Consider the following 113,911-nt stretch of genomic DNA (forward strand, 5'->3'; position numbering starts at 1 on the left):
CGGTTCGAGGGTGAAGTTCCGTTCGTTCAGGAAGACGCGCTGTTCGGTGTCGACCCGGCTGGTGTTGCCGTGGACCGTGGCGCGCTTGATGGCGGCCTTGCGGGCGTCGAGGAAGGCGTTGAGGTAGGCCGCCTCGTCCCCGCCCAGGGCCGGCGGCTTCGCCTTGGCCATGGCGTTCTTGCGGATGGAGCCGAAACCGTTCCGGTCGTCGCCGTTGCCGTGCATGACGGTCGCGTCGAAGTAGATGAACTGGCCGAGCGTGCGCAGTCCGTCCGCCTTGGCCCGCCGCACCGAAGGGCCGAAGTAGACGTGGTCGCGTTCCTCTTCCTGCGCGGCCTGGAACGCCTCGTCGGCGGCGGCCGCCTTCCAGGCCTTGACGAAGGGGTCGCCCAGCCCGGCGTGGGAGGAGGTGCCGTTGACCTTGCGCAGCGCGGGGAGGAACGCGGCGAGCGGGTTGGCGGGTTTGTGCCGGGTGTAGAGGGTGACGACCTCGAGCATGTCCCCGGTGCCCGAGCAGAAGCCGATGATGCCGCCGGTGTAGCCCTGTCCGTCGCCGATGTCCTCGATGTACTGGTACTGGCTCCTCCAGTCGAGGGTGGAGTTCTCGGCGCTGGCGACCAGTTCCATCGCCACTTCCTTGACGCGCGGGCAGTCGAGGCCGTCCTCGGGAGTCCGCGCGGCGCCGACGGTGAGCGCGACGGCCAGGCCGGCGCAGGCGATCCGAAGATCTCTCCGAGCGATCCGAGGGTTTCTTCGGGCGATCCGGGGTTTTCTTCGGGCTGGCCGGTCACGCATGGGCTTCTCCCGGGGCGGGGCTCAAGGGCCGGAGGGGGCTGTTGTGGTCCTTGGATAACTGTGTGGTGGCAGTGGCCACAAGCGTCCGGGCCGGGCCCCGGTCTTTCCGACCCGCTTGGCTGAGCCCACGCGTTCCGGTCGGGCCCGCGCGTTCCTGTTGAGCCCGCGCGTTCCGGCCCTGGCACGCCGCTGGGGCCCCAGCGAGCGGGGCCCCAGCAGTTCGCTCTACGGGGACCGGCCCCGTCAGGCGGATTCGCGCTGTCAGTCGCGGCCCGGCTGTCACCCGTCGTTCGACGGTGTGAACGTGCGCGGGATCAGGACAGCGGCCAGGAAGGCCACCATGGCCATGACGCCTGCGGAGATCAGGCTGGTGGTGGCGAAGGAGTCGGTGAACGCCGCCTTCGCGGCCTCGGCCAGGCGCGCGCCGTCCCCGGGCAGGCGCTCGGCCACCGACAGCGCGCCGGCCAGCGATTCCCTGGCCTGCTCGGCGGTGTGCGCGGGCAGGTCGGGTGCGCTGTCGGTGACCGTGCCGCGGAAGAGGGCCGCGGCGAGGCTGCCGAGGACGGCGATGCCGAGCGCTCCGCCCAGCTCGAAGGCCATCTCGTCGACGGCGGCCGCGCCGCCCGCCCGCTCCGGCGGGACGGCCGCCATGAGGGTCACCGAGGACGCGGTGAACATGGCTCCGCCGCCCGCGCCGAGGAGCACCAGGGCCCCGGCCACCGCCGCGTAGCCGCCGTCGACGGTCAGGCCCAGCAGCAGCGCGCCGAGCGCGACCAGCGTCAGGGCGCTCACGATGACGACGCGCATGCCGAAGCGGTGGATCAGTCCGGAGGCGGCCGGGGCGGCGGCCAACAGGGCCAGGGTCATCGGCAGCAGCCGCACTCCGGCGTCGAAGGCGCTCAGCCCCTGGGCCATCTGGAAGTGCTGGGTGAGCAGGAAGAGCACGATGGCCTCGGTGGCCATCGTCAGCAGGATGGCGATCGCGGCAGCGTTGAACGTCCGGTTGGCGAAGAGGCGTACGTCCAGCAGGGGGTGTTCGAGACGGAGCTGTCGGCGTACGAACCAGACGAGCAGGGCGACGCCCGCCGTCAGCGCCACCAGGGTGCTCGGGGCGAGGAGTCCGGCCTTGCCGATCTGCTTGACGCCGAAGACGAGCGCGACCACGCCCGCCATCGACAGGACCACGCTGGAGGCGTCGAGCCCGGCGTGGGCCCGGCCCGTGGACTCCGTCAGCCACAGCGCGCCCGCGACCAGGGCGACGAGGACCACCGGCACATTGACCAGGAAGGCGGCCTGCCAGCTGAAGTGCTGCATGAGCAGGCCACCCACGAGGGGACCCGCCGCCATGCCACCCGCGGCCATGGCGGACCAGACGCCCACGGCGACCGTGCGCTCGCGCGCGTCGGTGAAGGCCGCCCGGATCATCGAGAGCGTGGACGGCATGATCGCGGCACCGCCGACGCCCAGCAGGGCGCGAACGGCGATCAGGCCCACCGGGCCGGTGACCACGGCGGCCAGCGCGGAGGCCAGCCCGAAGAGGGCGAAGCCGATCAGCAGCAGTCTCTTGCGTCCCCAGCGGTCTCCGAGAGCACCGGCCGTCACCAGCAGTCCGGACAGCACCAGCGCGTAGGCGTCCACGACCCACAGCTGCTGGGTCGCGTCGGCGCCCAGGTCCCGTACCAGGGAGGGCAGCGCCGCGTTGAGAATCGTGGCGTCCATCCCGATGAGCAGGACGGACACGCACAGGATGGCCAGCTGTAGCCAGCGCAACCGCACGGGGGCGGGCGTTGGGGCGGGGCTGGTCATGGGTATCTCTCCTCGTTCGAGGCATTGATGTTTCCAATGAGACATTGATGTCTCATTTCTGGCTCAAGAGTACATGTCTCGCCCAGCGGCCGTATCGGCCGAAAAGGCTCGGCAGGGCGGGCGCACCGGCGAAGGTGCGGTCGGGTGCTATCCCGGCGCGCACACCGGGTACCGGTTATCCATCGGCCATCGCCATGTGTGAGGAGGCAGGGTGAGCGACACGACCGACGCACCGCTGTCGGGGTGCGCCGCGCTGGTGACGGGCGCGTCGAGCGGCATCGGAGCGGCCACCGCTCTCGCCCTGGCCCGGCAGGGCGCGGGAGTCGCTCTCGTGGCCCGGCGCGCCGAACGGCTGGAGCAACTGGCTGCCACGATCCGCGGCGAGGGGGGCACGTGTGCCGTGCTCCCCGCCGACCTGAGTGAGGACGCGCGGGCCCATGGCGTCGTCGAGGAGGGGGTGCGGCACCTGGGGCGGCTGGACGTGGTCGTCAACGGCGCCGGCTACGTGGCCCGGGGCGCGGTCGAGGAGGGCGACCCGGAGCAGTGGCGGCGGATGGTGGACCTCAACTTCACCGCCGTCCTGAACATCTCGCGGGCGGCCTTGCCCCACTTGGTGAGCGCGGCCGCGGACGGGCGGCGCGGGGTCGCCGACCTCGTCAGCATCAGCTCGGTGGCCGGCCGTATCGTCCGCAAGAACAACAGCGTCTACTCGGCGACCAAACACGCGGTGTGCGTCTTCAGCGAGGCGCTGCGCCAGGAGTTGACCGGCCGGTCCGTCAGGGTGGGCCTGGTGGAGCCCGGGCTGACCACCACCGAGATGACCGCCGGCAACGACTGGACACCGGTCGCGCCCGGCATGCCGCGGGAGGCGTGGCTGCGCGCCGACGACATCGCCCGGGCCGTCGTCTTCATGGTGACCCAGCCGCCGCATGCCGCCGTCAACGAGATCATGCTGCGGCCCACGGCACAGGAGGCCTGACCGCCGGGGCCCGTCCCGGTCAGCGGGGTCGAGCGGCGCACCCTAGGAGGCGCGCCGCTCGACGGCGTTCTCAGCGGTCCCGTTCGGCGAACGGTGCACCGACCCCCGGATTAGTTGTACACTTTAAACGATTGGACTTATTTAACTAATCTCCTCAGGAGGTCGGCGTGACGCCGGAGTTGCCCTCCAGCCGCCGTTGGCTCGTCCTCGGCATCTGCTGCTCGGCCCTGCTGCTGGTCAGCCTGGACAACACGATCCTCAACGTGGCCCTGCCATCCCTGCGAACCGATCTGGGTTCCTCAGTCTCGGGGCTCCAGTGGACCATCGACGCCTACGTCGTCGTCGTGGCCTCATTGCTCATGCTCGCGGGTTCGACGGCCGACCGGTTCGGCCGGCGCCGCGTCTTCGTAGCCGGTCTGGTGCTGTTCACCGCCGGATCGGCCCTGTGCAGTCTCGCGCCCGGCCTCGGCTGGCTGATCGCCTTCCGGGCCCTTCAGGCCGTCGGCGGCTCCATGCTCAACCCCGTCGCGATGTCGATCATCACCAACACCTTCACCCGCCCCGCGGAACGGGCCCGGGCCATCGGCGTCTGGGGCGGGGTCGTAGGCATCAGCATGGCGGCCGGGCCCATCATCGGCGGCACCCTGGTGGAGTCGGTCGGCTGGCGCTCGATCTTCTGGATCAACGTGCCCGTCGGGCTCGCGGCGCTGGTGATGACCCTGCGCTACGTCCCGGAGTCCCGGGCCCCGCGGCCGCGCCGTTTCGACCCGGCCGGCCAGCTGCTGATGATCCTGCTGCTGGCCTCGCTGACCTACGGGCTCATCGAAGGCCCCGCCGCGGGCTGGGCCTCTCCGGAGATCGTCGGCTGCTTCAGCCTCGCCGCGGCAGCCCTCGTCGCGCTGATCGTCCACGAGAACCGGCGCTTCGAGCCCCTCATAGAACCCCGCTTGTTCCGCAGCGCACCACTGACCGGAGCCACCATCACGGCGGTGTGCGCTTTCGCGGCGCTGTCCGGCTTCCTGTTCCTCAATATGCTGCACCTCCAGGAACGGCGCGGTCTGTCCGCTCTGGAGGCGGGTTTGCACATGCTGCCCATGGCCGCCATGTGCCTGGTCTTCGCGCCGCTGTCCGGACGGCTGGTGGGAACGCGCGGGCCCCGGCTGCCGCTCGTCCTGGCCGGGGTGACGCTCACCGCCAGCGGCGTACTCTTCGCGGCGTTCGACGCGGAGTCGTCGGACCCGCGGCTGTACACCGCCTACGTGCTCTTCGGGATCGGCTTCGGGCTGGTGAACGCGCCCATCACCAACACCGCGATCTCCGGACTCCCCCGCTCCCGGGCCGGGGTGGCGGCCGCCCTGGCCTCCACGAGCCGTCAGGTCGGTACGTCGCTCGGTGTCGCCGTCATCGGCGCCACGGCCGCCACGGGGACGGGGGACATCGGCTGGTGGATCATCACGGGGTGCGGACTGGCCGTCCTCGCCCTCGGTACGATCACCACCGGCCGCTGGGCCGCCCGGACCGCCGAACACGCCGCGGCCGGCCTCGACCACAACGACCCCGACCGGACCAGGACCTCGGTGACGACCTCATGAGCACGCAGGACGAAACGGCACGACGAGCCTGGGACAACCTCCGGGAGATCGTCCTCGGCGGCAACGAGCGCCGCAAAGAAGTCGTCGAGGCACTCGGCATGAGCTTCTTCCGCGTGAAGGCGCTGCGCCGGATCGCCAAACGCCCCATGACGCTGCGGGAGCTGGCGGAAGAGCTGCTGACGGACCGGCCGTACACGACGCTCGTCGTGGACGACCTGGCACGGCAGGGCCTGGTAGAGCGCTCGGAGAACCCTGCCGACCGACGCTCCAAGATCGTCTCCCTGACGCCGGAAGGGCGCGCCGCCGCGGAACGCGCCAACGCCATCATCGGTATGCCGCCGGCGGCGCTGCTGGCTCTGCCGGAAGAGGACCTGGCGGCGCTGGAGCGGATCGCCGAGCGCTTGGTGAAGCTGTCGGCCGATCAGCAGCGCTGAACCGCGCCGGGCTCCCCGCCGGTGTTTCTGCCGGCCTCCCCGTCAGCCTCCTCACTGGTGGAGCGGCTGCTAGCCGGGCAGCCGCTCCACCAGCAGGAAGCCCCCGATCACGATCATCGCCGCTCCGGAGCACCGGGTGACCGCCCGGGCCACCGTCGGCCTCGCCCGCAGCACCAGCCGCGCCGCCGTTCCCACCCCTGTGTAGACCGCCGCGCAGTTGGCCATGTGCACCAGGCCCAGTACCGCTATCTGCGCCGCGACCGGCCAGGTCGCGCCCTGGGCGACGAACTGCGGCAGGAGGGCCAGGAACAGCAGCAGCGCCTTCGGGTTGAGCCCGCTCGTCCCGGCCCCCTTCGCCGCCCGCAGCAGCCACGAGCCGCCGCTGTCCTGCGTACCGGCGGTGGGGGCGGCGGGGCGAGCGAGCGTGGCTATCCCCAGCCACACCAGGTATGCCGCGCCCACGGCGGTCAGCGCGGCCAGCACCAGCGGGTTCCGGGCCACCAGCGTCGCCACCCCGGCGGCGACCACCGCGGTGAGCACCACGTACCCGGTCAGCAATCCGCCCACCGCGGGCAGCAATGTCCGGTCGCGCAGCCCGGCGGCGATCGCGTACGCCCAGTCCGCTCCCGGAACCAGCACCAGCAGAAGGGACACCGCCCAGAAGGCGGTGACGCTGCCGAGTTCCATGCCCTGTTCTCCGTTCTCGTATTGCCGCGGGGCTCACCCGTACCCGCAGGCCCCGAGAGGGAGATTAGGTAAATGCGACGGAAATGTGCTTCCAACTTTTTCAGCACTTCAGCGCCGTCGTGGAAGAATCTTCCACATGGATGACGTGGACCGGAAAATCCTTGCCGAGCTACAGCGCGACGGGCGCCTCACCATCACCGAGCTCGCCGAACGCGTACGTCTCAGCGTCTCCCCCTGCCACCGTCGTCTGCGCGCACTGGAACAGTCGGGCGCGATCAGTGGCTACCGCGCGCAGCTCGACGCCGACGTCCTCGGGCTGACCTTCGAGGCACTCGTCTTCGTGACCATGCGCTATGAGGACCGTGAGACGGTGGCCGCGTTCGAGGAAACCGTCGCCGACATACCGAACGTTCTCCAGGCGCAACGTCTCTTCGGCGATCCCGACTACCTGTTGCGCGTCGTCACACGCGATCTGGCCGCCTTTCAGCGGCTCTACGACGAGCGCCTGGCCACGCTCCCGGGCGTTCAGCGGCTCAGTTCCACGCTGGTGATGAAGAGCATCGTCGAGAACCGCCCGTTGCCGCTGTGACGTCGCGGGGGTGGCGTCGCATGGTCGGGCATGGACACATGCCATCATGGCACCATCTCACGGCTTGTGCATGGCGCCACTTCAGCGCCATTATGACGTCATGGACTTGACGCCCTATGTCGACGATCTCCAACGCCAGCTCGCGGTCGCCGCAGACGCGGGCGGTGACGAAGCACGAGCCCTGGCGGAGCGGCTCACCGCGCCCCTGGAGTCCGCCACCCGGCTCACACTGCTGAACGCGCTCTCCGTCGCCATGGACGAGGTCACCCGGGATCTCGCACCCGGTTCGGTCGACGTTCGGCTGCGCGGGCTCGACCCCGAGTTCGTCGTGACGCCGCCGCCTGCCCCGGAGGCCTTCGAGGACGGCGCCACGCACGGCGGCGACTCGGGCGGCGGCCATGTCCCTCTGCCTCCCGCCCCCGCCGCGGCCACGATGCCGGCCGAGGGCGACGAAGGCGGCACGGCCCGCATCAACTTCCGCCTTCCCGCGCCCCTCAAGGCCCGGGTCGAGGACGCCGCCGGCCGGGAGGGCCTGTCGGTCAACGCCTGGCTGGTACGGGCCGTCGCCGCGGCCCTGGAGCCGGCCACCGGCTCCCCCCGCCCCAACGGGCGGACGCGCCACCGGGGTTCGCAGGGCTTCACCGGCTGGGTGCGCTGACCGCGCCCCGCCGCTCCCGCGCTTCCCATCACCCGCGTCATCAGCGTCACCAACGGATTCATCCACCACAGTCATGAGGACGGCACAGCCATGCCTGTTTTCGACACTCCCGAACCGATCGCCGTGACCCTCGAGTTCGAGATCGGCACCGCCAGGATCAGCGCGAGCAAGCGAGCGGACACCGTCGTGGAGGTCCGGCCGGCCAACGGCGCCGACGACGCCGACGTACGAGCCGCCCAGCAGACCGAGGTGACCTACGTCAACGGAAGGCTCACGGTCAAAGGCCCCCGGAAGCGCTCGCCCTTCGGCAGGCCCGGCTCGCTCGAGGTCAGCGTCGAACTCCCCTCGGGCTCACAGGTGCAGGGCACCTCTCCCCTGGGCGACTTCCTCTGCGAGGGGCCGCTCGGCGACTGCCGGCTGAGGACCTCGGCGGGCGACATCCGCGTCGAGGAGGCGGCCACCGTCACCCTCAAGACCTCCCACGGGGACATCCACCTCGGCCGCGCCACCGGGGACGCCGAGATCATCGGGTCCGGGCGGGTCGAGGCCGGCCGGCTCGGCGGCGCCGCGACGGTCAAGAACGGCAACGGCGAGACGACGATCGACGAGACCGTCGGCCATTTGAAGGCCCTGGCCTCCAACGGACGCATCACCGTCGGCCTCGCGCACACCTCGGTCGACGCCCGCTCGGCCAACGGCGCCATCCGGATCGACGAGATCGTCAGCGGCCGGATCACCCTCGCGACCTCCAGCGGGGACCTGGAGGTCGGGGTCCGCGAGTCCACCGCCGCCTGGCTCGACGTCAAGACCGGCATCGGCGCGGTGCACAACCACCTCACCCCCTCCGACAGCCCCGAAGGAGCCGCGGAGACCGTCGAGGTCCGCGCCCGCACCTCGATGGGTGACATCACCATCCGCCGCCCCTGACCACCTCGCACTCAGGGGGACACTCAGGTCCAGCGGCAATCGCATACGCCGAGCACCGCCCGGACTACGCACAGGCCGCGGTGCGCTGGGCGCTCGATCCCGCACCCGGCCCGCGCGTGCTCGACCTCGGCGCCGGAACCGGCAAGCCGACCGCCGCGCTGGTCGCGTCGGGCGCCGAAGTCACCGCTGTCGAGCCCGACCCGGAGATGCTGACCGAACCGCGCCGCGCACTGCCGGCCGTCCGGGCCCTGCCGGGTAGTGCCGAGGCGATACCGCTGAGCGCGGCCATCGGCCCGCGCGATACGCGCAGCGGCTGGCGCTCCGCGACGGCGGACACGCGCCTTCCGGACGCCGGCGTCGCCTGGTTCGGCTCGCCGGAGCAGGACGAGTTCCCCCACGGCCAGCGCCGCACCGCCGACTCCCTCGTCGTGGCACTCGCGACGCGCGCGGGGATGCTCGTCATACCGGAACAGGAACGACAGGCCACGCTCGGCCGGATCCGCGCTTTCCTCACGAGCAGCCCGGAGACCGCCCGCGGCGAGTTCACCCTCCCGATACTGACCGGCGTGCTGCACGTTCGGCGGCTATGAAGCATCCCGTCGACAACGATCGATGACACACCGCGCAGAACCGCGTCCGACTGGAGATCGTCCGGCTTGCCGGTGACTGCCTTGCGGGACGGCACCCGCTTGCGCCGCCGGGTGCGCGGGAGCGGCAGGGCCGTACGCCCCGCCGCCCACCGCTCCGCTCATCGCCTCGGGCCCGGGTCAGCGGGTCTGCACTGCCGCGCCTAGGCCAGGGTGCCGCAGTTTGTCTTGTAACGGGCCACGACATAGCCGTCGATCTCGCCGCCCCAGTCGACGCACTTGCCCTTGGCGTCCAGGTAGACCGGCCCCGAATACGAGGTGAAGAAGCCGTACTGCTCCTGCTTCGACTTCAGTTCCGTGTTGCGCTGGATCCAGGAGCCCACCCACAGCGGCGAGCCGGTCGAGCCGTTCCGCTTGGTGACCACGCAGTTCTTGCCGGTGGCGGCGTTGTAGGCCAGGTAGACCGCCCCGCGGCCCGGGATCGGGAGCTCGTTGACCTGCGCGTATCCGCTGCCGCACTCATGGTTGTACGCGGCGGCGCGGGCCGGGGCGGCGACGGACGTCCCGGTGCCCGCCACCAGCGCGGTGACGGTCGTGGCGGCGGCGAGCAAGGCAGCTCCCGCAACGCGGGTGCGTACAGCACGCTTCATGTGTCCTCCGTAGAGTCGCAAGTCGCATGGTGCCGGTTGATGGGCGTACGCGGGACGGCCATCTCCGTGCCCATACAGACACTCCACACCCCAAAGAGGTTGCGCGCCCCTTCATCCCCACAATTCAATATCAGCCACCACGCCCGAGGCGTGCCCTGGCCGGCTGTCTATGGCCGCGGGCCGCCGTCACACGCGATCTCGACCTCGAACCGGCCGTCGAGCGTGACACGAGCGGAGATGGCGGTGAGGTCCTCGACAATCACGTCCGCTTCGAGCTTCTCCGCCGCGTGCGTGGTGGTCAGAGCGATGGTCGTCATGCCCGCCGCGCGCCCGGCGGCCAGCCCTACCGGTGAGTCCTCTACGACGGCGCAGCGGGACGGGGCGACGCCCAGGCGTTCGGCTGCCAGGAGGAAGGGTTCCGGGTGGGGCTTGTGGTGGGTGATGTCGTCGACGGTGACGAGTACCTCGGGGAGCATGCCCAGGTGGCCGAGGCGCGCCTCGGCCACGCGGCGGGCGCCGGAGGTCACCACGGCCCAGCGGTGGGCGGGCAGTGAGGCGATGAGTTCGGCGGCTCCGGGCACCGGCGTGACGTCGCCGGCCAGGGCGTCGGCCACCTCGGCGTCCTCCAGGCGCCGCACCGCTTCGGCCACCTGGTCGGCGGGCAGCAGGTCCGCGATGATCGCGGAGGCGGGGCGGCCGTGCACCGGGACCTGGGCCGTCACCTCGTCAAGGGTCATGCCGTAGGACTCAGCCCATTGCGTCCATACGCCGCGGGCCACCGACCGCATGGAGACGAGCGTGTCATCGCTGTCGAATAAGAGAGCGTCAATCGGAATTCGCATGGCCGGGAGCGTACCGGGGCCGTTCCGGCCCGAGGGGATCGGCACCTTCCGCTGCCAGGTGGGTGGTTGTGCCGAACTCTGCGAGGCGCAGGTGAGTGCCGTCGCCGTCCCGGCGGGAGACCGACGCGTTCGGCACGGGAGGGGCGTCAGGGGCCGGGTTGCCCAGGCCGGCGAGGGCGTGGCCGGATGGCCACGACGACCGCGTCGTGAGCGATGATCATCACTCGCCGGTTCGCGGCGCTGTCGTGCATCTCCCGGAGGAGATCGCGTGCGCGCAGCGTTACTTCGGCGAGCGATTCGCCTCCCGGTGGGCGGTAGGACCACTGCAATACCGCAGCGTAAGGCGATGGGGCAATGGGTTCGCGCACGTGATCCCTCCCCTGCGGGTGCCCAGGGTGCTGTGAGTGGGGTTCAGCTGCCGGACGGGCCGAATTCCTTCTCCCACCGGGCGAAGTCGTTCTTCGCGTCGCCGATGTTCGTCTCGCGTCCGCGGGGGCCGTCGCCGGGGACGGACGGGGAGGCGGGCGGTACCCATCGTTCCGCTGCGCAGTCCCACAGGGCTTCCTCGACTGCCGGGGGCAGGACGGGCCGGCGTCCGATGTCGCAGACGAGGAGCCAGATCCCCTTGTCCTTCGGGATACGGAGGCCGTGCGGTGCTCCGGGGTGCAAGCGGACCTGGATGCCGTGCGTTCCGGTCTCCGCGTTCCTGCCGCGGGATCTGCGGACGGTGACCTCCGCCACGTGGGACCAGTCGAAGCGGACCTCTCGCTTGGGGGATGTGAGGCATGGGATCCGGTGGGTGAGATCCGCAGGTCCACGGTGCGGCGTGGCAGGAGCCACGACAGTCCGGAGAGGATGCAGCCGAGGCCGAGGAACAGGGCGGCGGGGGCGCAGAGCCGGACGGGGGCGCTCGCGCCGTCGCGCAGTGCGACGCTCAGGGTGAACAGGGCCGCGGGCGCAAGGGCCGCCTTGAGGGAGGGGCGAAGCCGCAGTGGAAGGAAGCACGCCATCGACAGCGCAACGGCGGCCCGGCAGAACCTGGCGCCCCGCACGTACGGCGACGGACTGCCCGGCGCCACGACCCTGCTCCGGGGTGCCTACGAACTCCGCGGGGACGTGGGCGAGCGCCTGCTGGACATGCTTCCGCCGCTGGCCGTCGTGCCCACCGGGCCGCGCACCCGCGCGGCGCTGGACCTACTCGCCGCCGAGGTAGCCCACGAGGAGCCCGGTCAGGATGCCATCCTGAACCGGCTGCTGGACCTCGTACTGGTGCTGGCGCTGCGCGCCTGGTACGCCCGGCCGCAGGCCGAACTCCCCTCTTGGTACGGGGCGCTGTCCACCCCGGCCGTCGGCGACGCTCTGCGCCTGCTGCACGAGGACCCGGCGCACCGGTGGACGGTCGCCGAACTGGCCGCGCGGGTCGGCCAGTCCCGGGCCGCCTTCGCCGCGCGCTTCACCGGCGTGGTCGGCGAGCCGCCGCTCACCTACCTCACCGGCTGGCGGATGGCGCTGGCGGCGGACCTACTGCACGACACGGAGGAGACCGTTGCCGCGGTGGCGCGCGAGGTGGGGTACACAGATGCGTTCGCGTTCAGTGTGGCGTTCAAACGGGCGTGCGGGGCCAGCCCGTCGGACTGGCGGCGGAAGCGCGGCCGGGACGACGGATCAGTTCAGGACGGATGACCGCATGAGCCGGCGCGATACCTACCAGGACAGCACACCCCAACGGGCACGCCTGCAGCACCAACCCCGTCGACCTGAACGTCTTGGAGGTCCGGCACCTGCTCTGTGCCTTGCTGACCCCGCCGATCACGTCCCCGCACAGGCTGCTGAACTGGTCGAACTGGCGCAGATACCACCAGGCCGGAGATCGCCGCAGCCGCAACTAGCGACGACTCGCCAGCCCCTCAACCGGATGGATCACGAAGTCGCGCTGGAATACTAAGCCTTGATTGGTGCGGCCGACCTGGCGGCCTGCTCGATCTTCGCGCAGTAGGCTGCACGGGCTTCCTGGTCGATCTGCTGCTCGTGTTCGGGGCGCACCCAGGTCCGTCCGTCGAGGCCCTCGCCCAGGATGTCGGCGTGCCCGGCATGCCGGTTGGACTCGCCGAGGACATGGACCATGATGGCGAACAGGTTCGTGTTGGGATAAGGCTCCGGCCACCACGGCACGTGGCCGGGGGCGTCGAGCGGAAGCTCGTTGATCGTCGCGTCCGAGTGTTCCCACGTACGCCGGTAGAACCCGACGATCTGATCGCGGGTCTCGTCCTCGGTCGCCCATAGATCGCCGCCGTTGGGGTCCTGCCACCGGGGCAGCGGTTCCGGGGAAGGGCGGTCGAATATCTCGCCGAAGTACCTGGCCTCGACGGTGGCCACGTGTTTGACCAGGCCGAGGAGGTTGGTCCCGGTCGCCGTCAAAGGCCGGCGGGCGTCGTATTCGGACAAGCCGCCGAGTTTCCAGAGCAGCGCCTCGCGGTCCCGCCGCAGTCTCCCGTGCAGGTTGTCCTTCGCGAATTCATCGATCGTGCGGCATGAGCCTGCCATGGGCTGCTCGTGGTCTCAAGATCCCGTACGTGGTCCGCAACGACTGGCAGAGCCGAGACCTGGCCATGGCCGCCGCCCTGACCTACTAACAAGAAGCTCGCGAAACTTGCCACGTGAGACAACCGCTAAGACTCGGTGAGCAACGACACCCGTTCGGGTGACTTCCCGGATTGGGTGTGGTTTGAAGTTGACTGCCGTGCTGTTCTTAATCTCACTCCGCGAGCACCCACGAGGGTGGGATATGCAGCGAATGAACAAAGCCGGAGTCCGGTCGGCTGTGATGGTGGCCGCCGGCGCAGCCGCCCTTCTGTTCGGCCAAGGGGTCGCCTTCGGAAGCACTGCAGGCTGGGATGTGTCGTCGGATCAGGCCGTCGTGCAGCCCGGGGTTACGGTCTACATCAAGCCTGTGTGGAACTGTGGCCAAAGTTCATGTACCTACGATCAGAACTCTGTGTTTCGGATTGGGGCCCTCAACGACGCCAGTCTGTATACAGGTACGCCGCCGAATCTGGTGAAGAAGAACTCCGGGGCACGGGTAGGTACGTGCGCGTGGAACTCAGGCATGCTCTTGTGCAGCCCAACGGCCAGCGGCACGGCCAGTTCAAATGATGCGCTCACGCTCGACAACAACGTGGCCGGCAGGACCTCGGCCAGTACTTGCACGGAATCCTTCTACGTCGACTGGTGGGACGGCGCATCGGAGTCAAATCCCAACCCTGGCGGGGAGCTTTGGGGAGAGGTCGCCTACTGGGACACAAGCGGGTCAAGTGGGCCGTGCCAGTAAGAAGCAGGAAGATCTGCCTTCTTTCCAACGGCCTGCATCTCCAACGGCCTGCATCAGGTTTGCAGGCCGTTGGCCTTCCTCGCGCATATTGGGGCACGCTGAATGCCCGGAAAGGGCTTCGCTCTCCCCGCCGTTGGGCGCCGCCTTACTGTATTACCGCGTATCGGCCAGAATCTCCCGCTCGACACGGTGACGTACGCGCGCAGCGAGCTCGGTGAGCGGCTGCGAGCGAACGGCCTTGGGGGCGACGGGCGATGTGATGCGCCGCGCGTCGGCAGGCAGCGCGGTAAGGTCCGCGGCGAAGCGTCCCCGTGCCTCGTCCAGCCGGGAGTGCCGGGTGTCCGTCCGGTCCCGCGCTCCGTGCCGCACGACCGTCTCCAGCAGCGGTTCCCCATCCGGCGATGAGGGCTCGTCGTGCAGGCCGATGGCATCGGCGTAGCCGGGCCGCCGGAAGACCTGCTTGCGGCCCGGCGCCGTCACTTTGGCCGAGGACAGCTTCATGACGGGCCGTCCGTCGTACTCGACCAGCTTGTAGGCGGAGTCCAGATAGGGGGCGTCGGCGGATACACCGGTCTTGGTGCCGACCGCGTACGTGTCGATGGGCGCCCCGGAGCGGACGAGCCGGTCCACGGCGGACTCGTCGAGGCCGCCGCTGGCGGCGATGCGCACCTCGTGCAGCCTGGCGGCATCGAGGATCCGCCGGGAGCGCACCGCCAGCGCGCCCAGGTCACCACTGTCCAGCCGGATCGCGCATCCCGGCCCGAGCCCCAGGTCCTTCAGTACGCGTGCGGCGGTCGCGACACCGTTCTCGGTGTCGTAGGTATCCACCAGGAAGGTCACCGGGCCCGGGTGGGCGCGGGCGAAGGCACGGAAAGCCTCCTCCTCGGTCCCGAAGACCTCGATGTAGGAGTGGGCCATCGTCCCGATCGCGGGACACCCTCGGCGTGGGCAGCCGCCACGTTGCTGGTCCCGGCGAATCCGACCATGGCGCCCAGCCGGGCCGCCTGGTAGGCGGCTTCCGTGCCGTGTGTACGGCGCAGTGAGAAGTCCACCACGGGGTGCCCGGCAGCGGCCAGCACGCTGCGGGCGCACTTGGAGGCGACGGTGGTCTGGTGGTTGACCTGGTTGAGGACATAGCTCTCCACCAGCTGGGCCTGTGGCAGGGGTGCGGTGATCTCCACCAGGGGCTCGCCTGCCAGGACGACGCGCCCTTCGGGCACGGCCCGTACGTCGCCGGTCGGGTCAGCCCCTCGCGCAGGTACGACAGGGCCATGGTGACCTCGTAGAGGTCGGTCGTCGTGGCGTCCGGCATCGCCGACGCCTCCTCCCTCAGCGGGGGCGTACCGCCTTCGGGTTGTGTTCCGGGTGGTGCACGTGGGCGTCCGGCCCCGGGTAGACCAGAGTCACCCTTTCGGTGTCCGACCAGCGCACGTCGTACGGCGGTGTGCCATCGGCGTGGTGGAGGCCGATGATCTCTCCGTCGCGTTTGGTCGCGCCCGTGGTCGGGCTCTCGACGATCAAGTGGTCACCGAGTTGCGCGTGCATGTCGTCACCGCTTCCTTGCCGTGCCTCCAAGACCAGACTCCGCCCCTCCGACCCAAGACGCACGCTGCCCGGACGGGCCGGGACAGCCCCGTTCAGCGGAGCTCCTCGATGCCACGTGGGCAAAAGAAGCCATGCCCGGGCGGCGCATCGCTCCGAATGGGCGACTTGCGCTGCCGAGCAGGCACGAGGCGTCTGGGCGAAGGTGAGTGCAGCACGGAGGAGAGGCCCGAGCACAGGAGCGGACCATGGCGGTCTCCCACCGCATCACGGTCATCGGGGTCGGCAACGAGTTCCGGCGGGACGACGGCGTGGGTCCCGTTGTCGTCGCCCGCCTGCGGGAAGGCGCAGCCCGCAGCGGCCTGCCGGCCGGAATCCGGCTGGTGTGCTGCGACGGGGAGCCAGGTCGGCTGATCGGGCTGTGGGAGGGCGCCGAGATGGCCGTGGTCGTGGACGCTGCCCACGCCCACCCGGGGCGTCCGGGCAGGATCCACCGGCTGGAGCTGGACGGGTACAAGGCGTGGCAGGCGGGCACGGCGAGCAGCCACGGGCTCGGCCTGGGCGAGGCGGTCGAGCTGGCCCGTGCGCTCGACAGGTTGCCCCGGCGCCTGGTCGTCTACGCGGTCGAAGGAGCCGACGGCCACCTGGGCACGGGGCTGACCCCGGCGGTCGCCGCGGCGGTCGGTCCCCTCACGGAACGGGTCGAGCAGGAGATCGTCCAGTACCTCGCCGGACCTCGCGGCGGGACCGGAGCGCCTCGGAGCGTACGGCTGTGAGGGTGGCGCCCGGAGGCGCAACGGCCGCCCCTCAGACCCCGGGCCGGGTGGCCCAGGCGATCACGGTCTCCGGCAGGGTCCAGGGCGTGGGTTCCCGTCCCTTCGTCCATCGCCTGGCTACGCGGCTGGAGCTCGACGGGTAGGTCCTGAACGCCGACGGCCGCGTCGAGGTGACCGTGGCCGGGCCGCCGCTGGCGGTGCAGGCCCTTGTCGGGTTGCTGCGAGCGGAGGCGCCGCCGTTGGCCGACATCCGCTGGGTGACCGTGGCGGATCTGTCCGGCCCTCCCCCACCGCCGGGCTCGGGCTTCGCCGTCCGGGCCAGTGCCCGGACCGGCGGCAGCCGGCCCGGCGCCCGTGAGATTCCGTCGGACGTCGCCACCTGCGAAGCCGCCTGATACACCCGGAGATCACGATCGTCCGGGCCGACTCCGCCTACGCGGGCAAGCTCGTGACCTGGGCGAAAAGACACCTCAACCTCACGATCAAGACCGTCTCCCGGCCCCGCGACGCCTCCGGGTTCGTCATCCTGCCCCGCCGCTGGATCGTCGAGAGGTCGCTGGCCTGGATGATGCACGCCCGCCGCCATGCCCGGGACTACGAACGGCTCGTCCAACACTCCGAGACCTCATCACATGGGCGGCGATCACGCTGATGACCCTCCGCCTGACCCGCACCGGCCCCCGGACCCCCTGGACGAAGAAGGCGACGGCAGGGGCCGCGCGGATGAAGACGCAAGAGGATGCGGTCCCTCCCACACCTCCATCATCGCGCTCCCAGGAGGACGACGAGAAGAAGGAGGCCGGGAACAAACCCGGCCTGACCTGCGAAGACGTCGGCTTGCCCGCCAAGACGGCCCAGGCCCCGGCCTGACGCCCGCCCGAGGCCGGCGCCCCGGGCCTATGCCGGCACCCTCGTCTCCTGGGCGAAGAGGTCCCTGGGCCTGACCGTCAAGACCGTCAGCCGTCCCAAGAACTCGAAAGGCTTCGTCTTGCTGCCGCGGCGGTGGATCGTGGAAAGCTGGTGGATGCACGCCCGGCGGCTGGTCAGAGACTACGAGTGCCTCCCCGCGCACGCGGAAGCGATGCTCAACACTGCCGTCATCACGCTGATGACCCGCCGCCTGACCCGGCCCCGTCGCTACCCCAGCGCCGCCCCACCGCGGCCCGGCGAACTCGTCCAGGCCGCGTGACGCCAGCTGTACGGGCGGCACGCGCGGAACGAGGCGCGCGGGCCGGGCGCGTACGTCGCTCACGGGCGCCCGGCACCCGTGGGAGGCGGATCAGGCGGCGACCGCGGCGCGACCGGCGGCGTACACCGCGGCCTGGGCGGCCACTCGCCGGCCGAGGTGTTCGGCGGTGGCTATGTCGGCCTTGTGGACGCCGTCCGGGCCCCGGTCGGTGTCGGTCTGCGCGCCGGCGCCCAGGTAGAAGCCGAGGCGGTTGAGGTCGTTCTCGGAGGCGGTGGTGGAGTGCCAGCCGGACGGCAGGCCGAGGTTGATCCAGTGCATTCCGTGCTGGGCGGCCAGCACGGAGAAGAACTGCAAGGTGTGCAGCTTGTCGCCGCTCTTTGAACCGGAGTTGGTGAAGCCCGCCGCCAGCTTGTCCTGCCAGGCGCGGGTCGCCCAGCGCTTCGAGGTGGCCTCGGCGAAGACGTGGAAGGCGCCGGACGCGGTGCCCATGTAGGTCGGCGAGCCGAAGACGATCGCGTCGGCGGTGTCGAGCAGTGCCCACTGCTCCTCGGTGATCTCGTCGACCTTGACCAGGTGGACGGTCGCCCCGGTGTCGGCGGCGCCCTCGCGCACCGCCTCGGCCAGCACCGAGGTGTGGCCGAAGCCCGAGTGATGGGCGATGGCGACGACCGGCGGGACGGCAGCGGCGGAAGAAGCGGCCGGGGCAGGCGTGGTCATGATGGCAGGGCTCCTCAGGATCGTGCCGCGTGGCGCGGCGCGAGGCGGTCAATTCACCAGGGAGACGAGGTAGCCCCTCCAGGTGTGACAGCTCAGACGCGCACGAGTTTGTCGGGATTGATGACCCTGCGGTACGCGGTGATCAGACCGTCTGTGATCTGGACCGTGTCCACGGAGTGGACCCGGCCTTCGCGGTAGAGCACCAGGGCGAGCTCGCCGCCGACTTCAGCGAAGGCGATACGGTCCGGACGCCACCGGCGTCCCACACGCACCATGACCTCGGCAACGCGCTCGCCGCCGTGGATGAGCTTGCGTGCCGCGAATGCCTTGCCGCCGCCGTCGGTGACGAAGACGGCGTCCGGGTGCAGGAGCCTGACCAAGCCGGCCAGGTCCCCGGCCTCGTACGCGGCGCGGAAAACCGCGAGGACGCGTTCGCGCTCCGCCTTCGACGCCTGCGGCATGGACTGTTTCGCCTTGGCCACCCGCCGTCGCGCCCGCGAGGCGAGCTGCCGGGCGCCCGGCACGGAGATGTCCAGCACTTCGGCGATCTTGCCGAACTCAAGACCGAAGACATCGTGCAGGACGAAAGCCACCCGCTCCGGCGGGCTCAGCTCTTCCATGATCAGCAGCATCGCCGAGCCGACGGATTCATCGACGAGTACCGGCTGCGACGCGTCCGGCCCCGTCAGCAGTGGCTCCGGCAGCCACGGCCCGACATAGCTCTCCCGACGGAAGCGGGCACTCTTGAGAATGTCGTACGACCGTCGCGCGGCCACCGTCACCAGCCAGGCCCGCAGATCACCGATGTCCCGCAGATCCGCTCCGGCCGCCCGCAACCACACATCCTGGGTCACGTCCTCGGCATCAGCCACACTCCCCAGCAGCCGGTAGGCCACACCGAAAACCGCAGGCCGGTGCCTCTCCCATCCGGCTCCGAGCGCCTCCTCCTGCTCAGACCGTCCGGGCCCGTGCCCATCACCCATACCGATCGCAACCTCCTCCAGCATGCGGATCCAGCGTAGCTACCCGAACTCGGGATCTTCGAAGACAGCCCCCGCAGAAGCGAGCGAGCCCGCTCAGACCGACGACGTAGGACGGCGGTATCTCATAGTGGGAAAGGGCGGACTTGTGAAACACCCGCTATGGCCCTGGGGTATCTGTACGGGTCCGAGGCGCTCGGCGGTCCGGGTGTCCCGCTTTCCCTTGCCGAATCGTTCGTCCGGCGGCTACCGCCGGAGGGGACCCGAGTGGTCCGGGCGATGGTCGGACGGAGCGTCAACTGTCCGCGAGCGTCCAGCGCCGGACGCCTCTTCGGCGCCGCGGCGAGCCTCATCGGCCTGTGCGACGACGCCACCTACGAAGGACAGGCGGCCGTCGCCCTGGAGTCGGCGGCGGGGGACGAACGCGCCGAATCCCTCCCCTGGCGCCTCGCGCGGGCCGACGGGCTGTGGGTGTACGACCCCGTACCCACCTTGACCGCCCTGCTCGAAGGCCAGGGATTGCGGGTGCTGGTGGGCAGTGCCGTACCGGTCAACGACGGTGGCATCAGCTACGGGCAGGCGGCTGTGGCCGCAGCCCGCCTGCGGGAAGCATGACGGCGATGTGTCTGGGCATTCCGGGCCGGGTGGTGGAGATCCACGACCGTGCGGGGCTGCGGATGGCCACGGTCGACTTCGGCGGGGTCCGCCGCGAGGCATGCCTGGCCTACACATCCGATGCGGACGTGGGCACGTATGTCGTGATCCACGTCGGGTTCGCCATCACCACGGTCGACGAGACCGAGGCGGAACGGACCCTGGAGGTGCTGAGGGCCATGGCCGACGCCGTGGAGGGGGAAATCGGGGAACCACTGCCCCGCTCCCGCTGACGAGAGGCGAACCGGCCGGTCACTCCCGGTGCCCCTCTGCCCATGCGCCCTGCGCACGTCGCGGGCCATGCTGGAGGGAGAGGAGGCGTCCGTGCCATGACCCGTGCACCCGAATCGCCGGGCACCGCGGTGTACGCGCTGCTGGCAGACGGGACGACCGTGCAGGTCAGGCAGGTCGTGCCGGAAGACCGCACGGCGGTCTTCCGGCTGTATGAGCACATGTCCCCGGCGAACCTGCGGTTGCGGTTCTTCTCCAGCGGCTCCCTCATCGCGCAGCAGGCGGCGGACATCCTGTGTCTGGGCGCGGGGCCGGGAGACCGGGCGCTGGTGGCCGAGGCGGACGGTGACGTGGTGGGGCTGGCCGAATATCACGCGACACCTACCGACGCGCCGCGAGGCAGGCCGACAGCCGCCGAGGTCGCCCTCGCCGTGGCGGACGAGTGGCACCACCGCGGCGTCGGAACGCTCCTGTTGGAGCACCTCGTCGACCTCGCGCGGGCCGAGGGGATCCAGGAGCTGACGGCCGACGCGCTGAGCGAGAACATGCGGGTCATCAGGGTCTTCGCCGACCTCGGGCTCCCGGTGCGCCGGCGTTTCGAGGGGCCGGAAGTCCATGTCCGGGTGGCACTGGCACCGGACGAGCACTACCTGACGGTCCTGGACACGCGGGGCCGCACCGCCGACGTCGCCAGCCTCCGGCCGTTGCTGCGGCCCCGGTCTGTAGCCGTCGTCGGGGCCGGTCACCGCCCCGCTTCCGTGGGAAGGGCGATCCTGCGCAATCTGCGGGCCAACGGTTTCACCGGCCCGGTGCACGTCGTCAACCCCCACGGCCCCGCCCTCGACGGACTGCCCTGCCACCCCGCCGTCTCCGATCTGCCGGAGCCACCGGACCTGGCCGTGCTGGCCGTCCCCGCCCACGCGGTGCCCGCCGTCGCCGAGGAGTGCGGCGCGCACGGGGTTCGGGCGCTGGCGGTGGTGACGTCCGGCCTCGACGCGGACCAGGCGGCAGGGCTGCGGACGGCCTGCCGCCGGCACGGCATGCGCGTCGTCGGGCCCAACTGCCTGGGCCTGACCAACACGGAGAAGGACGTCCAGCTGGACGCGACCTTCGCCGCCCGCTTCCCGCTCCCGGGCACGGCCGGAGTCGCCACCCAGTCGGGCGGCGTCGGCATCGCCCTGCTGGACGGGCTGTCCCGGCTGGGGATCGGCGTGTCGACGTTCGTCTCCCTCGGCGACAAGTACGACGTGAGCGGCAACGACCTGCTCCAGTGGTGGGAGGAGGACGGCCGCACCGATCTGGCGGTGCTGCACCTGGAGTCGTTCGGCAGCCCCCGCGCGTTCTCCCGTACCGCGCGGCGGGTGAGCAGACGCATGCCCGTACTCACCGTGGACGCGGGGCGGTCGGAGGCCGGGCGGAGGGCGGCGGCCTCACACACCGCCGCTGCCGCCACGCCGACGATGACCCGGCAGGCCCTCTTCCACCAGGCCGGGATCATCGCCACCCGGACCATCGGGGAGCTCTTGGACACGACGGCGCTGCTGCATGCCCAGCCACTGCCCGCCGGCAATCGCGTGGTGGTGGTCACCAATGCCGGCGGGGTGGGGGTGCTGGCCGCCGACGCGTGCAGCGAGGCCGGGCTGAGCGTACGGCCGTTGGAGCCCGGGCTGGCGGCGGAGGTCGCGGCCGCCCTGCCAGAGGGTGCGGCGGTCGGCAATCCGGTCGACGCGACCGCCGCCGTCCCGGAGGACCGGCTGCGTGCCTGCGTGGACCTGCTGGCGGCGCACCGGGATGTCGACGCGGTGCTGGGCGTCCTGGTCCCGACTGCCCTGGCCGCAGCCACCGGCGACGACCTGGTGCGGGCGTTTACCCACGCACCGGCCCGCGTTCCGTGCACGACGGCTCTGGTCCTGGTGGACCGGCCCGCGCGCGTGGAACTGCTGCCCGCCGAGCGCGGCGGTGCCGTGCCCTCGTACGCCGACGCGCAGGACGCGGCCCGAGCCCTGTCGTACGCGTCGGCCCACGCTCGTCACCGGATCCGCCCGCAGAGCCTGCCGCCGGACCCGTCTGGCATCGACGTGGAGGGAGCCAGGGCGGACGTGGCCGAATGGCTCGGCGAACGGCCGGAAGGCGGGTGGCTCGACCCACTCCAGTGCGCACGGCTCCTCACCCGTTACGGCATTCCGCAGGTGCCCTGGGAGTGGGTATGCGACGAGGAGACCGCCGTGGCGGCGGCCGCGCGGCTGGCCGGGCCCGACGGCCGGGTCGTCCTCAAGGCCCACTGGCCGGGCCTGGTGCACAAAACCGATGAAGGTGCCGTCCGCCTCGACCTCCAAGGCGAGGAGCAGGTCCGAACCGCCTACCGCAGCTTCGCGGACCGCTTCGGCGACAGGCTCTCCGGCGTGGTGGTACAGCCGCAAGCCCCGCACGTCCTGGAACTGGTGACGGGCGTCGTCCAGGACCCGGTCTTCGGCCCGCTCGTCCTCTTCGGGCAGGGCGGCACGGCCACCGACGTGCTGGCCGACCACGCCGCCCGCCTCGCCCCGCTCACCACCTACGACCTCGACGACCTCATCACCTCACCGCGTTGCTCGGTCCTCCTGTCGGGCCGCCACGGCGGGATCCCCGTCGACCTCGGCGCCCTCGAACGCCTCCTGCTGTGCCTGTCCCGGATGGCCTGCGACCTGCCCCAGCTCGCCGAGGCCGACCTCAACCCTGTCGTGGCCTGCCCGGACGGCGTCATGGCGCTCGACGCCCGCGTGCGGCTGGAACCCCACAAGGCGTACGACCCGTACCTGCGCCGTCTGCGCTGAGACCGGCGCCCGGATGGCCCGCCCCCCTCCCGGCGCGCTCGGAGTGCGGCCCACCGGGGGTGTGGTCAGGCTGAGGGGAGCACCGCCACCGAGTGAGCAGGAGACGTCATGCCCTCCGCGACGGCACCGCCGGACGCCGACAGCACGGCCTGTGTACTGGACCTGGAAGGCATCGGGGCCCTCGTGCGGGAGCTGCGCGCCCGGGGCCGGACGGTGATCGGCCCGACCGAACGGGACGGCGCCATTGTCCTGGCCGAGATCGAGTCCGCCGACGAGCTGCCCTACGGCTGGGGGGTGGAACTGGAGGCCGGCCACTACCGGACCAAGCGCCGGACCGACGCCGCCGCGTTCGCCCATAGCGCCGGCCCCCAGTCGTGGAAGAACTTCCTCCACCCCGAGCGGGTCCGGCAGTGGACCGCCGACCGCGCTCCCGACGGAGGAATGACGGTCCTGGCCGAGCGCCCCGAGCCCACCTCGTTCGCCTTCCTGGGCGTACGGCCCTGCGACCTGCGGGCCATCCAGATCCAGGACCGCGTCATGACCGGCGGCCGGCACCGGGACGACGCCTACGAGGAACGCCGTACCGGCGCGTTCCTCGTCGTGGTCGAGTGCGTCGAGCCCGGCGCCACCTGCTTCTGCGTCTCCATGGACACCGGCCCAGCCGCGCGCCCCGGCTACGACCTGGCGCTGACCGAGGTACTGGACGACGCCGGGCACCGCTTCCTGGCCCGCGCCGGCACCGAGGAAGGGGCGGCGGTCCTGGAGAGCCTGCCGCGCCGGCCCGCCGACGACCTGACGCGCACCCGGGCCCGCGAGGACGTCGAGGCCGCCGCCGGGCGGATGGGCCGCACCATGCCGGAGGTCGACCTGCGCGCACTGCTCGCCGGCACATTGGAGGCCGACCGCTGGAACGATGTCGCCGCCCGCTGCCTGACCTGCGGCAACTGCACCATGGCCTGCCCCACCTGCTTCTGCACCACCACCGAGGACGTCACCGACCTCACCGGCGACCACGCCGAGCGCTGGCGGCGCTGGGAATCCTGCTACGACCTGGACTTCACCCACCTGCCCGGCGGCTCCGTCCGCAGCAGCGGGCGCAGCCGGTACCGCCAATGGCTCACCCACAAACTGGGTACATGGTGGGACCAGTTCGACAGCTCCGGCTGCGTGGGCTGCGGCCGATGCATCGTGTGGTGCCCGGTCGCCATCGACATCACCGAGGAAGCCCACGCCCTCCATCAGGAATCCCTCACCCGGCAGGCCGGGAGGAAGGACGAGACGCCGTGAAAGGCACCGGTCTGTTCGAAGCCATCCCGGAGGGTTCCCGCGAGCCACTCATGCGACTGGGCCACGAAGCGTCGTTCCCCGCGGGCACCCGGCTCTTCGAGGAAGGCCAACGAGCGGACCGCTTCTGGGTCATCCGCACGGGCACCGTCAACCTCGACATCCATGTGCCTGGCCGCCAGGCCGCAGTCGTCGAAACCCTCGGCGCGGGCGGTCTGGTCGGCTGGTCATGGCTGTGCCCGCCGCACCAGTGGCACCTGGGCGCCCAGGCGACGAGCCCGGTGGAAGCCTGGGAATTCGACGCGGCCGAAGTCCACGCCCTGCGCGAACGTGACCACGAACTCGACCGCGCGCTGCTCACTTACGTCGTGGAGGTCATCGGCGGACGCCTGCGGGCGGCCCGCACCCGGCTGCTCGACCTCTACGGCCCGTACGGGAGTGGGTCGGCGCGGTGACCGCAGTTCCTCTCCCCTACCAGGTGGTGAGCAACCGGCCTGAGACCACGGACACCCGGACGATCGAGCTACGGCCGGTCGGCGGCGGACTGCCCGCGTTCGCCCCGGGGCAGTTCGCCATGCTCTACGCCTTCGGCGTCGGCGAGATTCCCGTGTCCGTCGCCGGCTTGCGGGACGGCGCCCTGACCCACACCATCCGGGGAGTCGGCGCGGTGTCACGCGCCTTGTGCGCCGTTCGCCCGGGCACGCAGGTGGGTGTGCGGGGCCCCTTCGGCACCGGCTGGGACCTGCCGGCCGCTGCCGGACGCGATGTGCTCGTGGTGGCGGGCGGCATCGGCCTGGCCCCGCTGCGGCCGCTCGTCCAGGCGGTGTTGTCCCTGCCCCGCGACCACGGACGGCTGAACGTCCTCATCGGCGCCCGCACCCCCGAGGACCTGCTGTACCGATCGGAACTGGACGGCTGGGGGCGACCGTACTGCGGAGTGACGGTGGACCGCGCGGGTCCGGAGTGGACCGGCCACGTCGGCGTGGTGACCACCCTGCTGAACGAGGCGGCGTTCACCCCGCACGAGACCACGGCCTTCGTCTGCGGCCCCGAGGTCATGATCCGCGCCACCGCCCGCGAGCTGCTGCACCGAGGCGTCCCGGCACAGCACATCCGCGTCTCCCTCGAGCGCAATATGCACTGCGCGACCGGTCACTGCGGCCACTGTCAGCTCGGCCCCCTGCTGCTGTGCCGGGACGGACCCGTCGTCGGCTACGCCCTCGCCGAGCCGCTGCTCGCCGTACGGGAGCTGTGAGATGGCCGTACCCGTAGGTTCCCGTCCCCGGCTGGGCGTGTTCAAGTTCGCCTCCTGCGACGGCTGTCAGCTGACCCTGCTGGACTGCGAGGATGAGCTGCTGCCGCTGGCCGCCGAGATCGACATCGCCCACTTCGTCGAGGCGTCGAGCGATATCCAGTCGGGCCCGTACGACCTCTCCCTCGTCGAGGGATCGGTCTCCACCCCGGAACACCTCGAACGCATCCGGCGCATCCGCGCCGAGTCCCGCCATCTGGTGACCATCGGCGCCTGCGCCACGGCGGGCGGCGTCCAGGCCCTGCGGAACTTCGCCGACGTCGCCGAGTTCCGCGCGACCGTCTACGCGAAACCCGAGTACATCGAGACCCTCGCCACCTCCACTCCCATCTCGGCCCATGTCCCCGTCGACTTCGAACTGCGCGGCTGCCCCATCGACCGCGGCCAGCTCATCGAGGTCATCACCGCCTTCCTCGCCGACCGCCGCCCCGACATCCCCAACCACAGCGTCTGCTTCGCCTGCAAACGACGCGGCACCACCTGCCTCCCCGTCGCCCATGGCATCCCCTGCCTGGGACCGGTGACGCACGCGGGATGCGGGGCGCTGTGCCCGGCCTACGGACGGGGCTGCTACGGCTGCTTCGGGCCGTCCGGCTCGACGAACATGCCCGCGATGATCCCGCTGCTCCGGGGTGACGGCATGAGCGACGAGGACATCCTGCGCTTTCTGCACACCTTCAACGTCCACGACTTCGCCGCGATCGAGCCACCGGGTGAACTCGGCGAAGAAGGGGCATCCTCATGACGCGCCGCGGCTCGCGCGTTCTGCGCGTCGGCGCCATCGCCCGCATCGAGGGGGAAGGAGCCCTGCGCCTGCGGATCGACGACGGCACCGCCACCCGGGCCGAGCTGAGCATCTACGAGCCGCCGCGCTTCTTCGAGGCGTTCCTGCGCGGGCGTCGGCACACCGAACCACCGGACATCACGTCACGCGTATGCGGTATCTGTCCCGTCGCCTACCAGCTGAGCGCATGCCACGCGATCGAGGACGCCTGCGGCGTCACCGTCGACGGGCAACTGGCCGCGCTACGGCGGCTGTTGTACTGCGGAGAGTGGATCGAGAGCCACACCCTGCACATCTATCTCCTCCACGCGCCTGACTTCCTGGGCCACGAGAACGCGATCGAGCTCTCCCGCACCCACCGCGCCGACGTCGAACGGGGACTACGGCTCAAGCAGGCCGGCAACAGCATCGTGGAATTCCTCGGCGGCCGTGCCATCCACCCCGTCAACGTCCGCGTCGGCGGCTTTCACCGCACCCCCGCCCGTACGGAATTCCGTCCTTTGGCCGAGCGTTTGCGGCAGGCGCGCGACGACGCGCTCGGGACCGTCGCCTGGGTGGCAGGCTTCGGCTTCCCCGAGGCGACATGCGAGGCAGACTTCCTCGCCCTCGCCGAACCGGGAACGTACGCCATCGAAACGGGCACCCCCACCGTGCTGCCGCACGGCGATGGGCACCCCTCCAGGACGTTCCCCCTCGCGGACTTCACCACCCATGTGGCCGAGGAGCAGGTCCCCCACTCCACCGCGCTCCAGGCCCGGCTGGACGGCGGACGCCACCTCACCGGCGCCCTGGCCCGGTACGCCATCAGCGGCCATCAGCTCCCGCCCGCCGTCCGGGAAGCGGCCCAGGCGGCCGGCCTGGCCGACCCGGCCTCCGGGGAGATCTGCCGCAACCCCTTCCGCGCCATCGTCGTCCGTGCCGTCGAGGTCCTCTACGCCGTGGAAGAAGCGCTGCGCCTGATCGACGCCTACGAGCGCCCGCCGCGTCCCGCCGTGGAGGTCCCCCCGCGGGCCGAGACGGGCCACGGCGCCACCGAGGCCCCGCGCGGCACCCTCTACCACCGCTACACCCTCGACGCCGAAGGACTCGTCACCGACGCCTGTCTCATCCCGCCCACCTCCCAGAACCAGGGCGCCATCGAGGAGGACCTGCGCCGGATCGTCCAGGACCGGCTGCGGCACGGCGACGCCACCGACGCCGAGCTGACCCGGTTGTGCGAACGGGCCATCCGCAATCACGACCCCTGTATCTCCTGCTCGGCCCATTTCCTCGACCTGACCGTCGAACGAGCATGAGGAAACACCGCGTGAAACAACGAATACCGCGACCCGGAGCTCGCCCGCCGACTGCGCGCACGGTCAGTCGCCGAGGGCGGCTTCTTCGAGGTCGAGGGTGCGCTGGAGGCGGCGGCGGGTGGCATTGCTGATCTTGTTGGCCTCGTAGAGCCGTTGCAGTTCGGCGGTCTCCACCGCGATCAGGGACTGGCGTACCTCGCGGTAGGTGTCGGCGGGGCGCGCGTCAAGGTCGGCCGTGCCGCTGCCGTCGCCGGTGTCGGTGTCGGCCTGGCGGAGTCGCGCTTCAAGGTGGCGGCGGGCTTGTTTGAGGACGGTCTCGGGGGCGGCCTCGGCGTCTTCGAGCTGTTCGAGCTCGGCGAGTGCGGCGTGCGCGAGGCTCTGGCGGGCCTGGGCTTCTTCTCGTGCGGTGTGTTCGGGTTCCAGGGCGATGCCGGAGCGGCGGACGACGGGGGCGAGGGTGAAGCCCTGGACGACTAGGGTCAGGGCGATGGTGCCGGTGGTGAGGGTGAGGATCAGCGCGCGGTGCGGCAGCGGGGCGCCGTTGTGCATGGTCAGGGGGATGGAGAGCGCGGCGGCCAGGGGCATGACGCCGCGGGTGCCCGCCCAGGACAGTACGGCGGGGACGCGCCAGGAGATGCGACGGCCGCCGCGCCGGTACTGCATCAGCGCGGAGAGCGGGAAGACCCAGAGCAGGCGGATCGCCATGACGGTGAAGGCCACGACGGGTACCCACAGGGGCCAGCCATGTTCGTCGGCGGCGAGCTGCCGGACGAGGGTGGGCAGTTCCAGTCCGATGAGGGCGAAGACGACGCTCTCCAGGAGGAAGACGACAGTGCCGTAGACGGCGTGGATCTGGAGGCGTATATGGGCGTTGGTGAGTTTGTGGCCGGTGCTGCCGAGGATGACGCCGGCGACGATGACGGCGGTCACGCCGGAGGTGTGCGACTCCTCCGCGAGAACGTAGGACGCGTAGGGGGTGACCAGGGCGATCACGGTCTCCAGGACCGGGTCTTCGGTGCGTCTGCGTATGAGCGTCACCACTCCGGCGACTGCGGCTCCGACGAGTGCTCCGCCACCGCCGAGGACGACGAACTGGCCGGCGGCCGAGGGTATGGACACCGTGCTGGCGGTCACGGCGGTGACGACGGCGACTTTGTACAGCACCAGTGAAGTGGCGTCGTTGAACAGGCTCTCGGCCTGGACCATGGCCTGGACGCGCGGCGGAAGCGACAGGCGGCGGCCGAGCGCGGTGACCGCCACGGGATCGGTGCTGGCCAGGACCGCACCGAGCACGAATGCCGTGGCAGCGGTCAGCGGGGTCAGGGCCGAAGCGATCAGTCCCACAGCGGCGGCGGAAGCCAGGACGAGGCCGAAGACGAGGACGGTCACCGGGCGCCACACCGCCCGCAGCTCCCGGCCGGACATCTCCTCCGCAGAGGCGTACAGCAGCGGGGGAAGAACCAGGACGCTGATCACCTGTGGTGCGACGTGGACGTCGGGCACCCATGGCAGCAGCCCCACCGCCAGGCCTGCGATGACCAGGAGGGAGGGGGCGGGCAGGCTCCAGTGGCGGGCGCCCGTGGCGACGGCGGTGGCCAGGACCACAAGGAGAAGAACGATGGTCAGGCCAGCCATGAGGAGTCCCCCGTCGGGATGTTTCGCATTGCTTTCGCCGACCAGACTTCCCGGCACTCCTATCGGCATTTTATCGGACCTTAACGGGCGTCATACGAACCTCCGCCGGGGTCGCATCCACGCTGGGAGGTTTCGGGGTGAAACACGGTGATACGGGGCCGTGAGGGCGAGGCCGGCGTCACGGCCGAGGGTGGGCGACTTCACGCGGCATCCCGGCCCCGTTGCACGGCCTGCCCGGCTGCGACGGCGGTACGGGTAGGACCATGGAGGTGAGGCACTGGGGCGCACACGCCCCGAACCCCGGCTGACCTGGGGAAGTGAATCGATGATGTTCTGGTACGGCCATGGCGGCGGCTGGGGCCTGTTCGCGATGACGGTGAGCATGGTCCTGTTCTGGGCCCTGATCATCACCGTCGCGATCCTGCTCTTCCGAGCCCTCGCCCGTCCGCCGCAAGGCGGCCAGCACACCGGCTGGCAGAGGGGCCCTGCACCCGGCCACGCCGAGCAGATCCTCGCTGAGCGGTACGCCCGCGGAGAGATCGACGAGGAGGAGTACGCGCGGCGCCTGGCCACTCTGAGAGGCTCACCGCCCGGCACTGGCAAACAGTGACACGCCGCTACCGCCCTGACCCGCCTCATTCACCCGCACCTGGCGGGACGAGCGTGTTGTCGCTGGTCCGGCCGGCGAGGGGGTCCGCGATGTTCCGCCACCGCGTACGGCGAGTACCACGACACCCGGGCCACCGTGACCCCCAGCGCCCGCGCCGCAGCCAGATCGATGTTGTTGTAGCCGGTGGCACGCTGGGTGACCAGCTCGGTGCCGCCGTCGGCGAGGATCCGCAGCACTTCTTCGTCCAGGACGTCGTTGACGCCGCTGCACACCATCTGGCGGCCCGCCGCCGTCGCGACCGTGTCCCGGTTGAGGACCAGATCGAGACACCGCAGGTCGTACGCCTCGCCCAGCGCCCGTTCCAGCAGCGGCCGCTCATCGGCGGTCACCCCGTACGCGACGACTCCCACCATGATCCGCGCTCCCGTAGCCGGTCCATATCCATGATCCCGACATTCCTGGCGGAGCCACCAGTCGGACCGTCCGCCAGGTGGCCTCCTGAGCGTGGTGTGATGGAAGTGGCGGGAGGACCCGTAAGAGACGCGGGGAAGCGGCTCGCGGCCGTGCACCGCGCAATCGGGATCCGCGAGAAGCGGATGGGCCCTCCCGTCCATGACGGCACCCAGGAACGCCCCTGGGGTGCAGAGACCGCCGGCGGGTTCACGCCCGCCCAGGAGGCGCGATGTCCCTCGACGGACGCGTCATCGCCTTCTCAGCGCCAGCGCGGAGGACCTACCGGGGGGCCTGGACCATGTCCCCGGTACGGCCCTCCTCGGCCCACTCCAGGCCCGTCCCGGTGAAACAGCATGTGGCGGCGGCCGAGCGACAGTGAGCGGGAGCGGCACCCGGGCACCGTCCGCCCGTGGAGGTGATCACCGTGGCGCGACTGGTCGCCGTGGGTGTCAACGGCTCGGAGGAGAGCCTGGCCGCCGCGGCATGGGCGGCGCACGAGGCGGTGATGCGGGGCGCTCCGCTGCACATCGTGCACGCGCTGGAGTGGAGGACGAGCAACCTGCAGTTCTCCCCTGGTGTCTCCGCCCAGCGCGAATGGGAGGAGGGGCGGATCGAGAGGGCTCTGCAAGAGCTCGCCGCAGCGCATCCGGGCCTGCGGGTCGACTTGGCCGAGGTTTCCGAGCTGCCGGCGAAGGCGCTCCTTGAGGCGGCCGGGGAGTCGCAGCTGCTCGTGCTGGGGTCACGAGGGCTCGGCGGCTTCGAGGGGTGGCTGCTGGGCTCGGTGAGCCTGACGGTGATCGCCCACGCGACCGTACCGGTGGCGCTGATCCGCGCCGGGGCGGAGCCACCTGTGCGGGGACGCGGCGGCCCGGTCGTCGTGGGGATCGGGCGGGGCGGTTCGTACGGCCCTTTGCTGGACTTCGCCTTCCAGGCCGCGGCGGCCGGGAAGTCCGTGCTGCGGGTCGTCCACATCCGGCAGCGGGAAGGGGCGGCGGACGCCGAGATCGGTGAGGAACCGAGCGGAAGCGTCCTCGTGAGCCTCCTGGCCCCGTGGCGACAGCAGTGGCCGGGCGTGGCGATGGACGAATGGGTGACGGCCGGGCCGGCCGCCCAGCGCCTGATCGAGGCGGCCAGGGACGCGGGACTGCTGGTCGTCGGCCGCCGTGTACACCGGCCGGCCCTCGGCGTGCGCATCGGGCCCGTGACCCATGCCGCGGTCCACCACGTGAGGTGTCCGGTGGCGGTCGTACCGCACAGCTGACATAAACAGGAGTATCTGGGATCTTCCTGAAGGGACCCGAACGTCATGTTGCAGCACCGCACGGTCGACGAGCTCATGACCCGCAACGTGGTGGGGGTCCGCCCGGACACACCGTTCAAGGAGATCGTCAAGGAGCTCGCCGAGAACGACGTCACGGCCGTGCCGGTGGTGGACCCGAGCGGCCGGGTGGTCGGTGTGGTCTCCGAGGCGGACCTGATGCGCAAGTCGGCCGACCAGCCCGACCCCTTCGGCCGCGTGCCCGTACCCAGTCTGGAAGCGTGGGAGCGGGCCAAGGCGGAGGGCGCGCGGGCCGAGGAGATCATGTCCGCTCCCGCGGTCTGCGCCCGGCCGGAGTGGAACGTGGTGGAGACCGCCCGGCTGATGACGGCCCAGAACGTCAAGCGCCTGCCGGTGGTCGACGAGACCGACCAGCTCGTCGGCATCATCAGCCGGGCCGACATCCTGCGGGTCTTCCTCCGCGAGGACGACGCCATCCGCTCCGAGATCCAGCGCGACCTGCTGGAACACTCCGTGGGCCTGGCACCCTCGGCCGTGCGGGCCGAGGTGTCCGAAGGGCAGGTCACCCTCACCGGCAACGTCGAGGCCCGCAGCACGATCCAGCTCATCGAACGTCTGTGCCGGTCCGTGGACGGCGTCGTCTCGGTCCACCAGAGCCTGACGTACACGACGGACGACACCGGTGGCGGCTTCCCCGCCCCATGACCACGCGCGGGCACCCTGACGAGGAGCCGGAGATGCTTGGCACGCAGCGCACCGTCAGCGACGTGATGACGCGGACCGTCGTGGCGGTCAGCCGTGACGCGCCGTACAAGGAGATCGCCAGGACGCTCGCGCAGTGGAAGGTCAGCGCCGTGCCCGTCCTGGCGGGCGAGGGCCGTGTCATCGGCGTCGTCTCCGAGGCCGACCTCCTGTCGAAGGAGGAGTACAAGGGCCGCGAGGCGGCGGACGTCGCCCGGCCCGAGCAGCTCGGCGACCTGGCGAAGGCGGGTGCGCGGACCGCGGAGGACCTGATGAGCACCCCGGCGATCACCGTGCACGCGGACGCCGCTGTCGCCGAAGCCGCCCGCATCATGGCCCGCAAGGGCGTCAAACGCCTGCCCGTCGTCGACGCCCAGGGCATGCTCGCCGGCATCGTCAGCCGCGCCGATCTCCTCAAGGTCTACCTCCGCAGTGACGAGGACATCGCGCGGGAAGTCCGCGACGAGATCGTCGGGCGGCTCTTCCCCCACCGGCCCCCCACCGTCGACGTCCAGGTGGACGAGGGCGTGGTGACCCTCTCGGGCCACCTGCCCGACGCGACGACGACCCCGCTCGTGGCACGGCTGGCCAGGGCCGTCGAAGGCGTCGTCAACGTCGATCTCCGTCTGGACGGGCCAACGGGCTGAACGCCACCCGGCCCGGTCGGCGGCGCAGCGCTGGCACGAGCGCTCACCTTCTGATCCCCTGGGAGAGGGCGGCTCGCGATCCGGGGGCGACGGCGAAGGAACGCCGCACCAGGCAGCCACGTGGAGGCTGGGACGATGCACGACGGCGGACCGCGCCCCGACGACCCGGGTACGGACTCCGGTGGACCGGGTGAGGACACGGTGGCGACCCGCTGTGCCGTACGCCGTGAGCAGCTGGGGCTGAGCCGTGAAGAAGCGGCGCGGCGGGCGGGCATGTCCGTCCCCTATCTGAGCCAGCTGGAGACGTTCAGGGGCGACTTCGACCCCGCCGCCCTCATGCGGCTCGCCGCCGCCTTGGAGATGCCGTACGACGAACTCACCGGAGGCCCGCGCGAAGCGGCACCCGGCCAGCAGCCCGCCGGTACCAATCCCGCGCTCGAGCACCTCTCCGAGGACGACTGCTGGCGGAGGCTCGGCACCCACGGCATCGGCAGGATCGGCCTGATGACCGGGCCCGCTCCCGTCGTCCTGCCCGTGAACTTCCTGGTCGACGGCCGCACCGTCGTCTACCGGACCGAGTCGGGAGGTGCGGCGGCCGCGGCCGACGGGGATCCGCTCGCGTTCGAGGCCGACCACATCGACGCACACGTCAGCCGCGGCTGGAGCGTCCTCATCACCGGAACGGCCGAACACATCACCGACCCCGGCACCGTCGAGGTCCTCGCCACGCGCCCCGGAGCGCAGCCCTGGGCCGGCGGGAAGCGCGATCTGTGGATCCGGATCCGCCCGGGCCAGGTCACCGGGCGCACGATTCACACCCGGTGATCCTCAGCCGTCCTGCCGCCTCGGCAGCGTATGGCCACGCGTCGGCGCGGCGGGCCCGGGCCAGGACCCAGCCGTGATCAGGAGCCCGTGCCTCAGTCGTGGGGCACCACGGCAACCGGGCACCGGGCGTGGTGCACGCACGCCTGTGCGACGTTCCCCAGGCGCGGCGCCATGGCTGGGTGGTGCCTGCGCCGACCGATCATCAGAAGGTCGGCATCCTCGGCCGCCCCGAGGACAGCGCGAGCGGGGCTTCCCAACCGGACCGTGCTGGTCGTCATGACGCCGGGATCGCGCTCGCTCCACGGCTGTACGGCACGGGACAGTTTCTCCGAGGCCTCTTTTCTGATCTCGCCCGCCACGTCGGGATCGACACCCCAGGGCGCGTAGGCCTGCACCGGCAGCGGACAGCCGTACACGACGCGCAGGGGCACACCACGTGCCGCGGCTGTCTCGAAGGCGAACTCCAGCACGCTGTCGCACGAGCCGTGCAGGCTGACGCCGACGACCACGCCGCCCTCGCTCGTACCGGCGGGCGGTCGGGCCCTGCCTGCCGGCGCCCGTACGAGTACCACTGGCCGTCCGGCCCTGCCCGCCACCTGGAGGCTGATGTCGCCCAGGAAGAAACTCTCCAGGCGTTCCAGACCCCGTGAGCCCAGCACGACCATTGTTGAGCTCTCGGCGGCCTTGAGCAGTGCGGCCTCGGGTTCTTCCGCAACGAGGTCCTCGGTGACGGAGAGGTCGTGGTGTCGCTCATGCACGGCTGTCGCGGCCGCCCGCACGATGCGCTTCGCCCAGTAGTTCTGGTCCTTGTCGGGTGGAAGGCCGGTGGCCGGTTCGCCGGCCAGCAGAACCCATGCGTGCAGAAGGCGCAGTCCCAGCCCACGCCGGTCCGCCTCGTCCGCCGCCCAGAGGGCGGCCGCAAGGCTCTCCGCAGAACCGTCGAGCCCGACGGTGATGGGGGCCGACTCCATGACGGTCACCTCCGTGCGATCGACGTACGCCCCTGCGGGCCCACAGCGTGGCTCGTCTCCTCCAGCCTGAGTCCGGCCCGGCGGAACGGCCACCGGAGTCGGCCGGGCTCCGGATCAGTCCTCGATGACGAGGACGTCGCGCACGGGGCGACGCGGTGTGGCGGGGCCCTGCGGTCCGTAACCGAGGCGCAGGATCATCTGCACCTGACCAGTGCCGGTGAGGGGATCGCGCAGGGGCCAGCGCAGGTCGGGCCATTCCAGAGCCTGGGTGGAGAACGAAGTGGCCAGCCCCTTGAGGGTGGCCAGGAGCAGGACGCGCTGTATGGCCTGGCCCGCGCGCAGCCAGTGCACCGGCTGGTCACCGTCCGTGCTCACCACGGCGAGGTGCGGAGTCTCCTCGAAAGGCGTCGTTCCCCGGTCCGTCACTGGCTGCCCGCCCGAGAAATCGCGCATCGGCGCCCTACCACCATGCTTGCGCGGCCCGAAAGCGTATTCCGGGACCCCGTCCGTCGCCGTGTCCGCCTCCTCGGCACCGGTCCGCGTCCACCGGGCGAGGTCCCGCTCTCTGCCCTGGTCGGTGAGATTGCGCGCTTCGGCTTCCTCGGCCAGTTCCTCCACCCAGCGGGCCTGCCAGGACTCGGGGAAGGACAGCACGGCCCCTTCCCGTTGTGCGGCGTCGACGAGGCCGGCGCGTATGTCCTCCGGAATCGCCTTTTCGGCGAACGGGTACCGGCTGGTGTGCCGCCGGCGGATCGCGGGCGCGAGCAGCCGGAGCCCGGTGACCTCCTCACCGTCGTCGGACGGCGCCGTGTGGACAAGGGCCAGGAGAGTGGTGTCCTGCGGATCGGGCAACAGTGCGACGTCCGCGTGGAAACCGGCCGTCGCGAGAGCGACGCGAAGGTTGAAAAGGGCGGCTCCGCACCCGATGCGCAGGGCCCGGCCGTCAGGGTCGGAGCGCAGCATGGCCCGCTCCGGATCCGCGTACAAACGGAACGTTCCGCTTTCCCTCGAGTACCGGAAACGCCAGGGCTGCGCATTGTGCATGGAGGGGGCGACCACCGCCTCACCGACCAGCTCCGACACCCGGGCGTCGGCCAGGGGTGATGATGCTGTCACCGGGATCTCCCTTCGCACAGGGGCCGGCGGCGAAACCGGCCCTCTCCCATCCTCTCCCTCCGGCATGGATGCGGCACGGGGCCGGATGGCCCTTGTCGCCCGGGCGGCAGAGCGAAGGCCGTCCGACGACGCCGTCACATCCCGACACGTTCCGGTTCTCTACCGAGCAAGCTTCGCCGCCCGGTCGGGCACCCGTGTCTGCTGTTCCCGAGGAGGCCGCCGGTATCCGGTGGAGGGTGGGCGGGACGGCAGGTCGAGGGCGGGCACGGGGACGTCGTGGTACGTCACCGTGGACAGCAGGTGGGCGATCATGTTGATGCGGGCCGAGCGCTTGTCGTCGCTCTCGACGACGTACCAGGGCACCTCGGGAATGTCGGTGTGTTCGAACATCTCGTCCTTCGCCCGCGAGTACGCCTCCCAACGGGTGATCGACTCCAGGTCCATCGCCGACAGCTTCCAGCGCCGTGTCGGATCCTTCAACCGGTCACGGAACCGTCGCTCCTGCACCGTGTCGCTCACCGAGAACCAGTACTTGCGCAGCAGGATCCCGTCCTCGACCAGAAGCCGTTCGAATACGGGGCACTGGCGGAGGAACCGCGCGTACTCTTCGTCGGTGCAGAAGCCCATGACGTGCTCGACGCCGGCGCGGTTGTACCAGCTGCGGTCGAACAGGACGATCTCCCCGGCGGCGGGCAGCTGTTCCACATAGCGCTGGAAGTACCACTGCGTGCGTTCCCGCTCGGTCGGCACGGGCAGCGCGGCGATCCGGACGACACGCGGGTTCAGGCGCTGGGCGACCCGCTGGATCGCGCCACCTTTGCCCGCCGCGTCGCGTCCCTCGAAGACCACGACGAGCCGTCGGCCCCCGGCCCGCACCCACTCCTGGAGCCTGACCAGCTCCACCTGGAGCCGCAGCAGCTCCCGCTCGTACACCGGGCGCGACAAGCGCTGCGGCCGTTCGTCGTCAGTCACTGTCATCTCCTCCCGTACGCCCCTGCCGACACTACGGCGCGGACCTGCCCGGCCGGCCCCGCCTGGGCCGAATGGGCCCGGGTGCCCTCCGATCGGCCCTGGTGGCAGCGCCCCGCGAAGCCCAGGCTGGGAAAAGCTACTGACAGGGCCCCGTCCAACCCTTCGGAGGCAGTCATGCGGGACGTCACGACGCTGGCACCGGCCACCACTCCCACCGGCGAGGAGCTACGGGCCCTGGACGCCCACTGGAGGGCCGCGAACTATCTGGCCGTCGGGCAGATCTATCTGATGGCCAACCCTCTCCTGACCCAGCCCCTGCGCCCCGAGCACATCAAACCCCGGCTGCTGGGCCACTGGGGCACCTCCCCGGGCCTGAACCTGGTCCACACCCACCTCAACCGCGTCATCCGCGCCCGCGACCTGGACGCCCTGTGCGTCTGGGGGCCGGGGCACGGCGGCCCGGCGGTTTTGGCCAACTCCTGGCTGGAGGGGACGTACACGGAGACGTACCCCCACGTCACCCGGGACGCGGCAGGCATGGAGCGGCTGTTCCGGCAGTTCTCCTTCCCCGGCGGCGTACCCAGCCACGTCGCCCCCGAGACCCCGGGGTCGATCCACGAAGGCGGGGAACTGGGCTACTCCCTCTCCCACGCCTACGGAGCCGCCTTCGACAACCCGGACCTGGTCGTCACGTGCGTCATCGGCGACGGCGAGGCCGAAACCGGACCACTGGCCGCCTCCTGGCATTCGAACAAGTTCCTCGACCCCGTCCACGACGGCGCGGTCCTGCCCATCCTCCACCTCAACGGCTACAAGATCGCCAACCCGACCGTCCTCGCCCGCATCCCCGAACATGAACTCGACGAACTGCTGCACGGCTACGGCCACGAGCCGCTCCACGTCACCGGCGACGATCCGATGACCGTGCACCGCGCCATGGCCGACGCCATGGACACGGCGTTCGACCGCATCGCCCTGATCCAGCGCACCGCCCGGCAGGAGGGCATCACAGAGCGCGCCCGGTGGCCAGTGATCGTGCTGCGGACGCCCAAGGGCTGGACCGGACCCGCCGAAGTCGACGGCACCCCGGTGGAGGGCACCTGGCGGGCCCATCAGGTGCCGCTCGCCGGCGTCCGCGACAACCTCGAGCACCTGCGGCAACTGGAGGCGTGGCTGCGCTCGTACCGCCCGGAGGGGCTCTTCGACGAGCGTGGCCGGCCCCGGCCCGAGGTGCTGGCTTGCGTACCGGACGGCGACCGGCGCCTCGGCGCGACCCCGCACGCCAACGGCGGTCTCCTGCTGCGCGAGCTCCCCCTGCCGCCCCTCGAGCGCTTCGCCGTGGCCGTCGACAAGCCCGGCGCCACCCGGCACGAGCCCACCCGAGTGCTGGGCGACCTGCTCGAGGACGTCATGGAGGCCACCGGCGACCGCCGGGACTTCCGCCTGGTCGGCCCCGACGAGACCGCCTCCAACCGGCTTCAGGCCGTCTACCGGGCCAGCGGCAAGGCCTGGCAGGCCACCACTCTCACCACCGACGAGCACCTGGACCGGCACGGCCGGGTGATGGAGATCCTCTCCGAGCACACCTGCCAGGGCTGGCTGGAGGGCTATCTGCTCACCGGACGGCACGGTCTGTTCTCCTGCTACGAGGCGTTCGTCCACCTCGTCGACTCCATGGTCAACCAGCACATCAAATGGCTCCGGGTCACCCGCCGGCTGCCCTGGCGCCGGCCCATCGCCTCGCTCAACTACCTGCTCACCTCGCACGTCTGGCGACAGGACCACAACGGGTTCTCCCACCAGGACCCCGGCTTCATCGACCACATCCTCAACAAGAGCCCCGAGGTCGTACGGGTCTACCTCCCGCCGGACGCCAACACCCTGCTGGCCGTGGCCGATCATGTGCTTCGCAGCCGTGACTACGTCAATGTCATCGTCGCCGGGAAGCAGCCCTGTTTCGGCTGGCTGAGCCCGGAGCAGGCCCGGACCCACTGCGCCCGTGGGGCCGGCATCTGGTCGTGGGCGGGCACCGAGAACACCACCGTCGAGCCCGACGTCGTTCTCGCCTGCGCGGGTGACGTCCCCACCCAGGAAGTGATCGCCGCGGCCCAGCTCCTCCGCCGTCATCTGCCGGAGCTGGCCGTACGGGTCGTCAACGTCGTCGATCTGGCTCGTCTGCTGCCCGCGGGGGAGCACCCCCACGGCATGGCCGACGCCGAGTACGACGCGCTGTTCACGACCGACAAGCCGGTCGTCTTCGCGTACCACGGCTATCCGTGGCTCATCCACCGCCTCACCTACCGCCGGACCGGTCACCGCAACCTGCACGTGCGCGGTTACAAGGAGATCGGCACCACGACCACGCCCTTCGACATGGTCGTACGCAACGACCTCGACCGCTACCGGCTCGTCATGGACGTCATCGACCGCGTCCCGGGCCTGGCCGTGCGCGCGGCGACCGTACGGCAGGCCATGGCAGACGCCCGTACGCGCCACCATGCCTGGATCCGTGAGCACGGGACGGATCTTCCTGAGGTCGCCGACTGGGTCTGGTCGGCCTGAGGGCCCATCGCCCGCGGCACCGGGGCCTACCGGCCCAAGCCAGGCCCCGCCCCGGGCACCAAGCTGATGAGCGGAGCGCCAGAACGCGAAGGAGCCGAACATGATGGAGCACCGCACGGTCGACGAGCTCATGACCCGGAACGTGATCCGCGTGCGCGCGGACACACCGTTCAAGGCGATCGTCAGGGAGCTCACGGAGAACGACGTCACGACCGTACCGGTCGTGGACGGTGACGGCCGGGTGGTCGGCGTGGTCTCGGAAGCCGACCTGATGCGCAAGCCCGCCGGCCTGCCCGACCCCTTCGGCCTCCTGCCCCTCCCGGACACCGGTCCCGCGGACCGGGCGAAGGCCGCGGGTGCACGGGCCGACGAGCTCATGACCGCTCCCCCGGTCTGTGCCCGGCCCGGGTGGAACGTAGTGGAGACGGCCCGGCTGATGGCGACACGGAACGTCAAGTTTCTCCCCGTGGCCGACGAGACCCTCAGACTCCTCGGGATCATCACCCGCTCGGACGTCCTGCGGGTCTACCTGCGCGATGATGCCGCCATCCGCTCCGAGATCGAACGCGACCTCCTGCAACGGACCATGAGGCTGGGGCCGTCGGCGGTGACCGCCGTCGTGTCCGAAGGGCAGGTCACCCTCACCGGCACAGTGGAATCGGAGAACAGAAGCATGATTCCCGTTATCGAGCGCCTGTGCCGCTCGGTGGACGGAGTCGTATCGGTCCACCAGCGCATCTCGTACGCCGGACGCACCGGAGATGACACGGAGGCGGACTCACCCCCCGTGCCCGGGCGGCCACTCCGCGGAGGAGCCGACGGCCCCGGCCTGTGGCCGGCCGACGCCATCGCGTGAAGGCCATGTACGAGGAGGAGGGGGGAACGGCTGTGCCGCCGTTCCCCCCTCCTCCTCGTATTCCGGCTTCAGCGGTGCGCGGCCTCCTCGATGGTGAAGCGGATGAACTCCCCTTCGCGCCACCGGTCGGTACCGAACCACCAGCCGGCACGGACGGTGCGCGGCAGTGTGAATCCACCGAAGCGGGTCTCCCCCTCGAAGACGGCGCCGAAGGGGTGTTCCCCGTATTCGTCCCTGCCGGGGTTCCCCCACCGGAGCATGGCGACCGACTCGAGGCGTCCGGAGGGTGACACACGCGTCGTGACAGCGAACTCCTCCTGCCCGATGCGGACATGCGCCACCGCCTGCCGGTCGTCGGCCGCCTCCCAGCGCACCGCGGGCCCCAGGGCTACCGGTGACACCAGGGGGAACTCACAGGCCACGCGGCCGGCCGCGCTGCGGGTGATGTCGGGGCCGGAGCCCGACATGACGGGCACGACGCCCAGCAGCCGCCAGCGCATCTCGCCGGTGCCGCCGCTGTAGCGGTCGTATCCGCTGACGGGCAGCCAGGCGAGGCGCGACTCGGCCGCCCAGAGCAGTCCCCGAGGTGGCGCGAGAATCTGGCGTGCCCGGAAGCGCCGCCAGGTGCCCATCCGGAGCTCGCCGTGCATGACCAGCTCAACCGTCTCCAGCAGAGGCGCGCCCGGAACGACAGCGTGGGCCAGCCACCTCCTCACGGGCGCCGGCAGGCCGTCGGTCATGTGCGCGGCGAACCGGGCCGGGGACACCGTGGGGGTGGCCAGGGCGGCCCACTCCCGCCGTACCCGCCCGGGCGGCGCGGGTAGGGCCGGACTCATCACGGGGCTGCTGTCGTGCGGGGTGCATCCGGTCATCTCCGCCTCCCCGGGCCCGGTTTCGTCCGCCGGGCCCACGACACCGACACTGGCCGTCTCCCCGCGGCCGGCGCCAGGGCCGAACGGCACCGAGAAGCGACCGCCGGCCCGGATAAGCGTGGGCACATCACGCCGTCGCCCCGCGCCGCGCCGCGCCGGAATCGCGGTGCCCTGCCCCGAGGTCCGTTCGGTCCCCCGCGGCCCCGGCGTCCGTCGGGCCCGAAGGGACCTTCGGCCCCGTGACTCCGGCTCGCCGGGGAACCGACGGTAGGGGGAGCGCGCCGAGCCGTAAGGACTCCTCGCTCCCGGAGGCACACCATGACGATGCACCGCTCGCCCCATCGGCACGACCCGATGCGACGCGCCCAGGACCTCTACCGGAACCGGCTCCGCGCCTGCCTGCTGCTCCTTCTCGTCCTCGCCCTGGCCACCGTCCCGTTCCTGGTGGGCAGGACCGCCTACGCCGCCGAGGCCCGTACGGCGGCGGCGCAGTCGGCGACCCGGCACCAGGTCACCGCCCGCTCGGCCGCCGACGCGCAAGGGGCCTCGTCCGGAATCGACGTCCGGTGGGCACCGGTCCGCTGGAACGACGACCGGGGTGTCTCCCACCTCGGTTTCACCGATGTTCCGAGCGACACCGCCAAGGGCGGAAGGGTCCAGGTGTGGGTGGACAGTGAGGACAAGCTCGTCAAGCCCCCGATGACCCGTCAGGAAGCCCTCGCCATCGGCTGGTTCGCCGGCACCTTGACGGCCGTGACGCTGCTCCTCGCCTTTCTCGGCACGCGGACCGCGTTCGTCGCCGCGTTCGACCGCCGACGGTGCGAGAAGTGGGCGGCCGAGTGGCAGGTCGTGGAACCGCTCTGGTCGAAGCGACTGCACACGTGACGGCCGCGGTCTCGGCCCCCGTGCACCCCACCCCGCCGCCCGGCCACCGTAATCGGGCGGCTGCGCGTCCCATCACTTCCTGGAGGCTCTCATGCCCGGCACGATCACCGTCGGACTGGACGGAACCGACCACAGCCTCGCCGCGGCGGACTGGGCGGCGGCCGAGGCCTCGCGCCGCGGCACGGCGCTGCGGCTCGTCCACGCGTGGGTGTGGCAGCCACTGGACGCCGCCGTCGCCTCGGACTCGGACGTGCAGCGGCAGTGGGCTGCCGATGTCCTGCGCGAGGCGGAGGGCCGGGTGACCGCCGCCTTCCCCGGTCTGGCGGTGACCACCGAACTGCTTCCTGCCGAGACGGTGCCGACGCTGCTGGCCGAGGCGGCCGGGGCCGACCTGCTCGTCCTCGGCTCACGGGGGCATGGGGCGGTGGGTGGCTACCTGCTCGGTTCCGTCGCGCTGAAGGTGCTGCGTCAGGCGGTCCGGCCGGTGGTCCTCGTGCGCCCTCCGCGCCGGGACGGGCCCGCCCCGGCGGCCGACGAGGTGGTGGTGGGAGTGCAGGAGGCGGGCGAGACCGGCGGGCCGGTGCTGGAGTTCGCCTTCGCCGCCGCGGCGGCACGCGACGCGCGGGTACGGGCGGTACGGGCCTGGAGCGTCCCGAGGGCCTTCGTCTGGAGCCCGGGATCGCTGTACCTGGCCGACGAGGCCGGCAGCCTGGAACCGCTCGAGCGCCGACGTCTGACCGAGGCCCTGCGCCCCTGGCGCGAGAAATATCCGCAAGTCGAGGTCGTCGAACACGTCGAAATCGGCGGCGCGGCGGACGTCCTGCTCTCCAACGGCTCCGGCGCCTCCCTCATGGTGGTGGGACGCCGTATCCCCGGGCCCCACGACCTCCGGCGAATCGGGTCGGTCACCCACGCGGCGCTGCACCACGCGCTCTGCCCCGTCGCCGTGGTCCCGCACCCGTGACCTCTCACCGCCGTGCGCCGGGGACCGAAGGTCCCCGGCCGTGCCGGGACCAGCGGCCCCGGCACGACAGCGGCGGAGGGGCCGGTCGGTGGGGCTCCGTGCGCCCCAGGGCCCTGGGCCGCCACCACCGGCAGCGACGAGCATCGAACAGCAGGACGCCCCGCACATCCGGCGGCGAGGGCGTCGTGACGATCGGAGACGCAGATGACCGTGGTGACCGAGTGCGCAGCCGACGCCCCCGCCGGCGCATGGCGCGGGTTCGTCGGGCAGGGCTGGCGGGAGCGGATCGACGTACGCGATTTCATCCAGGCCAACGTCACCCCGTACGAGGGTGACGGCTCCTTCCTGACGGGTCCGACCGACCGGACGCTCGCCGTCTGGGGCAGGATCACGGCGCTGCTCCCGGAGGAGCGGCGCAAGGGGGTGCTCGACGTCGACGCCGCGACGCCTTCCACCATCACCTCGCACCGCCCCGGTTACATCGACCGCGACCGCGAGCTGATCGTCGGCCTCCAGACCGACGCCCCTCTCAAGCGGGCGATCATGCCGAACGGCGGCCTGCGCATGGTGGAGAACGGCCTGCGCGCCTACGGCCACGAGCCCGACCCGTTCGTCACGAAGGTCTTCGGCACCTACCGCAAGACCCACAACGACGGCGTCTTCGACGCCTACACCCCCGAGATGCGCCGGGCCCGCAAGGCGGGCATCATCACCGGGCTGCCCGACGCCTACGGGCGAGGACGGATCATCGGGGACTATCGCCGGGTGGCGCTGTACGGAGTGGACCGGCTGATCGAGGCCAAGCGGGCCGAGCGGGCACGCCTGGACGGCGTGCCGTCCGGCGAGGCGGTGATCCGCGACCGCGAGGAGCTCGCCGAACAGCTGCGGGCGCTGGAGGAGCTCACGCGCATGGCGGCCGGCTACGGCTGCGACGTCTCCCGCCCCGCCGCCACCGCCCACGAGGCCGTGCAGTGGCTGTACCTGGGGTACCTGGCGGCGGTCAAGGAGCAGAACGGGGCGGCCATGTCCCTCGGGCGCACCTCCACGTTCCTCGACGTCTACCTCGAACGCGACCTCGCGGAGGGGCGCATCGACGAGACCCGCGCCCAGGAGCTGATCGACGACTTCGTCATCAAGCTGCGGATCGTGCGCTTCCTGCGCACCCCGGAGTACGACGAGCTGTTCTCGGGTGACCCGACCTGGGTGACGGAGTCGATCGGGGGCATCGCCACCGACGGCCGGCCGCTGGTCACCCGGACCTCCTTCCGCTACCTGCGGACCCTGTACAACCTCGGCCCGGCCCCCGAGCCGAACCTGACCGTTCTGTGGTCGCCGGCGCTGCCCGAGGGGTTCAAGCGCTATTGCGCCCAGGTCTCCATCGACACCAGCTCCATCCAGTACGAGTCCGACGACCTCATGCGGCCGCGCACCGGCGACGACACCGCCATCGCCTGCTGCGTGTCGGCCATGACGGTGGGCCGGCAGATGCAGTTCTTCGGCGCGCGGGTCAACCTCGCCAAGGCCCTGCTGTACGCGATCAACGGCGGCCGGGACGAGATGAGCGGCGAGCAGATCGCCCCGGCCGCGCCACCGCTGGCGGGCGAGTACCTGGACTACGACGAGCTGCGCGCGGCCTTCGACCGGGTGCTGGACTGGCTGGCGGGGACGTACGTAGACACGCTCAACGTCATCCACTACATGCACGACAAGTACGCCTACGAGCGGCTGGAGATGGCCCTGCACGACCATCCCGTGCGGCGCGCCATGGCGTGCGGCGTCGCCGGCTTGTCCGTGGCGGCCGACAGCCTCTCCGCGGTCAAGCACGCGCGCGTGAAGGTGCTGCGCGACGCCACGGGCCTGGCGGTCGACTACGACGTGGAGGGCGACTATCCGGCCTACGGGAACAACGACGAGCGTGCGGACTCCATCGCCTCCGACCTCGTCACCTCCTTCATGACGAAGGTCCGTCGGCATCCCGCCTACCGCGGTGCCGAGCACACCCAGTCGGTGCTCACCATCACCTCCAACGTGGTGTACGGCAAGCACACCGGCAACACCCCCGACGGGCGCCGGGCAGGCGCTCCCTTCGCGCCCGGCGCGAACCCCATGAACGGCCGGGACCGCCACGGCATGGCGGCCTCCGCCCTCTCGGTCGCCAAACTGCCCTACGACCAAGCCCTCGACGGGATCTCGCTGACCTCCACCATCACCCCGGAGGGGCTCGGCCGGGGCCGCGAGGACAGGGTGACCAACCTGGTGGGCCTGCTGGACGGTTACATGGCGTCCGGCGGCTTCCACATGAACGTCAACGTCCTGGACCGGGCGGTGCTCGAGGACGCCATGGAACACCCGGAGAAGTACCCGGATCTGACCATTCGCGTCTCCGGTTACGCGGTGAACTTCATCCGGCTCACCAGGGAGCAGCAGCGCGACGTCATCGGCCGCACCTTCCACGGAGCGGTGTGAAAGCCACGAGGCGGGGCCGGCTTCCCGCGCGGGCGGGGAGCCGGTCCGGGCAGTGCGTCGGCCGCGTCCACTCCTGGGACCTGTCGACGGGCGTCGACGGCCCGGGAACCCGGTTCGTGCTGTTCACCAGCGGATGCCCGCTGCGCTGTCTGTACTGTCAGAACCCCGACACGTGGCACATGCGTGACGGCCGGGCCGTCGGCGTCGACGAGGTCATGGCCCGGATCGAGTCGTGCCGGTCGTTCCTGACGGCCTCCGGCGGCGGGGTGACCATCAGCGGCGGCGAGCCCCTGCTCCAGCCGGCCTTCACCGGCGAAGTGCTGCGCAGGTGCAAGGAGCTCGGTCTGCACACGGCCCTGGACACCTCGGGCATTCTCGGTGCGCGCGCCGACGACGCGCTGCTCGACGCCACCGACCTGGTGCTGCTCGACATCAAGTCCTTCGACAGCCGCGCCTGCCGGAAGCTGACCGGCGGCGCGCTGGCCCCCACGCTCCGCTTCGCCCGCCGCCTCGACACGCTGGGCAAGCGTGTGTGGGTGCGCTATGTCCTCGTGCCGGGCTGGACGGACGCGGAGGCGGACGTGGAGGGGCTGGCGGCCTTCGTCGCGGGTCTGGACTGTGTGGAGCGCGTGGACGTGCTGCCGTTCCACAAGCTGGGCGCCGGCAAGTACGAGGCACTGGGCCTGCCCTTCCCGCTGTGGGACACTCACGCACCGGACGCGGCCCTCGTGCGGCGGGTACGGGAGCAGTTCCGGGCGCACGGACTGCGCGCGGACTGACCGCACGCCGGCCCGCGCCCGGGCCGGCGCTTCCGCCTCGTTCAACCCGCCGACTCGCGCTCGGCAGGCGATTTCGGACCGCCGGCTCTCTTCCGGTCGCCGGTCGGCTCATGGCCGGTGTGCAGACGGCTGACCACGCCGGTGACGCCGTCGACCCGCCACGTCTGCCGCACGGCCCCTGGGATGTCGACGGTGGCCGGCACCTGGCCGTCCAGCATGACGACCCCGTCGTGGACCGCGACGCGCACGGCCCCCTCGGGTGCCCGCACCGTCCGGGGCAGCACCTGGCCCTCGATGTCCGCGCGGATCGCGGCGTCGGTCCGCAGGAAGAGGCGCAGCAGGTCGCCGCGGGTGACGATGCCGATGAGCCGGTCCTCCTCGTCCACGACGGGCAACCGGTTGACGCGGTGGCGGTCCATGATGCGGGCGGCGTCGACCGCGCGCTGTTCGGGATGCATGGTGATCGCGGGGCTGGACATCAGCTCCGCCGCCGTGACCCGGCGCTCCCGGGTCTTCTCCAGGTCCTTCTCCGAGACCACTCCCACGACCTTGTCGTCCCGGTCGAGCACCGGCACGCCGCTGACGCCGCGCCGACGCAGCAACCGTACGAGGCCCTCGAACGATGTTCCGGGGCGTGCGCGCGCCACCCGGGATGTCATGATCTGGCCGACGGTCAGCGTCTGCACTGGTCTCCCCCTCCTCTCCTGCCGGGCCCCTTCGGGAGGCGTTCACGGGCCGCCGCGGAACCGGACGGCCATTGATCCCCTCCAGCCTGCCCCGCCGCCGGCTTCCGCGCAGGGGCCGACCGGTCCCGCGGCCGGTCCCTTCCCGAGACGGGGCCGATCGGCCCTTCGGGTGCGCCGGACCGCGGACCACCGGGCCCTTGCCGAGGACTTTCGGACCCTCGGTGCGGTGCGGGCCGTCGACGAGGCTGAGGACGGGCGGCGCCCCGAGGAGTGCCGCCCGGAAAGGCCGCCGGCATCCCGGCTGCGCGCTGACCACGACGGAGGCCCTCCATGAACCCACACGACGCCGGACCCCAAACCGCCACCGACGTTCCCTCCGACACCGCCGTAGCGGTGAACCGGCTGGTCACGAACGGTCTCAAGGCGCTCGACGACTACGCGCCCCTCAGTCAGGAGCAGGTCGACCACATCGTCGCCAAGGCGTCGGTGGCCGCCCTCGACCAGCACACCCACCTGGCCCGGCTGGCGGTGGAGGAGACCGGCCGCGGGGTGTTCGAGGACAAGGCGGCGAAGAACATGTTCGCCTGCGAGCACGTCACCGACAGCATGTCCCGGATGAGGACGGTCGGTGTCGTCTCCCGGGACGAGACCGACGGCATGGTCGAGATCGCCGAACCGGTGGGCGTCATCTGCGCGATCACCCCCGTCACCAACCCCACCTCCACCACGGTCTTCAAGGCGCTGCTGGCGCTGAAAACCCGTAACCCCGTCGTCTTCGCCTTCCACCCCTCCGCCCAGCGGTGCAGCGCGGAGGCGGCGCGCGTCGTGCGGGACGCGGCCGTCGCGGCCGGGGCGCCTGAGCACTGCGTCCAGTGGATCGACACGCCGTCGTTGGAGGCCACGAGGCTGCTCATGCACCACGAGGGGGTTGCGTTGATCCTCGCCACGGGCGGGAACAGTATGGTCAAGGCCGCCTACTCGGCGGGCAAGCCGGCCATCGGGGTGGGCGCCGGGAACGTCCCCGCGTACGTCCATCGCAGCGCCGACGTCCGGCGGGCGGTCAACGACCTGGTGCTCTCGAAGTCGTTCGACAACGGCATGATCTGCGCTTCGGAGCAGGCCGTGATCCTGGACACCGAGATCTACGACCGGGCGGTCGAGGAGTTCCGCCGACTGCACGCGTATGTGACCACCCCGGAGGAGAAACGGCTTCTGGAGGAGTTCTTGTTTCCGGCCGACCCCTCCTTCCACGGCGAGCCGAGGGTCAACCCCGCGGTCGTGGGGCGCGGTCCCGGCTGGATCGCCGAGCAGGCGGGCTTCACCGTGCCCGAGGAGACCTCCGTCATCCTGGTGGAAGCCGGGCTTGTGGGCCCCGCCGAGCCGTTGACCCGGGAGAAGCTCTGCCCCGTACTGACCGTGCTGAGGGCCGCGACCCGGGCAGAGGGCTTCGACCTCGCGGCCGCCATGGTCGCCTTCCACGGCCAGGGCCACAGCGCGGTCGTCCACACCGGTGACCCGGCGGTCGCCGAGGAGTTCGGGCACCGCGTGCAGACCGTGCGCGTCATCGTCAACGCGCCTTCGTCACAGGGGGCCATCGGCGGCATCTACAACTCCCTGATGCCGTCGCTGACACTGGGCTGCGGATCGTGGGGGCACACCTCGGTCTCCGACAACGTCTCGGCCGTCAACCTGCTGAACATCAAGCGCGTCAGCTCGCGCCGCAACAACCTGCAGTGGTTCAAGGTCCCGCCGAAGATCTACTTCGAGCCGCAGGCGATCCGATACCTGGCGTCGATGGCCGACGTCCGGCGGGTGACCGTGGTGACCGACGCGACGATGACCCGGCTGGGCTACGTCGACCGGGTCAGCCGGGTCCTGCTGCATCGCGCGGAGCCGGTGACCATCCAGGTCATCGACAATGTGGAGCCGGAGCCGAGCATCGACTCGGTGCGGCACGGTGCCCGGCTGATGCGGGAGTTCCGTCCCGACACCATCATCGCGCTGGGCGGCGGCTCGCCGATGGACGCGGCCAAGGTGATGTGGCTGCTCTACGAACACCCCGGCATCGACTTCGGCGACATGCGGCAGAAGTTCTCCGACATCCGCAAGCGTGCCTTCCGGTTCCCGGCGCTCGGTGAGCGGGCCCGCCTGGTGTGCATCCCGACGACCTCGGGCACCGGGGCGGAGGTCACCCCGTTCGCCGTGATCTCCGACCCGGCAACGGGCCGCAAGTATCCGCTGGCCGACTACGCGCTGACGCCGAGCGTGGCCATCGTCGACCCGCTGCTGACGAAGGACCTGCCGCCCGCCCTGGCCGCCGACAGCGGTTTCGACGCGTTGACCCACGCGACCGAGGCGTACGTGTCGGTCTACGCGAGCGACTTCACCGACGGCCTCGCCCTCCACGCGATCAAGCTGATCTTCGAGAACCTGGAGGCGGCCGTCACGGATCGCGCCGCACAGCCCGTGGCCCGGGAGAAGGTGCACAACGCCGGCACGATCGCCGGCATGGCCTTCGGCAACGCCTTCCTCGGCATCGTCCACGCCATGGCCCACACCCTGGGCGCCACGTTCCACATCGCCCACGGCCGGACCAACGCGATTCTGCTGCCGCACGTCATCCGCTACAACGGCACCGTGCCCACGAAGCTGACAGGCTGGCCGAAGTACGAGCGTTACCGGGCTCCCGAACGCTTCCAGGAGATCGCCCGGTCCCTGGGCCTTCCGGCCGCCACCCCCGAGGAGGGTGTCGCCTCCTACGCCGCCGCCGTCGAGCGCCTGCGCGAGGCAGTGGGCATCGAGCCGTCCTTCCAGGCACTGGGCGTCGACGAGGGCGTCTTCCTCGACGCCCTCCCCCGGCAGGCGCTGAACGCCTTCGAGGATCAGTGCGCACCCGCCAACCCGCGCATGCCGATGCTCGACGACATGCAGGACATCATGCGCACCGCCTACTACGCACGCGACGCGACGGGTGGTCGCTGAACGCCTCGGGAACGCGACGGCGTTGCCCTTCACCGCCGCCCGGTGGTGAAGGGCAACGCCGTTTTCCGTCGAGGCGGCTGCCCGCAGGACCGTCGGTCCCGGCCCCGCGGCAGGCGGGGTCCCTGTTCAAGCAGGGACCATTGGGCCTGCGTTAAGGCCCAGTGGCGGACGGGAGCGATGGCGTCGGCGTGCCACGGTTGAGTTGTCCGACCGGAGGCCCCGGAACAGCGGGCCCCACCGGTTCCCGGAGAGCGGTCGACGCCCGGCTCATCGCCCGCACGTCGCCGCTCCCGTCCCTGGAGAGCCATGGACTTCCACGTTGATTCCGAAGCCGGCCGGCTGCGGCAGGTCATCCTCCACCGCCCGGACCTGGAGCTGAAGCGCCTCACCCCCACGAACAAGGACGAGCTGCTCTTCGACGACGTGCTGTGGGTCAAGCGCGCCCGGGAGGAGCACGACGCCTTCGCCGACACCCTCCGGGACCGCGGTGTGCGCGTGCGCTATCTCGCCGATCTGCTCACCGAGACCCTGGCCAGGCCCGCCGCCCGCACCCTGGTCTGCGACCGGGTCTTCGACGAGCGGGACTTCGGGCTCCTGGCCACCGACCGCATGCGCGACGTCTTCGACGCCATGGAGCCGGCCGAGCTCACGGGGCACCTCATCGGCGGCATGACCAAGCGGGAGCTCGTCCAGCGCCTCGGCGCCGTCCCCAGTGTGCGGCTGCACACCATGGCCCCCGACGACTTCGTCCTCGCACCGCTGCCCAACCACCTCTTCACCCGTGACACCTCCTGCTGGGTCTACGACGGGGTGAGCGTCAACCCCATGAAGAAGCGGGCCCGCCGGCGCGAGACCGTGCACTTCGAGGCGATCTACGCGCACCATCCGCTGTTCGAGAAGCAGGAGTTCCAGTGGTGGTCCGGCGGTCAGGCCGACCATCCCTCGACCATCGAGGGCGGCGACGTGCTGGTCATCGGCAACGGCGCCGTACTGGTGGGCATGAGCGAGCGCACCACGCCGCAGGCCGTCGAGGCCCTCGCCCTGCGGATGTTCGCGGCCGGATCGGCCCGCCAGGTCGTGGCACTGGAGATGCCCAAGAAGCGCAGCTTCATGCACCTCGACACCGTGATGACCATGGTCAGTGGCGACACCTTCACCCAGTACGCCGGCCTGGGCATGCTGCCCTCGGTCACCATCGAGCCGGGCACCGACGGCGAGAAGCTGCGCATCACCGACCACACCCCCGAGGAGATGCACCACGCCATCGCCGACGCGCTGGGCCTGCCCGCCATCACGGTGCTCACCGCGACGCAGGACGTCCACGCCGCCGAGCGCGAGCAGTGGGACGACGGCTGCAACGTCCTGGCCGTCGAACCCGGCGTCGTCGTCGCCTACGAGCGCAACGTCACCAGCAACACCCACCTGCGGCGCAGTGGCATCGAGGTCATCACCATCCGCGGCAGCGAGCTCGGTCGCGGCCGCGGCGGCCCGCGCTGTATGAGCTGCCCCGTCGAACGCGACGCCGTCTGACCCGCCCACCCGCATCCGAAGGAGAAACCGGCCATGGCTCTCGACCTCCGTCACCGCAGCTTCCTCAAGGAACTCGACTTCACCCCCGCGGAGTTCCGCTTCCTGCTCGACCTGTCCGCCCGGCTGAAGTCCGCCCGCACCAGCGGCACCGAACAACAGCGGCTGCGCGGCCGCAATATCGCCCTGATCTTCGAGAAGACCTCCACCCGCACCCGCTGCGCCTTCGAGACCGCCGCCTACCAGCAGGGCGCCCACGTCACCTACCTGGAGCCCACCGGCTCCCAGATCGGCCACAAGGAGTCCATCAAGGACACCGCCCGCGTCCTCGGCCGCTTCTACGACGGCATCGAGTACCGCGGCAGCAGCCAGAGCATCGTCGAGGAACTCGCCGACCACGCCGGCGTCCCCGTGTGGAACGGCCTGACCGACGAATGGCACCCCACCCAGTCCCTCGCCGACGTGCTGACCATGTGGGAGAACACCGACAAGCCACTGCACGAGATCTCCTTCGCCTACCTCGGCGACGCGCGCAACAACGTCGGCAACTCCCTGCTGATCACCGGCGCGATGTTCGGCATGGACGTGCGCATGGTCGGCCCGAAGAGCCTGCGCAACGCGCCCGACGTGGTCAAGGAAGCGCTGCGCATCGCGGATTCCGCCGGAGCCCGGATCACCTTCACCGGGGATGTGGCGGAGGGCGTGGCGGGAGCGGACTTCCTCTACACCGACGTGTGGGTGTCCATGGGCGAGCCCAAGGAGATCTGGGACGAGCGCATCGAACTCCTCATGCCCTACCAGGTGACCATGGACATGGTCAGGGCGACGGGCAACCCCCGGGTGAAGTTCCTGCACTGCCTGCCCGCCTTCCACGACGACGGGACGACAGTCGGCGCCGAGATCCTGGCCCGTACCGGGATGACGGCCCTGGAGGTCACCGACGAGGTCTTCGAGTCCTCGCACTCCGTGGTCTTCGACCAGGCCGAGAACCGGCTGCACACCATCAAGGCCGTCCTCGTCGCCACCCTCGGCGACTGACGACCGTCAACCCATCGCTTCATAGGAGAAGTCATGCGCGTCGTCGTCGCGCTCGGCGGAAACGCCCTGCTGCGCAGGGGAGACCGGCCGGACGCAGCCGTACAGCTCGCCAACGTCCGGGCGGCCGTGGCCGCCCTGGCCCCCCTCGCTCACCGCCACGAGCTGTTGATCACCCATGGGAACGGCCCCCAGGTCGGCCTGCTCGCCCTGCAAAGTGCCGCCGACCGGAGCCTGAGTTCCCCGTACCCCTTCGACGTCCTGGGCGCCGAGACCCAGGGCATGATCGGTTACTGGCTGCTGCAATCACTGCAGAACGCCCTTCCCGACCGGCAGGTGTGCGCCCTGCTCAATCAGACCCTCGTCTCCGCCGCCGACCCCGCCTTCGACAACCCCACCAAGTTCGTCGGGCCGGTGTACGGGAAGGAGGTGGCCGAGCGGCTGGCGGCCGAGCGCGGCTGGACCGTCCGGCAGGACGGTGACCACTGGCGCCGCGTGGTGCCCTCGCCGGACCCGCAGCGCGTCGTGGAAACCCGGCTCATCCGGCTGCTGCTGTCCTCCGGTGCGGTGGCCGTGTGCGCCGGGGGCGGCGGCGTTCCCGTCATCCGCGACAACGCCGGACGGCTCACCGGTGTGGAGGCCGTCGTCGACAAGGACCTCACCGCCGCCCTCCTCGCCGAGGCCCTCGACGCCGACGCCCTGCTCCTGCTCACCGACGTACCCCAGGTGATGCGCGGTTACGGCACACCCGGGGCCGAACCCATCGGGCACACCACGCCCGGGCAGCTGCGCTCCGAGGACTTCCCGGCGGGGTCCATGGGCCCGAAGGTGGAAGCCGTCTGCCGGTTCGTCGAACTCACCGGCGGCATGGCCGCCATCGGAGCACTCGCCGACGCACAGGCCATCCTCGAGGGCACCGCCGGCACGGTGGTCACCCCCGGCGGACGCCCCGCCGGGTGCGAGCCGGTCGCCGGCGAAGCGCTGGTGCGGTCATGAGCACCGGCACCACACCACGCACCGCGCCGGAACCGAAGGACCGTTCCGGGCCGGAGGAGCGGCCCGGCAGGAGAGCACCGCACTTCCCGTCCGCCTTCAGCGTGCTCGTCGCCGTCACCGTCACCGTCTGGGGCCTGACGTTCGTCGTGCCGGCCGGGCGCTACGACACCAAGGACGGCGCCCCGGTTCCGGACACCTACCACGCGGTCCACCTCACCACGGGGTTCGCGGGCCGGCTGAAGGACCTCTTCCTCTCCCCCGTCAACGGCCTGTACGGCGTCACGAACGCCGGCTCGGGACTGACCGCCCCCGGTGGTGACGGGGCGTTCTCCGGGGCGGCGGGCGTTTTCCTCTTCGTCCTGGCCGTCGGCGCGTTCATCACCGTCACGCTGCGCACGGGCGCCCTGACCACCGGGGTCGCCCGGCTGGCCGAGCGGCTGCGCGGGCATCGGACCCTGCTGCTGGTCGTCCTGATGGCGCTGTTCTCACTGGGTGGCACCACCTACGGCATGGCCGAGGAGACACTGGGCTTCTACGGTCTGATGGTGCCGATGGTGCTGAAGCTGGGCTACGACCGGATGGTCGGCGCCACCGTGATCATGGTGGGTGCCGGAGTGGGCACCCTCGCCTCCACGGTGAACCCGTTCGCCACCGGGGTGGCGTCCGACAGCGCGGGCATCGGCACCGGCGACGGCATCGTCCTGCGGCTGCTGATGTGGGGCACGCTCACCGCGCTGGCCGCCTGGTACCTCGTGCGCTACGCGAACCGCGTCCAGAAGGACCCCGGCCGCTCGCTGGTGGAGGAGCTGCCCGAGGACGAGGAGCTGCGGCGGCAGGAAGCGGCGGCCGAGCCGCTGACCGTACGGCAGCGGGTCGTGCTGGGGCTGTTCGCGGCGACCTTCCTGTTCATGATCTTCGCGGTGATCCCCTGGGCCGGCCTGGGCATCGACTTCCTGCCCACTCCGGGCTGGTACTTCCCCGAACTCGCCGCCCTGTTCATCGTGGCCGCCGTGGCGGTCGGCCTCTTCGCCGGACTCGGCGAGAAGGGCACCGCGGAAGCCGTGGTGGCGGGCGCCGGGGACTTCATCGGCGCAGCGATGATCATCATGCTGGCCCGCGGCGTCACCATCATCATGAACAACGCCAGCATCACCGACACCATCCTCCACACCCTGCACAGCGTGGTCTCCGGCACCTCGTCGGGTGTCTTCACAGTGCTGATGTTCCTGGTCAACCTGCCCCTGGCGTTCTTCGTCCCCTCCTCCTCGGGCCACGCCGCCCTGGCCATGCCCATCCTCGCCCCGCTCGCCGACTTCGCCGGCGTCAGCCGGGCCATGGTGGTCACCGCCTACCAGTCGGCATCGGGCTGGATCAACCTGATCACCCCCACGTCGGCGGTGGTGATGGGCGGCCTCGCCCTGGCGAAGGTCCGCTACGACCGGTACCTGCGGTTCATGGCGCCACTCATGGGAATGCTCCTGATCGCGGTCACGGGCTTCATGGTCCTCGGCGCGGCCTTCGGGTAAGGGCCGCGGATAGGGCCTGTACGCGGGGCTCATGGGGCTGTTGGGCCCTGTCCGAACGGCTCCGCCCCGGGGCACGCTGCACTACGGAACCTGTCGGGGTGACCGGATGGGACAAGTGTGATGGAGAGTGCGGGAATGCCGGACAGTGCCACGGAGCAAATGAAGACGACCAAGGTCTTTCTGCTCGACGACCACGAGGTGGTGCGCCGCGGAGTCCACGACCTGCTGGACGCCGAGCCCGGTCTGACGGTGGTCGGCGAGGCGGGCACCGCGGAACAGGCCCTGATTCGCGTCCCCGCCCTGCGCCCGGACGTGGCGGTGCTGGACGTACGGCTGCCCGACGGCGACGGCGTGGCGGTGTGCCGGGAGCTGCGCTCCCGGATGCCGGAGCTCGCCTGTCTGATGCTGACCTCCTTCGACGACGAGGAGGCCCTGCTCGACGCCATCATGGCCGGCGCCGCCGGATATGTCCTCAAGCAGATCAGCGGCACCGACCTGGTGACAGCGGTCCGAACGGTGGCGTCCGGGCAGTCGATGCTCGATCCCGGAGCCGCCACGCGGCTGATGGCCCGGCTGCGCGGCGAGGCGACGGGCAAGCAGCAGCCGCAGGCCCTGGCGGGCCTGACCGATCGTGAACGGGAGATCCTCGGCCTCATCGGCGAGGGCCTGACCAACCGGCAGATCGGCCAGAAGCTCTACCTGGCGGAGAAGACGGTCAAGAACCACATCTCCCGGCTGCTGGCCAAGCTCGGCGTCGAGCGGCGCGTGCAGGCCGCCGTGATCGCCACCGAGGCGATGGCCGCCGAGCAGCAGCACTCACGCCCCGGGCACGGGCTCCAGGGCTGACCCATCGGACGCGCCCTGGGGGCGGCACAGCGGCGCCGTCCACAGCAGGCGGCTGCCGCCCTCGGAAGGAACCTGGATCTCCAGGCCGCCGCCGACGGCCGCCGCCCGTTCGGCGAGGTTGCGCAGTCCGCTGCGGCGACCTCCCTCGGGGATGCCGACGCCGTTGTCGGTCACTGCCAGCAGCACCCGGCCGGCCGTGGCCTGCAAGTTCACCTCCACCCGTGTGGCGTGGGCGTGCCGGGCGACGTTGCTCAGGGCTTCGACGAGGACCGCGACGACATGGTCGGCCACCCGCGAGGGCACGTCGGTGTCCAGCAGTCCCTCCATGCTCAGACGCGGCGGGAAACCGAGGTGGGTGGCGGCCTCGCCCACGACCCGCGCCGCGCGGGCGCGCAGCAGGGGGCTGGGTTCGGAGTCCTTGGCACGCAGCCCGAAGATGGTCGAGCGGATGATTTTGATGGTGTCGTCCAGATCGCCAACGGCCCGGGTGACGCGCTCGGCGGCTGCGGAGTGGTCGATGAGCCGGGCGGCGCTCTGCAAGGTCATGCCGGTGGCGAAGAGTCGCTGGATGGCCAAGTCGTGCAGGTCCCGGGCGATGCGGTCGCGGTCCTCCAGGAGCGCCAGCTGCTCCGCGTCACGCCGCCGGTCGGCCAGCTCCAGGGCGAGGGCCGCCTGTCCGGCGAAGACCTCCAGGGGTCGGATCTCGTCCTCGGTGAACGGCGGCCGGCCGACGGCGCGGGCCAGCAGCAGCACGCCCCGTACCGCCCCGGCTTCGGTGCCCAGCGGCACCGCGATCGCCGGCCCCAGGCCCTCGAAGCGCCGCGGCCCGGCGGCGAACCGCACGTCGCCGGCCAGGTCGGCGCTGACCGCCGGGGATCCCGAGCCGTAGGCCTTCCCCGACAGCGTCCCCACCATCGGGACCACGAGCCCGGCGCGCTCCTCGGTTCTCATCCCGATCGCCAGCTCGACCCGGAGCTCCGTGTCGGACACGGGCACGGAGATGTCCGCCAGCACCGCCCCGGTGATCTCCCGGGCCTTGACCGCGAGCAGTTCCAGGACGTCCTGGCGGGCCGTTCCCGACAGCAGGCTGCTGGTGATCTCCCCGCCTGCCTGGAGCCAGCGGTGCTGCCGTTGGGACGCCTCGTACAGGCGGGCGTTGTCGATGGCCACTCCGGCGGCGACGGACAGCGTGGTGAGGACCGCCTCGTCCTCGGCGTCGAAGTCCACTCCGCCGCGTTTGTCGGTCAGGTAGAGGTTGCCGAAGACCTCTTCGCGCACCCGGATCGGCACACCCAGGAACGTGTGCATCGGCGGATGGCCGGCGGGAAAGCCATAGGAGGCCGGGTGCGTCCCGAGGTCCTTCAGGCGCAGCGGCTCGGGCTCGCGAATCAGCTCGCCGAGAATGCCGTGACCGGAGGGGAACGGACCGATCGCGTCGATGCCCTCCTGCGAGAGACCCACGGTCAGGAACTGCGACAGCGTGCGGCCGTCCGGGCCGATCACGCCCAGCGCCGCGTACCGCGCGTCCACCAGCACGGCCGCCGCCTCCGCGATGCTCCGCAGAACATGAGTGAGGTCCAGCTCCCGTCCCACGGACAACACCGCCTCCAACAGGCTGTGCACCCGGTCGCGGGTGCCGCGCGCGTCGTCGATCCGCGCCTGCAGCTCGTCCAGCAGCTCGTCCAGGCGCAACCTCGGCATGCGCGACTGCTTCTCGGCCCTGTCCACCGGCGCCCTCCTCACCCATCGCCGGGCCGGGAGGCCCTGCAAGGAGTCACGGTAGCCGTCCCTGCCGACGCACCGGGAGCAGGTGCACCAAGCCGCAGAGCCACCCGGGCCGGTCATGGGGGTGTCAATGGGACTCGGCCGGCCGTCACCCGGAGGCCGAGGGCCGAGGCCCGCGTCCCCCCAGCAGGGTTACTCGTCGTACGGGACGAGGTGGACGGCGGTGATCTCCTCCGGGTGGATGCGCACGGTGAAGTCCATGGTCCGGTCCACCCAGGGGCGCAGCGCGGCCTGGTAGCGGGCCAGGTCCTCGGGGTCGGTGACCATGCGGGCGTAGCCGGTGACCACCACGCTCCATCCCAGATGTGTCTGCGGGTCTATGGCGTCGGCCTCGTAGGCCACGACGACGCCGGGGTCTCCGGCGTCCTGGGCGTACGAGACCAGGGCCGCGCCCTCGTGGGTGCGAATGACGATGTCCTCGCCGTCCACGATGTGGTTGACCGGCCGGATGGCCGGCAGCGCGCGCTGGGTGAAGACGACCCTGCCGAAGGAGACGCTGCCCAGGAGCCGCAGTGCCTCGAAGCGGTCCACACCGACCGTGCGCCGCGGCTCGTCCCGGGCCGCCGGAGCCCGGCGGCGGACTTCGGGGGTCCGCCGGTCGGTATCGCCGTTCACGCGGAGCCTCCGTTCTCGCGTCCGCACTGCTCCATTCGACAGTAGGTGATCGACGATCGCCTCCACCTGGGGCCGATCGGCCCCTATCGCGGGGCACCTGGCCCAAGTGCCCCACCTGCCCGGCATGCAGGGGCCGTCCCGCTGAACCACTATGGACGGGACGCACTGCCGTGAACCTCCTGGGAGGTGAGTGCGACAGCCCTTCCCGCGCGGCGTCGGCCGAGCGGGTCGCCGGGCAGGCACCATGCGGCGCGGGACGCGCCGACGCGGTGCCCCGTCATCGCCGCCCCGCATCCACCCGCCGCGGAGTGAGGAGGAGTCCGACGTGCGTGAGGTAGACCCGGGTCAAACGAGTGACCTCTTCGAGCGGGTGGCCGAATTGCTCCATCTGGCCCACACCGCGCTGAGCCAGGCCACAGCCGTGCTGTTCCGGCCCGCGGTCAAAGGCGAGAAGAAGATGGCCGCCGTGAACAGCGCCCTCGGGGACCTGTGGCAGGAAGCGGAGGACCTCGCCTCGACCGGCCTGACCACAGGCGCCGACCGGGAAGCCGACATTCGTACGGTCATCACCGACATGTACGTCGGGGAGGACGTGGGACGTATGGGCGTACTGGCGCGCCAAGTGAGTGACATCGCGTGGGCACGCCAGACGAAGCCGCTCCTTCCCGACCCCATGCGGAACGCCGTACAGAGAATCGCGGACGACTGTCTCACCCTGGTCGGCAGAGCACATGACGCTGTCGTCTCCCCGGCCGCCGAGCCGGTCACGGAAGCTCAACTGGCGGACATCGGGAACCAGCAACATCGCCTGTGCCGCATGGTGCTCTCCGAGAGCGACTCCCTCGACGTCGTCGACGCCGTGGACACGTCGGTACTGAGCCGGTGCTACGTCGAATGCGCGCAGCGGGCCGCCACCGTTTCCCTGCACATGGCCCTCCTCCGGGAGACGGCCCCACCGTCGTGAAAGGGTGGAGGCCGGGATTCAGGGCATCCCCGCCACGGCGGTCTGGTCGAGAATCAGCTGCCACACGTCTTGGGCATGCACGAACCCGTCATGAGTGACCGTCATAGCGTCCTGAACGGGATCGTCCGGGTCGATCCACAGGTCACCGTCGCGCACGATGTAGTCGAGCAGTGCGATGACGTTGCGGGCGTACGCCGCGGAAGCCGCCACGGGGATGTCCTCCGGCAGCCGGCCGGCACCGATCAGTGTGACGCCGGGGCCCACGACGCCTGAACGCTCCGGCCGCGCTCCCTCAACATTGCCCCCGTCCGGCCCGACGGCCGTGTCGACAACCACGGAACCCGGACCCATCCCCGCCAGATCCCGGGCGGTCACCAGCAAGGGCGGCGGCCGGCCCCTGCGTGGCCGGACGGCGGTGATGAGCACGTCGAGGCCGGTCAGTGGGCCGGGGCCGGGCTCCCCGGCGCCCTGTGGCCCCGGCAGGACGTCATCGCGGACACGTACCTCGGCACCGAGCCGACGCAGCGTTCCGGCCGCTTCCCGTGCGGCGTCACCGGAGCCGAGGACCAGTACGCGCGCGGGTCCCGGCGAAGTGGGGACCGTATCCGGCAGGGGGCGGTCCAGGCGGTCGGCCGCCAGCAGTGCCGCTTTGTAGCCCGCGAGCCGGCCCTGCGAGGCGACGGCGTCCATCCGGCGTGCCAGGACCGAGGTCTGTGGTGCCAGGTCCAGGCCGATCGAGGTGACGCCCGCGTCCGCCCAGTCCCGGACCCGGAAGGGCATGTGCAGGGGATCCAGGAGCGCCATCACGATCTGCCGGCGCCGGAACCTGCTGCCGACGGGGAGATTGGGAGGCCGCACCCCCACCACGATGTCCGAACGGTCGATGAGCTCCTCCGGCGTGACGATGCCGGCACCGGCCTTCCGGTAGAGGTCGTCAGGCCTCCAGCTCTGTGCCCCTGCCCCTGATTCCACCACCACGGCGAGGCCCAGGGCCTCCACGGACGCGACGGACTCCGGTACGAGCGCCACCCGCCGCTCGCCCGGGACGGTCTCCTTGCAGACCCCCAGCGTCATACCCGTCATGGCCGGTCCACCTCCGCTCGAGGGTGTCCCACCACTTCAGTATCGGCCCCCTCCCGAGTGCGCCGCACCGAGAAACGGGCACCGGCAGGCCATGCTGATGACGGGCCTTGGTCAGCGGCAAAGGCAGGCGGAGAGCGGAGAAAGGGGCAGCATGTCGTCCAGCGTCGACCGTGGCTGGCAATTCTGGGTCGATCGTGGCGGGACCTTCACGGACATCGTCGCCCGCGCCCCGGACGGGCGCTTGCTGACCCGCAAACTCCTCTCGGAGAATCCGGCACGCTACGACGACGCCGCCATCGAGGGAATCCGCGGACTGCTCGACCTGCGGGACGATCAGGAGATCCCGGTGGACACCGTCGAAGCCGTACGCATGGGCACGACCGTGGCGACCAACGCCCTCCTGGAGCGCGAGGGCGAACGGACGGCGCTCGTGATCACCCAGGGGTTCCGGGATGCGCTGCGCATCGGCTACCAGAACCGTCCCCGGCTCTTCGACCGGGAGATCGTCCTTCCGGAGGTGCTGTACGAGCGCGTCATCGAGGTCTCCGAGCGGGTCACAGCCGAGGGGGAGGTCCTGCGCCCGCCCGATCTCCGCGGTCTCGCCGCCGGCCTGCGACGCGCGTACGACGACGGCATCCGCGCCGTCGCCGTCGTGTGCGTGCACAGCCATCTCCACCCGGGGCACGAGGAGGCGATCGGGGAACTGGCCGAGTCGATCGGCTTTCCGCAGATCTCCCTGTCCAGCGAGGTCAGCCGCCTGATGAAACTGGTGCCGCGCGGTGACACCGCCGCCGTCGACGCCTATCTGTCCCCCGTCCTGCGCCGCTACGTGGAGCGGGTGGCGGACCGGCTGCCCGGTGTGCGGCTGATGTTCATGCAGTCCAACGGGGGCCTGGCCGAGGCGGGACATTTCCGGGGCAAGGACGCCATCCTGTCCGGCCCGGCGGGCGGCATCGTCGGCATGGCCCGCATGTCGCAGCTGGCGGGTTTCGAGAAGGTCATCGGTTTCGACATGGGCGGCACCTCCACCGACGTATCGCACTTCGCAGGCGCCTACGAGCGAGTGGTCACCTCCCAGGTCGCGGGAGTCCGGCTCCAGGCGCCGATGCTGGACATCCACACCGTCGCGGCGGGCGGGGGCTCCGTGCTGCGCTTCGACGGCGGTCGCTACCGGGTCGGCCCCGGCTCGGCCGGAGCGACCCCCGGCCCCGCCTGTTACCGCGCCGACGGCCCCCTGACCGTCACCGACGCCAATGTGATGCTCGGCCGCGTCCAACCAGCCCACTTCCCACACGTGTTCGGGCCGGACGGCGACCAGCCCCTGGACCGGGACGTCGTGCGCCGCCGCTTCACCGAGCTCGCCGAGGAGATCCACGCCCGTACCGGTGACAGGCGCGCCCCGGAGCAGGTCGCCGAAGGCTTCCTCCGGGTCGCGGTGGCCAACATGGCGGCCGCCGTCAAACGCATCACCGTCCAGAAGGGCCGCGACGTCACCGAGTACGCGCTGACCACGTTCGGCGGCGCCGGCGGCCAGCACGCCTGCGCCGTCGCCGACTCCCTCGGCATCCGCACGGTCCTCGTACCGCCCATGGCCGGGGTGCTCTCCGCGCTGGGGATCGGTCTGGCCGACACCACCACTCTGCGGGAACGATCGGTGGAGCTCCCCCTCGAAGAAGCGAGCATAGACCGGATCAGCGCCACGGCCGACGAGTTGGAGACCGCCGCCCGCTCCGTGCTCCACGACGAGGACGTCCCCGCCGAACGCGTCCGGGTGACCCGGCGCGCGCGACTGCGCTACGACGGCACGGACACCGCCGTGACCGTGGAAATGAGCGAACGCCAAGCCATGCGGGAGGAGTTCGAGTCGAGTCATCGGGCACTGTATTCATTCCTCCTGGATCGCCCCGTCGTCGTCGAAGCGCTCTCGATCGAGGCCACCGGGCTCACCGAACAGCCCGATCTCACCACCCTCGCCGCGGCCGCTCCGGAGGACGGCGACGACAGCGACCCCGGCACCATCCGGCTCTACGCGAACGGCACGTGGATCGACGCACCCCTCCGGCGGCGCGAGCGCCTGGCTCCGGGCACCACGGTGCCCGGCCCCGCGGTCATCACCGAGGCCAACGCGACCACGGTCGTGGAACCCGGCTGGCAGGCCTGCGTGACGGACACCGGGCACCTGCTCGCCCAACGGGTCGCCCCACCCCCGGAAGCCGACGTGGCGACCAGGGCGGACCCGGTCATGCTCGAGATCTTCAACAGCCTCTTCGTGTCCATCGCCGAGCAGATGGGGGCACGCCTGGAGTCGACCGCGCAATCCGTCAACATCAAGGAGCGGCTCGACTTCTCCTGCGCGCTCTTCGACCCCCGGGGCGATCTCGTCGCCAACGCCCCGCACATCCCCGTGCACCTCGGCTCCATGGGCACCGCCGTCAGGGAGGTCGTCCACCGCCGCTCCGGGGCCATGCGGCCCGGTGAGTCCTACGCCGTCAACGACCCCTATCACGGCGGTACCCACCTTCCCGACATCACCGTGGTGACCCCGGTCTTCGACGAGCGGCCCGACGCGCCCGGCACGACGATCCTCTTCTTCGTCGCCTCCCGTGGCCACCACGCGGAGATCGGGGGCCTGACTCCGGGGTCCATGCCGGCGAACAGCCACGAGATTCACGAGGAAGGCGTTCTCTTCGACAACTGGCTCCTCGTCGAGAACGGAAGGTTCCGGGAGACCGAGACCCTGGAGCTCCTCACCTCGGCACCGTTCCCGTCCCGTGATCCGGCGACCAACCTGGCCGACCTGCGCGCTCAGATCGCCGCCAACCGCAAAGGCGTCGAGGAGGTCGGCAAGATGATCGACCACTTCGGCCTGGATGTGGTGCAGGCCTATATGCGCCACGTCCAGGACAATGCCGAAGAGGCCGTCCGGCAGGCGATCACGGGCCTCTCCGACGGCTACTACCGCTACGAGACGGACTCCGGAGCGGTCATCGCCGTGCGCGTCACGGTCGATCGCCGGCGGAGATCCGCCACGATCGACTTCACGGGCACCTCCCCGCAGCTGGAGACCAACTTCAACGCGCCCACCGCCGTGGTGAACGCGGCGGTGCTGTATGTCTTCCGGACGCTCATCGCCGAGGACATCCCCCTCAACGACGGCTGCCTGCGCCCCTTGCGCGTCATCGTCCCGCCCGGCTCGATGCTCGCCCCCACGTACCCGGCCGCCATCGTCGCCGGCAACGTCGAGACGTCCCAGGCCATCGTCGGTGCCCTCTACGCGGCCCTGGAGTCACAGGCCGAGGGAAGCGGCACCATGAACAACGTCACCTTCGGCAACGACCGATACCAGTACTACGAGACCGTCGCGTCCGGATCGGGAGCCGGCCCGGACTTCGACGGCGCGTCGGCGGTCCAGACCCATATGACCAACTCGCGTCTCACCGACCCGGAAGTGCTCGAGTGGCGGCTTCCCGTCCTGCTCGAGGAGTTCGCCGTCCGCACTGGCAGCGGGGGCGAGGGTCGCCGGCGCGGAGGCGACGGAGTCGTACGCCGGCTCCGCTTCCGTGAGCCGATGACGGTGAGCACCCTGTCCGGTCACCGGCGGATCCCGCCCTACGGCATGGCGGGCGGGCGTCCGGGCGCCCTCGGCTCGAACCGCGTGGAACGGGCCGACGGCGGCACCACGCCGATGGCCGGCCGCGACTCGGTCGACGTGCTGCCCGGAGACGTGCTCGTGGTGGAGACGCCAGGTGGCGGCGGGTACGGACCGCCCGAGGAAAGCGCCGGCCGATCACACATCCGGCGGGAATGAGTCCGGCGGGAATGAGCAGGCCTCGACGGGCCGCGCAGCAGGAGCATCGCGCTGGTGGCGACGCGGACGCCGACCCCGCCCCGGCTTGCAAATTGCAAAATTCTTCAATTCGCTACATGATGTATTGGCCGTGTCCGTAGGTAGCCGCGGGCACGGCCCTGGGGTGGGCCCCGGCCGGCGGGGTCGCGCAAAGGCAGAGATCGAGGAGTCTGGTGTCGGTTCCGCTGTATCAGGCGAAGGCGGAGTTCTTCCGGATGCTGGGACATCCGGTGCGTATCCGGGTGCTGGAGCTGCTCCAGGACGGCCCGACTCCGGTGCGGGACCTGCTGGCCGCGATGGAGATCGAGCCGTCGGCGCTGTCCCAGCAGCTGGCGGTGCTGCGCCGCTCGGGGATCGTGACCTCGACCCGTACCGGCTCGACCGTTGTCTATGAGCTGGCGGGCGGGGATGTGGCCGAGCTGATGCGCGCCGCGCGGCGGATCCTCACCGAGATGCTGTCCGGGCAGAACGAGCTGCTGGAGGAGCTGCGGGAAGCCGAGGTCGGCGCCGAGTGACCACCGTGGCTGTCCGGGCATGGTCCCGGGTTCGTTCTCTCCTGCCCGCCCGCGCTGATCTCGTGGCGGCACGCCGGGATCCGAAGCGTGATCTTCTGGCGGGGCTGACGGTCGCGATCGTGGCGTTGCCGCTCGCGCTGGGTTTCGGTGTTTCCTCCGGTCTCGGTGCCGAGGCGGGGCTGGCCACCGCCGTGGTCGCCGGGGCGCTGGCCGCGGTGTTCGGCGGCTCGAATCTTCAGGTGTCCGGGCCGACGGGTGCGATGACGGTGGTGCTGGTGCCGATCGTGGCCCGGTACGGGCCCGGTGGGGTGCTGACGGTCGGGCTGATCGCCGGCGCGATGCTCATCGGCCTCGCGCTCGCCCGCGCCGGACGCTACATGCAGTACGTGCCGGCCCCTGTGGTGGAGGGCTTCACGCTCGGCATCGCGGGTGTGATCGGGCTGCAGCAGGTGCCGGGCGCTCTGGGGGTGCCCAAGCCGGAAGGCGACAAGGTCCTGGTGGTGACCTGGCGCGCGTTCGAGGCATTCGTCAGGGTGCCGAACTGGACCGCCGTCGCACTCGCGGCCGTGGTGGCCGCGGTCATGCTGCTGGGCGCGCGGTGGCGGCCGACGATCCCGTTCTCGATCCTCGCGGTGATCGGCGCGACGGTCGTGGCCCAGGTCTTCCACCTGGACGCGGCCCGCCCGATCGGCGACCTGCCCGCCGGACTGCCCGCGCCCTCACTGTCCTTCCTCGATCCCGGTGCGCTGGGCTCGCTGCTGGCCCCGGCGATCGCGGTGGCCGCCCTGGCCGCGCTCGAGTCTCTGCTGTCCGCGTCCGTCGCGGACGGGATGACCGTCGGACAGAAGCACGACCCGGACCGGGAGTTGTTCGGCCAGGGACTGGCCAACATCGCCGCACCGCTCTTCGGCGGTGTCCCCGCCACCGGTGCGATAGCGCGGACCGCGGTCAACGTCCGTACCGGCGCGGGATCGCGGCTGGCGTCGCTCACGCACGCCACTGTGCTCGCGGTCATCGTCTTCGCCGCCGCCCCGCTGGTCTCCCGCATCCCGCTCGCCGCCCTGGCCGGCGTACTGATCGCGACGGCGATCCGCATGGTCGAGGTCGGCTCGCTGCGGGCGATGGCCCGCGCGACCCGCTCGGACGCGATCGTTCTGGTGCTGACCGCTGCCGCGACCCTGGCGCTGGATCTGGTCTACGCGGTTCTCATCGGCCTGGCCGTCGCGGGCGTGCTCGCGCTGCGGGCCGTGGCCGGACAGGCCCGTCTCGACCAGGTCCCCCTGGCGGCGGAGCTGTCCGGCGACCACAGTGCCGAGGAACACGCGCTGCTCGCCGAGCACATCGTGGCCTACCGGATCGACGGGCCGCTGTTCTTCGCCGCCGCCCACCGCTTCCTGCTGGAGCTCTCCGAGGTCGCCGACGTGCGCGTGGTCATCCTGCGCATGTCCCGCGTGTCCACCATCGACGCCACCGGCGCCCTCGTCCTCAAGGACGCCGTGACCAAGCTGCACCGCCGCGGCATAGCCGTCATGGCCTCCGGCATACGCCCAGGCCAGCGACAGGTCCTCGACTCCGTCGGCGCCCTGGAACTGCTGCGGCACGAGGGCCGCGAGTTCACCACCACCCCCGAGGCCATCGCCACCGCCCGCGCCCATCTGCACAGCGCCGGAGTTCTGTCCGTCCCCGGTCGGAAGACCACCCCCACCAGCGAGGAGGAGCCCACCCGATGACCACTGCTCCAGCGCCCCGGCGCATGGTCGACGTCTCCGGCGAGGAAGCCTGGTACATGCTCGGCGGGGCCTCGCAGGGACGGCTCCTGTACGAGCAGCGCGACGCGATCGCGGTACGGCCCGCTTCCCATGTCCTGGAGTACGGCCGGCTGATCGTGCGCACACCGGCTGCGAACGCCGCGCTGTCGGGCCGGGTGAGCGTCACGTACCACTGCGACTACCTTCACCCCAACACCGGGACCGGCTGGGCCGTGACCGCCACGGGACTGGCCGAGCTCGTCACCGACCCCGACGAGGCCGGCCACTACCGGCGTACCCTGCCCGGCTGGGCCCACGGCCCCCACGACGCGCTCCTGCGCATCCACCCGCAGACCATCACCGGATTCCGCTTCGCCCACGCCCCCGACGCAACCGGGGCCAGGGGCGGGACGAGCAGGCCCGCCGCGTCGTGAGGCAACCCGTCGCTTTGCCGCACCGGCGCGCTTCATAGACGGCGCAGGCGATGGTGGCACCGATGGCGGCGGCAAGAACATCTGGATCAGCCTGCCCCTGTGGCCGGAGGGCCACCGAGCGGCCCGTCCCCGAAGCTGAATTGCGAGGAACCACATGACGATCGAGTGGAGCTACACCAACTACCCGGCCCTGGGGATCCTGTCGGTCTCCGGCTACCTCGGCGAGCAGGCCACAGCCCGCTTCGCCGGAGCCGTCGGCTGGGTGGAAGCACGCGGCACCGGCCCCCTCATCCTCGACCTGACCGCCCTCAAGGGCTGGTCCGTCGAAGGCCAGCACGCCATCGCGGACGCCGCCGCCCGCCTGGCCGACGCCGGCCGGGCTGTGGAACTCGCCGCGATACCTGCCGACGGCTCCCTCGTCCCCGACGCCAGGCAGCCGCACATCCCCGTCCACCCCGACCTGGACTCCGCCCTGGCCACCCACCACATACATCCCGACGGGGCGGGTCAGCAGTGGCGCACCAGCGCCTGGCCCGAGGACACACCGCACGCGGGCTGAAGCCGGCAGGGCGCTCCTCGCGTCGCCCTCCGGCAGGCATTGAAGAGCTGTACCGGCGCTGTCTGGGCAGGCCTTTGGCGAATACTCACATAAGCGCGTCCCTCGTGGAGAGAATCGCACGCCGCGGGAACCCAGGCCTACAATGTTCCCGTGAACGAGAACCTTTCGCCGTGCCCCGAATGCGCCGGCATATACACCTATGAAATGGGCACACTCCTGGTCTGCCCCGAGTGCGGCCACGAGTGGACGCCCGCGCCCACCGAGGCCGCGGAAGAGGCCGGTGAGAAAGTGATCCGGGATGCGGTCGGCAATGTCCTGGCCGACGGCGACACCGTCACCGTGGTCAAGAGCCTGAAGGTCAAGGGCCACCCGACCGGTATCAAGGCGGGCACCAAGGTGCGCAACATCCGCCTCGTGGACGGTCCGGACGGCCATGACATCGACTGCAAGGTCGACGGATTCGGCCAGATGCACCTCAAGTCCAGCGTGGTCAAGAAGGCCTGACCGCACCACTTTCCTGCCGCGAACGGAACTGCCCGGGATATCGCCCCGGGCAGTTCCGTTTCCGCATGCGGTCGTTGTGCGTATGCCTCTCGACCGCCGCCTGCTCTCCAGCCGACAATCCATGGAGAGGAACGCGTTACTTATTCGCGTGGTCGCCGAGATAGAACAGCAGCCAGATGAATCCGGCGATGGCGTGGGTGACAAAGACGTAGACCAGTACCCGCAGGGCGACCTGCTTCTCCGCCCATTTCTCGCTTCTCGGGCCGGATTCAGCAGGATTCGGTGCGGGTTGCCGGTTGGTGTCATCGGCCATGGCGGGGCTCTGTTTCTCCCGGGGCTGCGTCATCCGATGCGGAGCCGGTGTGGCCGTGGCGCAGCGCTTGGGCGGCGGCGCTGGGGCGCACGCGTACACGCACCCCGTCCTGCGCGGCCCGTGCCACGAGGACGCGGATCTCGGCCGCGTCCACGGTGTGGGTGGGCTGATGGCCCTCGGCGTGCAGGTACGTGATCTCAAAGCGCACAGGAGCCGACGCGCCTTCCGTACATACCCAGGTCGTCGGGGAGAGCGAACCAGACCAGCATCGTCTTGCCGCACCTGTGCACGGCCGCCTCGACACTGAGCGCACCGCCATAGGCGGCGGTCAGCTCCGATACGGTCCGCAGGCCGTCCCCCATCGCCTGCGGGGACAGGTCCGGAAGACGGGGATCCTGGTCCGCGACGCCTATCACCAGGCGCTCCGCTGCGATGGCCAGGGTCACATCCACGGTGGGCGAGTGGTCGGCAGCGTGGCGGACGGCGTTGCTGACCAGCTCACTGACCACCAGCAGCACGGCGCCGGCGAACGCCGAGTCCGGGCTGAGCCCGTACTCCGACAGAGCCGCGGCCGTATCCCGCCGGGTCTGCCGCACCGCCTCCGGCACCGACGGCAACGTGAGCATGCGCCGCCACACAGGCGGAGAAGCCGGCTTGCACATGGCCGCCTGCACCGGGGTGTGCTTGCGGTGTCGCCCCATCACCGCACCGCCTGCTGCGGCTCGGCTTCCAGCAGCTCTTCGAGGAGCTCGTTCTGCCCGGCCAGCAACTCGGTGAGAATCCGCCGTGCGGCGCGCATCAGCTCGGCCACGTCACCGCCTGCCAGTGCGTAGACGACGGTGGAGCCGGTGCGGGTGGACGTGACGATGCCCGAGCGGCGAAGCACGGCCAGTTGCTGCGACAGGCTGGAGGGCTCGATCTCGATCGCGGCCAGCAGGTCGCGCACGGGCTTGGGCCCGTCCTGCAACAGCTCCAGCACCCGGATGCGTACCGGGTGCCCCAGCATCCGGAAGAACTCCGCCTTCGCCTGGTACAGCGGAACCTGTCCCACCCGCATCACTGCCCGCCCTCCACGGCCACGCCATGCTCACGAGCCACGCGCAGGGCGTCCTCCAGCTCATCCGACGCCGCCGCAGCCTCGTACGCGTCACCGGCCTCCTGTGCGGCCTCGAGGGCAGCCCGTGCCCGGCTGACCCGTTCCCGTGCCGCTTCGGCGAACCCGCCCACCTCAGACCTCCGCACCCTGCTTGACCAAAATGAGAAATAATGAATTGAAGACTTCTTCAAGTCTAGGGCATCGAGCAGCAGCTCGCAGGCGCATGACGGGAACAGGTCAGGTTGAGGCCCGACGAGGCGATCGGCCGCTCACGCGGCGGGCTCATCGACGAGTGGTGGTCATACGTGGCGGGACTGTATGGCGGCGGCGCTCACGCGTTGATCGTCTCCTTGATGCGTTCGCGCAGCTCCGTGACCTCGGGCGTGGCGCGGTGCCGGTAGCCGAGGGTCGCGAGTTCGCGCAGCCCGTCGGCTGCCCTCCGGGGTGGACGTACGGGGCCGGCGTCGTCGCCACAGTCTGGCTGCTCGGGCAGCCCGTCCAGCTCGAGCACCACCGCATCACCGTACCGAGCCCGCCGCCGGTCAGTGTGTCCGATCCGCCCTCCGAGGAGTGATCACTTGTGGATCGCTCTCACGGACCTCGGGAACTTGGTACACCCCTTCGATCCATTGCACTCCCACCCCGCGTTCGAGAGGGAGAAGAGCATGACCCCGACACCTTGCCCCGCGGTGCAGAGCCGTCACCCGGATCCGGCGCACCGCAGCGGACAGCGCTCGCTGCTCCTCGACCTCGACGGAGTCCTCCTCGATACGCGACCGGTGATGCAGGAGGCGTGGCGCGCGGTGCAGCAGCGCCACGGCCTCGATGTGCTGTTCGAGCAGTACTTGGGCCGTACTTGGCGGTGTCGAAGACCTTCGCCTATCTGGCTCGGCCGGGCCGTCCTGTCGTCGTGGCCAACGCGTACAGGCGCCGCCAGTCCAGCGGGGGCTTGGCCCGGGGGACGCCCGGGCGGCGGCGCGGTACCCGTACGCGTAGCGCGCCGGGCTCGATCGCGCAGCGTACGGGGGTCGGGAGGGTGAGTGCCTCCCCGTCGACGCCGACGGCCACCTCGGGTGTGTCGGCCTCGATGACCGCCTCGTGGGTGGTGAGGAGCGTCAGGCCCGGCGAGTCGGGGGCGAGCAGCATGTCGGCCGCCTCCGCGGCGGTGTCGACCTTGATGCCCAGCAGGCCCAGGACCCCGCCGTCCAGCCGGTCGCGCCGTCCGAGGCCCGCGCTGTCGCCGACACGGTAGGGGTTGTTGCTCACGAGCACGGCCTGTGGGGCGTCGATCGTGTCGCCCTCGGCGTGGACGCGCAGGTGCGGGCCGGTGTGCCGGGACAGGGCGTCCGGCAGCAGCCGCAGGATCGTACGGATCTTGTCGTCGCGGTAGGCGCGGCTGCCGACGACGGTCGCGTAGGCACCGAACGAGGCGTTGTTGACGAAGGCGCGCTCGCCGACGCGTCCGAGGTCCACGCGCAGCTCGACGCCGTCGGTGAGGGCGGTCAGGCATTTGGCGGGGTCGTCGCGGTCGAGGCCGAGGTCCAGGGCGAAGTGGTTGCGGGTGCCGGCCGGGACGACCATGAACGGCAGCCCGTGCGCCGCCGCGACATCCGCCACGAGGGCCTGGGTGCCGTCGCCGCCCGCCACGCCGAGGAGGTCCGCCCCGTCGGCGGCGGCCCGGCGGGCGAGAGCGACGACGTCCTGGTGGTGACCCGGGTCGAGGAGCACGACCCGCGCGCCCAGGGCTTCCGCCTTCTCCCGCAGCCCGAACCTCTCGACCTTCCCGTCACCCGAGCGCGGATTCATGATGAGGTACGGGCGCGAGGGCGGCGCGGCGGGCTGTTCCCGGGCGGTGGTCGAGTGGCTGCCGGCGCCCAGCGCGGTCCAGCCGGCGGAGGCCGCCCCGGCCCACAGCGCCAGGCAGAGCAGGACGAGCCACAGCAGGCCGGCGGCGGCGTAGAGGACGATCGCGGCGACCGGCGCGGCGACGGCCAGCCCGGCGGCCAGGATCCGTACCGGGCCCCGCCGGGCCATGGTCCACCACAGGCCCATGACGAAGGCGACGAGCGCCACGGCCCCGACGCCGAGCAGCACAACGCTCTTCGGCCCTGCGACGATCAGGAGCAACAGGACGCCCGCGGCGGCGGCCGCGATCGCCAGGCGCGCGAAGCGGCGCCGTCTGAGGGCGTCATCGGGGTCCGGAGCACCGTCCATCGTCTCTCCCGTCCGCGTGTCGGTGTCGTCGATATCACTGTCGCTGTGGTTCAGGGCGTGGGTCCCCCGCCATTGGACGACGCCGACCCTGGCCACGCCAAGCACCACGAGAGGCGCCGGGTCGTCGGCGGGGGCGTACGCGCGGGATCGGTGGCCGGCGAAACCACCCGTACCGCTCCAATGGCATGATCGGACTCTCGACGTGCGCCTCCATCGCCCGTCCTTCACCGGAAGGCCACGCTGTCCGGCTCGAAGAGTGACCGCCTTGAACAACGTCTAACAAATCGGCCAAACAATTGATATCCATAAAACCCATAATCAAGTCCGCCGCGTGGCGTCAGCCACGGGTGGTCCTGTGGGCCACGGCGGGTGCGGTGGCCCTCGGATTCCTCATCGCGCTGGAGATCGTCGCCCGTAGCTACGCCGGCGTACCGGGGCCGTTGACCAACCAGGCGAAAGAGGTGATATTCGCCCCCAAGCCTGGGCCGCTGTACGGCGGTCTGGCGTTGATGATGGTGGTGCTCACCTGGCGGCAACGGTTCATCGCGGCCGGTGCCGCGATCGGCATCGACGTCGTCTTCGTGCTGGTGCGGTGGGCGGTCGGCGCCAAGATGACCGACGGCCATTACTTCGGCAACGGCGCGTTGTGGGTGATGCTGGGCTGCGCGGTCATCGCCGTCACGCGCCGCACCGGCCGGGAGCGCGTCCTGCTGCTGAAGGGCGTCGGGCTGGGCCTGCTGCTGGTGGCCGGCCGCAAGACCGGCGACACCTGGCTGCTCATCACGTCGAAGACCCGCCCGACGGTGCTCGACCAGTACGTGGCGACCGCCGATCACGCGCTGGGCAACCCGTCGTGGCTGGCGGGCCGGATCCTTGAGGCCATCGGCCCGGTCGGCACCCATGTTCTCGACCTGGTCTACGCCCAGCTCGCGGTGGCCGCCGTCGTCGTCGCGCTGTACCAGCTGCGCAACGTGGCGGCCGAGCGACGCTTCCCGAGCCACCACCTGGTGCGCACCTTCCTGGTGATCGGCCTCCTCGGCCCGGCCATCTACATGATCTTCCCGGTGGTCGGACCGATCTTCACCTACGGCCCGGGCACCTCCGGCACCGGCGGCCTGCAATGGGCGGTGGCCGATCTGTGGCCGCACACGCCGCCGCCGATCGGTACCCCGCACCCGGTGCCGTACGACGGGATCACCCCGCGCAACTGCATGCCCAGCCTCCACACGGCGTGGGCCACCGCGATCTTCATTCATTCCCGCAAGGGACCGCGAATTCTGCGATACGCGGGAACGTTCTGGCTGATCGCCACGCTCAGCGCGACGCTGGGCTTCGGCTATCACTACGGCGCGGATCTCGTCGCCGGTGTGGTTTTCTCGCTCACGATCGAGGCGGGTCTGCGCTCGCTCGACCGCGGCTGGGACCGGTCGGGAATCCAGCTGGTCGCCTACGGCACGACGGTCTTCACCGCGCTCCTGCTGTCATACCGCTATCTGCCGGTGGAGATGGCCGAGCATCCGTGGGTGTTCGGGCCGCTTCTCATTCTGGCTATGGCCTCGGTGATCTACGGCTATGTACGGACCACCAGGCTGTGGGAGCCGAAGGCCGTGCCGGTGCGGCTGCCGGAACCGCAACCCGAACTCGTTTGAGTCACGCGGGTGCGGTTCGTCCGCTGTCACGGAGTGATGAGGAGAGAACAGCGCACCGGCCGGCGTCGGCCGACGCCGGCCGGTGGCGCTCGTTCGGGCAGGCCCGCCAGTGCGCCCTTACCTGCCAGTGCGCCCTAATCAGGGGGCGACTCCCCGCGGTGACCCCAGCCGAGGACGTCCTGCTCGGGTGCGGGCTTGTAGCCGCCTTCCGCCGCCTTATCCGCTTCCTTCCTGGCTTTTTCCGCCTTTTCCTGCTGCTTTCGCTCGTGTTCGGCGGTGCGGGATTCCTTGTGCCTTATTTTCGGTAGTCCGATCATGGCCGGCTTCCTCTCTCATCGGACTTCCGCGTCATTTTCAGGTTTGCACGGGTGCGTCGGGCATGCATCCGTCCGCCTCGGCCGCGCTCTCCCGCGTCAGGAGCTGTCCGCGAAGCGCCGCCACCAGGTCGTCGTCGACACCGAGCCGCTGCGCGGCGTAGCCCCGCACCGACCCGTACTGGGCGGTCAGCTCGGCCATGAAGAGCCTCATGATCGCGGCCGGTGCGCGGCCGTAGCCGGGCCAGCTGAGCGTGAGGTCCGGGTAACTGGCGTGCCAATCGGCGACCAGGCGTTCGGTGGCCAGCCCGGTGAGGGCGAAGTCGGCGACGATGTCGTCCTCGCGCACGCCGACCAGCGCGAGAACCAGCATCGCGAGCAGGCCGGTGCGGTCCTTGCCGGAGTGGCAGTGGAAGACGAGCGGAGCGGTGTCGTCGGCGACGATCTCCAGGGCGCGGCGGAGTTCCTTGACGCCGTCGTGTGCCACTTCGGCGTATCTGTCGGCGAGGTAGCGGGCGGGGTCGACGTCGGGGCCCAAGGCGGCCTGGTCGTACGGCCGGTGTTCGATGCTCAGGTTGTGGTAGGCGAGCGCGGGGTGGTGCGGGACCCGTCCGCTGCGTTCGGCTTCCCAGGAGTACCTGAGGTCGATCACGGTGCGGACGCCCAGGGCGAGGAAGCGGTCCCAGTCCTGGTCGCGCAGCTTGCCCAGCGAGTCCGAGCGGAACAGCCGGCCCCAGCGGACCGTGTGTCCGTCGGTGGTCGGGTAGCCGCCGAGGTCGCGGAAGTTGTGCAGGCGATCGAACGCGATATGTCTCCTCACGCCGTCACCCTATGGCCGGGCATGCCGGCGTCGGGGCCGGTTCCCACGTCCGGTCTGAGAACCTTGAGGCACAGGCGGTGTGCTGGACACGGGCCGTGGGCGGGCGCGCCACGGCCGGGAGGAGCGGACTGTGACCGAGCGTAAACCCCGTGTGTCGGACTTCGAGTCGTGGGCGGACCGGCAGATACGGGAAGCCGAGGAGCGCGGCGACTTCCGGGACCTGCCGGGGTTCGGCAAGCCGCTGGCGGGCGTCGACCGGCCCTACGACGCGGACTGGTGGATCAAGGAGAAGATGCGCCGCGAGAAGATCTCGTTCCTGCCGCCGACGCTGGCGTTGCGCAAGGAAGCGGAGGACGCCCTGACGGCGGCGGTGGCGGCCCGGACCGAGGAGGAGGCGCGGCGGATCGTCCACGAGATCAACGACAAGATCGCCGCGTCCCTCCGCAGGCCGCCGCCCGGACCGCCGCTCGGTCTGGTCCCCTTCGACATCGACGACGTCCTCGCCGCGCGGCAGGAGAAGCGGGGTGACGGCCTTTCGTGACGCGCTCCCCCGCCTTCCGAACCGTCTCCTGACGGCCTGAGCACCATTGTTCGTTCCCGTTCGCCCCGGAAGGCTTCCGGTGCCGCGAGGCTGGGAACGGTCTTTGCACCAGGAGTCCGGTGCGCAGTGCCGTGCAGGGTGGGGCGGAAGGGGCTGGCAATGGCGGAGGAATCGGCTCGGGGGCCGTTGGTTGTCTCGGACGAGGTGCGGGAGGCGCTGGAACGCGGCCGGCCGGTGGTGGCTCTGGAGTCGACGATCATCTCGCACGGGCTGCCCCGGCCGCGGAACCTGCGGGTGGCGGAGGAGCTGGAGGAGCTCGTACGGGCCGGTGGCGCCGTACCCGCGACCGTCGCGGTGCTGGACGGGCGGCCGCACATCGGCCTGGACAAGGCGCGATTGGCGCGGGTGGCCGACGATGACGGGCTGCGCAAGCTGGGGAGCCGCGATCTGGCACCGGCGATGGCGGCGGGGGCGAGCGGGGCGACGACGGTGTCGGGGACGGCGTTCCTCGCGGAACGGGCCGGGATCCGCGTGTTCGCGACGGGCGGCCTCGGGGGCGTCCACCGTGAGTGGGCGGAGACGCAGGACGAGTCCGCCGATCTGCGGCTGCTGGCGCGGACCCGGATCGCGGTGGTCTGCGCGGGGGTGAAGTCGGTCCTGGACGTGCCCGCGACATTGCAGCGCCTGGAGACGTTGGGCGTGGGTGTGCTGGGCTTCGGGACCGGGGAGTTCCCCGGCTTCTACCTCAGCGGCTCCGGCGTGCCGGTCGACTGGTCGGTCGGGACGGCGGCGGAGGTGGCGGAGGTGTTGCGCGCCCAGGACACGCTGGGTGGCCCGCCCTCGGCCCTGGTCGTCGCGAACCCCGTCCCCGTGGATCAGCAGCTGGACCCGGCGTTGCACGACAGAGTGCTCGCCGGGGCGCTGGCGGCGTGTGCCCGGGAGGGTGTCACCGGGCAGGCGGTCACTCCGTTCCTCCTCGACCATCTCGTCCGGCACACCGACGGCGCGTCCTTGGAGGCCAACGTGGCGGCGGTGCGGGGCAATGTCCGGCTGGCGGCGGAGATCGCCAAGGCGTACGCCGCGTGACGGGCGGTGCGGCGGGAGGGCTGCTCGTCGTCGGCGATGTGGTGACCGACATCGTCGCCCGTCATCACTCGCCGCTCGCGCCCGCGACCGACACGGCGGCCCGCATAGCCACGCTGCCCGGTGGAGCGGGGGCCAATGTGGCCTGCTGGGCGGCCCGTTCGGGTGCCGAGGACGTACGCGTCCTGGCCCGGGTGGGCGCGGACACGGTGGACACCCACGAGCGCGTGCTCCGCGCGTCCGGTGTCCGGCCGCATCTGGTGGCCGATCCCGCGGCGCCCACCGGCACGGTCGTCTGCCTGGTCGGCGCCGATGGCGAGCGGACGTTTCTCACCGACAGCGGCGCGGTGCTGCGGCTGTGCGCCGACGACTGGGACGGCGAGCTGCTCGCCGGGATCGGTCACCTGCATGTGTCCGGCTATCTCTTCTTCGCCGACGCCAGCCGCGCGGCGGCCCGGCTGGCGATGGAGGCTGCCCGCGCCCGTTCCATACCGGTGAGCGTCGACCCGGCGTCGGCGGGCTTCATCTCCCGCTTCGGTACGGACCGTTTTCTCGCCGCGATCGCCGGAGCGGACGTCCTCCTGCCCAGTCACCACGAGGCGGCGCTGCTCACCGGGTGTTCCGAGCCGGCCGGTGCGGCGGCCGAGCTGAGCCGGCGCTTTCCGCTCGTGGTCTCGACGCGGGGCGCGCGGGGCGCGCTGGTGGCGGAATCGGGCACGGTCGTCGCCCGGGTGCCGGCCCGGCCCGCGACGGTCGTGGACACCACGGGTGCGGGTGACGCCTTCACCGGCGCCTTCCTCGCGGCCCGTCTCGCGGGCCACGGCCCGGTCGAGGCCGCGCGGCACGGCTGCCGGATCGCCGCCGACGCCGTCACGGTCATCGGCGGCAGACCGCGCCGGCCGGGTTGACCGTGCGACGGGGGGCCGTTACCGGTCCTCCCCGGCACCGGCAGGTGGCCGGAGTGATCGAATGACCGGGTGCCTTGTCTTTACTGTGGTGGAGGGAATGGGCTCGCGGCCTGCCCTCGTGACGTGTCCGGTGTCGTCTCCGGCTCGTTGTCGTCGTGGAGGCTCTTCCGTCGACGATCGAAGGAGTCATGATGCGACGAGTCCTTGCGACGGCCGCCCTGGCCATGGCCGCCCTGGGCGCGGGTGCCGTCGGGCCGGGGGCCACCGCTCACGCGGCCGCACTGCCGAAGGGGCTCGATCTGAAGGGTGTCACCATGGTCGACCCGGGCAATCTGGGCTCGGCGGTGGACGAGGCCGCCCAGAAGACGACGAGGGTGGTCGGTGACGCCGGGGGCGGTGCCGTCGGCAGGGCGGTCCCGGCGGCCGGCCGGACGGGCGGTACGGCCGTGAAGTCGTCGACGTCTGCCGTCCAGCAGACCGTCGGCCGCGCGGCGGGGTCGGCGGGTGAGGCCGTCGGTGAGACCGCGCGGGCGGCCACCAAGGACGGCCCGCCCTTCGGGAGGCTGGCGTCCGGAGGGCTGGGGCACCTGCCTTCGTGACGGCCGGGGGCTACTGGAGGTCGTCGAGGTCGTCCTGGTCCTCGTAGAAATCGTCGTCCAGCCGCTCGCGCTGCCCGTCCTGCTGCTGTGCCTGCATGCTCTGCCGGGACTGCTCGCGCTGCCCCAGCGTCTCCTCCGTCATGTCCTCGACGTAGTCGTCGGTGTCACGGTAGGGGTCGCGCTCCCTGCTGCTGTCCATGCTGTGCTCACTCCTCCATGAGGCGGGCGCCGGGCGGCTTCGCCCAGAGCAGCCTCACACGCATCCGCTCGGCGTGCATGTCGGCGGCGGGACAGGGAACAGCCCCCTCCGTCCCCGGGCGGAGACGGAGGGGGCTGTGCGGGGTGCGGGCCGGTGGTCCGCTCACCGGTGTCAGGTCGTGGGGCCCTGCATGTGTTCGCTGATCCACTGGATCAGGCCGCCGGCCTCCATGTTGGGGACGTAGGAGGCCGCGTTGTGCTCGCCGCCGACGTTGATCCGGTACTTGGTCTTGATCGGGCCCTTGTCGCCGTACTTGGCGATGAAGCGGTCGATCGGGGGCTTCACCGGTTCGTTGGAGCCGACCTGGAAGGCGAGGTAGACCTCGGGGCCCTTCTTGGCGATGAGGCGCTGGGCGAGGACGTCGGAGTTGTTGTCGGCCTTCTCCTTCTCGTGACCGGCCCACAGGCGGGAGTCGGGAACGATGTCGGGGCCGGAGGCGATGACCGCCTTGAACTGGTCGGGCTTCTGGAGGACCGACTTCAGGCCCGCGGAGGCACCGGTGGAGGAACCCATGAAGGCCCAGCCGTCACGGGACTTGATGGTGCGGAAGTTCTCCTTGATGAGCTGGGGAACGTCCTCGGTGAGCCAGGTGCCCATCTTGGGCTGGCCGGGGATGTCGCTGCCGTCCCAGTAGAGCCCGGCCTTCGGGTCCTTGGGGTCCTTGTCGTGGTTCTCGGGGTTGAGGACCGGCATGGCGATGATGAAGGGGAGGCTCTTGCCTTCCTTGGCCCACTTGGAGATGGACGCCTCGAGCTTGAGGTCGGTGCCCATCCAGTAGTTGTTGGGGTATCCGGCGCCGCCGGGGAGGGCGATGAGGACGGGGAAGCCGCTCTTGGCGTACTTCGGGTCGTCGTACTCCTTGGGGGCCCAGACCCAGACCTTGCCTTCGAAGCCGGACTTCTTGCCCTTGTAGGTGGTGACAGCGATCTTGGTGCCGTCCTCGGGGACGGTGCCGGAGATCTTGAAGCCGGCGTTCGGGCCGAGGGGCATCTGGGCCTTGGAGCCGGACTGGTCGCCGTTCTTGCCGTCGCCCGATCCGCCGAAGGAGATCGCGTCGCCCTTGTCCGTGAACGGGGGTATCTCGTAGTAGGACATGACGGGCCAGGCGATAAGGCCGAGAGTGACGACCGAAGCCGCGGCGATCACCCACCGTTTGGCGCGGGAGGGACGGCGCCGGGCCTGGTAGGTGGTGGGTGACTGGTACGACATCGGAAGTCCTTACTGCGGTGACGACAGGGGCGCGAGTATTGCTGGCTTGTTGTGACGTCTGTAAGGACAGGGCCCGTCGGGCAGCGGGTTCCGGCTGTCACAGAACGATGATGTTTCCCCGGGTCCGACGCGCGGCGGGCCGGCGCGTGGCGGGGCCGTCACAGGGGTCTACGGGGGCGCGGCGGGCGGAACCGGCCCCTTTCTTCGAGGGTAGACCGTCGGCTGTGCGGGGTGCCGGAGCACCCCGCACAGCCCTGCTGGGGCCCTTGGGGCCCTTAGATGCCGAAGGGCGCCGCGTAGCGGACGGTCCCGGCGGGCAGCGGGTGGGTGTCGTCGTCCAGGGCGAGGGCCATCAGCGCCTCGTCCGGGACGTCGATGGTCACGCCGATGCCGTGGGCGGAGGCGCGCCCGAAGCCGAAGCGCGGGTAGTACGCCGGATGCCCGAGGACGACGACGTAGCGCTCTCCCATGTCCTTGGCCGCCCGCAGCGCGGCGCGGACGGCCGCCGATCCGGCGCCGCTCCTCTGGAGCCCGGGCTGTACGGCGACGGGGGCCAGGCACAGGGCGGGGGTGTCGTCGATGTGGCAGCGCGTCAGTAGCGCGTGACCGACGGGTTCGCCGTCCTCGTCGGTGGCGACGATGGACAGGCCGTCGATCCAGGAGGGATCGGCGCGCAGGGCGTCGACGAGGTCGGCCTCGTTCGGGGTGTCGAACGCGGTGAGGTTGATCTCACGGATGGCGGGAATATCGGCGCCGGTCTCGGCGCGGGTGTTCCACTGGTCGTGGGTACGCATGACGGAACGAGGATCCGTTTCGTGTGGGAGTTCGTACGGAGGACAGCCTCGCGAGCTCACGCTCCCGGCGAGGCGGGTGGCCGGGTCAGGCCGTCGCCCGGGACGTGAGGGCGGTCCGGGCGCTGCGCTGCGCAGTGGCCATGAGCTCGGTCATCAACCCCACCTCCCTTTCATCCTCACACTTGATCAGCAGAACTTCTTCGAAGTTAGCACACGTTGCTGGATTCATCCTTCGATTTAACGATGGTTCCGGCCCGAACGGACGGCCACCGTCTCCAGGTGCGGGGGTCGCCTTCGCGACGCACTGTTGGGTCATGTCGGCGCCTATTTCTGTGCACCGGCTCGATGCCGGTGGTGGGCGGCGTGTGACCGTCCGCCGTCAAGGGGTCGAGCACGCCCTCGGCCTCGCCTACCGGGACGAGGACGTGGTCGAGTTCCTGCGCCGGGCCGGGCTGCCGGACGCGGAGGCGCTGCTCGACGACCCGGAGACCGTCGAGTGGGTCGGGGGCCGGCCCCATGAGTGGACGGCCGAGTAACCGGTGCGGTCCGGCGTCTCTCACCGGGGTGCCAGTCCGGTCCGGCCGCCGTGCAGGTCGTAGAGCACGTCGACCTTGGTGAAGGCGGGCAGCCCGGCGATGATCACGGCCTGTGTCTGTCTGCCGTAGCTGAGCAGTGGGGTGCTCAGCGCGTTCATCGGCTGAGTGAGGGCCTCCCTGGAGGGCATTTGGTAGGTCCAGTTCCAGTCGGCCGATGTGATGGTGAGCGCGACCTGCCGGCCGTAGGTGTCCACGACGCCGCCCGGCAGCAGTGCGCCGAGCGCCGGTCCGGCCGGGCCGGGGGCCTCCAGGGCGAGGGTGGGGGTGCCGGTGTCGAAGACGACGGGGGCGCACTCGTGGTCGAGGACGGCGGTCACGGTCAGGCACGCCTCCATGGGGGTGGGGTTCCAGGAGGTCAGAGTGGTCGGGGTGGCACCGGGCCGGGCCGGCGCGGTGACCGTCCGTTTCAGGCTGACGGTCCTGAACCGTTCCACGGTTCCGGGCGGGGGGTTGAGCCTCAGCTGGGGGTGTTCCTCGTCGAAGTGGACGATGAAGGATCCGTCGCCGGTGAGGCCGGACATGGGGTTGGCGCAGCAGCCCTTGACGCCCTCGTCGCGTTCGGCCATGCCGATGCCGAGGATGCCGTCGAAGACGCCGCCGAACTCCTCCGGTGTGCCGCCGTGGGCCGCCGCGCAGTCGGTGGCCCGGTCGACGCATCCGAGGGAGTCGACGAGCAGGATGGTCTGGTTGTCGGCGGTGGCGGCGCCCAGCCGGAGGGTGGCGCGGGCCTCTCGGCCGCTGATCTTCAGCCCGCTGAGGAAGCTGCTGCTTCCGGTGGTGCCGGTGGGGGTCGCGTCGTCCCCGACGGCGGAGGCGAGGACTTTCAGCCCGGTGGAGCCCGTGTCCACCAGCAGGTTCACCAGCCGTGCGCCGATGCGGACGGTGGCCTGGAGCCGGGGCGCGCTCAGTCTGCCGCCCGCGCTGCCCGCCGGCAGGTAGGTCAGGGGTACGTTCGACGCCCGTGAGGCGCCGCCGGTCGCCGTCGACGCACCCGGTTCGGGGCCGCTGCCGCAGGCCGTCAGCAGCAGTGCGGCGAGCGTTGCCGCTGCTGCGGCGGCCAGGTGACGGAGCAGGCGGCGCGGCGGGCGGGGCTGGTGCGGGGAGAGCGGCACGGCGGCTCCGGCTTCTGGCTGCGGCGAGGGCTCCTGCCGCAAGGATCACCGGTGTCCCGGCCCGGCGCCCCGTGACGGCATCCATTCAGGTGCGGTGGAGGTAGAAGGCCGCCCCTCCGGTCGGCGCATGCGCCTCACGACCGGTCGTGGTCTTGCGGATTTCGCACGCTGCCTCGTGAATCGGTCTGTCGGAGGAGTCGGAGGAAAGGATTGGTCATGCGCATCCCAGGTCCCGAGCCCCGGGCGGACGGTGGCGTCGGTGCCGTGGCGGCAGCGGGCGGACTCCACACCTATCAGTTGCGGCTGCACGCCGAGTACGGGCCCGTCGTACGGTTCCAGCTCCCCGGCGCGGAGACGGCCATGTCGGTCGCCGACCCCGTGCTGCTGGAGGCCACGGCTCATTTGGACAAGCGTCCCGAGCGGCTGTTCGACTTCCTTGCCCCGCTGTGCGAGGCGGGGAATCTCCAGGTGCTGCCGGCCGACGAGCACACGCCGTGGCGGCGTCTACTGCTGTCGGTCCTGGCCGGGCGGCCTTCCCACGAGCGGCACTTCGCGCGGTTCACCGCGCTGACGACGGCGGTCGCCGACAGCTGGGCGGCGCGGGCCGGCCGTGAGCCCGTCGAGTTACAGAAGGACCTCACCGCGCTGTCGCTGCGGATGATCTGCTCGTACGCGCTGGGAGGCGACGTCGAGGACCCCGACCGTGTCGTCACCGCCTTCGAGGAGGTGCTCACCGAGTATCTGAGGCGGCTCTACCAGGCGCCGGCCACCGATGCCCGGGATGAGCGTGCCGGGCGGGCGGAGGAGGCTCTCGCCTATCTGCGCGCGGTCGTCGACCGGGTGGTCGCGGCGCATCGCGCGGGCGGCCGCGCGGACCGGAGCGATCTGGTCGGGGCGTTCGTCGACGCCGGTGAGAGCCCCGCGCGGATCCGCGACACCGTCATGATGACGATGCTCGCGGCCCATCACACCACCGGGGTGGCCGTGTCGTGGACGCTGCATCTGCTGGGCCGGCACCCGGAGGTGGCCGAACGCGTCGCCGAGGAGCTCGACCGCGTCCTCGGTGACCGCGCGGCGCCCGGCTACGCAGACCTGCGGCGGCTCACATACCTGGAGATGGTCCTCAAGGAAGCGCTGCGGCTCTATCCGCCGGGCCCGTACGGCGCGCGGGAGACGACCGAGGCCCTGGTCCTGGGCGAGTACGAGATCCCGGCCGGGGCGACGGTCTTCTATCCGTTCTGGGCCGTCCACATGAACCCCGACTACTGGCCGGAGCCCGAGAGGTTCCTGCCCGAGCGGTTCACTCCGGAGGAGGTGGCCAAGCGGCCCCGGCTCGCCCACATCCCGTTCGGGCTCGGGCCGCGCAGTTGTGAGGGCGCCGGCCTGGCCATGGTCGAGGCCGAGCTGGTCCTGGCCGTGCTGCTCAAGCGCTTCCGGTTCCGGCCGGTGCCGGGGCACGAGGTGATCCCGGTCGAACGGTTCGTGCTCTGGGCGGCCGACGACATCCGCATGTTCGTGAGCCCACGGATTCCGGGGCGGGCGGGCCGGTTCAGGGGGCGATGAGCACCTTCAGGGCCTGGCGGTCCGCCATGGCACGGTAGCCGTCCGGGACACCGTCCAGGTCCACGGTGCGGTCGAAGACCCTGCCGGGTTCGATCGTGCCGTCGAGGACGTCGGGGAGCAGTTCCTCGATGTAGGCGCGGGCGGGCGCGACACCGCCGGTGAGGGAGACGTTGCGGCTGAACATCTCGTACCCGGCCGGCCCCTCCTCGTACTGCGGCACACCGACCCTGCTCACCACGCCGCCGTCGCGCACCACCGCGAGTGCCGTGGCCAGCGCTGGCTTGGTGCCGACGCACTCCAGCACGGTGTGGGTGCCCTCGCCGCCGGTCAACTCCCGTACGCGCGCGACGCCTTCGTCGCCGCGTTCGGGGATCACGTCGGTGGCCCCGAAGTCGCGCCCGAGGGCGGTGCGGTCCTCGTGACGACCCATCAGCAGGATCCGCTCGGCGCCGAGGCGACGGGCGGCCAGGACCGCCGACAGGCCGACGGCGCCGTCGCCGATGACCGTCACCGTCGTACGGGCGTCGACCCCGGCCGTGACGGCGCAGTGGTGGCCGGTGCAGAAGACGTCGGAGAGGGTGAGCAGCGAGGGCAACAGGGCGGAGTCCTCGCCGACGGGCAGCTTCACCAGGGTGCCCTGTGCCCAGGGGCTGCGCACGGCTTCGCCCTGGCCGCCGTCCACACCGTTCTGGCCCCAGTACCCGCCGCGCGGGCAGGAGGTGTGGAGGCCCTCGGCACAGAACCGGCAGGTGTTGTCGGCGTAGGCGAACGGCGCGACCACGAGGTCGCCGGCCTTCAGCCCGGCGACCTCCGGGCCGGTCTCCTCCACCACGCCGAGGAATTCGTGGCCGATGCGCTCGCCCTCCTCCGTGGCCGGTCTCGAGCCGTAGGGCCACAGGTCACTGCCGCAGACGCACGAGCGGACGACGCGCACCACCGCGTCCGTCGGGTCCTTGATGCGGGGGTCGGGTACGTCCTCCACCCGGATGTCACCGGCGCCGTAGATCAATGTCGCTCGCATGGGTCTTCCCGATCGTGTCGTTTCGCCATGGGTCCCCTCTTCAGCGTGCGCCTCCCTCCGGGGGCTGTCGCGCCGGCCTCCGGAGTGAGGGTGGTCAAGAAACCCGGCCGACCCTCCCACCCCACAATTCACTGCAAAGTCCGGACCAATTATGGGATGTGCGTTTTCCGCCATCAGACGATTCCCGTCCGGGCAGAAAAACGGTTCCTGAATGAATTCCGGCCATATCGTCCTACTGGGATGTCGGGGTGTGCGCGCCCTTGACGTCCATGAACGCGCCCGGAGCCGCCGGGCCCGAAATACGGAACAGCGAAGACCGGATATCCCCGGTCCGCGGCCCGGACACCGCCGCGGTCCAGGTGACCCCGCCGGTTGTCCGGAAGCCATGGGGACGAGCTCCGGGTGGCCGGTTCGCCCGGGTGCCGGGGGTAGTGCTCACGGCATAGTCTCGACCAGCCGAACGCCGCCCCGCGCGAGCCACCGGATCCTGCCTCTTTCACCGTCATGCGCCCCCGCGCGGGCCCGGTGCGTTCTGGCGACCATCACACGGACCGGAGGGGGAATACCACAGTGCCGGATCCCGGAACCATCCAGGAATACTCCATCGGGAACTACAAGCCCCACTCGCTGGCCCAGGGGAACGCGAGGTACCTCTGGGTGACCACCGAGAGCAAAGCCATCATCCGCGTCAATCCCAACGCGGGGAACAGTCAGATGGTGGTGAACCATTCGATGATTCCCCAGCTAAGCGCCGGGATCATCAAGGACCCCGACGGTCTCCAGCGGGTCTGGTTCGCCGCCCCGGCACCGCCGGCGCAGGAAGACCCCATCGTGATCATGGAGACCACGGGGATGAACCCCGTGCAGTTCTTCCCGCTGGAGGCCGACGCCAAGGCCGAGAGCATTTCGCTCCGGACCACCAACGTGGGACAACCCGGCACTCCGATCCCCGAGTACAGCCTCGTCTTCGCCGAGCCCCAGCACAGCTACGTCGGCATCCTCACCCCCAGCCACGGCACCATCGACCGGATGCCGGTCAGCCAGAGCACCTGGCTCTGGGACGTGGCCGTCACCACGGACTCCACCGGGAAGATCCACACCTACTGGGCCACGGGCCAGACCCGGACCACCAACCCGGTCAGGAGCGAGAACGGCCTCTACCGCCGCTCCCCCGGTGCGATGGCATGGGAATCGATCGGGGTGCTCCGGCCCGGTCAGAAGCCCTACTACGTCATCGCGGACACGACCGCGGTATGGCTGACCGCCACCAACCCCAACCAGGTCATCCGATTCGATCTCGGCACAGGCACCACGCGCACGGCGGATCTGGGGACGGCCGTCCCACAGCAACTGGCGTTCAGCGCGACGGGTGAGTTGTGGGTGGCCGCCAGCGATGGATTGTGGCAGTTCGACTCGCGCCTCCACGGGAACGGCACCCGGGAGCCGTTGCCCCAGGGCGGCGGGGCCAAGGGACTCTGCGTCGCGGCCGACGGAAAGCTCTGGTACACCAACCCGACCAGGAAGACCATCGGCAGCTATACGGTGCCCCCGCCCCCGTTCGGCGCCCCCTCGCTCCTGGGCCGTACCCAGGTCGTGGCCCAGGGCGAGTCGGAGGTCCATATGAAGGACGAGGTCGCCCAGCCGCTCGTCGTCGAGTACGTCGCCAACGGGCGCCCCGTGCCGGGCATCCCCCTCACCTGCCGGATCGACGCCGAGGGAGCGGCTTTCGTGGACGGCACCCACGAACGTGTGATCCTCACCGACCAGCGAGGCCGCGTCTACCTCCCGGCCGTGATCGCGGGTGACGTCCAGGAGGAAGCGGTCATCAGCGTCGGCCTCGGCAACACCGAGCCGCACACGGCAACGACCCTGACGGTCACATCGGACTAGCGGCGCGCCGCGCCACCCGGATCGTTCCAGTCCGCCGGAAGGAGAATCAGCATGCCATCCGCAGCGTCGCCGCCCCTCACCGACTCCGACACGTTCCCCATCGACGCCTCCGCCGTCGACGTGGCCTGGCACAACGACGACCAGAACGTGTGGTTCGTCACCGCCCAGGGCGCCATGGGCTACTTCGAGCCCCGCAACCCCTGGGGCAACACCGTCTTCACCCCGGGCCCGGGGACCACCGGAACCGCCAGCTCCCTCGTCACCTGGACGGGCCATGGAGCGTGGACGTTCATCACCGACGAGAAGGCCTCGGCCTTCGTCAGGTGCACGACCGACGGCCAGTACCAGGTGTACGCCCTCAACGGCGTGACGGACTGCCGCGCGCTGGCCCTGGGCCTGAGCAGGGAAGGGCGCCCCCGCATCGTCGCCCCGCTGATCAGCTGGAACCAGCTGGCCTTCCTCGATTCCGGCGGCGGCGTCTCGTACTCGATGATGTACCCCGACGGCCTGTACGGCATCGCGATCGCGGCGCAGGAGCGGGGCCGCTACTGGCTGACGTCCCCCCGCGCCAAGGCGCTGGTCAGCTATGACGCGAGCACGGGCGCCTTCAGCTCTCCCATCGTCATCGGCAAGGAGCCCCGGGACGTCGCGGCCGCCCCGGCGGGCGACGTCGTGTGGGTGGCCACCAAGGAGAACGTCGTCTTCAAGTACACCGTCGCCGACGGCACGCTCACGCGCGTCGACACCCCGTTCCCGGCCAACCACATGCTGGCGACGGCGGACGGCACGCTGTGGTTCGTGAGCACCGCCGGTGACGCGGTCGGCTATGTGCTGCCGGGCAAGAACAGGGCGTCGACGATCCCCACGGGCCAGGGTTCCCGCCCCTCGGGGCTCACCATGTCCGCCGACAGCCGGCTGTGGGTCGCGCTGGCCGGACGGAAGGCCTTGCAGCGCGTGTCCCGGTACCGGCTCGCGGCGGTCTCGGGCGACGGCCAGAAGACGACCGTCGGGCAGGCCTTCCCCAAGCCGTTCGAGGTCAAGGCGATGCTGCTGGACGGCACACCGGTGGGCGGGCAGAAGATCGAGTTCTCCGTCGAGGAGGGCGCCGGCGTCTTCGAGAACGGCGAGCACACAGAGATCAAGCACACCGGGTCGCAGAGCGAGCAACTCGGCTTCGCGACCAGTTCCCTGCTCACTCCACTCAAGGAAGGGCCCTGCCCCGTCACCGCCCGCTGGACGGAGACGGAGGCCGTCGCCTCCTTCACCCGGCTGACCGTCAACCCGCAGCCGGGCAGGGCGGACCGGGTGCGCTACGTCTCCGGCGCGGGACAGACCGTTCCCGCCGGGAAGTCCTTCGACCACCCGATGAAGGTGATCGTGGAGGACGCCGAGGGCAACACCGTCGAGGGCGCCCAGGTCACGTTCCGGATCCTCGGGGAGAACATGGCGTCCTTCCCCGGTGGAACGGACGTCGTCGAGGTGCCCAGCGGGCCGGACGGCTCCGCCGACTCACCGGTGCTGACGGCCGGGGACAAGCAAGGTGACTTCTCGGTCCAGGTGTCGGTGGCCGACACCTGGGTGAGTCTGCTGCTCCGGCAGAACATCGCCTGACGCCCACCGCTCGACCGCACGTCCCCGGCCCACCGCGTGAGCGGGGGCCGGGGACGGCGCGGCTCGGACGCCCGAGGGAGGATACCGCCCCACCATGCCCGAGAACGGATCGCCGCTGCGCACGGAGTACGACTTCGAACTCCCCCACGGCTACGTGGACGGTTCAGGCACCGTCCACCGCCAGGGATCCATGCGGCTCGCCACCGCCCGTGACGAGCTGTCACCCCTGATCGACCAGCGGGTCCGGGAGAACCCCGCCTACCTCGGAGTAGTCCTCCTGAGCCTGGTCATCACCCGGCTGGGGACCGTCACCGACATCCACGCGGGCGTGGTGGAGCGGCTCTTCGCCCAGGACCTCGCCCATCTCCAGGACTTCTACCGGCGGATCAACGGCCTGGACTCCGGCCACGGCGCCGTCGCCTGCCCCTCCTGCGGCACCACCTTCGCGCTGCCCGCGTCGGCACCCGGCGGCCGCCTGGGGGAAGCATGACGCACCCGCCGCGCCGGCTCCGTGAGGAGACCGCCTACATCGCCTATCACTTCCACTGGGCGTACGGGGACATCGTCACCCTGCCCCACGAGGAGCGGCGCGCCTGGGTGCGGGAGATCGCCAGGATCAACAGCGCGGCGGGGGAAGGCCGGTGAGCGTCGTGCGCGCGCCGGGCCGGTGGCGTCGCCGGTACGGACGGCGACGTGACGTTCCCGTCTCCCCCGCGCCCAAGGCACCGGAGGCCGGGCACACGGCCGGCCTGGGACGCGAGGGGTGGCGTGAGGTGCCGCCGGTCGGGTTGCTGCACCTGTCGGGACTGTCCGCGGGCGGGCTGCCGGCTTTCCGCCAAGGCCTCGTGGCGTGGCGTCCGGCGCCGGTCGTCACGGCCGGCAGTCGGCTCTTACCGCGAGGCATACCGCTGGCGCTGGGGGCGGCGATCCTTCAGGGTTTGCCTGTCACGCCTCTCCCTCCCTACGTTGAGGGCTCCGGGCCGGTGCCTGCATCCATCCCTGTGCCTGTCGCGGAGGTGGTGGCGCCCGGTGGGGGTGGCGTCCCGGAGGGGCCGGGTGTGGTGACCGGTCCCGTACAGCCCCGAGGGGAGGACTCCGGGCCCGGGACGGCCGACACCCCGCCTCGCCGGAGTGAAGGCCTCACGGCCGGGTACGCGCACGTCGGCGAGGAGACCACCGCACGCTCCCCTGGCCCGGGCCCCGTCGAGGTGCGGCGCGCCGTGGCGGACGTACGCGCGCCGAGGGCGAGCACGCCGCCGGAGACCTTGGCTGACGGGCAGGACCGGCCCGGCGGGCGAAGGGCCGATGGCCTCGCACGCCCACAAGGACTCCAGCTTCCCGGCGATCCCGTACGGCTCCCGGACCGGGCCGTACCGTTGCCGCCCGGGACGGTCTCGTATGGGGCGGTCTCGTACGGCCGAACCGTGGCCCGCGATCTCGGCGCTCCCACAGGCCCGCAGTCTCCGGGCATCGCCCCCCGTTCTCACAGCGCGGACCTCCACCAGACGCTGCTGGACAGCAAGGAACGCGCTGCCGAACGAGCCGTCATCCCGGATCCCGGGCCCGGCCTCGGCCTCGGACCCGGCCCCGGACCCGCGCTCACCCCGCCCGGGGCACGGCGTGACCAGAGCGCGCCACCACCAACGGCCGCCTCCCGGCTGCGGGTCGGGCGACCGATCAGCCGTGTGCCCGACACGGCCATGCCCTTCGCGTTCCCCCCGCCCGCCTCTGAGAGCCCCGGGCCCTCACCCACACCGCCCAGCGGGACCGTCGCCGGAAGCGCGACCGTCGCCGGGACCGGAATCCGCAGCGGCACGTCCGGCGCCGCCCCGGCGCCCCGGTGGCCGGCCGCCCCCTCGGCCGGGCCACCGCCATCGCCCCCGCCCCCGCCGTCACCGCCACCGCCCGTTCCTCCCCCGCCGGACGCTTTCGCCGTCGCCCGGGAAGTCGTCCTGCGGCACACCGGGCTCCTGGCCGATGCCGTGGCCGATGCCGTGCTGCCCGCGCTGGAGCTGGGGCGGCGGTCGCGCCGGGCCCGGCCCCGGCCTCCGTGGCCGCCGCGGGCCGAGCCGCCACCGGACGGTGGGGCGTGGGGAAGCGCCGTCCCCCGGTGAACCCCGTGCCGAAGGCGCCGACCACCGCCCGACGACCGACCCCCGGAGTGTTCGTCCATGGCCGACCAGCCGTTCGCCGTCAGTTCCCACTTCCAGCTGTCCATCGGCACCCACGCCCTCGGCTCGTTCACGGCGTGCGAGGGACTGGGCTGCGCCATGGAGGTCGAGGAGCGGGTGGAGGGCGGGACGAACGGGCACGTGTGGCAACTGCCGACGCGGCTGCGCTACACCAACGTCGTGCTCAGCAGGCCGCTGACACGGGAGACCGTGCTCGTGTGGGCGTGGATGCAGCTGCAGATGATCGAGCCCACGCGGCTTCCCGGGCAGCTCGTGGCGCTCGGCCCGGACCGGAGACCGCTCGTGCGGTGGCTGCTCGACGGGGTGCTTCCGGTGCGCTGGAGCGGTCCGGCGTTCGACGTCGATCAGTCGCAACCGGCCCGCGAGACCCTGGAGATCGCCCACAACGGATTCCTCGGCATCACCGTCTGATCGCCCGTCAGCCCTGCCCGCCCCCGTCGGAGAGGACCGTATGCTGTCCGAGCTGCTGAGCGGCGCGCCCGTGCGCGCCGCCCTCGTGATCTACGATCCCCCGACGGGTGCGGGGACTTCCCCGGGGCCCGAGCGCGGCCGGGTCAAGTTGCAGTTCAACCCGGAGCGGGTGCGGGTCGGCAAGCAGGCCCGCTGGGACCGCAGCCGGGCGCCGTCCAACGGTGAGGCGGCGCGGGCGCAGTTCGTGGGGGCGCAGCCGAGGACGATGACGCTGGAGGTGTTCCTGGACGCCGCCGGCCGGGGGCCGAGTGTGCAGGACCAGGTGGAGAAGCTCCTCGACTGCTGTGCTCCGACCGCGCGGAGCACGGCGTCGAAGCCGGCTTCCGCGCCGTGGGTGCGGCTGGAGTGGGGGCATGCGCGGACGACCGCGTTCCTCGCCCTGGTGACGCGGGTCGACGCGGAGTACACGCGGTTCGGGCACGACGGGACGCCCCTGCGCGCCCAGTGCACCGTTTCCCTGGAGGAGGCCGGTGGGACGGTACCCCGGCAGAATCCGACGTCGGGTGGTGACGGGCCGGTGGGCACTCACCTGGTGGTCGCCGGGGATAGTCTGGCGGGGCTGGCCTGGCAGGAGTACGGCGATCCCGGGCGGTGGCGGGAGATCGCCCGGGCGAACGACGTCGACGATCCGGCGCGGGTGCCCGTGGGCACGGTGCTGGTGCTGCCGGTGCTCGAGGAGCGCGTCGCGGGAGGTGCCGGGTGACGGAGCGGCTGTACGCGGCGGAGCCGGTCGTCGCCTTCGGCTCGGCTCTGCGGGAGGAGTGGGCCGACCAGTTGGTCGAGGCGCGTGTGGAGACGGTGGTGGGGGTGCCGGCCCGGGCGACTCTGCGGTTCCGGGATCCCGCGCACCGGTTGTTGGCCTCGGCGGGGATCGCGGTGGGGGTGCCGATGACGGTGTCGGTGGCCGTGGCGCGGCGCCGGACGCGGGTGGGGATCTTCGATGGTGAGGTCACGGCGCTGGAGACCGAGGTGGACTCGGACGGGACGTTCACGACCGTGCGGGCCATGGACCGGGGGCAGCGGCTGGCGCGGGGGCGGCGGGTGGCCGCGTACGTCGACACCACGGTGGCGGAGGTCGTCGGGCAGGCCGTGGCCCGGCACGGGCTGAAGGCGGGCCGGATCGACGCGGAGCGCACCCGGATCCCGTATCTGGCCCAGCCCAATCTGACCGACTGGGAGTTGCTCCGGCATCTCGCCGATCAGCGGGGGCTGTTGCTGTCGGTCGAGGGGAACGTCGTCCATATGGGCCGGCCGGCGGCGGCGAGCGGTGCGCCCGCGCCGGGCACGGGGGCGGATCGCAGTCCGTTCGTCCTGGAGTGCGGGGAGAATCTGCTGGCGTTGCGTGCCTCGGTGTCGTCCGAGGGGCAGGTGGCCGGGGTGGAGGTGCGCGGGTGGGATCCGGCCGGCAAGGCCGAGGTGTCGGCGCGGGCGGGTGCCGGGGACAGCTCGCGGCTGCGGCTGGGGGTCACGCCCGCGCGGCTGGGCACGGCGTTTCCCGGCCCGGCACCGGATCTGCTCGTCGGCGGCCGGGGGTACACCACCGCCGGGCAGGTGGATGTGGCGGCGCACGCGCTGGCGCAGGAGACGGCTGCCACGATGGCGGCTCTGTCCGCCGAGGTCGCGGGAACGCCCGAGCTCGCCGCGGGGGCGGCGGTGACGCTGGCCGGGGTGGGCGAGCCGTTCGCCGGCAAGTACACGCTCACCTCCTGCTGCCACACCTTCGACGGCGACCACGGTTTCCGGACCGAGGTGGGTGTCGGCCCGTTGCCGCCGCCCGTCGTGCCGTACCCGCCGGCGCTGTGCTCATTGGGTGTCGCGGTGGGGATCGTCACGGACATCAAGGAACCGGGGCAGGGTGAGCGCGGTGCCGTACGGCTTCGTCTGCCGTGGCTGTCGAAGGACTATGTGACCGACTGGGCGCGTACCGTTCAGTGGGGCGGGGCCGGTGGTGGCGGGGTCTTCCCCGTGGAGGCGGGGGACGAGGTGCTCGTCTGTTTCGAGCACGGGCGTCTCGACCGGCCGTACGTCCTCGGCGGCCTGTACAACGGCATCGACTCCCCCACCGACCATGGGCTGCCCCTGGTGGACTCGGGCACCGGTCGCGCCAACCGGCGTTCCCTGGCGTCCCGTTCGGGTGACCTCCTGGAATTCCTCAGCGCCACCGACGGCCCCCAGGGGGTGCGGATGCGGACGGGTGACGGGAAGCTCGCCACCCATCTCAACCGCAAGGACAGCACCATCGTCCTGACAGCGGGCGAAGGCGGAAGAACGCTGCGGATCTCGCTGGACGCCCGCGGCGGGGGCACCGTCACCGTCGACGCGGGCACGGACGGCAGCCTGGTCCTCAAGGCCGGGACCGTCACCGTCACGGCCGACGACGGCAAGGGCGGCGGCGGGCTCACGCTCAAGGGGGCCACCGTGAACGTCACGAGCACCGGGAAGCTTTCGCTGGACGGCGGAGAGACCGGCATCACCGGCAACCCTGTCGACATCAACTGATCTCGTACACCTACGTACACCTCGTATACCGGCACGCGTGGGCGGGAGGACGACCGTGGACATCATCGGCGCGGGGTGGGCGTTCCCCGCCGTCATCACCGGCACGGGGCGGGTGGGGCTGGCGCGGGGCGCCGAGGACGTGGAGCAGGCGATGCGCATCGTGCTCTCCACGGCGCCGGGCGAGCGGCCGATGCGGCCGGAGTTCGGCTGCGGCGTCCACGCACTGGTCTTCGACCCGCTCGACGCCACGACCGTCGCCCGCGCCGATGTGGAGGTCCGCCGCGCCCTCGACCGGTGGGAGCCGCGGATCGAGGTGGACGACCTGGTGTTCAGCATGGACACGACGGACGTCGGAGTGCTCTACATCGACATCCGCTACCGACTGCGCGCCACCAATGAACCCCGCAATCTCGTCTTCCCCTTCTACACCCTGCCCGGCGACTCCCCGGTGGAGTGACCCCTGACATGGCCGACCCGTCCGCTTCCTCCGCGCCGGACCCGTCCGGTGTTCCCGTCCCCGACCTGGACGACCTACGGTTCCAGCCGCTGGTGGACGCCGCCAAGCGCGCCCTCCCGCAGCGGGCGCCCGAGTGGACCGACCACAACGTCTCCGACCCCGGCATCACCCTCATCGAGGCCTGCGCCGAACGGACCGACCAACTGCTGTACCGCGTGAACCGCATGACGGCACGGCAGCGGTCCGCCCTGCTGCGTCTCATGGGCATCACCCCTCTGCCCGCGTCGCCGACGCGGATCGTGGTCGCGTTCACCCGGACCGACGGGTCGACGGCCCGGCGCGAGATCCCGGCGGGCACGGTGGTGCGCACCGGGGGCGAGGAGCCGGTCGTGCTGGCGACCGTCTCGCCGCTCGTCCTTGAGGGCGCGCGGTCCACAGGCACGGTGGCGGCGGAGGAGCGGCTCGTGCGGGTCACCGAGGTGCTGGGCGTCGCCGACGGCCGGTCGGCCGGCCGTTTCCCGACGCGCCACCGTCCCTGGCGGCCCGGTGCCCCGGTGGCGGATCCGCCGTTCGGGCCGCCGGTCGTCGTCCGCGTCGAGGTCGCCGGCGGGGGCGGGGGCGTCGAGTGGCGGGCGGTACCGACGTTCGCCGAGGCTGGTCCGGACGACCGGGTCCACTGGTGGGACGACGCCTCGTCCGAGGTGGTCTTCGGGCCGCTGGTCCCCGCCGAGGACGGGGAGCGGCAGCACGGGAAGGTACCGCCGGAGGGCGCGCGGATCAGCGCGGAGTACGACGTGTTCCGGGGCCGGGAGGGCGCTGTCCAGGCCGGCGCGCCCCTGACGGTGGATCAGCCGGAGCTGACGGCGGTCGTGGACACGGTCGTCGCCGTCCCCGTGGAGGCGGAGGACTGGCGGGTGGCGCTGGAACGCGCGGGCCTCGGTCTGGCGCCACCGCGCCGCGCGGTCACGGCCGCCGACCACGAGCGGATCATCGACGAGCACGTACCGGGGCTGGCCCGGGTCCGCGTCATGGCGCTCACCCGGCCCACCGACTCCCGCGTGCCCATCGCCCTCCAGGTGCCGTCCCGGCCTCCCGACGTCCTCACCAGCGCCGTCGCCGCGCGCGACCCGCTGCGGGCCGTGCACTACTACGACGACAGCGGCACCATCACCCCGCTCGCCGTGCCCCTGGGGCAGCCGGACGGGCCCGCCGCCGACGAGGACACGGTGCCCGGTCCCGTACAGGAGGCGAAGCGTCTCGACGCGGTGATCCGCACGGGCGAGACGGCGCCCAGGCTCTGGTTCTACGGTGACATGTGCCTCTGGGGCGGGAACGACCGGTCGCCACAGCCCATCAAGGACGAGTTCCCCGAACTGCCCGGTGGCACCGAGGACCCGGCGCGCTCGTTCCGGGCGGACCTCGACGCGGTCGCCGTGCTCGCCGGCCCCGAGCGGACCGACGCGTACGAACTGTTCTTCTTCAAGGGTGAGACCTTCTACCACCGCGCCTACACCTACGGCGACCGGTCCTTCGTGCCGCGGGCGGAGAGCCGGGGCGTGACGTCCCTGATCTCCGAGTCCTTCCCCGGCCTCTCGCCGGAGTGCCAGGAGTCCCCGGACGCCGTGGTGGTCGTCGGCGGCGTCTTCTACTTCGTCAAGGGGGCACGGACCGAGCCCGCCGTGTGGCGCCGCGAGGACGACCCGCTCCACGTCCTCCTCGTCCCGCACGTCACCGGCGACCCCTCCCTCCGCCCGCCGGACGGCGCCTTCGACATCCCGCAGCGGACCCTGGCCTCCGTGGTGGGCGTCGTCGAGGCGTCCCGGCTGCTGGGCGAACGGCTGCGCGTCGGCAAACCCCGCTACCACTCCTTCGGGATCGCCGCGACCGTACGCCCGTGGAGCAGCACGCGAACGGATGTCGAACAGGCCCGGGAGGCGGCCGAGGGGGCCCTGCGCCGCTTCTTCCACCCCACGGCCGGCGGGCCGGACGGGCGGGGGTGGCCGTGGGGGCGGCGGGTGCACGCCGGCGACGTCTTCGACGTCTTGGAGAAGGTGCCGCGGCTACGGGGCACGACCGAAGTGATCCTCACCGACGACGGGGGGCGACCGGTGTCGTCCGTCGAGGTGTCGGACGGCGGCCTGGTCCTCCTCGAAGACGTCGGCCTCGACATCGCCCCCGCGGACGGCTGACCCCACGAACCCGACGAACGATCAGGAGGACCGTGACCGTGCCGACTTCCCCCACCCGTCCGCTGCCCCTGCCCGCCGTCTACGGCCGTGACACCGTCGCGCGGGCGTTCGCGGCCGCGATCGGCGAGGCGATGTCGCCCGCCGAGGAACGCCTCGACGGCCTCGACGCGGTGCTCGACCCCTGGCGCGCGCCTCCGGCCTTCCTCGACTGGCTGATCCGGATCACCGGGGCCCGTGTCGAGCCGGGCTGGAGCGAGGTGCGGCGGCGCGAGGCCGTCGACCTGGCGGCCCGGCTGGCGGCGTATCGCGGGACGCCGTACGGGCTGCGGCTGGAGGCCCGGGAGATCCTGCGCTGGGTGCCGCCGGACTTCGCACTCGACGTCGGCGACCCGGGGGTCGTCTTCACCGACACGGGCCAGGCTCCCCCGCCCGGACGCATGCTCACCGTCACCCTGACCGCCCCCGCCGAGGAGGACCAGCGGGCGCTGGAGAGCCGGCTCACGCGCCTGGTCAAGGCGCACTGCCCTGCGCACCTGCCCTTCAGGGCCGTCGTCATCATCGCCGGCTCCCGACGAGAGGTCGCTCCCGGATGAGTCTGCCGACGCCCGAGTACGACGGGCGGACCCGCGAGCAGGTCGTCGCCGCCGCCGTCGGCGGCGTGCGCGGGAGGGTGGATGTCTGGACCGGGCAGGATCTTACGGACCCCGGCCGGGGCCTGATCGAGACATGCGCCGACATGGTCATGGCCGTGCGCGACCGGCTCAATCTGGCCCCCGACCAGCGCCGGCTCCAGGTGCTGAGCCTGCTGGGCGTACGGCCGTACCGGGCCGCGCCCGCGCGGACGGAGGCCGTCCTGCAACTCGCCGCGCCGACACCGGAACCGGTGGTGGTGCCCGCGGGACAGGAGGTGGCGACCCGGCCGGTGGGCGACGAGGAGCCGGTCGTCTTCACCACGCTCACGGACGCGGTGCTCAACCCGTGCGTCCTCGTCGCGGCCGGTGGCTTCGCGGAGGAGCGGGTGGCCGACGGCGCCCTGGAGGGGAGGCTGACCGCGTTCGGCTCCTCGGTGCCGGTGGAGCCCGGCGAGGCCGCCTTCCCGGGGCCCGCCTTCCACCTCAACCTGCCCTACCTCGGCGACTTCCCCCCGCCCGGGGACCTCCCGGCGCACACGGGCCCGGGAGTGATCGACACACGTGGGGGCGGCTCCTCCTACGCCTTGGCCGTCCTCTCGGTGCCGGTGCCGAGTACGCGTGTGACGCTGGACGTCCGGCTGGGCCCGGTTCCGTTCGGCTCCGGGGTCGTCCCGGGCAGTTGGGAGGCCTGGCAGGGCACGCACTGGACCAGTTGCCGGGTGGCCGCCGACACGGTGGCCTCACCCGACCGTCCGGGCCGGGTCTCCCTCGATGTTCCCCCCGCCCACGCGCCCGCGCAGCTCCTGCTCCAACGGCCGGACGGCCAGGGCGGCTTCTTCGTCCAGCGGCTGCGGGACGTCGGGCTGATCCGCTACCGCACCGCTCCCGGACAGAGCGCGCTGACGCACGTCGCCCTCCATCCGGTGCTCGTGGTCTCCGTCCCGGTCGTCCAGGCGCGGCTGGTGCGCAACGAGACGCTGGGGATCGCGACCGGCCTTCCCGGCGAGCGGCTTCGCTTCGCCCACCCGCCGCTCCCGCGCAGCACCGATCCGCTCGTGGTGGAAGCGCTGCTCGACGGCCTGGTGACCCAGTGGAGCCATGTCGCCTCCCTCGCGGGGTCGGGGCCCGACGACCGGCACTTCACGCTGGACCCGCGTACCGGGGAGGCCGTCTTCGCTCCCGTGGTGGCCGGCGCCCGAGGGCCGCGCCGGCACGGGGCGCCGCTCCCGGCGGGAGCGGCCGTACGGATCCGCCGCTATCTGACCGGCGGTGGTGCCCGGGGCAATGTGCCCGCCCGTACCCTCACGGTGCTGCGCACTCCTCTGCCGTATGTCTCCTCCGTGACCAACCCCGCGCCGGCCGTCGGAGGTACGGAGGGCGAGACGGCCGCGGCCTGCGCGACACGGCTGCCCCTGGGCTCCCCGCTGCCGGAACGGGCGGTCGTCCCGGGCGACTACGAGCAGCTCGCGCTGGCCGCGTCGGCGGGCATGGCCCGTATCCACCACCTCCGTGACGTCCCCCATGACGCGCTCGACCCCGCCCGCAACTACGTGCCGTGGGCGCCCGCGGAAACGGACGTCAGCCTCACCCTGGCGGCCGGCACGGAGCTGGTCCCCGCCGGGCTCGAAGTCACGACGGCCGACGGGAAGACAGTCTTCACCACCACGGAGGACGCCGAACGACTTCCTCCGGAAGTCACCGCCGCGGCGCCGCTACGGCTCACCACCGGAGTCACCGCGGCCGTTGGCATGTTCACGGCGGGCGACTACGGGGCGGACGGCACGTTCTCCGGGCCGTTCAAGGACGGTGGCGGGCTGGTCCTCGCCCTGGTGGAGATCAAGAAGACGCACGATCCACGCCACCTCACACTCTGGGTGACGGTGGACGACGAGCGGAAGTCGCAGGACCACATCGCGGTATCGGTGTTCGCACCGAGGAAGGACACGCCCTGGTGGGACACCTCCGCACCGCTCGCGTACGCCTCCGCACCGGCACGGGAGATCGCTGTGGCTGGTGGTGGGGAGATCTCCGCCCACCCTGTTCCCCTGAGCGGATCGGCACGGTGGCAGGCCGCCGTCGAGCGCGGAGCACTGGCCACGACGGCGCGGAACGCCGTGGAGGCGCTGGGGTCCGATTTTCCGACGGAGGAGGCCTCATGCTGGCTCGCCGTCCAGATCCTCGACTCCAAGGGCACGCCCACCACGACGTACACGGTCTACGCCGACTCAGGAAGCGCCAAGAGCGTCACCGCGAAGCAGTACGAGGAACACAGCCAGGACAAAGGGCCGTTCACGTCCACGGGCGAGCCGGGGCAGGTCTTCCCGCTGCTGTACGCCCCGGTGTGCGGGACGCTCCCGAAGGTCCGTGTCGCGTCGGAGGACTGGACGACCGTCACGTCCTTCGATCAGTCCGGCGCGGGCGACGAGCATGTGGTCATCAACGCCAGTACAGGTCAGGTCCACTTCGGCCCCAAGGTGACGGGGAGCTCCTCGGATGCCGGGCAGCACGGTGCCGTTCCGCCCGAGGGTGCCGCCATCACGGCTCACGGCACGTACAACACGACACTCGGGGCGGCCGCCAACGACATCGGACCGGGCGGGATCTGCCGTCTCAGGAACCCGGACGAGCGTGTCGTCGGCGTGCGCAACACCTCCACCTCGCACGACGGCAAGAACGGCTACACCGACACCAGTGGTGGCAGTACCCAGGCCGGTGTGACGCTGATGGTCGTCCCGTTCGTCACCGCGGACGAGCGCGGCTGGTTCCCGTACCACATGCTCACGCCCACCCGGGACGCCTGTGACACCTTGCGCCGGGCGCTGCGGGCGTTCCAGCCCGAGGGGGTCCCTGTGTGGCTGGTGCGGCCCGTCTACCACGGCATCCGTTTCAACGCCCGGGTCGTGCCCGCCGACTACCGCACCGCCGAAGAGCGCGCGGAGCTGCGCGTGGCCGCGGAACGCGCCCTCTACCGGTACTTCAGCCCCGTCGGCGGCGGCCCGGACGGGACCGGGTGGCCGCTGGGACGCCCGGTTTACGTGGGTGAGGCATTCCGCGTCCTGGAAGGCGTCCCGGGGGTGGGCCGGGTCGCCACGGTGGAAATGTTGCCGGTGGATCCGCTGACCGGTGAGGAGTCGTCTCCCGTCGACCGGATCGACTGCGGGCCGCGCGAGACCGTCTATTCCGTCGAACACCGAGTCACCGTCGCGGAGGTGCCCTCGTGAGTGGCCACAACGACGAGAACGGCGGCACGCCGGTGGGGCCGCCCCGGCTGGTGGCTCCGGACTGGGGTGCGGACGCCCTGGTCGTGGCCGGCCTCGCCGTACCGGACCGGCCCGAGATCCGCGCCACGCCGGTGGAGGACAATCCCCGTGCGGTGGCCGTCAGCCCGGACGGCACCCGTGCCTACAGCGCGAACCACGACGCCGGAACGCTGTCCGTCGTGGACCTCGAATCCCAGGACCTCCCGGTGCTCCGGTCCGTTCCCGCCGGTAAGAATCCGTGCGCCGTGGTCGCCGGGCTGGCCGGGGAACAGGTCTGCGTGGCCGACTGGGCGGGCGACCGGGTCACGGTGTTCGACAAGGAAGGGCTGTCGCCCGTCCCCCTGCCGGTGGGCGCCGGTCCATGCGCGCTGGCGGCGGCTCCGGGCGGGCAGGCGGGCCGGGTCTGCGTGGTCAACGGGACGGATGCCACGGTGTCCGTGGTGGACGTGAGCACACCGGGCTCGCCGTCCGTGGCCGCACCCGTCCCCGTGCCGGGGGCGACCGGGGCGATCGCGGTGGCGCGGAGCGGGCGCTTCGCGTACGTCGCGAGCCGGGGCGAGGGCACGGCCGACGGATGGGTGACGGTGCTGGATCTCGACGCCGACGGCCGGGTCGTGGGCGCGCCCGTGCCCGTGGGAGCCGAGCCCCGGGCGCTGGCGCTCGGTCCCGGGGACGACCGGCTCTGCGTGGCGAACTACGGCTCCGCGACGGTGTCCGTCGCCATCGTGGACCCGGACACCGGACGAGTCGAGAGCCCGACGGCTGTCGCGGCCGGCCCTCATCCGGTCGCCGTCGACTTCACCCCGGACGGGGCCTCGGTCCTCGTCGTGGGCCAGACCTCGGGCGCCCTGACCGCCGTCCGGGTGGACACCCCGGCCGCCGTCCACCTGGACGGACCCGTCGGCGCGGTCCCGGCGGGGGTGGTCTGCGGCCCGGAAGGCGCTTTCGCGTACGTCGGCGACCAGGCCACCGGCGCCCTCGTCACCGTACGCACCGCTCCGCGCAGGACGGGCGAGGTCCCCACGGGAACGGGCTCGAAACCCGTGAACGTCGCCGTGTCACCGGACGGCGCGTGGGCCTATGCCGCCGACTCGCTCTCGGACAAGGTGGCGGTGCTCGATCCCGGCACCCTCCAGCCGGGCACTCCCATCCCCCTCGACGCGCCGCACCAGCCGTGGGACGTCGCGATCGCCGCCGACCGGACGTTCGCCTGTGCGACCAGCCCCGGCTCGTCCTCCCTCCTCGTCCTCACCCCGACCGGCGGGGGCGAGCTCACCTTCGACGGCGCGGTCACGGTGACGCCCATCGCCCTGGCGCCCGGCGCGAGTCCGTACGGCGTGGCCATCACCCCGGACGGGCGGTACGCGGTGACCGCCGACTCCGGCACGGCGACGGTCTCCCTCGTCGATCCCAAGGGCGGCCGGTACACGATCGACGCCGAGACCGTGGACTGCCAACAGCCCACCGGGGCCGCGCTGTCCCGGGACGGGAAGACCTTGTACGTCGCCGACTTCGCCAGCACCCTGGAGGGGCAGACGGGCGGCAAGATCGCGGTCCTGTCCCGGACCGGGCCGGGGCGGTGGCAGCGGCTGGACCCCATCGACGCGACGACGGGGCAGCTCTCGGGCCCGCACGAACTGGCCCTGTCGGCCGATGGACTACGGCTGTGCGTCGCCAACTACCAGAACGGGACGGTCTCCGTCCTCCAGCGCGCGACGGTGAACGACGCCTGGACCTTCCACATGGCCGTGACCAAGTCGCCCACGGCCATGAAGCACCCCTACGGGCTGGCTCTGACACCCGACGGCCTCACGCTCTACGTCTCCAACGCCGCCGGGCAGAGGGCCACGGTGGAGGTCTTCGACATCTCCACGAAGCCGGCGCAATTCAGGCGGACCATCACGGTCGAGAGCAACAACCCGATCCCTCCCGGGCTCGCCCTCTCCCCGGACGGGCAGTACTTGTACGCGGCCGTCTCGAAGGTCTGGATGGGCGACGACAACCCCCTGGGCACGGTGTACGGCACCGACCTGAACAAGAACGAACCGTCGATGACCGTCGTGGCGACAGCACTCTCCCAGCCCGTCGACAGGCCCAACGGGCTCGCCTGCCGGGACGACCGGACCCTGTACGTCGTCAGCCAAGGCCGCAAGGACACCCCCATACGCGACGCCTGTCTGGCCGTCCTCACGCTGGACACGACGCGGCTGGCGGTGCGGGAGAGCAAGACCCTGCCCCTCGACAAGAATGACGTGCCCTACTCGATCGCGGCCGCCGGGGACGGCACGGCATACGTCGCCGACTTCGCCGGCAAGACGGTCACCGTTCTCACCTCCGGCGTGACCCCCGTTCCGGTGGGCAGCCCGGAGTCCTCCCGCCCGTGGGACGTCGCCGTCACCTACGACGGCGGCTACGCCTGCGCCAGCGACCGCGAATCGAACTCCGTCCACTGCGTACGCCTGACAGGCGACCACGAGGTGACCTCGCTGACCGTGGGCCGGGACCCCATGGGCGTGGCCTGTGCCCCGCGCGATGCCCGGGCCTTCGTCGCCAACCACAAGGACAACAGCGTCACGGTCATCGCCCTGCCCGGAGCGTCGGGGGTGCCCGAGGTCGTCACCACATGGTGTCATCCGCTGTTCGCCGGCCCCGAATCGGTGTCGGTGTCGGCGGACGGCACCCTGCTCTTCGTCACCTGCGAGAACAACGGAGCGTTGCTCATGCTCGACACCACGACCGGAACCCCCCTCTTCACCGTGCCGGCCGGCCGGGCGCTCGCCGGCAGCGCACCGGACCCGCGCCCCACGACGCCCCGGGTGTGTCTCGCCGACGCCGAGGGCGCGGTCGTGGCCGTGGTCGACACCACGGCGCTCGGCCTCGTCGGCCCGGCCCCGGCGGCGTTCGACCTGCGGCAGGCACGGCGATGATCCAGTTGGTCGACCGCGCGCTGGAGGCGCGCGTCCGGCGGGACATGATCTGCCTGCCGCCCGGTTTCACGGTCACGTTCCAGCCGCCGGGCCGCGAGTCCGGGCTCGGCGAGACAACCGGTTCCGAGGCGGTCGGCGTCTATCTGTACGACATCCGCGAGGACCTGGACCGGCGGCAGACCGGCACGGTCTACCAGTACGCGGGGCTGCCCGCGGACCCGCCGGGGGCGCTGCCCGTCAAGCGGGCGCAGTTCGACCCGCCCCGGTACGCCCGGCTGTCGTACCTGGTGGCCGCGTGGGCGCCGGACGCGCTCATCGCCCACAACATGCTCGGCGACCTCCTCGTGGGCTTCGCCCGCGACCGGGACCTGCCCGTGCCGCTTCCCCCGGAGCTGGCGGAGATGGAGCTGACGACGCTGCTGGACGTGGGGCACCCGCCGACGGAGGACCGGGCCCTGACCGAACTGTGGAGCGCGGTCGGGCACACACTCGTCCCCACCGTCAACACGACCGTGACCATCCCCCTGTTGTCGTTCGCCCCGGAGTCCTACACCCACTGGGTGACCGAACCCCCGGTCGTCGACGAGAACATCAAGCCCGGGCCGGCACCTGGGGGCCGGCGGTGACCGCGCCCACCGCACATCCCTCGCGCATGCCCGTGCCCGTCCCCGGGGACTGGCTCCTCGCGCGGCTGGCGGTCGTCGAGGCCACCGTGCGACGAGCCGTCGCCTGGCGCACGGGCGAGGACCCCACGGCCGCCGAGGGCACTCTCCCCGAACTCGAGGACACGCCCTTCGACCCGTTGCGCGGGCTCTACGTCCCCGACGACATGGCCCCGCACCTCCTCGACATGCCCACCGGTCCCCTGCCGCCCGCATCCTTCGAGGACGCCCTCGCCGCCTCGGTGCGTGCCCGGGAGGACGCGGCGGCGGCCGCAGGGGCGCCGCCGCCCCTGCGCCGTCTCGCCGACGGGTTCGGCCTGGACGAACTCGCCGTCCAGGTCCTGCTGATCGCGCTCGCTCCCGACGTGGACTCCCGGTTCGAGCGCTGCTACGGCTACCTCAACGACGACGTCACCTGCCGGCACGCCACCATCGGCCTCGCCCTGACGCTGTGCGGTGTCCCGGCCGCGTCCGCCACCGCCCGCCGGCTGTTCTCCCCCGACGCGCCCCTGCGCGCCGGGGGGTTGCTGGAGGTCGTCGACGCCTCGCGCCCGTACCCGACGCGGGGCCTGCGCGTCCCCGACCGTGTCACCGCGCATCTGCTGGGCGACGACACGATGCCGCCGCCCACGCCGCCCGCCCTTCCCCCTCTGGGGGACGGCCCCCTGGACGCGGCCGTCCGGCACGTCGCCCGGCTGCTCGCGTGCCCGTGGCCCGTGTATCTGCGCGACAGCGTCGACGGCACCGCCACGGCCATCGCCCGGGCGGCCCTGGCCGCTTCGGGGCGTCAGAGGTTCCCGCTGTCCCTTGAGGACGTCGATCAGGCGGCAGGCCCGGCCGACGCCGCCCGGGCCGCGCTGCTCGAGGCGCGGCTGCGCGGCGACGGACTCGTCATCGGCCCGCTCGGCTCCCACGACGACCAGTGGACCCGTGCACTGCTCGCGCCTCTCGCCGACCCGCCGGTCCCCCTGGTGCTCACCGGAAACCGGCCGTGGGACGCCCGATGGACGCGCACACCTCCCGTCCTGGCCGACTGCCCGCCGCTGACGCGCGCCGAACGCGCCGCGCTGTGGCGGCACGAGCTCCCCGACCCCACCTCCCCGACCGACCGGGCGGCGATCGACGCCGCCGTGACGGCCGGCGCCCGGTACCGGGCGGGACCCGCCCGCATCCACGCCATGGCGACGGCCGCACGCCGGCAGGCCGCCGCGCAGGGCGTGCCCGTGGACGCCGCCGCAGTCCGGGAAGCGGCCCGTTCCTGGAGCGGTGGCGCCCTCGGCCGGCTCGCGCGGCCCGTACGACCCGCCGTCACCTGGGACGACCTGGTGCTGCCCGAACGGCCCCACGAGCAGTTGCGCGACCTCGTCCGGCGCGTCCGCCACCGCGACCGCGTCCTGGGACAGTGGCGGATGCGGCCGGGCGGAGGTCGCGGACGTGGCGTCGGCGCCCTGTTCAGCGGTGGGTCCGGGACCGGCAAGACCCTGGCCGCCGAGGTCGTGGCCGCCGAACTCGGCCTCGACCTCCACGTCGTCGACCTCGCCACCGTCATCGACAAATACATCGGGGAGACCGAGAAACACCTGGAGCGGATCTTCACGGCCGCCGACGCGGACGAGGCCGTCCTCCTCTTCGACGAGGCCGACGCCGTCTTCGGCAAGCGCACACCCGCCCAGGACGCCCACGACCGCTACGCCAACACCGGCACGTCCTACCTGCTCCAGCGTCTGGAGTCCTTCGACGGCCTGGCCCTGCTCACCACCAATATGCACGCCAACATCGACCCGGCGTTCCTGCGCCGCCTCGACCTCGTCGTCCACTTCCCCGCCCCCGACGAGGCCCTGCGCCGGGACCTGTGGGAGCGCTGTCTGGGCCCGGCCGTGCCACGGGCCCGGGACGTCGGCCGGGCCGGGCTCGCGGCCCTCGCCTCGGCCTTCGACCTGTCCGGTGGTGCCATCCGCTGCTGCGCCGTCACCGCCGCCTACCGCGCCGCCGACGACGACCGGCCGCTGGCCATGGCGGACCTGCTGGCGGCCGTCCGCGAGGAGTACGCCAAGCTCGGCCGCTACGTGGACGAGTCCGCCTTCCCCCAGGAGGTACGGCCGTGAGCCCCGGCACGCCGCACGCGCCGACCGCCGCCACCCGCGCGGAGGCGCCCGCGCCGGCATCCGCCGAACCGGTGCCGGACAGGGCCGCGACCCTGACGGAGCGGCTGCGGAACCTCCAGCAGGAGGCCGGCAACGCCGCCGTCGCCCACGCCCTGACCGGCCCCGCCGGACGGCACGCCGGCGGGGCGCCGTTCGGCCATCGCCGGGCGCTGGCCGCACCGGGCTGGCACCAGGCGGCCGAGTTGTACGAGCAGCGGCTGGGCGCGGCGCTGGCCGCCGCGCCGGAGGTGGGCCGTGCCGCCCGGACCGCCGTGCTGCGGCTCCACGAAGTGCTGAGCCGGGGGTTCACCCCGGAGGCCGCCGCGGGCGCGTTCGTCAAGGACGACCCGCAGAGCGCGGGCCAAGTGGGCTCCGAGGGCGATCCCGGGGAGCGGCTCCTTCAGTGGACCGCGCCGGACTCGTCCGCCACCGTCCGTGAACTCGTCACCGCCTTCTACAACGCGGCGTACTACAAACACGGCCCCCAGCCCCGCCCTCATCCCGACGAGCGAGAGGTGTCACTCAAGACCCTGCTCCACCGTGTCGTTCTCGGCGGCGACCGGCGGCTGGCCCGTGAGCTCGGCCTGGACACCGAGGCCCTCGACACCCAGCACGCCTATCTGAGCGGCACCGCCCGCGGCATCCTCAGCCGCCTCCCGCACCAACTGCGGCAGCAGTTCGCCGACGACGTCTTCGCCCTGGGGAACCTCACCTTCCAGCAGGGCCCCGGCACGACCCTGTCGATGGGCCGCAGCCAGCGCCGCCGCACCGAGCGCCCGGGCCCCTCGACGGGCCCCGGCAAGCGCACGCTGCGCGACTACCGCGACCTGGGCGTACCGCTGAGCGAGGCCGAGGCCGCCCACGCCCGCCGCGCCACCACCGATCTGTCCGTCGAGGGTCTGGACGACGACCTCGCTCCCCGGCGGCACACGGTCACTCCCGAGGCGCTCTGGGCCGCGATGACCGTGCCGGGCGAGGAAGGGCCGGAGTTCCCCCTGCCCTGGGCCTCCGGGCAGGCGGTCTTCGCCATGAGCCCCGACGGCGGCTGGTACCGCAAGCACCACGAGCGCGGCGCTCCCCTGGTGGCGGGTATCTCCGGGACGACCACCCGGATGCTCAGCGCCTTCCACTGGCTGCGGGCCGTGCCGGGCGGTGGCACCGGGGGCGCGAGGGCGCCGGAGCTGTCGGAGCGCGGGTTCTTCCTCGCCGTCGCCGCGTGGATGCTGACCGGGCGCGACCATTCGCTGTACGAGATCCTGCGGGGCGCCAAGGCCGCCGGGCTGCCCGCGCTCGCGGGCCTGACGGCCTCGTCGAAGGACGTCGCCCGGATGTACCGGGACTTCGACGCGTTCGTCAGGGACACACTGCCGACGGCCGTGCTGCCCGAGTTGCCGTATGCGGCCGGATACGAGGAGAGGGCGCTCGCCGCCGCCGGGGACGGCGGCATGGTCACCGTGGACGGCCGTACGGTGGCCGGGGCGCGCCGCAAGCGCCGGGCTCTCCTCCGGGGGCATCCGGGCGCCGATCTGACCTCCTGGCTGGCCGGGCAGGGCCTGACGGGGCCGGAAGCGGACGCGGAGCGGGCCCGGCTGGGGTCCGAGCTCCGCCTTCCGTACCTGCTGGCGCTGGCGCAGTACACCGGGAGCAACCACCAGCTCGTCAACCGTGTCCTGTCCACTCCCGGCACCCTGGGCACGGCGGGCGTCCACCGGATGGTCGACGAGATGATCTCCCTGCTGGCCCAGGGGCAGCCGGTCGAGGTGCCGTACGCCACGTGGCGGGACGCGGAGCTCCAGCAACTGATCGACGCCTACCGGGCGCCGGGGCTGTCGGACGCGGAGCGTTCGGTGCGACTGGAGGCCGTACGGGGGCGTATGCACGGTCTTGCGGGCACATTGCGGGCCGAGGGCAAGGCGCATGCCGACATGCTCGTCGAAGCGCTGGGCAGGCTGCCGCCGGTCACGGGCGTGGTGTACCGGGCGGGCTGGGAGCTGGTGCCCCGCGGACGCATGACGTTCAGCGGCTTCACGAGCACCAGCCGCAGCCGGGCGGAGGCGGAGAAGTTCCTGCCGCTCCAGCATCCGCCCGCCGGGGGCCGGCTGGTGCTGTACTGCCTGGAGCTGACCGGGCACAGCGGCAGGGACATCGCCTACTTCTCCAGGGAGCCGGACGAACAGGAGGTGCTGCTCCTGCCGAAGGCGTCCTTCACGGTGAACATGCGCAACCGCGGCGAGGGCACGGTGGTGGGTGGCCGGCACATGCGCTACGACTTCGTCTGGGCCACGGAAGTAGCGGGCTCCCCGGGCTGACGGCCGTCCACGCGGGGTGACCGGTCATAGAAGGGGCCCATGACGAGTCCGTCGGCGTGCAGGAGGCGATCCCCATGAACGTCCAGCCCGTGCTGGTCACCGGTGTCGGCGGCGGAGTCGGAGGGGTCGGCAGAACGGTCGTCGACCGTCTCCACGCCGCGGGAGTGCCGGTCCGGGCGCTGGTGCACCACGACGACGAGCGGGCCGCGCCTCTGCACGCCATGAAGGGCGTGGACGTGGTGGTCGGCGACCTCACCCGGGGCCCGGACGTCGTGAAGGCCCTGGAGGGGTGCCGTCGGGCGTACTTCGGGATGAGCGTGTCGCCCGCGTATCTGGAGGCGACGACGACGGTCGCCGCGGCCGCCCGCCGGGACGGCCGCCTCGATCTCCTGGTGAACATGTCGCAGATGACGGTCTCTCAGATGGATCTGACCAGCGAGGAGGAGTCGCGCCAGCAGCGTATGCACTGGCTCGCCGAGCAGGTCCTCGACTGGTCGGGAGTCCCGGTCGTCCATGTCCGGCCCACGGTCTTCATGGAGAACCCGCTGTTCGCCCGGATTGCCGTCGCCTCGATCCTGCGGGACGGCACGATCCGCCTGCCGTTCGGCTCCGCCCGTACCTCCCCGGTCTCCGCGCGCGACGTGGCGGATGTCGTCGCCTGCCTCCTGCTCGACCCGGTCCCGCGCACGGGCCGGGTCTACGAGTTGACCGGGGAGCGCTCGCGCGACATGACCGCCGTCGCGGCGGAGTTCTCCGCCGCGCTCGGACGCCCGGTGACCTATGTCGACGTGCCGTACGAGGAGTGGCTGGACCGCGACCTCAAGGGGCTGGACCTGCCGCCCCATGTGTTCGACCACATCGCCACGATGGCCCGGCTGCACGGCCGGAACCGGTACGACCGGGTCACCGACGACATCGCCGGTCTGCTCGGGCGGCCCCCTCGGGGATTCGGCGGCTTCGTCGAGGACACCCCCGCCCTGTGGGCCGGGTGACGGCCCGAGCGGAGACGGCCATCCCGAACAGGCCCCATACCACAGGTTGAGCCGACGGACCGGAAGACTTGTCATGCGGGCCCCGGCCTGGTGATCGTTGGATCTCCACGGGGGCGCCCGTCGCGCATCGGCAGGCGGACGCCCCGGAGTTCAGCGAAGAGGGGGATCAGGCATGCCGCAGAATGTTCCGTTGGACATTCCTTTCGAGGTGCGGATCAGTCCGGACGTGGCGGCCGCGAACGCCCGCCATATGAAGTGGCTGAGAGCGGAGGGGTTCGTCACCACCTCGTCCAATGCCGACCGGTATCTGACATGGGCGGTGGGGGAGCTCGCCGGCCGTTTTCACCCCGATGCGTTCGGGGACGATCTGGAGCTGGGAATCCAAGGGCAGACGTTCTATTTCTTCTTCGACGACCTCTTCGACAGTCACCTGGGCAGGGATCCGCTGGCCGCCTACGGGCTCTGCCAGGAGATGGCCGCGCTCGCCCGGCAGAGCCCGGACTCGTCCTTGGTCAAACCCACCTTCCCGCTCGCCCGCCTGTGGCTCGACCACTGGGAGCGGCTGCGGCACGGCATGTCGGTGGCCTGGCGGGAGCGCGCCGCACGCCACTGGGAGCAGTACTTCCTCAGCTATGTCACCGAGGCGGTCAACCGCAGGGCCGGCCTCGTCCTGGACATGAGCCGGTACCTGGCGTTACGCCGGGTGGCGATCGGCGTGGAGGGCGTCCTGGACACCGCCGAACGCTGCGGGGGTTTCGAGGCTCCCCCGGAGGTCCACGAGAGCACTCTCGTCCAGGAGATCCGCGAGATCACCGCGGAGGTGGTCATCCTGACCAACGACCTCCACTCGCTGGAGAAGGACGAGGCCAACGGGGAGCCGGACAACGCGGTCCTGCTCCTCCGCCGCGAGCACGACTGCTCGCAGGAGGACGCCATCGGCCTGTTACGGGGCATGGTCCACCAGCGGATCGACCGCTTCCGGCGACTCACCGACCGGACGCACGAGTTGTGCGCCGCCCTGGGGCTGTCCCCGCGGCAGCGTGAGAGCACGCATCGTTTCCTGGGCGCGAACCGGGCCCTGATGCGCGGGAACTACGACTGGAGCCGGGCCACCGACCGCTACAGCCGGATCGGGGTCGACCACGTCCAGCGGTCCCCGCGCATCGAGGACATCATCACCGCTCACACGGAGGCGTAAGGAACACCCCCGGCGGGTTGTGCTATCCGGCTGTCACGGGATGTAGGCGGACGCAGGTGAGGGTCGCCGTTCCGGGGTATTTGTTCCCCACCGTGTCAGCGCCGGACGTATTGCTCGCCGGGGTGACCACGGTGAGGGTCAGCTCCAGCGGACCGCCGTCGACGACGACTTCTTTCGTACCGTGGCCGGTCCTGGCGTATGTGGCGCGATCCTGGGCGGGAACCTTCAGCTGGACGCTGCCTGTTCCCGCCTGGGGGAAGGCCAACGTGGCGTAGTCGGCGGAAATGACCATGGACTCGATGTCGTCCGGTACGCAGGCGGGGAGCCCCTCGACATGGAAGCCTGCCGTGCCTTGTGGGATGGAGACGACGAGGGACGGCGGGACGAGAGCGGCCGGGGGTGTCAGGGCGAGGGTGACGGTGTCGTCCTGTCTGACCACGGTCTTCTGCATGGGCGGCCTCAGCCGGTCGTGCCGGGCTGTCCGGCGATCTGGGTGATGGTGAAGTGGACGAACTCGGCGGGACGTACCGGCGCGATGCCGATGTCGCAGATCACCTTTCCCTCGTCGATGGTGGCCGAGGTGTTGTTCGTCCGGTCGCAGATCACATAGAACGCCTCGTCCGGCGTCCGCCCCAGCAACGCCCCCTGACGCCACTGATCGGTCAGGAAACTCGCGGCCGAATGCCCCAGGGTCGCCCACAGCCGGTCGTCGTTGGGCTCGAACACCGCCCACGTCGTCGACTGCCGGATGGAATCGGAGAGGAAGGAGACCAGACGACGCACATTGAGATACCGCCAGTCCCGGCTGCTGGACCGGGTCCGCGCACCCCACACGAGCAGCCCTCGGCCGGGGAAGACTCGGAGGCAGTTGACGCCCTTGTCGTTGAGCTCGCCGTTCTGGTCGTCGGTCAGCAGGGTGGGGATGCCGAGGGCGCCGCGGAGGTTCTGGTTGGCGGGGGCCTTGAACACCCCGCGCTCCGCGTCCGTACGCGCCCACACACCCGTCAGATGGCCGGACGGCGGCACCGTACGCCGCACCCCGTCCACCCCCGGAACCTCCACCCACGGGTAGTACAACGCCGTGAACGCCGCGTCGTCCGAGTCGGGTGTGGCGAGGGTACCGACGAAGTTCTTGAGCGGCTCGACGAGTTGGCCGGGGGGCGCGTCGACGACCGCGAGCCGGTTGCGCATCTGGGTGCAGTGGGCGAGCACCTTGTCGATCAGTCCTTTGCCGGTCGGCAGGTCCGGCGTCGGCGGGGTTTCGGTGTCGGTGGCGGCGACGGTCATGTCCCAGAGGCTGGGCACGGCGACCATGGTGACCTCCGGCACGGTCTCCAGCCCGCCCAGGCCCGTGCGTGCCTCGGCGTCCCCGTCGAGGGCGGACCCGGTCACCGGGCCGGCGGGGTCCAGGAAGCCGACGACGCAGCAGGTCGTGCCACCATTGGCGAAGAACCCGTACACCGCCTCGGCCAGGGTGAGGCATCGCTGGAGTACCTGGATCTTCTGGTGGTCCCCGGTGGGCAGGGGCGGGTTGTCCTTCTGTTTCTTCAGGAGGACGGCCAGTTCGTCGCTCAGTTCCTTGATGTTGTAGCGGTCGACGAATTCCTGCCATCCCCGAATGGTTTGGGGGATCTTGCGCTCGTCGGGGGTGAAGGGTGGGGTCGTCCGTTCCGGGGGCGTCACCTCGGGCAGTTTGGTGTAGCCGAGGAAGGCCGGGGTCGAGGTGCCGACTCCCACGATCGTGCGGACGCCGCTGGACTTCTCGGTGACGTAGACGCCTGGGGGCCTGTTCGCCATCGTTGCCGCTCCTCCGGGCTAGTCGACGGTGATGTCCTCGTAGGTGATGGTGACCTGTTCCGTGGCGGTCCCGGAGTTGGCCGCGCCGAGCTGGGGGCCTTCCCAGCGGGAGGCCCAGGCGTTGGTGAGGTGGATGCGGCGCACCGTCTGCTTCTGGGCGTCCTTGAGGGCGATGGTGATGTTCTGCCGGGCGCTGTCGAGGTCGGCGTTGACCAGGGTGGTCTTGATCCAGTCGGTGAACGCGGTGCTCTTGTCCATGCCCCGGGTGATCGTGATCTCGCCGGTCTTCCGGGCGCCCGGCTGTTTGCGCACGATCAGCTCGCCGGTGGCGGACACCTGGCGGGTCTCGACGACGTCCTGTTCCAGGGTCAGCCCGGAGACGTCCTGGACGGTCTCGACCTGGAACTTGCCCAGTTCGATGGCGAAGGTGTTGCTGCTGAAGGTGTCACCGGTCAACACGTGCGTGTGCCTCCCCGCGTTCAGGTGGTGGCGCCGGGCTGTCCGGCGATCTGGGTGATGGTGAAGTGGACGAACTCGGCGGGACGTACCGGCGCGATGCCGATGTCGCAGATGACCAGGCCGGCGTCGATGGTGGCCGAGGTGTTGTTCGTCCGGTCGCAGATCACATAGAACGCCTCGTCCGGCGTCCGCCCCAGTAGCGCGCCCTGACGCCACTGGTCCGTCAGGAAGGTCGCGGCCGAGTTCCCCAGGGTCGCCCACAGCCGGTCGTCATTGGGCTCGAACACCGCCCACGTCGTCGACTGCCGGATCGAGTCGGAGAGGAAGGAGACGAGACGACGCACGTTGAGATACCGCCAGTCCCGGCTGCTGGAGCGGGTGCGCGCACCCCACACGAGCAGTCCCCGGTCGGGGAACGTCCGCAGGCAGTTGACGCCCTTGTCGTTGAGTTCGCCGTGGCGCTGGTCGGTGAGCAGAGTGGGCAGGGAGATCACACCGCGGAGGTTCTGGTTGGCGGGGGCCTTGAACACCCCGCGCTCCGCGTCCGTACGCGCCCACACACCCGCCAGATGGCCGGACGGCGGCACCGTACGCCGCACCCCGTCCACCCCCGGAACCTCCACCCACGGGTAGTACAACGCCGTGAACGCCGCGTCGTCGGTGTCCGGGCCCGCCAGCCGGGTGAGGAACTGCGGTACGGCGTTGGGGGCGGTGTCCGGTGGTGGCTCGCACAGGGCGAGCCGGTTGCGCATGGTGACGCAGTGGCCGATCACGTTGCCGAGGATGGCCGCGGCCGTCTCGGGGGGCTCCTCCCCGCTCCACAGGTCGGGTACCGCGACCATGTTCACATCGGGGACGGTCTTCAGTCCGGCCAGTCCGGTGCGTTTGTCGGGGTCGCCTTCGACCTCGCTCGCGAGGTCCTGGTCGCGGTCGAGGCGGAGGATGTAGCAGGAGCTTCCGCCGTTGGCGAAGAATCCGTAGACGGCTTCGTGGAGGTAGTTCTTGTCGGCCTCCTCGAATACCCGGGCCAGGACGGCGAGTTCGTCCCGGCGGCGGCAGAGGGTCGCCAGGTGGTCGCCTGCCTCGATCCACTGGGCGTAGTCCTCGGGGAACGCGGTCGAGACCTTCTGGGCCACGTCTTCGGCCTGTTGCCGGTCCTCCTCGCCGACGTTCTCGCCCGCCCAGTCGGCCGTCCGCACGGCGACGAGCTTGTCGAACTCGGTCTGGGTGGCGACCGGTTCATCTCCGGTGGTGGCCAGATCCCGGAGCGCCGCCTCTTCGGACCGGAGGCCCGCGGTGGCCTCCTCGATGGCCTCGTGCACGCCGTCCAGCGCCCGCTTGAGCTCGTCACGCCCCATCGCGGGACGGAAGTGGAAGGTGTCCACGAATTCGGACCAGCTGCGGATCAGTGTCGGTGGTGTGGGGGCCTTCGGGCCGCCCACCGTGTAGCCGAGGAACGCGGGGGTGGACGTACCCACCCCGGTGATCGTCCGGACTCCGCTCGAACGTTCCGTGACGAACACTCCGGGTGCCAGGGGACGAGCAACCATGCCCTGTTTGCCCCTCTCTTCGGGAATGCGTGCTCGCAGCGAACCATTCGGCCAGGAGATCACGCATGCGAAGAGGGGAAGCTACGTCAGATTGCGTAGCGCCATAAAGTGCTCACACCATGTGAACAAGCCAACCCGCGCCCGCCCTTCGCCGCCAAGGGTCCGGCGGCGAAGGGCGTGGCGGGGTCAGGAGAGGCGGCCGCCGTAGTCGGGCAGCTTGAAGCCCTTCTCGTAGTAGCCGCCCTCGAAGTCGGTGGGCCGGTTGCCGATGCTGGCGGTGATCGTGTAGCCGTCCCGGGTGAGTTCCTCCCGGCAGCGCTCCTTGCCCTCGCCCTTCTCCTCGCCGTGCTCACGCGTGCATATGGCGTCCACCGGGTAGCCGGCGTCCTCCAGTTGGTGCCGCGCGGACGACGAGGAGCTGCGGGCGGTGACGAACAGCACGGACACGTTGTGCTCGTGCGCCCACTCGGCCACCTTGAGCACCGGCTTGTTGGCCTGTCCCTCGTGGTAGTACGTCTCCAGGGCGGTGTTGTCGATGTCCAGCACGATGGCCGGATTGTCGCCGCCCTTGGCGATACGGTCCCGCAGCCACGGGATCGCGGGGGCGATCGCCTTGTTCACATCGCTCTGCCACGTCTGGTAGCCGGGCACTCCCCGGCTGGAGGCGGCCTCCGCCGTGGTGGCGGTGCCCAGCGCCCCGGCCGGCAGCACGACGGCGGCGAGCGCCGCGAGAGCGGCGAAGCGAGACTTCCCGATGAACACGATCTTGTTCCTTCCGATGACCGAAAATGCGCCGGTCAGAAAGATCAACACCGTTGGAAGGCCATCGGTCGACCACGAGGTTT

The 113,911-nt window shown here is 71.3% G+C and carries 105 protein-coding genes and 5 pseudogenes (1 of these 110 running past the window's edge); 69 read left to right on the forward strand and 41 right to left on the reverse strand.

The window, feature by feature from the left end; translation table 11 throughout:
- Positions 1–795 carry the 5' portion of a chitosanase gene (locus RM609_RS10560; RefSeq protein ID WP_311609879.1) on the reverse strand. 105 nt of this gene lie to the left of the window's left edge, so 795 of the gene's 900 nt are visible here — the first part of the coding sequence; the start codon lies at positions 793–795; its stop codon lies off the left edge, out of view.
- Positions 796–1,074: 279 nt separating this feature from the next.
- On the reverse strand, positions 1,075–2,601 hold the full coding sequence (locus RM609_RS10565) for an MFS transporter (RefSeq protein WP_311609880.1): 1,527 nt from the start codon (positions 2,599–2,601) through the stop codon (positions 1,075–1,077).
- Between the two features lie 211 nt (positions 2,602–2,812).
- On the opposite strand from RM609_RS10565, the gene RM609_RS10570 reads away from it, so the two are divergent.
- The 3 genes from RM609_RS10570 (at position 2,813) to RM609_RS10580 (ending at position 5,606) form a co-directional block, all read left to right on the forward strand.
- Positions 2,813–3,580, forward strand: coding sequence for an SDR family oxidoreductase (locus RM609_RS10570; RefSeq protein ID WP_311609881.1), 768 nt, complete (start codon positions 2,813–2,815; stop codon positions 3,578–3,580).
- A 167-nt stretch (positions 3,581–3,747) separates the two neighbouring features.
- Complete coding sequence (locus tag RM609_RS10575; protein WP_311609882.1) at positions 3,748–5,172, forward strand: MFS transporter; 1,425 nt, start codon at positions 3,748–3,750, stop codon at positions 5,170–5,172.
- Entirely contained in the window at positions 5,169–5,606 is a 438-nt protein-coding gene (locus RM609_RS10580; RefSeq protein WP_311609884.1) for a MarR family winged helix-turn-helix transcriptional regulator, read from the forward strand. The genes RM609_RS10575 and RM609_RS10580 overlap by 4 nt, the downstream gene beginning before the upstream one ends.
- Before the next feature lie 69 nt (positions 5,607–5,675).
- Here the strand turns inward: RM609_RS10580 and RM609_RS10585 are convergent, their stop codons facing one another.
- Positions 5,676–6,293 (reverse strand): LysE family translocator, encoded by a 618-nt coding sequence (locus tag RM609_RS10585; protein ID WP_311609886.1) that lies wholly within the window; start codon positions 6,291–6,293, stop codon positions 5,676–5,678.
- Positions 6,294–6,429: 136 nt separating this feature from the next.
- On the opposite strand from RM609_RS10585, the gene RM609_RS10590 reads away from it, so the two are divergent.
- The 4 genes from RM609_RS10590 to RM609_RS10605 all read left to right on the forward strand — a co-directional run bounded on the left by RM609_RS10590 (position 6,430) and on the right by RM609_RS10605 (position 9,057).
- Positions 6,430–6,882, forward strand: a complete 453-nt coding sequence (locus RM609_RS10590) for an Lrp/AsnC family transcriptional regulator (protein WP_311609888.1) — start codon at positions 6,430–6,432, stop codon at positions 6,880–6,882.
- 100 nt (positions 6,883–6,982) lie between these two features.
- A complete protein-coding gene (locus tag RM609_RS10595) occupies positions 6,983–7,540 on the forward strand; it encodes a hypothetical protein (RefSeq protein ID WP_311609890.1) in 558 nt (185 codons plus the stop codon).
- Positions 7,541–7,630: 90 nt separating this feature from the next.
- A complete protein-coding gene (locus RM609_RS10600) occupies positions 7,631–8,467 on the forward strand; it encodes a DUF4097 family beta strand repeat-containing protein (RefSeq protein WP_311609892.1) in 837 nt (278 codons plus the stop codon).
- An 80-nt stretch (positions 8,468–8,547) separates the two neighbouring features.
- Positions 8,548–9,057 carry a class I SAM-dependent methyltransferase gene (locus RM609_RS10605; RefSeq protein WP_311609893.1) on the forward strand — a complete coding sequence of 170 codons (510 nt, stop codon included), beginning with the start codon at positions 8,548–8,550 and terminating at the stop codon, positions 9,055–9,057.
- A 200-nt stretch (positions 9,058–9,257) separates the two neighbouring features.
- Here the strand turns inward: RM609_RS10605 and RM609_RS10610 are convergent, their stop codons facing one another.
- The 4 genes from RM609_RS10610 to RM609_RS10625 all read right to left on the reverse strand — a co-directional run bounded on the left by RM609_RS10610 (position 9,258) and on the right by RM609_RS10625 (position 11,287).
- On the reverse strand, positions 9,258–9,704 hold the full coding sequence (locus tag RM609_RS10610) for a spore-associated protein A (protein ID WP_311609895.1): 447 nt from the start codon (positions 9,702–9,704) through the stop codon (positions 9,258–9,260).
- Positions 9,705–9,871: 167 nt separating this feature from the next.
- The gene (locus tag RM609_RS10615; protein WP_311609897.1) at positions 9,872–10,546 is read right to left on the reverse strand and encodes an HAD-IA family hydrolase; all 675 of its coding nucleotides are present in this window, start codon (positions 10,544–10,546) and stop codon (positions 9,872–9,874) included.
- A gap of 146 nt (positions 10,547–10,692) precedes the next feature.
- Complete coding sequence (locus RM609_RS10620; RefSeq protein ID WP_311609899.1) at positions 10,693–10,914, reverse strand: histidine phosphatase family protein; 222 nt, start codon at positions 10,912–10,914, stop codon at positions 10,693–10,695.
- 43 nt (positions 10,915–10,957) lie between these two features.
- Positions 10,958–11,287, reverse strand: coding sequence for a hypothetical protein (locus RM609_RS10625; protein WP_311609901.1), 330 nt, complete (start codon positions 11,285–11,287; stop codon positions 10,958–10,960).
- Between the two features lie 252 nt (positions 11,288–11,539).
- On the opposite strand from RM609_RS10625, the pseudogene RM609_RS10630 reads away from it, so the two are divergent.
- Positions 11,540–12,229 (forward strand): annotated as a pseudogene (locus RM609_RS10630) (helix-turn-helix domain-containing protein); the annotation flags it as partial.
- A gap of 258 nt (positions 12,230–12,487) precedes the next feature.
- On the opposite strand, the gene RM609_RS10635 reads toward RM609_RS10630, so the two are convergent.
- From RM609_RS10635 to RM609_RS10645, 3 genes and pseudogenes are all read right to left on the reverse strand, one after another.
- The gene (locus RM609_RS10635) at positions 12,488–13,090 is read right to left on the reverse strand and encodes a DinB family protein (protein ID WP_311609905.1); all 603 of its coding nucleotides are present in this window, start codon (positions 13,088–13,090) and stop codon (positions 12,488–12,490) included.
- Positions 13,091–14,027: 937 nt separating this feature from the next.
- Positions 14,028–15,186 (reverse strand): annotated as a pseudogene (locus tag RM609_RS10640) (nicotinate phosphoribosyltransferase).
- Between the two features lie 44 nt (positions 15,187–15,230).
- Positions 15,231–15,419: pseudogene (locus tag RM609_RS10645) on the reverse strand (DUF1918 domain-containing protein); the annotation flags it as partial.
- A 245-nt stretch (positions 15,420–15,664) separates the two neighbouring features.
- On the opposite strand from RM609_RS10645, the gene RM609_RS10650 reads away from it, so the two are divergent.
- From RM609_RS10650 to RM609_RS34615, 5 genes and pseudogenes are all read left to right on the forward strand, one after another.
- A complete protein-coding gene (locus RM609_RS10650) occupies positions 15,665–16,192 on the forward strand; it encodes a hydrogenase maturation protease (RefSeq protein ID WP_311609908.1) in 528 nt (175 codons plus the stop codon).
- Between the two features lie 47 nt (positions 16,193–16,239).
- Positions 16,240–16,335, forward strand: a complete 96-nt coding sequence (locus tag RM609_RS34480; RefSeq protein ID WP_369016232.1) for an acylphosphatase — start codon at positions 16,240–16,242, stop codon at positions 16,333–16,335.
- A 33-nt stretch (positions 16,336–16,368) separates the two neighbouring features.
- Positions 16,369–16,587, forward strand: coding sequence for a hypothetical protein (locus RM609_RS10655; protein WP_311609910.1), 219 nt, complete (start codon positions 16,369–16,371; stop codon positions 16,585–16,587).
- A pseudogene (locus tag RM609_RS10660) lies at positions 16,575–16,904 on the forward strand (transposase); the annotation flags it as partial. The gene RM609_RS10655 and the pseudogene RM609_RS10660, both read left to right, overlap by 13 nt.
- Before the next feature lie 174 nt (positions 16,905–17,078).
- Positions 17,079–17,321, forward strand: a pseudogene (locus tag RM609_RS34615) (IS5-like element IS4811 family transposase); the annotation flags it as partial.
- Positions 17,322–17,471: 150 nt separating this feature from the next.
- Here RM609_RS34615 and RM609_RS10675 read toward each other — a convergent pair.
- Together RM609_RS10675 and sigJ are read right to left on the reverse strand one after the other, a co-directional pair.
- Positions 17,472–18,098, reverse strand: a complete 627-nt coding sequence (locus RM609_RS10675; RefSeq protein ID WP_096211573.1) for a flavodoxin family protein — start codon at positions 18,096–18,098, stop codon at positions 17,472–17,474.
- A 92-nt stretch (positions 18,099–18,190) separates the two neighbouring features.
- A complete protein-coding gene (gene sigJ / locus RM609_RS10680; protein ID WP_311610234.1) occupies positions 18,191–19,081 on the reverse strand; it encodes an RNA polymerase sigma factor SigJ in 891 nt (296 codons plus the stop codon).
- A gap of 159 nt (positions 19,082–19,240) precedes the next feature.
- Here sigJ and RM609_RS10685 point away from each other — a divergent pair, with 159 nt between their 5' ends.
- The 8 genes from RM609_RS10685 (at position 19,241) to RM609_RS10720 (ending at position 27,451) form a co-directional block, all read left to right on the forward strand.
- Complete coding sequence (locus RM609_RS10685) at positions 19,241–19,693, forward strand: Kae1-like domain-containing protein (protein WP_438828413.1); 453 nt, start codon at positions 19,241–19,243, stop codon at positions 19,691–19,693.
- A 5-nt stretch (positions 19,694–19,698) separates the two neighbouring features.
- A complete protein-coding gene (locus RM609_RS10690; protein WP_311610236.1) occupies positions 19,699–19,965 on the forward strand; it encodes a HypC/HybG/HupF family hydrogenase formation chaperone in 267 nt (88 codons plus the stop codon).
- Between the two features lie 96 nt (positions 19,966–20,061).
- On the forward strand, positions 20,062–22,776 hold the full coding sequence (locus RM609_RS10695) for a bifunctional acetate--CoA ligase family protein/GNAT family N-acetyltransferase (protein WP_311609917.1): 2,715 nt from the start codon (positions 20,062–20,064) through the stop codon (positions 22,774–22,776).
- Between the two features lie 108 nt (positions 22,777–22,884).
- Positions 22,885–24,063 (forward strand): 4Fe-4S dicluster domain-containing protein, encoded by a 1,179-nt coding sequence (locus RM609_RS10700; RefSeq protein ID WP_311609918.1) that lies wholly within the window; start codon positions 22,885–22,887, stop codon positions 24,061–24,063.
- A gap of 50 nt (positions 24,064–24,113) precedes the next feature.
- Positions 24,114–24,515: a Crp/Fnr family transcriptional regulator gene (locus RM609_RS10705; RefSeq protein WP_438828420.1), complete on the forward strand. Its 402-nt coding sequence runs from the start codon at positions 24,114–24,116 to the stop codon at positions 24,513–24,515.
- Entirely contained in the window at positions 24,512–25,315 is an 804-nt protein-coding gene (locus RM609_RS10710; protein WP_311609920.1) for an FAD/NAD(P)-binding protein, read from the forward strand. Before RM609_RS10705 ends, RM609_RS10710 begins: the two co-directional genes overlap by 4 nt.
- Position 25,316: 1 nt before the next feature.
- Positions 25,317–26,117 (forward strand): NADH-quinone oxidoreductase subunit B family protein, encoded by an 801-nt coding sequence (locus tag RM609_RS10715; protein ID WP_311609921.1) that lies wholly within the window; start codon positions 25,317–25,319, stop codon positions 26,115–26,117.
- Positions 26,114–27,451, forward strand: a complete 1,338-nt coding sequence (locus RM609_RS10720) for a Ni/Fe hydrogenase subunit alpha (protein ID WP_311609922.1) — start codon at positions 26,114–26,116, stop codon at positions 27,449–27,451. Before RM609_RS10715 ends, RM609_RS10720 begins: the two co-directional genes overlap by 4 nt.
- Before the next feature lie 63 nt (positions 27,452–27,514).
- On the opposite strand, the gene RM609_RS10725 is transcribed toward RM609_RS10720, so the two are convergent.
- Positions 27,515–29,086, reverse strand: a complete 1,572-nt coding sequence (locus tag RM609_RS10725) for a Na+/H+ antiporter (RefSeq protein ID WP_311609925.1) — start codon at positions 29,084–29,086, stop codon at positions 27,515–27,517.
- A 325-nt stretch (positions 29,087–29,411) separates the two neighbouring features.
- Between RM609_RS10725 and RM609_RS10730 the strand changes: the two genes are divergently transcribed.
- Positions 29,412–29,696 (forward strand): SHOCT domain-containing protein, encoded by a 285-nt coding sequence (locus RM609_RS10730; protein WP_311609927.1) that lies wholly within the window; start codon positions 29,412–29,414, stop codon positions 29,694–29,696.
- A 29-nt stretch (positions 29,697–29,725) separates the two neighbouring features.
- Here the strand turns inward: RM609_RS10730 and RM609_RS10735 are convergent, their stop codons facing one another.
- The gene (locus RM609_RS10735; protein ID WP_311609928.1) at positions 29,726–30,109 is read right to left on the reverse strand and encodes a Rossmann-fold NAD(P)-binding domain-containing protein; all 384 of its coding nucleotides are present in this window, start codon (positions 30,107–30,109) and stop codon (positions 29,726–29,728) included.
- Between the two features lie 449 nt (positions 30,110–30,558).
- On the opposite strand from RM609_RS10735, the gene RM609_RS10740 reads away from it, so the two are divergent.
- From RM609_RS10740 to RM609_RS10755, 4 genes are all read left to right on the forward strand, one after another.
- Positions 30,559–31,410 (forward strand): universal stress protein, encoded by an 852-nt coding sequence (locus tag RM609_RS10740; RefSeq protein WP_311609929.1) that lies wholly within the window; start codon positions 30,559–30,561, stop codon positions 31,408–31,410.
- A gap of 48 nt (positions 31,411–31,458) precedes the next feature.
- Positions 31,459–32,133 carry a CBS domain-containing protein gene (locus tag RM609_RS10745; RefSeq protein ID WP_311610237.1) on the forward strand — a complete coding sequence of 225 codons (675 nt, stop codon included), beginning with the start codon at positions 31,459–31,461 and terminating at the stop codon, positions 32,131–32,133.
- 32 nt (positions 32,134–32,165) lie between these two features.
- On the forward strand, positions 32,166–32,816 hold the full coding sequence (locus tag RM609_RS10750; RefSeq protein WP_311609931.1) for a CBS domain-containing protein: 651 nt from the start codon (positions 32,166–32,168) through the stop codon (positions 32,814–32,816).
- Positions 32,817–32,951: 135 nt separating this feature from the next.
- A complete protein-coding gene (locus tag RM609_RS10755; RefSeq protein ID WP_311609932.1) occupies positions 32,952–33,641 on the forward strand; it encodes a pyridoxamine 5'-phosphate oxidase family protein in 690 nt (229 codons plus the stop codon).
- A gap of 92 nt (positions 33,642–33,733) precedes the next feature.
- Here the strand turns inward: RM609_RS10755 and RM609_RS10760 are convergent, their stop codons facing one another.
- From RM609_RS10760 to ppk2, 3 genes are all read right to left on the reverse strand, one after another.
- Positions 33,734–34,612 carry a universal stress protein gene (locus RM609_RS10760; protein WP_311609933.1) on the reverse strand — a complete coding sequence of 293 codons (879 nt, stop codon included), beginning with the start codon at positions 34,610–34,612 and terminating at the stop codon, positions 33,734–33,736.
- A gap of 114 nt (positions 34,613–34,726) precedes the next feature.
- Positions 34,727–35,728 carry an Acg family FMN-binding oxidoreductase gene (locus tag RM609_RS10765; RefSeq protein WP_438828414.1) on the reverse strand — a complete coding sequence of 334 codons (1,002 nt, stop codon included), beginning with the start codon at positions 35,726–35,728 and terminating at the stop codon, positions 34,727–34,729.
- A 159-nt stretch (positions 35,729–35,887) separates the two neighbouring features.
- The gene (gene ppk2, locus RM609_RS10770; RefSeq protein ID WP_311609935.1) at positions 35,888–36,706 is read right to left on the reverse strand and encodes a polyphosphate kinase 2; all 819 of its coding nucleotides are present in this window, start codon (positions 36,704–36,706) and stop codon (positions 35,888–35,890) included.
- Positions 36,707–36,874: 168 nt separating this feature from the next.
- Between ppk2 and RM609_RS10775 the strand changes: the two genes are divergently transcribed.
- Together RM609_RS10775 and RM609_RS10780 are read left to right on the forward strand one after the other, a co-directional pair.
- A complete protein-coding gene (locus RM609_RS10775; protein ID WP_311609937.1) occupies positions 36,875–39,262 on the forward strand; it encodes a phosphoketolase family protein in 2,388 nt (795 codons plus the stop codon).
- Positions 39,263–39,365: 103 nt separating this feature from the next.
- On the forward strand, positions 39,366–40,118 hold the full coding sequence (locus RM609_RS10780) for a CBS domain-containing protein (protein WP_311610241.1): 753 nt from the start codon (positions 39,366–39,368) through the stop codon (positions 40,116–40,118).
- A 68-nt stretch (positions 40,119–40,186) separates the two neighbouring features.
- On the opposite strand, the gene RM609_RS10785 is transcribed toward RM609_RS10780, so the two are convergent.
- Positions 40,187–40,990, reverse strand: a complete 804-nt coding sequence (locus tag RM609_RS10785) for a DUF6920 family protein (RefSeq protein ID WP_311609939.1) — start codon at positions 40,988–40,990, stop codon at positions 40,187–40,189.
- 318 nt (positions 40,991–41,308) lie between these two features.
- Here RM609_RS10785 and RM609_RS10790 point away from each other — a divergent pair, with 318 nt between their 5' ends.
- The 4 genes from RM609_RS10790 to pflA all read left to right on the forward strand — a co-directional run bounded on the left by RM609_RS10790 (position 41,309) and on the right by pflA (position 46,084).
- Positions 41,309–41,875 (forward strand): Rv1733c family protein, encoded by a 567-nt coding sequence (locus tag RM609_RS10790; RefSeq protein WP_311609941.1) that lies wholly within the window; start codon positions 41,309–41,311, stop codon positions 41,873–41,875.
- 91 nt (positions 41,876–41,966) lie between these two features.
- Positions 41,967–42,839, forward strand: coding sequence for a universal stress protein (locus RM609_RS10795; protein ID WP_311609942.1), 873 nt, complete (start codon positions 41,967–41,969; stop codon positions 42,837–42,839).
- 204 nt (positions 42,840–43,043) lie between these two features.
- Entirely contained in the window at positions 43,044–45,305 is a 2,262-nt protein-coding gene (pflB, locus tag RM609_RS10800; protein ID WP_311609944.1) for a formate C-acetyltransferase, read from the forward strand.
- Positions 45,302–46,084: a pyruvate formate-lyase-activating protein gene (pflA, locus tag RM609_RS10805; RefSeq protein ID WP_438828415.1), complete on the forward strand. Its 783-nt coding sequence runs from the start codon at positions 45,302–45,304 to the stop codon at positions 46,082–46,084. The genes pflB and pflA overlap by 4 nt, the downstream gene beginning before the upstream one ends.
- Positions 46,085–46,125: 41 nt before the next feature.
- Here the strand turns inward: pflA and RM609_RS10810 are convergent, their stop codons facing one another.
- Entirely contained in the window at positions 46,126–46,770 is a 645-nt protein-coding gene (locus RM609_RS10810; protein WP_311609945.1) for a CBS domain-containing protein, read from the reverse strand.
- Between the two features lie 330 nt (positions 46,771–47,100).
- On the opposite strand from RM609_RS10810, the gene adhE reads away from it, so the two are divergent.
- The 6 genes from adhE to RM609_RS10840 all read left to right on the forward strand — a co-directional run bounded on the left by adhE (position 47,101) and on the right by RM609_RS10840 (position 55,682).
- The gene (gene adhE, locus RM609_RS10815; protein WP_311609946.1) at positions 47,101–49,752 is read left to right on the forward strand and encodes a bifunctional acetaldehyde-CoA/alcohol dehydrogenase; all 2,652 of its coding nucleotides are present in this window, start codon (positions 47,101–47,103) and stop codon (positions 49,750–49,752) included.
- Positions 49,753–50,058: 306 nt separating this feature from the next.
- Entirely contained in the window at positions 50,059–51,282 is a 1,224-nt protein-coding gene (locus tag RM609_RS10820; RefSeq protein ID WP_311609948.1) for an arginine deiminase, read from the forward strand.
- 33 nt (positions 51,283–51,315) lie between these two features.
- Positions 51,316–52,317, forward strand: a complete 1,002-nt coding sequence (gene argF, locus RM609_RS10825) for an ornithine carbamoyltransferase (protein ID WP_311609950.1) — start codon at positions 51,316–51,318, stop codon at positions 52,315–52,317.
- Positions 52,318–52,350: 33 nt separating this feature from the next.
- A complete protein-coding gene (locus RM609_RS10830) occupies positions 52,351–53,310 on the forward strand; it encodes a carbamate kinase (RefSeq protein WP_311609952.1) in 960 nt (319 codons plus the stop codon).
- Positions 53,307–54,836, forward strand: a complete 1,530-nt coding sequence (locus RM609_RS10835; protein ID WP_311609953.1) for a YfcC family protein — start codon at positions 53,307–53,309, stop codon at positions 54,834–54,836. The genes RM609_RS10830 and RM609_RS10835 overlap by 4 nt, the downstream gene beginning before the upstream one ends.
- A 159-nt stretch (positions 54,837–54,995) precedes the next feature.
- The gene (locus RM609_RS10840; RefSeq protein WP_311609954.1) at positions 54,996–55,682 is read left to right on the forward strand and encodes a response regulator; all 687 of its coding nucleotides are present in this window, start codon (positions 54,996–54,998) and stop codon (positions 55,680–55,682) included.
- Here RM609_RS10840 and RM609_RS10845 read toward each other — a convergent pair.
- Positions 55,653–57,383, reverse strand: coding sequence for a sensor histidine kinase (locus RM609_RS10845; RefSeq protein ID WP_311610245.1), 1,731 nt, complete (start codon positions 57,381–57,383; stop codon positions 55,653–55,655). The two genes, RM609_RS10840 and RM609_RS10845, sit on opposite strands and share 30 nt — an antisense overlap.
- 216 nt (positions 57,384–57,599) lie before the next feature.
- Positions 57,600–58,082, reverse strand: a complete 483-nt coding sequence (locus RM609_RS10850) for a pyridoxamine 5'-phosphate oxidase family protein (RefSeq protein WP_438828416.1) — start codon at positions 58,080–58,082, stop codon at positions 57,600–57,602.
- Positions 58,083–58,407: 325 nt separating this feature from the next.
- Here RM609_RS10850 and RM609_RS10855 point away from each other — a divergent pair, with 325 nt between their 5' ends.
- Positions 58,408–59,046, forward strand: coding sequence for a hypothetical protein (locus RM609_RS10855; RefSeq protein WP_311609956.1), 639 nt, complete (start codon positions 58,408–58,410; stop codon positions 59,044–59,046).
- Positions 59,047–59,064: 18 nt separating this feature from the next.
- On the opposite strand, the gene RM609_RS10860 is transcribed toward RM609_RS10855, so the two are convergent.
- Positions 59,065–60,129 carry a Rossmann-fold NAD(P)-binding domain-containing protein gene (locus RM609_RS10860; RefSeq protein WP_311609958.1) on the reverse strand — a complete coding sequence of 355 codons (1,065 nt, stop codon included), beginning with the start codon at positions 60,127–60,129 and terminating at the stop codon, positions 59,065–59,067.
- A gap of 151 nt (positions 60,130–60,280) precedes the next feature.
- On the opposite strand from RM609_RS10860, the gene RM609_RS10865 reads away from it, so the two are divergent.
- The 6 genes from RM609_RS10865 (at position 60,281) to RM609_RS10890 (ending at position 67,736) form a co-directional block, all read left to right on the forward strand.
- Complete coding sequence (locus RM609_RS10865) at positions 60,281–63,937, forward strand: hydantoinase B/oxoprolinase family protein (protein ID WP_311609959.1); 3,657 nt, start codon at positions 60,281–60,283, stop codon at positions 63,935–63,937.
- Positions 63,938–64,149: 212 nt separating this feature from the next.
- Positions 64,150–64,491 carry an ArsR/SmtB family transcription factor gene (locus tag RM609_RS10870; protein ID WP_311609961.1) on the forward strand — a complete coding sequence of 114 codons (342 nt, stop codon included), beginning with the start codon at positions 64,150–64,152 and terminating at the stop codon, positions 64,489–64,491.
- Positions 64,488–66,221 (forward strand): SulP family inorganic anion transporter, encoded by a 1,734-nt coding sequence (locus RM609_RS10875; RefSeq protein WP_311609962.1) that lies wholly within the window; start codon positions 64,488–64,490, stop codon positions 66,219–66,221. The genes RM609_RS10870 and RM609_RS10875 overlap by 4 nt, the downstream gene beginning before the upstream one ends.
- Positions 66,218–66,673, forward strand: coding sequence for a pyridoxamine 5'-phosphate oxidase family protein (locus RM609_RS10880; protein ID WP_311609964.1), 456 nt, complete (start codon positions 66,218–66,220; stop codon positions 66,671–66,673). The genes RM609_RS10875 and RM609_RS10880 overlap by 4 nt, the downstream gene beginning before the upstream one ends.
- A 154-nt stretch (positions 66,674–66,827) precedes the next feature.
- Positions 66,828–67,232 (forward strand): anti-sigma factor antagonist, encoded by a 405-nt coding sequence (locus RM609_RS10885; protein ID WP_311609965.1) that lies wholly within the window; start codon positions 66,828–66,830, stop codon positions 67,230–67,232.
- A gap of 150 nt (positions 67,233–67,382) precedes the next feature.
- Positions 67,383–67,736 carry a zinc ribbon domain-containing protein YjdM gene (locus RM609_RS10890; RefSeq protein ID WP_311609967.1) on the forward strand — a complete coding sequence of 118 codons (354 nt, stop codon included), beginning with the start codon at positions 67,383–67,385 and terminating at the stop codon, positions 67,734–67,736.
- Positions 67,737–67,872: 136 nt separating this feature from the next.
- Here the strand turns inward: RM609_RS10890 and RM609_RS10895 are convergent, their stop codons facing one another.
- From RM609_RS10895 to RM609_RS10925, 7 genes are all read right to left on the reverse strand, one after another.
- Positions 67,873–68,049, reverse strand: a complete 177-nt coding sequence (locus tag RM609_RS10895; protein ID WP_311609969.1) for a DUF6126 family protein — start codon at positions 68,047–68,049, stop codon at positions 67,873–67,875.
- Positions 68,039–68,257: a DUF8834 family protein gene (locus RM609_RS10900; RefSeq protein WP_311609971.1), complete on the reverse strand. Its 219-nt coding sequence runs from the start codon at positions 68,255–68,257 to the stop codon at positions 68,039–68,041. The genes RM609_RS10895 and RM609_RS10900 overlap by 11 nt, the downstream gene beginning before the upstream one ends.
- The gene (locus RM609_RS10905; RefSeq protein WP_311609973.1) at positions 68,247–68,675 is read right to left on the reverse strand and encodes an ATP-binding protein; all 429 of its coding nucleotides are present in this window, start codon (positions 68,673–68,675) and stop codon (positions 68,247–68,249) included. The genes RM609_RS10900 and RM609_RS10905 overlap by 11 nt, the downstream gene beginning before the upstream one ends.
- A 74-nt stretch (positions 68,676–68,749) precedes the next feature.
- A complete protein-coding gene (locus RM609_RS10910) occupies positions 68,750–69,106 on the reverse strand; it encodes an ArsR/SmtB family transcription factor (protein WP_311609975.1) in 357 nt (118 codons plus the stop codon).
- Positions 69,106–69,276, reverse strand: coding sequence for a hypothetical protein (locus tag RM609_RS10915; RefSeq protein WP_311609977.1), 171 nt, complete (start codon positions 69,274–69,276; stop codon positions 69,106–69,108). Before RM609_RS10915 ends, RM609_RS10910 begins: the two co-directional genes overlap by 1 nt.
- Positions 69,277–69,476: 200 nt before the next feature.
- Positions 69,477–69,659: a hypothetical protein gene (locus tag RM609_RS10920; protein ID WP_311609979.1), complete on the reverse strand. Its 183-nt coding sequence runs from the start codon at positions 69,657–69,659 to the stop codon at positions 69,477–69,479.
- 365 nt (positions 69,660–70,024) lie between these two features.
- A complete protein-coding gene (locus RM609_RS10925; RefSeq protein WP_311610248.1) occupies positions 70,025–71,359 on the reverse strand; it encodes a diacylglycerol/lipid kinase family protein in 1,335 nt (444 codons plus the stop codon).
- A gap of 347 nt (positions 71,360–71,706) precedes the next feature.
- Here RM609_RS10925 and RM609_RS10930 point away from each other — a divergent pair, with 347 nt between their 5' ends.
- Positions 71,707–73,008, forward strand: a complete 1,302-nt coding sequence (locus RM609_RS10930) for a phosphatase PAP2 family protein (protein WP_311609981.1) — start codon at positions 71,707–71,709, stop codon at positions 73,006–73,008.
- A gap of 134 nt (positions 73,009–73,142) precedes the next feature.
- Here RM609_RS10930 and RM609_RS10935 read toward each other — a convergent pair whose 3' ends face one another.
- Together RM609_RS10935 and RM609_RS10940 are read right to left on the reverse strand one after the other, a co-directional pair.
- Complete coding sequence (locus RM609_RS10935; protein ID WP_311609983.1) at positions 73,143–73,325, reverse strand: hypothetical protein; 183 nt, start codon at positions 73,323–73,325, stop codon at positions 73,143–73,145.
- Positions 73,326–73,362: 37 nt separating this feature from the next.
- Positions 73,363–74,142 carry a tyrosine-protein phosphatase gene (locus RM609_RS10940; RefSeq protein WP_311609984.1) on the reverse strand — a complete coding sequence of 260 codons (780 nt, stop codon included), beginning with the start codon at positions 74,140–74,142 and terminating at the stop codon, positions 73,363–73,365.
- Between the two features lie 130 nt (positions 74,143–74,272).
- Here RM609_RS10940 and RM609_RS10945 point away from each other — a divergent pair, with 130 nt between their 5' ends.
- The 4 genes from RM609_RS10945 (at position 74,273) to RM609_RS10960 (ending at position 77,273) form a co-directional block, all read left to right on the forward strand.
- Entirely contained in the window at positions 74,273–74,683 is a 411-nt protein-coding gene (locus RM609_RS10945) for a DnaJ family domain-containing protein (protein ID WP_311609986.1), read from the forward strand.
- A gap of 159 nt (positions 74,684–74,842) precedes the next feature.
- The gene (locus tag RM609_RS10950; protein ID WP_311609987.1) at positions 74,843–75,769 is read left to right on the forward strand and encodes a pseudouridine-5'-phosphate glycosidase; all 927 of its coding nucleotides are present in this window, start codon (positions 74,843–74,845) and stop codon (positions 75,767–75,769) included.
- Complete coding sequence (locus RM609_RS10955; protein WP_311609988.1) at positions 75,766–76,674, forward strand: carbohydrate kinase family protein; 909 nt, start codon at positions 75,766–75,768, stop codon at positions 76,672–76,674. Before RM609_RS10950 ends, RM609_RS10955 begins: the two co-directional genes overlap by 4 nt.
- 191 nt (positions 76,675–76,865) lie before the next feature.
- Positions 76,866–77,273, forward strand: coding sequence for an ATP-binding protein (locus tag RM609_RS10960; RefSeq protein WP_311609989.1), 408 nt, complete (start codon positions 76,866–76,868; stop codon positions 77,271–77,273).
- 10 nt (positions 77,274–77,283) lie between these two features.
- Here the strand turns inward: RM609_RS10960 and RM609_RS10965 are convergent, their stop codons facing one another.
- The 3 genes from RM609_RS10965 to RM609_RS10975 form a co-directional block, all read right to left on the reverse strand.
- The gene (locus RM609_RS10965; RefSeq protein ID WP_311609991.1) at positions 77,284–77,472 is read right to left on the reverse strand and encodes a hypothetical protein; all 189 of its coding nucleotides are present in this window, start codon (positions 77,470–77,472) and stop codon (positions 77,284–77,286) included.
- A gap of 171 nt (positions 77,473–77,643) precedes the next feature.
- Entirely contained in the window at positions 77,644–78,741 is a 1,098-nt protein-coding gene (locus RM609_RS10970) for an alpha/beta hydrolase (protein ID WP_311609993.1), read from the reverse strand.
- Between the two features lie 275 nt (positions 78,742–79,016).
- Positions 79,017–79,535, reverse strand: coding sequence for a GNAT family N-acetyltransferase (locus tag RM609_RS10975; protein WP_311609995.1), 519 nt, complete (start codon positions 79,533–79,535; stop codon positions 79,017–79,019).
- Between the two features lie 365 nt (positions 79,536–79,900).
- Here RM609_RS10975 and RM609_RS10980 point away from each other — a divergent pair, with 365 nt between their 5' ends.
- Positions 79,901–80,071 (forward strand): hypothetical protein, encoded by a 171-nt coding sequence (locus tag RM609_RS10980; RefSeq protein ID WP_438828417.1) that lies wholly within the window; start codon positions 79,901–79,903, stop codon positions 80,069–80,071.
- A 20-nt stretch (positions 80,072–80,091) separates the two neighbouring features.
- Here the strand turns inward: RM609_RS10980 and RM609_RS10985 are convergent, their stop codons facing one another.
- A complete protein-coding gene (locus RM609_RS10985) occupies positions 80,092–81,243 on the reverse strand; it encodes a DUF3443 family protein (protein ID WP_311609998.1) in 1,152 nt (383 codons plus the stop codon).
- 216 nt (positions 81,244–81,459) lie between these two features.
- Here RM609_RS10985 and RM609_RS10990 point away from each other — a divergent pair, with 216 nt between their 5' ends.
- Positions 81,460–82,806 (forward strand): cytochrome P450, encoded by a 1,347-nt coding sequence (locus RM609_RS10990; protein ID WP_311610008.1) that lies wholly within the window; start codon positions 81,460–81,462, stop codon positions 82,804–82,806.
- Here RM609_RS10990 and RM609_RS10995 read toward each other — a convergent pair.
- Complete coding sequence (locus RM609_RS10995) at positions 82,793–83,827, reverse strand: zinc-binding dehydrogenase (RefSeq protein WP_311610010.1); 1,035 nt, start codon at positions 83,825–83,827, stop codon at positions 82,793–82,795. The genes RM609_RS10990 and RM609_RS10995 overlap by 14 nt on opposite strands.
- Positions 83,828–84,397: 570 nt before the next feature.
- Between RM609_RS10995 and RM609_RS11000 the strand changes: the two genes are divergently transcribed.
- The 17 genes from RM609_RS11000 (at position 84,398) to RM609_RS11080 (ending at position 109,260) form a co-directional block, all read left to right on the forward strand.
- Complete coding sequence (locus RM609_RS11000; RefSeq protein WP_311610011.1) at positions 84,398–85,717, forward strand: NHL repeat-containing protein; 1,320 nt, start codon at positions 84,398–84,400, stop codon at positions 85,715–85,717.
- 51 nt (positions 85,718–85,768) lie between these two features.
- Positions 85,769–87,328 carry a Vgb family protein gene (locus RM609_RS11005; protein ID WP_311610012.1) on the forward strand — a complete coding sequence of 520 codons (1,560 nt, stop codon included), beginning with the start codon at positions 85,769–85,771 and terminating at the stop codon, positions 87,326–87,328.
- 94 nt (positions 87,329–87,422) lie between these two features.
- The gene (locus RM609_RS11010; RefSeq protein WP_311610013.1) at positions 87,423–87,818 is read left to right on the forward strand and encodes a hypothetical protein; all 396 of its coding nucleotides are present in this window, start codon (positions 87,423–87,425) and stop codon (positions 87,816–87,818) included.
- Complete coding sequence (locus tag RM609_RS11015) at positions 87,815–87,973, forward strand: DUF6760 family protein (RefSeq protein WP_311610015.1); 159 nt, start codon at positions 87,815–87,817, stop codon at positions 87,971–87,973. Before RM609_RS11010 ends, RM609_RS11015 begins: the two co-directional genes overlap by 4 nt.
- Before the next feature lie 1,526 nt (positions 87,974–89,499).
- Positions 89,500–89,931: a phage tail protein gene (locus RM609_RS11020; RefSeq protein ID WP_311610016.1), complete on the forward strand. Its 432-nt coding sequence runs from the start codon at positions 89,500–89,502 to the stop codon at positions 89,929–89,931.
- Between the two features lie 40 nt (positions 89,932–89,971).
- Positions 89,972–90,694 (forward strand): CIS tube protein, encoded by a 723-nt coding sequence (locus RM609_RS11025; RefSeq protein WP_311610017.1) that lies wholly within the window; start codon positions 89,972–89,974, stop codon positions 90,692–90,694.
- Positions 90,691–92,490, forward strand: coding sequence for a VgrG-related protein (locus tag RM609_RS11030; RefSeq protein ID WP_311610019.1), 1,800 nt, complete (start codon positions 90,691–90,693; stop codon positions 92,488–92,490). The genes RM609_RS11025 and RM609_RS11030 overlap by 4 nt, the downstream gene beginning before the upstream one ends.
- Before the next feature lie 37 nt (positions 92,491–92,527).
- Positions 92,528–92,947 (forward strand): GPW/gp25 family protein, encoded by a 420-nt coding sequence (locus tag RM609_RS11035; RefSeq protein ID WP_311610020.1) that lies wholly within the window; start codon positions 92,528–92,530, stop codon positions 92,945–92,947.
- Between the two features lie 8 nt (positions 92,948–92,955).
- Positions 92,956–95,136, forward strand: coding sequence for a baseplate J/gp47 family protein (locus RM609_RS11040; protein WP_311610022.1), 2,181 nt, complete (start codon positions 92,956–92,958; stop codon positions 95,134–95,136).
- A gap of 32 nt (positions 95,137–95,168) precedes the next feature.
- On the forward strand, positions 95,169–95,729 hold the full coding sequence (locus tag RM609_RS11045; protein WP_311610024.1) for a phage tail protein: 561 nt from the start codon (positions 95,169–95,171) through the stop codon (positions 95,727–95,729).
- Positions 95,726–98,989: a putative baseplate assembly protein gene (locus RM609_RS11050; RefSeq protein WP_311610026.1), complete on the forward strand. Its 3,264-nt coding sequence runs from the start codon at positions 95,726–95,728 to the stop codon at positions 98,987–98,989. Before RM609_RS11045 ends, RM609_RS11050 begins: the two co-directional genes overlap by 4 nt.
- On the forward strand, positions 98,986–101,955 hold the full coding sequence (locus tag RM609_RS11055) for a beta-propeller fold lactonase family protein (protein WP_311610028.1): 2,970 nt from the start codon (positions 98,986–98,988) through the stop codon (positions 101,953–101,955). Before RM609_RS11050 ends, RM609_RS11055 begins: the two co-directional genes overlap by 4 nt.
- The gene (locus tag RM609_RS11060) at positions 101,952–102,581 is read left to right on the forward strand and encodes a Pvc16 family protein (protein WP_311610030.1); all 630 of its coding nucleotides are present in this window, start codon (positions 101,952–101,954) and stop codon (positions 102,579–102,581) included. The genes RM609_RS11055 and RM609_RS11060 overlap by 4 nt, the downstream gene beginning before the upstream one ends.
- Positions 102,582–102,607: 26 nt before the next feature.
- Positions 102,608–104,722: an ATP-binding protein gene (locus RM609_RS11065; protein WP_311610032.1), complete on the forward strand. Its 2,115-nt coding sequence runs from the start codon at positions 102,608–102,610 to the stop codon at positions 104,720–104,722.
- Positions 104,719–107,070 carry a hypothetical protein gene (locus RM609_RS11070; RefSeq protein WP_311610033.1) on the forward strand — a complete coding sequence of 784 codons (2,352 nt, stop codon included), beginning with the start codon at positions 104,719–104,721 and terminating at the stop codon, positions 107,068–107,070. Before RM609_RS11065 ends, RM609_RS11070 begins: the two co-directional genes overlap by 4 nt.
- A gap of 74 nt (positions 107,071–107,144) precedes the next feature.
- Entirely contained in the window at positions 107,145–108,062 is a 918-nt protein-coding gene (locus RM609_RS11075) for an NmrA family NAD(P)-binding protein (protein WP_311610034.1), read from the forward strand.
- 190 nt (positions 108,063–108,252) lie between these two features.
- A complete protein-coding gene (locus tag RM609_RS11080) occupies positions 108,253–109,260 on the forward strand; it encodes a terpene synthase family protein (RefSeq protein ID WP_311610035.1) in 1,008 nt (335 codons plus the stop codon).
- Positions 109,261–109,282: 22 nt separating this feature from the next.
- On the opposite strand, the gene RM609_RS11085 is transcribed toward RM609_RS11080, so the two are convergent.
- From RM609_RS11085 to RM609_RS11105, 5 genes are all read right to left on the reverse strand, one after another.
- Positions 109,283–109,711 carry a contractile injection system spike tip protein gene (locus RM609_RS11085; protein WP_311610037.1) on the reverse strand — a complete coding sequence of 143 codons (429 nt, stop codon included), beginning with the start codon at positions 109,709–109,711 and terminating at the stop codon, positions 109,283–109,285.
- A gap of 8 nt (positions 109,712–109,719) precedes the next feature.
- On the reverse strand, positions 109,720–111,057 hold the full coding sequence (locus tag RM609_RS11090) for a phage tail sheath family protein (protein WP_311610039.1): 1,338 nt from the start codon (positions 111,055–111,057) through the stop codon (positions 109,720–109,722).
- An 18-nt stretch (positions 111,058–111,075) separates the two neighbouring features.
- Positions 111,076–111,516, reverse strand: a complete 441-nt coding sequence (locus tag RM609_RS11095) for a phage tail protein (protein ID WP_311610041.1) — start codon at positions 111,514–111,516, stop codon at positions 111,076–111,078.
- Positions 111,517–111,536: 20 nt separating this feature from the next.
- Entirely contained in the window at positions 111,537–113,066 is a 1,530-nt protein-coding gene (locus RM609_RS11100) for a phage tail sheath family protein (protein ID WP_311610042.1), read from the reverse strand.
- A 186-nt stretch (positions 113,067–113,252) separates the two neighbouring features.
- On the reverse strand, positions 113,253–113,828 hold the full coding sequence (locus RM609_RS11105) for an HAD family acid phosphatase (protein ID WP_311610044.1): 576 nt from the start codon (positions 113,826–113,828) through the stop codon (positions 113,253–113,255).
- Positions 113,829–113,911: the final 83 nt, after the last annotated feature.

It is taken from the genome of Streptomyces hesseae, from assembly GCF_031845785.1.
In the GTDB taxonomy this organism is placed as follows: Bacteria; Actinomycetota; Actinomycetes; order Streptomycetales; family Streptomycetaceae; genus Streptomyces; species Streptomyces hesseae.

Excerpts from the sequence above, each read along its gene's own strand:
- RM609_RS10650 (WP_311609908.1), top strand. The coding sequence starts at position 15,665 with ATGGCGGTCTCCCACCGCATCACGGTCATCGGGGTCGGCAACGAGTTC.
- RM609_RS10950 (WP_311609987.1), top strand. The coding sequence starts at position 74,843 with ATGGCGGAGGAATCGGCTCGGGGGCCGTTGGTTGTCTCGGACGAGGTG.
- RM609_RS10905 (WP_311609973.1), bottom strand. The coding sequence starts at position 68,675 with ATGCTCACGTTGCCGTCGGTGCCGGAGGCGGTGCGGCAGACCCGGCGG.
- RM609_RS10675 (WP_096211573.1), bottom strand. The coding sequence starts at position 18,098 with ATGACCACGCCTGCCCCGGCCGCTTCTTCCGCCGCTGCCGTCCCGCCG.
- RM609_RS10975 (WP_311609995.1), bottom strand. The coding sequence starts at position 79,535 with ATGCGTACCCACGACCAGTGGAACACCCGCGCCGAGACCGGCGCCGAT.
- RM609_RS10700 (WP_311609918.1), top strand. The coding sequence starts at position 22,885 with ATGCCCTCCGCGACGGCACCGCCGGACGCCGACAGCACGGCCTGTGTA.
- RM609_RS10690 (WP_311610236.1), top strand. The coding sequence starts at position 19,699 with ATGTGTCTGGGCATTCCGGGCCGGGTGGTGGAGATCCACGACCGTGCG.
- RM609_RS10790 (WP_311609941.1), top strand. The coding sequence starts at position 41,309 with ATGACGATGCACCGCTCGCCCCATCGGCACGACCCGATGCGACGCGCC.
- RM609_RS11010 (WP_311610013.1), top strand. The coding sequence starts at position 87,423 with ATGCCCGAGAACGGATCGCCGCTGCGCACGGAGTACGACTTCGAACTC.
- RM609_RS10840 (WP_311609954.1), top strand. The coding sequence starts at position 54,996 with ATGAAGACGACCAAGGTCTTTCTGCTCGACGACCACGAGGTGGTGCGC.
- RM609_RS10970 (WP_311609993.1), bottom strand. The coding sequence starts at position 78,741 with ATGTCGTACCAGTCACCCACCACCTACCAGGCCCGGCGCCGTCCCTCC.
- RM609_RS11065 (WP_311610032.1), top strand. The coding sequence starts at position 102,608 with ATGCCCGTGCCCGTCCCCGGGGACTGGCTCCTCGCGCGGCTGGCGGTC.
- RM609_RS10865 (WP_311609959.1), top strand. The coding sequence starts at position 60,281 with ATGTCGTCCAGCGTCGACCGTGGCTGGCAATTCTGGGTCGATCGTGGC.
- RM609_RS10760 (WP_311609933.1), bottom strand. The coding sequence starts at position 34,612 with ATGGAGTCGGCCCCCATCACCGTCGGGCTCGACGGTTCTGCGGAGAGC.
- RM609_RS10880 (WP_311609964.1), top strand. The coding sequence starts at position 66,218 with ATGACCACTGCTCCAGCGCCCCGGCGCATGGTCGACGTCTCCGGCGAG.
- RM609_RS11015 (WP_311610015.1), top strand. The coding sequence starts at position 87,815 with ATGACGCACCCGCCGCGCCGGCTCCGTGAGGAGACCGCCTACATCGCC.
- RM609_RS10830 (WP_311609952.1), top strand. The coding sequence starts at position 52,351 with ATGCGCGTCGTCGTCGCGCTCGGCGGAAACGCCCTGCTGCGCAGGGGA.
- RM609_RS10845 (WP_311610245.1), bottom strand. The coding sequence starts at position 57,383 with ATGCCGAGGTTGCGCCTGGACGAGCTGCTGGACGAGCTGCAGGCGCGG.
- RM609_RS10990 (WP_311610008.1), top strand. The coding sequence starts at position 81,460 with ATGCGCATCCCAGGTCCCGAGCCCCGGGCGGACGGTGGCGTCGGTGCC.
- RM609_RS11050 (WP_311610026.1), top strand. The coding sequence starts at position 95,726 with ATGAGTCTGCCGACGCCCGAGTACGACGGGCGGACCCGCGAGCAGGTC.
- RM609_RS10725 (WP_311609925.1), bottom strand. The coding sequence starts at position 29,086 with ATGGCTGGCCTGACCATCGTTCTTCTCCTTGTGGTCCTGGCCACCGCC.
- RM609_RS11090 (WP_311610039.1), bottom strand. The coding sequence starts at position 111,057 with ATGGCGAACAGGCCCCCAGGCGTCTACGTCACCGAGAAGTCCAGCGGC.
- RM609_RS10780 (WP_311610241.1), top strand. The coding sequence starts at position 39,366 with ATGGAGCACCGCACGGTCGACGAGCTCATGACCCGGAACGTGATCCGC.
- RM609_RS11025 (WP_311610017.1), top strand. The coding sequence starts at position 89,972 with ATGCTGTCCGAGCTGCTGAGCGGCGCGCCCGTGCGCGCCGCCCTCGTG.
- sigJ (WP_311610234.1), bottom strand. The coding sequence starts at position 19,081 with ATGGGTGATGGGCACGGGCCCGGACGGTCTGAGCAGGAGGAGGCGCTC.
- RM609_RS10600 (WP_311609892.1), top strand. The coding sequence starts at position 7,631 with ATGCCTGTTTTCGACACTCCCGAACCGATCGCCGTGACCCTCGAGTTC.
- RM609_RS10695 (WP_311609917.1), top strand. The coding sequence starts at position 20,062 with ATGACCCGTGCACCCGAATCGCCGGGCACCGCGGTGTACGCGCTGCTG.
- RM609_RS10635 (WP_311609905.1), bottom strand. The coding sequence starts at position 13,090 with ATGGCAGGCTCATGCCGCACGATCGATGAATTCGCGAAGGACAACCTG.
- RM609_RS11085 (WP_311610037.1), bottom strand. The coding sequence starts at position 109,711 with ATGCAGAAGACCGTGGTCAGACAGGACGACACCGTCACCCTCGCCCTG.
- RM609_RS10835 (WP_311609953.1), top strand. The coding sequence starts at position 53,307 with ATGAGCACCGGCACCACACCACGCACCGCGCCGGAACCGAAGGACCGT.
- RM609_RS11040 (WP_311610022.1), top strand. The coding sequence starts at position 92,956 with ATGGCCGACCCGTCCGCTTCCTCCGCGCCGGACCCGTCCGGTGTTCCC.
- RM609_RS10730 (WP_311609927.1), top strand. The coding sequence starts at position 29,412 with ATGATGTTCTGGTACGGCCATGGCGGCGGCTGGGGCCTGTTCGCGATG.
- RM609_RS10580 (WP_311609884.1), top strand. The coding sequence starts at position 5,169 with ATGAGCACGCAGGACGAAACGGCACGACGAGCCTGGGACAACCTCCGG.
- RM609_RS10965 (WP_311609991.1), bottom strand. The coding sequence starts at position 77,472 with ATGGACAGCAGCAGGGAGCGCGACCCCTACCGTGACACCGACGACTAC.
- RM609_RS11100 (WP_311610042.1), bottom strand. The coding sequence starts at position 113,066 with ATGGTTGCTCGTCCCCTGGCACCCGGAGTGTTCGTCACGGAACGTTCG.
- RM609_RS10785 (WP_311609939.1), bottom strand. The coding sequence starts at position 40,990 with ATGACCGGATGCACCCCGCACGACAGCAGCCCCGTGATGAGTCCGGCC.
- RM609_RS10735 (WP_311609928.1), bottom strand. The coding sequence starts at position 30,109 with ATGGTGGGAGTCGTCGCGTACGGGGTGACCGCCGATGAGCGGCCGCTG.
- RM609_RS10715 (WP_311609921.1), top strand. The coding sequence starts at position 25,317 with ATGGCCGTACCCGTAGGTTCCCGTCCCCGGCTGGGCGTGTTCAAGTTC.
- adhE (WP_311609946.1), top strand. The coding sequence starts at position 47,101 with ATGAACCCACACGACGCCGGACCCCAAACCGCCACCGACGTTCCCTCC.
- RM609_RS10820 (WP_311609948.1), top strand. The coding sequence starts at position 50,059 with ATGGACTTCCACGTTGATTCCGAAGCCGGCCGGCTGCGGCAGGTCATC.
- RM609_RS10960 (WP_311609989.1), top strand. The coding sequence starts at position 76,866 with ATGCGACGAGTCCTTGCGACGGCCGCCCTGGCCATGGCCGCCCTGGGC.
- RM609_RS10755 (WP_311609932.1), top strand. The coding sequence starts at position 32,952 with ATGCACGACGGCGGACCGCGCCCCGACGACCCGGGTACGGACTCCGGT.
- RM609_RS10750 (WP_311609931.1), top strand. The coding sequence starts at position 32,166 with ATGCTTGGCACGCAGCGCACCGTCAGCGACGTGATGACGCGGACCGTC.
- RM609_RS10705 (WP_438828420.1), top strand. The coding sequence starts at position 24,114 with ATGCGACTGGGCCACGAAGCGTCGTTCCCCGCGGGCACCCGGCTCTTC.
- RM609_RS10795 (WP_311609942.1), top strand. The coding sequence starts at position 41,967 with ATGCCCGGCACGATCACCGTCGGACTGGACGGAACCGACCACAGCCTC.
- RM609_RS10565 (WP_311609880.1), bottom strand. The coding sequence starts at position 2,601 with ATGACCAGCCCCGCCCCAACGCCCGCCCCCGTGCGGTTGCGCTGGCTA.
- RM609_RS11005 (WP_311610012.1), top strand. The coding sequence starts at position 85,769 with ATGCCATCCGCAGCGTCGCCGCCCCTCACCGACTCCGACACGTTCCCC.
- RM609_RS10885 (WP_311609965.1), top strand. The coding sequence starts at position 66,828 with ATGACGATCGAGTGGAGCTACACCAACTACCCGGCCCTGGGGATCCTG.
- pflB (WP_311609944.1), top strand. The coding sequence starts at position 43,044 with ATGACCGTGGTGACCGAGTGCGCAGCCGACGCCCCCGCCGGCGCATGG.
- RM609_RS10895 (WP_311609969.1), bottom strand. The coding sequence starts at position 68,049 with ATGGCCGATGACACCAACCGGCAACCCGCACCGAATCCTGCTGAATCC.
- RM609_RS10935 (WP_311609983.1), bottom strand. The coding sequence starts at position 73,325 with ATGATCGGACTACCGAAAATAAGGCACAAGGAATCCCGCACCGCCGAA.
- RM609_RS10615 (WP_311609897.1), bottom strand. The coding sequence starts at position 10,546 with ATGCGAATTCCGATTGACGCTCTCTTATTCGACAGCGATGACACGCTC.
- RM609_RS10590 (WP_311609888.1), top strand. The coding sequence starts at position 6,430 with ATGGATGACGTGGACCGGAAAATCCTTGCCGAGCTACAGCGCGACGGG.
- RM609_RS11060 (WP_311610030.1), top strand. The coding sequence starts at position 101,952 with ATGATCCAGTTGGTCGACCGCGCGCTGGAGGCGCGCGTCCGGCGGGAC.
- RM609_RS11020 (WP_311610016.1), top strand. The coding sequence starts at position 89,500 with ATGGCCGACCAGCCGTTCGCCGTCAGTTCCCACTTCCAGCTGTCCATC.
- RM609_RS10585 (WP_311609886.1), bottom strand. The coding sequence starts at position 6,293 with ATGGAACTCGGCAGCGTCACCGCCTTCTGGGCGGTGTCCCTTCTGCTG.
- RM609_RS10595 (WP_311609890.1), top strand. The coding sequence starts at position 6,983 with ATGGACTTGACGCCCTATGTCGACGATCTCCAACGCCAGCTCGCGGTC.
- RM609_RS10685 (WP_438828413.1), top strand. The coding sequence starts at position 19,241 with ATGGCCCTGGGGTATCTGTACGGGTCCGAGGCGCTCGGCGGTCCGGGT.
- RM609_RS11075 (WP_311610034.1), top strand. The coding sequence starts at position 107,145 with ATGAACGTCCAGCCCGTGCTGGTCACCGGTGTCGGCGGCGGAGTCGGA.
- RM609_RS10720 (WP_311609922.1), top strand. The coding sequence starts at position 26,114 with ATGACGCGCCGCGGCTCGCGCGTTCTGCGCGTCGGCGCCATCGCCCGC.
- RM609_RS10860 (WP_311609958.1), bottom strand. The coding sequence starts at position 60,129 with ATGACGGGTATGACGCTGGGGGTCTGCAAGGAGACCGTCCCGGGCGAG.
- RM609_RS10775 (WP_311609937.1), top strand. The coding sequence starts at position 36,875 with ATGCGGGACGTCACGACGCTGGCACCGGCCACCACTCCCACCGGCGAG.
- argF (WP_311609950.1), top strand. The coding sequence starts at position 51,316 with ATGGCTCTCGACCTCCGTCACCGCAGCTTCCTCAAGGAACTCGACTTC.
- RM609_RS10910 (WP_311609975.1), bottom strand. The coding sequence starts at position 69,106 with ATGCGGGTGGGACAGGTTCCGCTGTACCAGGCGAAGGCGGAGTTCTTC.
- RM609_RS10995 (WP_311610010.1), bottom strand. The coding sequence starts at position 83,827 with ATGCGAGCGACATTGATCTACGGCGCCGGTGACATCCGGGTGGAGGAC.
- RM609_RS10610 (WP_311609895.1), bottom strand. The coding sequence starts at position 9,704 with ATGAAGCGTGCTGTACGCACCCGCGTTGCGGGAGCTGCCTTGCTCGCC.
- RM609_RS10925 (WP_311610248.1), bottom strand. The coding sequence starts at position 71,359 with ATGGACGGTGCTCCGGACCCCGATGACGCCCTCAGACGGCGCCGCTTC.
- ppk2 (WP_311609935.1), bottom strand. The coding sequence starts at position 36,706 with ATGACAGTGACTGACGACGAACGGCCGCAGCGCTTGTCGCGCCCGGTG.